Genomic DNA, 96,896 nt, shown 5'->3' with positions numbered 1-96,896 from the left:
TAGACCCTTCCTCTCAGGAGTTAGGGCCTCCGACAATCCCGGGGCGGTTCAAAGGCCTACCTGACCCGGATCGTTACGCGCCTCTGCCTTGACCAGTTGAAGTCGGCCCGGGCGCGACGCGAGGAGTATGTCGGGGCGTGGCTGCCGGAGCCACTGGTGCAGCAGTCTGATGAAGAGACCATCGCCGACGACGTAACTCTGACGCTGATGATGGCGATGGAGCGGCTGTCACCGCTGGAGCGGGCTGCCTTCCTGCTCCATGACATTTTCGACACGCCGCTGATCGAGGTGGCATCTGTATTGCAACGAGAGCCTGCCGCGGTTCGTCAGCTCGCATCCCGCGCCCGTCGCCACGTCAGGGATGCGCGCCCGCGTTTTGAAATATCGCCGGAAAGCGCCGCCGATCTCGTGCGAGCTTTCCATGATGCCAGCACCAAAGGCGACATCCAGGCATTGAGCGGAATCCTTGCCGACGAAGTCGCGGTCTACTCAGACGGTGGCGGTAAAGTCCTCGCCTTCCGCAATATCGTGCGCGGTGTCGACCGGGTCCTGCGCCTGTTTCGCGGGCTGGCGCGCAAGGCCGCATACCGGCCCCGATTGCTTCACGTCGTGACGATCGACGGACTTCCCGGGTTCATCAGCATCGACCGGGGGGCTGCTTTGCAGACCACGGCGCTTGAGGTTCGCGACGGAAAGATCACTGCCCTCTACATCGTGCGCAACCCAGATAAGCTGCGGCATATCAAGGTGATGCTATCCGAGGGCTCGGTCTGACTAATCGAAAGTCAACTCAGGGCGGAGGGTCCGCTTTAGACAACTCCGAATGCAAAGCCGACCTTCAGCTTCGGCCCAATGTGAGCCGTTTGCTGTAACTGGCCGCGCCCCCGTCGGGCGCGGCCGCAATTTTTCGGCTTTCACCCAAGTAGTAAAGAGAGCCGGGGCCGCTCACGCGGCCCCGGCTTCATGCCGCTATTCAGCGGCGACGGCGTAGAAGCCTTCTCCGTCCTCGGCTTGCGCTTCGGGAGCCTCGGCCTCTGATGGCTGCTCCGCTTCCGTATCCGGCGTCCGCAGGATCACCGGCAACCATCCGGTCCCAGCCAGAAGCTTCTCGGCGGACTGCGCCATGTCGGCTTTCTTCATGTCCACGATCCGGCGCGCGGCATCCTCCGACACGCCTTCGGTCACGGCTTCGAGGATATGCGCCTTGGTGACACGGCCAAGATAGCTGTCCACGGTAGGTGTCCAGTCCTTTGCCATGTCGAGCGACACGGCGCTTGCCAGCCTGTCGGCGGTTTGCAGCGACCGTGGCTTGCGATCCCATGGCAGACGCAGCGCATTGACGGTGCAGGATACGCAATGCGCCAGCAGCGCCATCCGATCCTCATCGTCCAGAGCGACAATGAACGCCCACAGGTCCGCCACATCACGCGGCATCCGTTCGGCCCATGCCTCATGCGCCGCGTTTGCCTTGGCGGCCAGCGGCGTATCCTCGATCCCGTCCGCATGACTGCCCAGCGGGGTCACGGTCGGCCGAACCTCAAGACAACCGGCCTCGGCATAGTTGTAGAACAGTTGGGAGGTCAGCGTGTGGGTGAGCGCAATCGAAGCCATGTCGGGCCGCTCGCCAAGCGCCACGCGAAGGGCAAGCGTCCGGTGCGCAGACAGGTCGCGGGTCAGGGCTTCGGAAATCTGCTTGCCGACTTCCTCGTCCTCATCCTCGATGTCCTGCACGTCCTCATCACCTTCCTCGGCTAGCTCAGCCTCGACCGCCTCCGAGTCAGTGGCTTCACTTTCGGGCTGCGGATCGGCCAGCGTCTCATCCTCTCCCCGAACGAAACCGCGCTCGATCCTGACCGTACCGTCATGATTGAGAACGACGAACACACCGCAATGCGCGATCAGGTTGGCATTATAGGCTTGGCGCTTGTCGGAAAGTGCGTCGATCTCGGCTTCCAGCGCCTCGACCTTCGCAGCCACGTCCTCCGGCATTTCGTCATAGTTATCGTAGCCCTCAACAATCTGGTCATACTCGACTGACGCTGCCTCCAACCGCGCCTCGTCCTCATCGGACAGGGCAACGGGTTCGGGATAGAAGCGCCGCATGCCGTGGGCATGGGGATAGTCGATATGCGCCTCGGCCCATTTCCAGCCTTCGGCCTGCACTTCGTCGGCAATTTCGCGCAGCTTCTCTATGGCAAGCATGTCGAGCAAACCCGCATCCTCGAAATAGCCGCCACCTTCATCGGCAAACAGGTCGCGGATGATCGCGCCGCCCGCTTCTTCATAAGCGGCCTCGCCCACGAGGATCGCGCGGCGATCATGACCGGGAACATTGGCGGCGGTGAGGTCGCGCCGGATAATCCACGGTTCGCGGTTGTGGTGCAGACTCTCGAATACCTGCTCCTGCCGGTCGTGGTCCTCGGTAATGGCAAAGGCCATCAATTGGTCCAGCGTCAGCCCGTCCTCACGGTACATCTGCAACAGCTTCGGAGACACGGCGCCAAGGCGAAGCCGCTGCTTCACGACATGGGCGGACACGCCGAACCGCGCACCGATTTCCTGCGCCCCCCAGCCTCTGGTTTCGGAAAGCTCGCGGAACCGCTCGAACTGGTCGGCGGGATGCATGGGAGTGCGGGTGACGTTCTCGTCCAGACTGATCTCGGATGGATCGTTCTCGGTATCGAGCCAGCAGCGCACCGGATCGGACTTCTTCATCTTCCTGCGCTTGGCGCACAGCAGCATCGCCTGCCTGCGGCCTTCGCCAGCGGTGACGAAATAGAAGCCGGTCGGCGTTCCGTCCTCCTTCACTTCGGGTTCAACGACAAGGTTCTGGATCAGCCCTTTGTGCGCGATGGATGCGGCCAGCGCCTCGATGGCATTTCCCCCATGCGGCACCTTGCGCGCATTGCGCGGGGACTTCTTGAGCTTATTCAATGGCACGAAAATCTCGACGCCCGACACAGGCTCTGCAGCGGTGGTTTCGGTAACAGCGTTCATCACACTTCTCCTTCAACACACACTCACCCCGGAATGGGGTGGGCGGTGAAAGAGCGAACCGAAGGCCCGCCGGCAGAGCCGGAGCGCACCCGCAGGGCCGGAACGATAGAGGAGGTAAGCGCGCAAGCGCGTTGCGCCCCGGCGCGGCGGGCCTAGAGGGAAGCGTCGCCCACCCCACCGACGGGGAGAGCCGCAAACACGCGCGATCGGGACGGCGAATGCCCTGGCCCGATCTCCGCACTTACGGAAAGACACAAATCTGCGAATGCGGATTTACCCATCGGCGCGGAGGGCCGAGCGGGGCGTTGCGGGGTGTCCCCGCAGAAGGGGTAGCGGGAGACCTATGGGCTCCCGGTCAGGGGAAGGCTTTCCCCTCACACTCATTTCGTGTGGTGAGAAACGAACGGATCGTTTCTGGCGGAAATCGAAGGGCTTATGGAGGTGGAAACACCAAAGCTTGTGAGTTTTGGCGACGACCAAAGTGCAAAACGGGAGATTGCAAGGCCCATATGGTACTGAGTTTATTGGAGATTTTGGCGCACCCAAGAGGATTCGAACCTCTGGCCTCTGCCTTCGGAGGTCTGAGCTACCCAGTCTAGCCGGGTTTCTCGAAGTCTAGCCCCGATAGGAAAAGCTCGACTTTCTTAGGATTTACACTAGGAACTCGTCTATCCGGGTATAGGCGGGTTTCACCCCAGCGCCTGTTTTAGGGTTCCCCATCGTTTCCCCGGAATGGATAGGAGATGACGAATGGCGACGCAACCCGAGGCCGTTGAACATGAATCAAAGCGTGACACGATCACCGACAAGGCCATCGCTAAGCTGAGGGCCGAGCCGGGGAAGCGGCTCGAGTGGGCCGATACAGTTGTTCCGCAACTCCGGCTCCGGGTCAGCCAGAAGGGCGCGAAACATTGGTCAGTGGTTTATCGCGTCTCAGGCGCGGGAGACGGCGGCAAGAAGGGTAAGATGAGGCGGATGTCGCTGGGCGACTACCCGCGCGTCACCATCGCAAAGGCCCGAGATGCAGCGCGTGATGCCCTCGATCTCGCAGAGAAGGGAGTGAACCCGGCCCAGCAGCGTAAGACCGAGGCGATTGAGCGAAATGCTCGCACCTTAGAGGCCATCGTCGAGCGGTTCATCGAAGAATACGCCAAGCTCGAGCAGAAGGAGTGGAAGTCCACCAAGGCGTACTTCGACAACTACGTGCTGCCTCGCTGGACAGGGAGGGTCATAGACGAAATCGGCCGCGCTGACGTTTCTGCCCTCCTGTCGAAGGTTCGCGAACAGGGCATCGAACGCGCACGGGAACGCGCCGAGAAAGCAAAGAAGCCAAGGACCGAAGATAGGTATGAACTAAGTGGCCTTTCGGCTGCGCGGGAGGTCCGCAAGCGCCTCCGCACTCTCTTCTTTTGGGCCATCGAAGAGGAGATGATCGCGGTCAATCCGGTTGTCAGCATCAAGACCAAGAAGGCGCAGAAGGCATTCGCCTACAAGGCCCGCACCCGGTCGCTATCGGTTGATGAACTCCGGCGCGTTTGGGATGCAGCCGAGGAACTCGGCTATCGGTACGGTCGCGTGATTCAGCTACTGATCCTAACCGGGCAGCGCCGTTCCGAGGTCGCCAATCTCAACACCGACTGGCTCGATATGGATAAGCGATGCGTGACGGTCCCCGCATGGCACTACAAGACTGATAAGACGCACACTTACCCTCTATCGGACCCGGCGGTAGAGATCATCAAAGATTTGCCCAGCTACAAGGCCTTGCCGGAGAAGATCGAAAAGACCCACCATCTGTTTCCCACCGACAAAGGGGACAGGCCGATAAGCGGCTTTTCGAAGGCGAAATTGCAACTTGATGCCAAGATCGCTGAGCTAGGCGAGAAGGACGGTTTGCCACCGCTTGAGCCTTGGACAGTTCACGACATTCGCCGCTCGGTGAAATCTGGAATGTCCGAGCTGGGCATTCCCCACCTCCATTCGGAGCAACTGCTCGGTCACCTCATCCCCGGCGTGGGCGGCATCTACGACACGCACGATTATATGAAAGAGAAGCGCGAGGCTGTCGATTTATGGGCTAAGAAACTGCTGAACAAACAGAGCCCTAGAGAGAAAAAGCACCAAAAAGCACGCGCTGACCGGGGATAGCGCAATACAATTTTCCCTATCCCCGGTCGAAACTCCTTAGGCCCTCCTCAGACGCGAATATCCGGCTTTAGAGGAGGGCATTGTGGCCCAGCGACAAATACTGCTCACGATCTCCGAGGTCTCCGAACTGACCCGGCTGAGTAGGCCCACGATCTACAATTACATCCGAGACGAAACGCACGACTTCCCGAAGCAGGTACGCCTCGGGCCGAACCGGGTTGTCTGGGTGAAGAGTGAGATCGACCGATGGCTGAAGAGCCGCCGTGATGCCCGCCGCGAAGAGCCGCAAGCCGCCTGAAAAATAGGCCGCCGCTCTGACCAAGAGCGGCGGCCCGATTCACAGGGTGGAAAGGGAGACTTTCCGTGAGTGACTATAGTGTCTCCGGCTCCGAGGACGAAGGCTCGACCGTTGAGCCGGACCTGCCTGAGGCCAAGCTGGAAGAGGCCCTTGCACATGTAAAATGGTTCAGGCCGGAAGGCCCGTGGACCATCACGGCTATCTTCCCGGATGGAGGACCTACTAAGACAGAGACCTTCGGACCTGAGAACGAAGAGGGCTTCCTGCGCTGGCTGGAAGAGCGAACGACCGAGGGCATGAACCTGTATTTCATGGTCAACCCGGCGCGAACCTTGCTGCGCTCGAAAGCGAAGAAGGAGGACGTGGAGGACCTCGCTTGGTTACACGTTGATGTGGACCCGAGGAAAAAGCCTGAAAGCGACAACACCGCGCCCGAACAATGGTTCAGTCAAGAGCGGAAGCGGATTGTACAGGACCTAGAACGCTTCAATCCAGCCCCCACGCTCATCATCGACAGCGGGGGCGGCCTTCAGGGCTTCTGGCGGCTCGATGACCCGCTGTACATCGGCGGCAACATTCCGGCGGCTGAGGAGGCGGAAGCCTACAACCAGCAGCTTGAAATCATGCTCGGTGGCGATGCCTGCCACAATTGCGACCGCATCATGCGGCTTCCCGGGACGATCAACCGGCCCAACAAGAAGAAGAGAGCTGCTGGCCGCGTCCCCCGGCTGGCAGCGGTTCTCGAGCGCCATGATGATGCAGAGCATATATATGGCTTGGGCGAGTTCACCCCGGCACCCCGGGTCCAGAGTGACGATGGCGGCCTTGTAGCGCCCGCCGTAAAGATCAGTGGGAACCTCCCCCGTCTGAAGGACCTCGATGAGCTCCCGGAGAGCGTGACCCCCCGAACCCGCATGCTCATCGTTCAAGGTGATGATCCAGAGGATCAGTTGCGTTATGATTCACGCTCTGAAGTCACCTTCGCAGTCTGCTGCGAGCTCGTCCGGGCCGGGTGCGATGACGATACGATAGCCGCTGTTATCACTGATCCAGACTTTGGAATTGCGGCTCATACTCTCGACCAAAAAAGGCCTATGGCATACGCTGCCCGACAGATTCAGCGCGCCCGGGAAGAGGTCGAGGAGCCGATGCTGCGTAAGCTGAACGAGCGCCACGCTGTGATCAGCGACATAGGCGGCAAGTGCCGCGTGGTTGGCGAAGTATTGGATCGCAATCTTGCCCAACCGCGTACACGCATCTCGAAGCAGAGCTTCGAGGACTTCCGCAACCGTTACATGAACATCAAGGTCCAGACCGGGGTCAACAAGGACAACAGCCCGAGTTACACACCGGCCGGGAAGTGGTGGCTCGAGCATCCCATGCGTCGCCAATATGAGACCATTGTCTTCGCTCCCGGCAGAGAAGTCCCTGAGGCATATAATCTGTGGCAGGGCTTCGCGTGTGAGGCCTTGCCAGGTGATGCACACCAGCCCTTTCTCGAGCACCTGAGAGATAACGTCTGTCAGGGTGACGACGACCATTTCCAGTACCTCATCAGCTGGATGGCTCGAGCGGTCCAGAACCCGGGCGAGCAGGGCCATGTCGCTGTTGTGCTTCGCGGCGGGCGCGGGACGGGCAAGGGCTCGGTGGCGCAGATATTCGGTTCGCTGTGGGGTCGGCATTTTCTGCATATCAGCAGCGCGAAGCATCTGGTGGGCCAATTCAATGCACACCTGCGCGATTGTGTTGCCCTATTCGCTGACGAGGCTTTCTATGCGGGTGACAAACAGCACGAAAGCACGCTCAAGACCCTCGTGACCGAGGATACACTCATCGTCGAGGGGAAGGGCATAGATGCTGAGGTTGCGCCGAATTACGTCCACCTGATTATGGCATCGAACGATGACTGGGTGGTGCCTGCCGGGGCAGACGAACGGCGTTACTTCATTCTCGATGTTGGCGACGGGAAGAAGCAGGACAAGGCCTACTTCCGAGCGCTGCATCAAGCGATGAATCAGGGTGGCCGGGAAGCGCTGCTACATTATCTGATGACGATGGACCTGTCCGACTATGAGGTCCGGGAGATACCGCAGACAGACGCCCTGCGTGACCAGAAAGAACAAAGTTTGAAGCCACAGGAAGAATGGTGGCTCGATGTTCTGAGAAGCGGGGTCATACCGGGAACGGTCGAGCCGTGGCCCGTGAAGATTGACGGCAGTGATGACGAGCCGGAGGAGCAGGATAAGTTTCGACGTTCCAACGGCACTTTCGAACGGCCCGGCCTGTTCGATCTGATGCGACAGGCAGCACCCGCTTTGAGAGTGTCTGATCCATCGCTAGGTCGCTTCTTGCGAAAGCAGGGCTTTGGATCGGGACTGATCCAACCGGGTGCCACTACCGCCCGGGGGTGGATATTTCCGACTGACTTGGCGGATGCGCGGGCAGCGTGGATCCAGCGATACGGGGGCGGTGACTGGGGTTTCGATGACCGCTTGGAATGGATCAAACCGGACGAATAGTCGCTTCGGAGCGGACAGTCGGATTTCAGATTGCATCCGACTGTGAGGAAAGCCACTCGATTCATGGCCTTAGGCCCATCGCAGTCGGATAGTCGCGATAGTCGGACACTTCTGCTTCGGAGATGCGCGAAGCCCAAAAGGGACCTCTAACCACTAAGCGGGACTTGTTCGAGAATATCCGACTAATCCGATTATCCGACTGGATCGAAGAAAAGAACAATAGAGAGAGGGGGTTAGCGCAGTCGGATTTCCAGTCGGATAGTCGCTTACCGAGGTTGTTGTGTGGCTTCCACCTGTTTGGGCTTCCCGCCGCCTGCCGTTGCCGCCGTTCGGCCTACGCGCGCGCGGGCGCGAGATCGCTGGACTGGCTGTCGGAGCTCTTCCTCTCCGAGGCCCAGCCCCCTCCGCCGAAACTATCGCATTTCGTGGGCTTCCACGCGATGCCAGTTAATTCAAGGAAGCCGAGGGGAAACGCGACACCATTACGGCCGGAGGGAATTGAGGACCTTCCAGCTAGTATCGCTGGGCCGCTTCACCTTCCAGAACCGCCAGCCGTTGACGTTCGTGTCAGTGATAGCGCAGGCGGCCTCGGAAGGGGTCTTCCGCTGTTTCCCGTCGCTGCCGATCCAAGCGCCATCCTTGATCTCTGCTGAGTACGTCCGGCCCTTGTAGGTGACGCGAAGCTGCGTCCCGTTGGGCAGGAACACGCCCTTCATTTCGAGACCGCCAGAGGAAGCTTGGTCTGCATCCGCCGGTTCCGGCTCCGCATCCATGCCGAGGAGCTCTCGAATCACATCATTGTAGGTTGTTGTCTCGCTCGCCCGCCGGGCGGTGAGCTCCTTGTAAACATCGAAGTCGATTTCCACTGTTGCCATTGCGGCCTCCTATCGTCTGTCGAATCACCTAATAGCATAAATAGTAGGAATAGCAACTATGGGGCTATTCATAGCTATCAACGCTTCGCCGTTCGTTCCGTTGGCCGCGCCAGCTATCGTTCCGCAATGAAGCTGACCGACCGCCGCAAGAAGGCCTTCCTGAGCGAGCTCAAGCTCCATGGCATCCTCGTCCGTGCCGCTCGGGCCGCCAGTCCGCGCGCATCGGCCCGGTACGGCGCGGTCCAGACGTTCAAGGACGAGCGCGAGCGTGATCCCGATTTTGCCGCGCAGTGGGACGAGGCGATGGACGCTGCCGAGGCTGCAATCGAGGCCGAGATATACCGGCGCGCGCAGGAGGGATGGGACGAGCCGATATTCGGGGGCCGCCATCGTGAAAAGATCGTCGGCACGGTCCGCAAGTATTCGGACCGCCTGCTCGAGCTTCGAGCCCGGGCGATGCTGCCCGCCTATCGGGAGACGCACGGCATAGCGGTGAACAAGCAGGTGACGCACACGGTCGATGCCGGGGTGTTGGGCGATGCTGTCGCGAAGGTCGCCCTTCAGATGGCCGAGAACCTCCGCCCGGCGCTCCCGGCTCCGGCACGGGTGATCGACCATGAATAGGGACAGCGCTCTCGACCTCCTCGCCTTCGCCGTGGGCTATCGCTTGATGACCCCGGCCGAGCGCCGCGCCCTGCGCATCTCGGTCCTGTACGAGATGGGCGAGGCTGCGCCTGCGACCCCCGAATTGGCCGTCCTGTGGCATGAGGACCGGCTGATTCGGGGCGAGCGGGAGCCCACCAGCACCTATGACCGCTGGGTCTTGATGAAGGCCCGGGACGAGGCCGAACGGCCCGCATTCGATGAACATTTCTGGCGCGCCCGAAGGTCTGACCTCGAGGGCGCAGGCTTCGAGCCGAAGGAGGCGCGCGACGTGATCGCATCGGTGCGCGCGTCCTTGGGCAACCCCACAGGAAAGGAAGGAGACGACAATGGGAATTTGGAACAGCAAGCGGCCTGACGGCCCAGAGCCGGATGGCGGACACACCGACCGCCTGCGCGAGATCGCTGCGGAGAAGGTCGAGGCGGCCGAGCGCTTTTCGAAGGGCATCGCGGCCGCCGGGGAGGCGATGACAGCCCTTTTCGATAGCGAGCGGGCATTCCTCGCTGAGTATCGCCAGCGCTACGGCTCCGAGGCGCACTCTGGTTCCCGTCTGATGCACCAGTTCCGGGGCTCTCTGTTGGGCGAGCTCGAGCTGAACGCGCCGGACCTTCTCCGCTACCTGAACCAGCCCCGCCAGTCCCGGGCGAAGGCCCAGACGGTCGCATCCCTGATAGCCCGGCAGGTCGATAATGACCTGTCCTCCCTGCCTACCGAAAAGGAACCCGCACAATGACCCTGCCCAAGAAGATGATCGTCCGCGATATGACGGTGAACGAGATTTCGACTGTGGACGTGCCCGCCGTGAAGGGCGCGACCGCCGTGATCCTGAAGAGCTCCACTGCCACGTTGCGCAAGAACGCAGCCGAGGTCGCCGCTGGCGAAGCCGCGCCGCTGTATAAGGCGGCTGAGTACGCGGATGCGATGATGGTGCGCGCCGGGGAGATCGCCCTCGAGAAGGGATGCACCCCCGGCAAGGCCCTCCTCGACCACTCCGGCACCGACCTGGTGCTGATCGAGCTCGCCTGTGCCGAGCGCTCGGCTGAGGTCGCCTTCCGCAAGGCCCGCACCGATGCGGTCTATGAGGCAAGCGACCAATGGACCTGACCGAGGAGGCGGTCCTCGACCACTATATGACCCGCTTCGACGAGCGGACCCGGAGGGCGCACACCGTTGCGCTCTCCGCAGCCATCGCCACTGTAAAGGACCGCTGGCCCACCCTCGAGCTCGTCCGGCGCGTCTCGAACATCTACGGCGTGGCAGTCGAGGAGCTCGCTGCGTTCTTTGGGCTTATCCGACAGCCCGGGGAGCGGGAGGTCTGGGTGGACGTGTTCCGCTCGCCCGACAACCAGCATCTCGTCCGCAACACGATGAACGCGGGCCAGCGCCGGGCCTACGGGACGATGCTGGCGATGCTCGAGGTCGCGTGAGCAACGCGGGCCTGACCCATATGGGGCGCAAGCGCCGGGATGTGCATGGCGAGCCCATGCCGACCGAGACCCGACCCTGCCTCCGATGTCGCAAGCCCTTCGAGAGCGAGGGGCCGCACCATAGGCTGTGTGGGCCTTGCGCCAATCGGGTCAGCGAAACGAGCCCCTACGCTGTATAGCCTAAGGGGCTGGCAAATAGTTGACTTCGAGGTTAGCCATACCACTCGCAACAGAGTGGAATTCATGGCGCAAGTTCGACCGATCTTTCAGCCCATTGTGGCAGGGCATAAACACGCAGACCAACTAATTTCGCTCGCTGGCGAGCCTTGGATGACAGACCTGCTGATCTCTTCGGCGTTCGCCAATTCGGCTGGGGTTAGCGCCGTATCGGCGGCTATTGCTCCCGTAGCGGGCAATACTCGTGCCTTCATCGGTGTCCGTAACGGCTCGACAACCGCTCAAGCGGCGGCGGCCCTGCTTAAACTCGGCATTCAACTATACGGGGTGGACACAGCGTCCCGCAGCCGCATTTTCCATCCGAAGGTGTATCTCGCCTCTAGCGCCAATCGGTCACGAGCAATTATCGGCAGCGCGAACCTGACACATCCGGGATTGTACAATAACATTGAAGCAGGAGCCGATCTCGAGCTCGACCACGCTGATGCTTCCGACAAGGCATTCGTGGACGGTTTTCTCGACGGCTTCGCGGACCTTGTAGCCAATCATCCGCTGCACTGTTTTCCGATTACATCCGGCCGCCAGATTGTCGATCTGCTTAAGCAGGGCTTGCTCGAGGATGAGCGAAACCCCAAAACTCAGACTGCCTACGGCGCTGGGAAACAGGGAGCACAAACAAGCAAGGCGCCCATCGCGCTCCCGCTAACTGCACCGCCAAAGAAGAAGGCTCGGAAGCCGAAGCCACCTGCGCAGGGCGGCGGTCAAAATACTGTCACCGCCCCGCCAACTTTCGGTCAGCTTGTTTGGGTCAAACCGAACCTACCCTCTTCGGACCTGCAACTCAATCAAGCCAGCGCAGTCCCGGGCGTACTGAGATTGACCCAAGCGAAGTACCAAGTGAACGGGCAGACCATCGACCAGACCACATACTTTCGTAATCAGGTCTTTTCGCAACTGAACTGGACGCACAACGCAACCAAGCAAAAGGATGAAGCGGACATTCCGGTCTCGCTCATTATTGCGGGTGTGTATGTGGGCGACTTCGACCTGTCGCTGAGCCACAAGGCAGCGTGGGCAGCGGGTCAGGGGAACTACACCACCGGCTTACATTGGGGCGATGCCACGCCGCATATCAAGCAGCCCGGTTTGCTCGGAAGGTCCCTGTATCTTTACGAGCCAGCGAACGGGCAATCGCGCTTCGTCATCGAGATCAACTAGGCGGGAACCGCTTCCGTCGAAGTCCTGTGCCGCCGATTGCGAAGCTTTCGCCAACCCTCGAGTGCGCTGGCTTGCTTCGCCTTCGAGATGCCGAGTGCCCCGAGGACTACCTTGCCTTGTCGCTCGAGCGTCTCGTGCGTGGGCCGGTTCCGTATGGAGTTATCGAGCTCGGCTAAGTCTAGCTCGGCCTTAGCGGGCATCGGAATCACCAGCCGCTCGATCTCGGATGGAATGAGTTCGAGGACGCCACCGCCATAGTGCCTTCCCTCGAGTTCGGCACTGAGCGCCGTGAGCGGATTGATGAAGCAGCCGACCAGCCGCTCCCCGTCCGCCTCCTTGGTGCGAATGCGGTACGCCGTGTCGGTCGTGTACGCGCCGATCTTGTTGAGGATTAGGCGTGGTGTGTCGTGGCAACGCTTGAGCATTCCCACTTCGGTCGAATAGACCGAAGGGACCTTGTACCAAGGGGCGCGAATGCGGCACTTGTAGCGGGTGTGCAGCTTCTCGGCTTCGCCGCGCTCGATGTACTGCCGCGCTTTCTTAGCCATCTTGTTGGGCGCGTCATCGAACCAGAGGAAATTGGTTGGGCTTCCCTTCTCGGCATTCGCTGCGTGCTGTTGTTCGTCATAAATCACGCCCGGGCAGTGTTCGCTGCGCCCGAACATCGGGTGCGCGTACTTGCTCAAGCCGTAGGCCTCGACGGTCGCGTCAGGGACGAGGAAGAACTTGTTCGCGCCAGTGACGATGCCCACGTCCACGCGCGCGATGTCATCAAAGCGATGTACGTCGGCATGAGCCTCGAGCTCGTCGAAGAGGTCACGGGTCTCGAGGTCGAGCAGCGCCCGGGTCCATTTGCCAGCGACCGTCTTGCCGTTGATCGACTGCGGCTCTGCGAAGACTTCGGATGGTGAGCGCCGGAGGAACTCTCGCCCACGGACGGGCACCATGCCGAGCCCTTCGGCCTTCTGCCTCGGGCTGCTGCGCTTCTCTGCCATGAGGATGACAGCGCCTTGCAGCGTTCCGTCGAACCAGAGCTCTTCCGGGTCGATGATGACAAGCCGCCGGCACTCCTTGCCGAGATAGCTGCGGAGCGATTGGGCGTGAGTGACGTGAATGATCTCGGCCGGGACCACCATCGCCAAACGCCCCCCGGGGCGCAGCAGCGACATTGAGGCGAGTATAAACGGCACCCAGGCATTGGTGTGCTTCGTGAACTTGAGCCCGAGCTCGTCAAAGATCGTGGCGGCCCGGACCTGAAATTGCGGAGGCAGGAACTGGTATCGAACGAATGGGGGATTGCCCACCGCGGCGTCGAATCGCTCACCGCCCTTCGTCATGTTCTCGATCGCCCAGCCGAGGAAGTCCTCGGAGCGGACGGCGGCCTTCGAAAGGTTGAGCTGCTTCGCTCGACGGGTGGCCTTGCCCGCCTCGTCGCTGTCAAGCTCGAAGCCAGTCAGGGCCGACTTCTCGAAGCCGCCAACATCGGACATAGCCTGAAAGAATGCACCATCACCGCAACTCGGCTCGAGGACCTTGTCGGGATTGATCTCTCCGACCCAGCGCGCGATGAACGAGGCGAGATCCAGAGGCGTGTAGTACCCGCCGCGCAGCTTTTGGGCCGTCTGGTCCTCGATGAATTTCACAGCCGCTCCCTTCGCATTGCCGTTTTGTTCTATCGGCTCAAGGTGCGTAGAGCAACTGGATAGCGACTCTGAGTCCCCATAGGAATCACTTCAGCCTAGAAATATTTTCCCTAGCCGTTTCCCCGGCTAAGACTGCCCCAGCTCCGAGGGTCCGAAAATCCCAGAAAAGCTGGTGCACCCGACAGGATTCGAACCTGTGGCCTCTGCCTTCGGAGGGCAGCGCTCTATCCAGCTGAGCTACGGGTGCAATGCCAAGAGGCGGGCGCTTAGCATTGCGATTTGTTGTGCACCAGCCCCTATCGTACCGCCCGCATGGCGATATTAGGAATTTGGCAAGTCGTCGACAGTATCCGCAAGGGGATGAATGCAATGACCGACCTCCCATCCAAGCGGCGATTCGCTGCCGCGGACTTGCGTGATGCGAGTGCAATGGACGTTCAGTGGGCCGCTCTGCAAGAAGCCGGATCGGCGGTTGCAACACTTGCTGGGCTAGCGTTCGAGAAGCAGGATGCGCGGGTGCAGAGGTTTCCCATAATGATCCGTGACGCAGCTGGATGGCGGCTTGATCTGGCGATGCAGGGCGTTTCCGACATGATCGCAATGATGGAGCCTGGCGTAAAAGCTTTGCTGGCTGTCGCAGATCGCGGTCAGGATCCTACTGCTGCGGCTTTTTCACTTTGGTGCGAATTTCGCGAAGCGCGAAGCGCGCTGATGTCGCTAGTCCCCGACAGTGATTGTCCTTAGCTTTTGCAGAGGGCCTGATTGCAAGACGCGGGACGCATTCACAGCACTTGACTAAGTTCGCGTTATGTTCCAGTGCCGCAGGAATGGTTTCGCCTGATTATCCAGCCGTTCCGTTATCGCCGCGGGCTAATGTGGTTCGGTCCGATGCCGCGACCGTTGCGCGCGGCATCTGTCGGCTGCTAGCCCGTAACGATATTTGGTGTATGGCCGAAATGCCTCTCCGCAATGGGCGGCGAGCGGACCTGATGGGGATCGATCCTAAGGGGCAAATCATCATTGTGGAAATCAAAGTCAGCCAGACTGATCTTTTGGGTGATAGCAAATGGCGGGACTATCTGGATTTTTGTGATCGCTTCTATTGGGGTTTGCCTCCGGCGCTCGACCGGGCAGTGCTCGACGGCGGCGATTTCAGGCCAGATCGGTGCGGTGTAATCGTGGCAGACGGCTATGACGCAGAAATTATTCGTCCCGCCACTACACATGCACTGGCCGCTGCCCGACGAAGAGTCGAAGTGGAGCGGCTCGCCCGCGCAGCCCTGAGGCGGCAATTAGTTGCCGCCGACCCATCTTGCGCTACCTGGGGACACCCCGATAGCGGGGGGCTTTAGTAGCCGGTTAAGGCAAGGCATAAGCAGATGATGGTGTGGTCTGCTATTTTCCTGTCCGCTCTGGCGATGACTGTAATAATTGCTTTGCGCTATATCGTCTCCAGCGGACTGTTCGCATGGATCAGTGTGCGGATGAGGCCGGGCATATACGATGGCCAGAATCGCCAGATTCAACGGGAAATCGGCTGGTCCCTGTTATCCGCGGCGATTTACGGCATTCCGGCCGGCATCGTAGCATGGGGATGGCAGGCGCACGGATGGACCCTGGTTTATACTCGCTGGGATGCTTATCCCCTGTGGTACCTGCCGGTTGCGCCACTGGTTTATCTTTTTCTCCACGATACCTGGTTTTACTGGACGCACCGGCTGATGCACCGGCCGACTTTGTTTCGGGCCATGCATGCAGTCCACCATGCAAGTCGGCCGCCGACCGCTTGGGCGGCGATGAGTTTTCATCCTTACGAAGCAATTACCGGCGCAGTTGTGATACCTGTTTTGGTGTTCTTAGTGCCAATTCATGTTGCCATGTTGGGCATCGTACTGTTGATCATGACGGTGATGGGGATCATCAATCATATCGGTTGGGAAATCGTCCCCCGCAGTATCATTCATTCCCGGTTGGGGGCATGGCTGATAACCGCCAGCCATCACCATCGCCATCACGAGCAGTATCGATGCAATTTCGGGCTTTATTTCCGCGTGTGGGACCGCCTCTGCCGTACCGACGGTGGGCTATCGGAGCCATAACGTTTTCAGGCGCGGCGCTGATTCCGATCAGCCCGCAGGCCGCGCCGGTTACTGTCGGCCCGTTCAGCAATGTCCATGTGGAGATCACTGGTCTGCGTTCGGCCAAAGGGCTGGTCCGGGTTTGCATGACACGCATTCCCAGATCATTTCCCGACTGCAAGGACGATCCTGCCTCCCGGCAAATGTCCGTCACTGCTGATAAAGCGCTCAAGCTGACGTTTACCGACGTTCCGGTCGGATCATGGGCAATTGCCGTACTCCACGATGAGAACAGCAACGGCAAAGCAGATAAGGCCCTGATGATCCCGCGGGAAGGGTTTGGCTTTTCGCGCGATGCGCCGGTACGTTTTGGGCCACCCCGATTCAAAGACGCTGTTTTTGCGGTGCCGCAGGATGATGTCTCCATATCGATCCGCATGCGCTACATGCTATAAGTCACCCTCGCCGTAGCCTTCCAATCAGGCCAGATCGCGAATACAACGCCTTCACTTAACGCCTTTTTTACCACAGACGGGCAAAGTACTCCCAATCAGTTTTTTGGGGGCAGTGCCGCAGACATGGATACGCTTAGCGGACAATTCGGAAGTTTCGGGCTCGGCGACGAGGTGGAAGACTATCCGATCGACAGCGACGACACTGGACGTGAGCTGCCGCCGAGCCCAATCGGGCAAGACGAACGGCGCATGCAAGTGCGAGCCTACAACCACTGGGCCAGCCAACTGGCGGAGCGCAATTTCCCTGATATCGAGGATCTATCTCCGGGCGATCTGCCTGACTTCGGCCCTTATTCAGTGCTTCTCGATTTCACCAACGGCATCGAAGACCCTTCTATACGCTTCCTTGGCGACATGCTCGCGCAGGAATGCGGAGCGGAGAATGGCTATGGCAAATTGTCGGATGTCCCCAGCCGATCATTGTTGAGCCGGATTACCGATCATTACATGCAGATTCTGGCGAATCAGGCGCCGATCGGCTTCGAGGCCGAGTTCGTCAATCAACGCGGAGCCACGATTCTTTATCGCGGCATTCTTCTGCCTTATTCCAGCGACGACGACACGATTGATTTCATATATGGCGTAATCAACTGGAAAGAACTGGCCGACCAGCTAACCTCTGACGAACTGCTGCTGGAAATTGATCAGGCCATTGCAGTGGACGGTGACGATTTAGCGCATGAAATTGCGGCAAACAGCGCCCTGCCAACACCGCATGCGCCCGTGCATGGCTGGGCCGATGGCCCTGCTGATGCCGATACTGATAGCGGCGCTGCCGCAAGCACGCATTCGCTGCCTATGCCTTCATTCGGTATCGAACCCGCCGAATATGCCGATAACGACGACGGTCCCATCCCCAACTATGAACACAAGGGGGGCAACCTCTATGATGCGATCGAAGCGTCCGATGACGATGGGCCCGACGACAACCGCTTCGCTTCGCTATTGTCGCTAGGTGGCATTGCTGCAGAAGACGAGGAACCGCTCGACGAAGATACGTTCGATATACAGGACACAAGCGACAGTGCAGATAGCTGGTCCGAAAGTGAGAATGCCACTGATCCGCTTTCCTCACTGCGCCCCAGGCCGCTGACAAAAACCCCGCTCGATCTGTCAGTGATGACGAATGTCGCCCCAGACGGACGATCTGGCATGGAAACTGACTACACCTCGATCAAATCAGAATCGGGATTTGCGGGCAGTGATGACGCCTCCCTCTTCGATTGTCTCGCTGAAGCACGCGAGCTCGCCCAGACGGCCCGCAATAGCGAGGACCGTAGCCGAGGCGCACTCTATGCCGCTGTCGGGCGGGCATATGACGTCAGTCTGGCTGCGGCGGAGGCACCGGACGATTTCGCTGATATTCTGGCGGACAGCGGCCTGACCATGCAGGATCGCTCACCGATGACTCCAGTGGTGAAGCTGGTCTTCGGCGCCGATTACGACAAGACACGCATCACCGAATATGCTGCGGTCCTCAGCCATGCACAACGACTGGGCGTGGCACGGGGCGCACTTGCGCGCTTCCTGAGTGATGCGGAAGGCGGGCTGAAGGGTGTGGTTCAGGCCGAACGGGCGCTAAGGCGGTCCGAACAGGGTGAGCCAGAAAAACGTGAAACCCCGCGAGAAGCATTGGCGCGCAAACTGCGGGCAATTGCCCCCCTCGGTTTTGAAGATATCGTTGAAGACGGCCCTGAATTTTCACTGGTCATGATCCGTCGCGATGGTGATGGCAATATCGTCGTCCTCGGCGAAATTGCCGATGATATTGGCATGATCGAAAAAGCGGGTCGCAAGCTCGTCGCCTGAATGGCGAGATCGCATCCGGGTGCAACGCAGGCTTCAGTTCCGGTTCAGGGCAAAACCCGCTAGACACCGGGCCAATGCGCCCCTTCTCTTCTTCGCTAACTCGCCTCACCGCCACGGCACTGGCCTTGATGGCTGCGTTCGCGCTGGCGATAGAACCGGTCGCCGCGCAATCGATCCTGCGTGACAGTGAAACCGAAGCTTTACTGCATGACATGGCCCTGCCGCTGATAAAGGCGGCAGGGCTCGATCCCAGGAATGTCGATGTCGTGCTGGTCGGCGACCCGTCGATCAACGCGTTCGTTGCGGGCGGGCAGGCCGTCTATATCAACTCCGGCCTGATTGCCGCCGCCGACAATGCCAATGAAGTGCAGGGCGTGATCGCGCACGAATTGGGCCATATCACGGGCGGCCATGTGATTTCCGGCGCCGGGTCGAAAGAGGCGACAGGCATCTCGATCCTTTCGTTGCTGCTGGCAGGCATGGCTGCCGCTGCCGGCGCGGGCGATGCGGCGATGGGCGTCGCGATGGCAGGGCAGCGGGCCGCAATGGGTAAATACCTCGCTTTCAACCGCGGTCAGGAAAGTGCCGCGGATGCGGCGGGCGCTCAATATCTTTCCAAGGCGGGCATTTCCGGGCGCGGATCGATAGAATTCTTCAAGAAACTGCAGAATCAGGCATTCCGTTATGGTTACTCCCCCCGGCCTGACGACGAATATGTCTCCACTCACCCGATGACGAGCGATCGTATCGCGACACTGACGGAAACCTATCGGCGCGATCCGGCATGGACCAAACCCGATGATCCACAACTCGATACCCGATTTGCCCGCGTGAAGGCCAAGCTCGAAGGTTATATCGAAGATCCGCAAGCGACACTGCGCGATTATCCGCCCAGCGATCTGTCGGTTCCTGCCCGCTATGCCCGGGCATATGCCTATCACAAGGAAGCGTTGATGGATAAAGCGCTGGCAGAAACGGATGCACTGATCAAATCCGCGCCAGACGATCCTTATTTCCTCGAATTGGAGGGGCAGGTTCTTCTCGAATCCGGGCGCCCCGCCGATGCAATCGCACCTTTACGCAAAGCGACCGATCTTTCCGGCAATGCCCCGTTGATCGCATCGCTGTTTGGCCATGCTCTGATCGCAACCGAAGATCCCGCTCATTACGACGAAGCTGAGCAGGTGCTTCGCAATGCCGTCGCTCGCGACAGATACAATCCTTTCGCCTGGTATCAGCTTGGCACGATATACGCTTCTAAAGGCGATATGCCGCGCGCCCGTCTGGCCAGTGCGGAGCAGCAGGTGATGAGCCGCCAGTACATGGAGGCCATGCGTAGCGCCAAAGCAGCACAGGCCGGATTGCCGGAGAATTCCGCGGACTGGCTGCGCGCACAGGATATCGAATTCGAAGCGCGGCAGGCGCTTGAACGAATGCAAAGGCGCAACTAGCGGACATCCATGAACAGGCTACTATCCTTCGTTCCCATCGCGCTGGTGGCGCTGATCTTCGGATTTCTCGGAGCTTGGGCTTTCACGCTTACGCCGCTGCATGGTTCAGCCACGCGAACATGGCTGGTGGAAAACCCCGACATCCTGCCGGAAATGGCGCAGGCCCTGCAAGAGCGTGACAGCGCGCGCCAACTGGCGGGCATTCGCGGCGAAGTGGAAAACCCGTTTCCCGGTGCGGTGTTGGGCAACCCCAATGGCACTGTCACACTGGTCGAATTCAGCGACTATGGCTGCACGTTCTGCCGTCACTCGGTCGGAGATGTGAAGAAACTCATCGCCGCCAATCCCGATTTGCGGGTTGTTGTCCGCGAATGGCCAATCTTTAACGGGAGCGAAGCTGCCGCGCGCATGGCGCTGGTGGCCGCAAAGCAGGGCAAGTTCGCGGCATTCCACGATGCGATGTTCGCAAGCGGCCCGCCGAGCGCAGCGACGATTGCCGCTGCTGCGGAAAAGGCCGGAATCGATATGAGAGCCGCCAGGGAACAGGGTGTGGCGCAGGACGTGACATACGAACTGCAGAAAAATCATCAGTTGGCTCAACAGCTTCGTTTCGAAGGCACGCCCGCATGGGTGATCGGCAATCAGGTCATCGGTGGTGCGGTCGGCGAAGCGAATCTGGCGAAGGCGATTGAGGCTGCACGCAAATCGCCAGCCAAGTGATGCCCCTCCTCCGAAACGCCCTTCGAACGCTTACTTGCCTTCTTGCAATTGCTGCTCTTCCGATAGGAGTAGGACCCGCCCGCGCCGGGATTGAGGAAGATCGGCGGGCGCTGGCCGAATTGCAAACAGGCGACCTGCGCTTGCAGGCGGTTGGCTGGCGACTGGCGCAAGCCAATGCACCTTTCTGTGCCGACGCGCACCCCGCCATCGGGCTGTTGTTGCAGGATATGGCCAATTATGGCGATCCCGATGCCATGCGCGCCGCCGCTGGAATTGCCGGAGACGTGGCAGTCGAAGCCGTGGTCCCCGGATCGCCCGCCGATGCCGCAGGTCTGGCCACGAACGATGAAATTCTCTCCATCGGAACGCGGCGCATGGCCGATTTGCCAGCAGCACCGCCGGGAGACTGGCAGCGATTGACCGGTCTGCACGATCTGATGGATCAGGTGCTGGCACAAGATGGCTCCGTCCACATCGAATGGCGCCGTGCCAGCGATGGCACAGTTCATTCCGCTCTCATCGCCGGTATCCCGGTTTGCCCAAGCCGTTTCGAACTGCTCGCCAAAGGGGGTACTGCAGAAGCCGATGGCAGGCGTGTGCTGATCGGGCGGAAGTTCTCCGGTGTTGGCTATAGCGAACCTCTGTTTGCCGCTGCCGTAGCGCACGAACTGGCGCATAATCTGTTCGCTCACCGTGCATGGCTGGGGCACGTGGGCCGCAAGCAGAAGAATATCCGGCTGACCGAGCGCGAGGCCGACCGGCTCATGCCCTGGCTGCTGGCCAATGCGGGTTACGACCCGCAATCCGCTGTCGATTTCTTCAAAAAATGGGGTCCGCGCAACGACGGATGGATATTCCGCGCCCGGACACACGATGGCTGGGACGAGCGCGCCGAATTCGTTGCCGCAGAGCTGCCGAAAATCGAGCAGCTAATGGCGAGCGAAGGAAAGGCCGACTGGCCGACACATTTCAAGCGTACCGTGCCGGTGGGCAATCGGTAACCGGCCGAACCTGGCTGTTGGCCCAGCGGGATTCGTATCAGACCGCCTCCGCCGCTTTTGCGTAAAGCGAATTGAGGGGGCGCGTCATTATGCGACGCACCATTGGTTCGAAAAACTCCAGTGGCTCGCTCTGATAATCGGGATCGAACGCAGCCTGATCGTATTTCTCGCAAAATTCGGCGCAGGCACCGAAATACGGATGATCGCGAAACTGGTCGCGGGCATTCTGATCCATGCCCAGGAAGTGAAAATAATAATATCCCTGAAAATGCCCGTGGTTCTGGCAGATCCAGTGCACTTCCTCGCTGACAAACGGCTTGATAATCGACGCTGCGACTTCGGGGTGGTTGTAGCTGCCCAACGTATCGCCGATATCGTGCAGCAGAGCCATCACGACATATTGTTCGTCCCGCCCGTCGCGATGAGCACGTGTCGCCGTCTGCAACGAATGTTCGAGGCGATCGACCGGAAATCCGCCGAAATCGCCATCGAGCAATCGCAGGTGGTCAAGCACACGATCGGGCAGCCCTTTGGCAAATGCCATATACTCGCCGCCGATAATCGCCCAGTCCTGCGCAGTGCCTTCCTTCATTTCCCGGAACTTTGCTCTATCTGCCGCACCGTGCGGGGCGTCTTTGGCTACATCCATGACATCTCTCCTCTTTGTGTACTCTGTATCGGAATTTGCATTGCACGACAAAACTTGTCTCCTGATGCGGTGCGATTAGTTTAGAGGCATATTATGGCTATGCTGCCCATCAGTCCCGCCCCGTTCTTTGCAAACAAGAATCGTGCATTCTGGCACCTGCAGCTCGCGGGTTGGGGCGGCGTGCTGGTCCTGCGCGCGATGTCGGTGCTGGCCAACGATCAACCGGTCGAGCTGTTGCTGCTGGTGATCGTGGAGATCGTAACCGGCTTTGCCATCAGCCTCATCCTTTCGGTGATATATCGCCAGTTAATCCGGCGTTCGGCACTGGTGACATGGGGCGTGACAGCGCTGGTGCTCATGGGATCGGTCGCGGCATATGCGGCCATCGATTCATGGTTCCAGGGCATTTATTACTCCGGCATTCGCGAAACGTCGTTCGTGCAGCGTATGGTTGCGCTGGCATATCTCGATGGCACTTTGCTGGGTGCATGGTCTGCGCTGTATTATGCGATCAACTTCTTCCTCACGGTGGAGGAACAGGCCGACCGGCTGGAACGACTGGAAGCACAGGCGACCAGCGCGCAGCTGGCGATGCTGCGTTATCAGCTGAATCCGCACTTCCTGTTCAATACGCTCAATTCGATCTCAACGCTCGTGCTGTTGAAACAGACCGAACCCGCCAATGCGATGCTGACCCGGCTTTCGGCGTTCCTCCGCCATACGCTGGTCAGCCAGCCCGGCACCAAAGTGACAGTGGCACAGGAAGTGGAAACGCTGAAACTCTATCTCGACATCGAGCGGATGCGTTTCGAGGAACGTTTACGCACCGAATTCAACGTCGAACCGGAAGCGGCAAAGGCCTGTTTGCCGTCCATGTTACTGCAACCATTGGTCGAAAATGCGATCAAATATGCCGTCAGCCCACAGGAAGAAGGCGCTCAGATCAGCCTGACCGCGCAACTCGTCGGACAACGGCTGCGCGTTGCCGTGTCCGACACCGGCCCCGGCTTGCGCGACCGGAAAGAGCGGGCCAATTTGCCGCTCGTCCTTGCGGGTGCAGGCAGGACCGTGTCGACCGGCGTGGGCCTTGCCAATATCCGTGATCGTCTCGCTCAAGCATATGGTGATGACCACCGTTTCGAAATCCGCAACCCACCTGACGGAGGCTTCACGGTGATTATCGAAATCCCCTACGAATCCGCCGATGATTCAGCGCAGATTGGCGCGCCAGTGAAACCAGCTGCGCCGCCATCCGTTAGCGCTGCACCTATCCCTCTTACGCGCGAACCATCGCGCTCGATTGGAACGACATCCGCATGACCATCCGTACTCTTATCGTTGACGATGAAAAACTCGCGATTCAGGGACTGCAGCTGCGACTCGAAAAATTTGAAGACGTGGAGGTAATCGGAACTTGCGCCAATGGGCGCGAAGCAATCCGCTCGATCAAAACCGAAAAGCCCGACCTTGTTTTTCTCGACATCCAGATGCCCGGTTTCGATGGGTTTTCGGTGGTCAAAGGGGTGATGGAGATTGAACCCCCGCTGTTCGTATTCGTCACTGCGTTCGAAGAACACGCGATCCGTGCGTTCGAAGCGAATGCCGTCAATTATCTGATGAAACCGGTCGACGAAGACAAGCTGGCCGATACAATCGAGCGGGTTCGCGTCCGCATGGCTGAAAAGCGCAGCGCGGAAGAGGCGGAAAAGCTTAAGAACGTGCTCAACGAAGTCGCCCCCGATGCTGCCGAAGAATTCGCAGAGGGCGACGGCGAAAGTGCCGATCGCTATGAAAAGCTCATCAACATCAAGGATCGTGGACAGATTTTCCGGGTGGAGATCGAAACCATCGAGCATATCGAAGCAGCCGGCGATTACATGTGCATCTACACCGGCGATAACTCGCTGATCCTGCGCGAAACAATGAAGGACCTCGAACGGCGTCTGGACCCGCGCAAGTTCCAGCGCGTGCACCGTTCGACCATCGTCAACCTCGACCAGGTGCGTCAGGTCAAACCGCATACCAACGGCGAGTGCTTCCTAGTGCTGGAAAGCGGTGCCGAAGTGAAAGTATCGCGCAGTTATCGCGACGTAGTGGCCCGCTTCGTTCACTGACCTTTGCCCAAACGACTATCGCCCCACTCGATATGATCATGCACGCGGCTTGAGGCGGAAGAAATATTGCGCCACACCGCGCGCATGACCGATTTCTCTCTCCCCGGTTTCGACCTGTCCCGCTTCATTTCGGAAACGCTGGCCGAAGATCTCGGCATCGGATTGCCGAATGGCGGGCGCGACGTGACCAGCGAGAGCGTGATCCCTGCCGAAGCGCAATTTTCCGGTGTCATGGACAGCCGCGATGCCATTGTGGTGGCGGGGCTGCCGGTGGCGGTGGCGTTTTTCCGCGCGCTCGATCCCGATATGGAAATCGAATTGCTGGTGTCCGATGGCGATCCGGTCACCCCTGGCACCGATCTGATGCGATTGAAGGGCAACGCCCGCGCGATGCTCACTGCCGAACGCAGTGCACTGAATATAGTGCAGCATCTGTCCGGGGTCGCCACGCTGGTGCGCGAATATGTGCAGGCGATGGACAATCCCGATTGTACATTGCTCGATACCCGCAAGACGATCCCCGGCCTGCGCCATCTGGAAAAGTATGCTGTTCGCATGGGTGGGGGCAGCAATCACCGCATGGGATTGTGGGATGCCGCGATGATCAAGGATAACCACGTCCTTGTCGCTGGTTCAGTGCGCGAAGCAGTACAGCGGGCAGTCAGTGCCGGAGTGAAAGAAATCATCTGCGAAGTCGACCGGATCGATCAGGTCGAACCCGCGCTCGCCGCCGGGGCAACCCGCCTGCTGCTCGATAATATGGAACCGCCGACTCTGCGCGAAGCGGTCGCACTGGTGTCCGGTCGCGTCCCGACAGAGGCAAGCGGCGGAATCAATCTCGATACGATCAAAGCGAAGGCTGCGACAGGCGTGAACTACGTATCAGTCGGACGCCTCACGCAAAGCGCGCCTGCCGCCGATATCGGGCTGGACTTCACCGCATTGTGATCGCGCCTATGCTCTGTCGGGCATTCCGACCCACCCCGATTCTGGCGATTCTGGCGCTGCCTTCGCTCGCTCATGCCCAGGCCTATCAGTGCCGGGTGCCCAGCACAGTGACTGTACCTCACGTGCGGCCCGATGGGCCGCAACGCAAAATGCCAGTCACCGGCTACACTCTGGCGCTGAGCTGGAGCCCGGAATTTTGCAAACCCCGCAAATCCAGCCCTGCACACTCAACCCAATGTTCTGGCCGCAATGGTGATTTCGGATTGATCGTCCATGGCTTATGGCCCGATGGCCGCACTAGCTGGCCTCAATGGTGCGCGAACCCGCGACGTGTGCCTCCGGCAGAGGTACGCCGTAACCTGTGCATGATGCCATCCGCTCGCATTCAGGCGACCGAATGGGCCAAACACGGCGCTTGCATGGTGCGTACACCCGCAGCCTATTTCAAAGTCACCCGCATCTTGTGGGAGGGGTTGCGCAAACCCGATCTCGACCGCCTGTCACACGACCGCGCGCTCACAGCAGGCAAGATTCGCGATGCGTTTGTCCTCGCGAACCCGGACTGGCCACGCAGCGCAGTAGGCCTGTCCATCAATCAGCGCGGATGGCTGGAAGAACTGCGGCTGTGCTATGCTAAAAACTTCATGCCGACCGCATGTGATCGGCAGCGTTTCGGGCCGAAAGACGGGACACACGTGAAAATCTGGCGTGGTCTTTGAGTTCACCCAGGCTTAGGACCGATTACCGCCGATCTTGAAAGAACCCTCGTAACAGCTCCGCTGCCTCGCGCTCGCCCAATCCTGCGATCACTTCGGGCCGGTGCAAACAACCGGGCTGATCGAACACTCGCGCCCCATGCGCCACCGCGCCCCCCTTGGGATCGGGCGCACCATACGTCACACGCGCGATTCGGGCATGAACGATAGCGCCCGCGCACATCGCGCACGGCTCCAGCGTCACGAACAATTCGCACCCTGTCAGTCGCTCGCTCCCCAGCACACCCGCGGCAGCGCGAATCGCAGCGATTTCAGCATGGGCAGTGGGATCGTGCGATTCGCGTGGCGCATTACGCCCTTCACCCACGATTCGGCCCTTCATGACGATTACCGCCCCCACAGGCACCTCCCCCGCCGCCGCCGCGTCGGCAGCGAGCGCCAGAGCGCGTTGCATATAGGGGGGCAAAGGCCAGCGGGTCATCATGCGATGCGGTAGCGCGAAGCTTGACGATTCGCGAGCCTCTCGCTATGCGCGCGCCTTTCCCGGAACACCGGCAACCTTTTACGAACGAGATTTATCATGTCGCGCATTTGCGAACTGACTGGCAAGGGCCGCCAGGTTGGCCACAACGTAAGCCACGCGAATAACAAGACCAAAAAGGTCTTCCTGCCCAACCTGCAGAACGTCACGCTGCTGAGCGAAAAGCTCGATCGCGCTTTCAAGTTCCGCGTTTCGACGCAGGGTCTGCGTTCTGTCGAACACAACGGCGGCCTGGATAACTGGCTGCTGAAGACCAACGACAGCAAGCTCAGCAATCGTGCTCTCAAGGTGAAGCGCGAACTGAAGAAGGCTGCGAAGGCCGCCTGATTGCCGCCTCCCCAAAATGGGGTGTGCGATTCGAAAAGGCGCGCGAAGGGTCGGCTCCTCGCGCGCCTTTCGCACGTCCGGGGCAGGGGTGTCGGCGGCTTTCCTTCAGCGGCACACCTCATTGCACCGACGGCGACCATCGCAGTTTGAGCAGGACGGTACGCTGGAACGTCCGCATCCGATTATCGTCCGACACGATCCACACAGCGGCGCCTGCACCAGACTTGTCGGGAGCAACGGCAATCCCTTCATAATTATCCGTTGGTAACGGCGGTTCGAGCTTTGCCACTACTTGCCCCCGCCAAGGCATGTCTGCCGAGAGCGTTCGTGGGTCGTAAACCGCAATACGCCCGGTGAAACGCGGCGGCAGATAATTTACCTTCCGCATCAGGACCAGTACGCGGCCATCGGGCAGTTGTGCCATATCCACCAGCGCATAATCAGGCGGGGTTGCGATACGCGCCTTCCATGATCTGGCACCACCTACCGGATCGCCAGAAAACACCAACAGAGTGTGCAGATCGAGTTTCGCACCCGATCGCCAGACTGCTTCGGCAGAAACCAGAAAGCGCCCATCTGCAAGCCGCACCATGGCTTCTGGCCCGGCATTTGATGGCCAGTCCCGCATCGCTGGCGGGAAAGCCACCTGCTGCATACGACCATCACGGGAAAAGTGCGCTATGGCATTGCGATATTCGAACGCCCCCCAAATTCCGCCATTGGCAGGATCATGGGCAAGCGCCTCCAGATCGGACAAGTGTTTGTTCGCGTATTTCGTTCCAACCGGGGAGAACCGCGCATATTGCTGCGACATGCGATTTGCGGGCGGGACCCTGAAACGTAGCGTCCATCCGCGATCCGCCCCGGCCAGCAAAGTCCCGCTATCGAGCGCAACCAGCGCCGAGTACCCCCCGAACCAGAAATTGCTGCTATCAAGGTGCCATGCACCTTCAATTGTAAACGGTCCCAGCGTGCGTTTATTGAGGGCAATGGGTCTGAATACGACGACAGGCGAATCCACACCTTGTGGCGGCGCATCCCGCAGCCACGTCCCCGGCGAAAGGCCCAGCGCGACGCTGACAATCGCAGCGAACCGCATCGCACGAAAACGCAACCTGATCGGCATTCCAGCTACATCGGCGGGAGGAATAACAGGGGATCGAGCCGCGCATCGTGCCACTTGATCGACCAGTGCAAATGCGGACCGGTCGCCCGGCCCGAACTGCCGATATTGCCGATATATTGGCCACGTTTCACGACATCGCCGTCTTTCACCGCCAAGCGGGAGGCATGGAGAAAAGCGCTGTTCAGCCCATTGCCGTGATCGATAATCAGGAGCTGCCCTTCCAGACTGAAAGGTTTGTCACCAGCCGCCAATACCACGACACCGTCTGCCGGAGCGACGAACGGAGTACCACTCTCGCCAGTCGCGATATCGAGCCCGGAATGATAGGCGCCCGGTTCTCCGCGATAGACCCTTTGTGACCCGAACCGGCCGGAGATGCGCCCTTTCACCGGCCATATGAAATTCTGCGCCCAGCCATCGGTATCGTGCCGTTCGGCCCGTGCCGCGGCGATTCGCGCCAATTCAGGGCGTCGGATGGCCATGAACGCTTCGCTCGGCCCGCTTTTGCGGCGCGCGACGTTGACCCGTTCGATCCGCCAGTCGCGCGGTTTGACGGCAATGGGACTGGTGACGATCCGCCCATCGGCCAGCGTCGCGCTGAGCGTTGCAATCGGTCCGGCATCACGATCGAATCCGGCGAAAAACTCTCCTTTGTCATCAAACGACAGCTTCTCACCGTCGAACGTCGCGGCAACCGTGCCGCCAGGCACTTGTCCGCGAATCCAGCCACCCTGTTCCGGTTCGCCCTGATAAGTGAACGTAGTCAGCCCGCGCACCCTCGCGTGTGTGCCGGGCTTCGCAGCAGGCGTGGGCACAGCAGCGGTAGCCGGTATAGCGACAGGCTGTACAACCGCCGTACTGTCCGGTTGGCCAGCATCGCTGCCAGCGGTACAGCCAGAGAGTGCCAGCAGTGCGCCCCCGGCAAGGGTCGCACTGCGCCTCACCGGGCGGTCAGCCGGCGACTTGCAATATCGGCAGAGGCATAAGCTTCCTGATGCGACACACTCCAGTAACGCAGTTCTTCCAGCGGAATTGGCACACCGCTGACCGCGCACAAGACATGATTGCCCGGACGCATTACGCGAAAATCATTGGGGCCATAGATAAGCTGCGCGGTGGGGTCGCCGGATTTCATCAACATGCGACGTGCCTTAGCAAGTCATGCGCCGCCAAACAAATCATCCTGTACGGGCGGTTGCTCAGGGGCGACGGACCGTGTCGCTCGTCGTCTGGGCTTCGCGGGAGACGAGGCGGGCGGAGCAGGCGGCACAGTGCCATCAACTGGCGCGACATCCAGTGTTCCATCGGCAAATTCAATAGATAGGCGCGTCTCCCCGCTCGCCTCTGTGCGTGTGCGCATCAACTGGCCCGATTCTCCACGTATGAGGACAAAGCCCCGTGCCAGCGGTGCGCGTGGGTTAAGCGAGATATGCAGTCGCTCCAACGCCGAAAGACGTTCGCGTTCGCGTTGCAGACGATTCTCCACCAATTGAGGCGATAGTCGAGTCTGCGCCAATCGTTGGCAGGCATCGCGCAGCGACCGGGTCAGTACTGCGTCTGACAAACGCAAACGCCCCAATGCCTCTCGCCCATTCGCCGCGCGATCAGCCAGCCCGCGCCGCAGGCGTTCGGTCAATTCATCCAGCTTTTGCGCCTGCGGTTGAAGCAACGCCTCTATCCGCGGCAAGCGATCTGCCCGCGCCGCCAGCCGTTCGCGACCAAGCGCGACTGGCCGGGCAATCGCGCGCCGCTGCCTGCCTGTGAAATCATGCAGGGTCGCGGCAAGGTCGGCGCGCACGGGCACGGCAATTTCCGCCGCTGCCGTAGGTGTCGGGGCGCGTCGATCGGCGGCGTAATCGGCAAGTGTGGTATCGGTTTCATGCCCCACCGCCGAAATAACCGGAATGGTACATTCTGCAATTGCACGAACCACAATTTCTTCGTTGAAGCTCCACAGATCTTCAATCGAACCGCCACCACGCGCGACGATCACGATATCGGGGCGCGGCACCGGCCCGCCCGGAGGCAGGTCGGAAAATCCGCGCACTGCGGCGGCAACCTGCTCGGCAGCGCCCTGTCCCTGGACCAGAACGGGCCACACGATGACATGGCTGGGGAAACGATCCGCCAGCCGGTGGAGGATATCGCGAATCACCGCCCCCGTCGGGCTGGTGACCACCCCGATTGTCCGCGGCAGGAACGGCAGCGCGCGTTTGCGTGCCGGATCGAACAATCCTTCCGCGCCCAGCCGCAGCCGGAGCTTCTCCAGCAGAGCGAGCAAAGCCCCCTCCCCCGCCAGTTCGAGCGATTCGATCACGATCTGGTATTTCGAACGCCCCGGATATGTCGTCAGCTTGCCGGTGGCGATCACTTCCAGCCCGTCTTCGGGGGCAAAGGCCAGCCGTTGGGTATTGCCACGCCACATGACCCCGTCGATCACTGCCTTCTCGTCCTTCAACGAGCAATAAAGGTGCCCGCTGGCAGCGCGCTTCACACCCGACAGTTCACCGCGCAAGCGGACAAATCCAAAACGATCTTCGACTGTTCGTTTCAGGATGGAGGATAGTTGGCTGACCGATAGCGGCTCGGCGTTGTCCCCGGCGCGCCCCTTCGCTACCAGCCCGGCAGCATCATTATCGTAGTTATCAGGAGCGGCCATGAATATCCTTTTGCTCGGCGGTGGCGGACGCGAACACGCGCTGGCGTGGAAGCTGGCGCAATCGCGGCTGCTCGCGGACGATAACGATACCCTCTATGCCGCGCCGGGCAACCCGGGGATTGCCGAACACGCACAATTGGTCGATCTTGATGCGGCCGATCACGGTGCAGTGATCGCCTTCTGCGAAGGGCAAAGCATCGGCTTGGTCGTGATCGGGCCGGAGGCTCCGCTGGTCGATGGGCTGGCCGATACTCTGCGCGAAGCGGGAATCGCAGTATTCGGGCCGAGCAAAGCAGCGGCGCAACTGGAAGGCAGCAAAGCCTTCACCAAGGGACTATGCGACCGCGCGGGCATCCCGACGGCCGGATATGCTCGTGCACGTTCTTTATCTGAAGCAGTTGCTGCGCTGGATGGATTTTCCGCGCCATATGTCCTCAAGGCCGATGGGCTGGCTGCCGGCAAAGGCGTGATCATCGCACAGACCCGCGCCGAAGCAGAAGAAGCGCTGGCCGATATGTTCGGCGGGCAATTCGGCGATGCCGGGGCCGAAGTCGTCATCGAAGAATTCATGGAAGGGGAAGAAGTCAGCTTCTTCGCCCTGACAGATGGGGCCATCGTGCTGACATTCGGTTCCGCGCAGGATCACAAGCGAGTGGGCGAAGGCGATACCGGGCCCAATACCGGCGGGATGGGCGCGTATAGTCCGGCCCGCGTGCTCGATCCGATTACCCGTGGGCAGGTTCTTGAACGGATCATCGCCCCGACAGTGCGGGCCATGGCGGAAGAAGGAATGCCTTATTCGGGCGTGCTCTATGCCGGACTGATGCTGACTGAGGATGGGCCGAAGCTGATCGAATACAATTGTCGTTTCGGTGATCCCGAATGCCAGGTGCTGATGATGCGCCTGCAAGACGATCTGGGCGAACTGCTGCTCGCGTGCGCGCAGAACCGGCTCGCGACGATTCCCCGGGTTCATATGGCCAAGCGTTTCGCGCTGACAGTCGTGATGGCAGCCGATGGCTACCCCGGCGCGCCGGAAAAAGGCGGAGCGATCGCGCTCAACGATGCCGAAGGCGATGGCGCGAAGGTATTTCATGCGGGCACGGCACTGGCCGATGGAAAACTGGTGGCCAACCGCGGACGGGTATTGAACGTGACGGCGCTCGGCAGCAGCGTTCAGGAAGCGCAGGAAGCCGTCTATCGTGCAGTCGATGCGATCGATTTTCCGACCGGATTCTGCCGCCGCGATATCGGCTGGCGGGAAATCGCACGGGAGAGCTGAGGGGGCACAGTTTGCTCGCTTGACCGGCCCGAACATCGGTCCCAAGGCAGATCAAATGCCACCCAACCCCGATTCATCCCACGCGCACAAAGGGTTGCTTGCTTCTGGCAAGACACTGGCTCCATTTGGTTATCCGGCATTTCGAGCAATCTGGATCGCCAATCTGGTATCCAACCTCGGATCGATGATTCAATCGGTCGCCGCTGCGTGGCTGATGACCGATCTGACCAATTCGCATGTATTGATCGCACTGGTTCAAGCATCAACGACTCTGCCGATCATGGCCTTCGGAGTATTTGCGGGCGCGATTGCCGACAATTTCGACCGCCGCCGCGTGATGCTGGCCGCGCAAAGCGGAATGCTGCTGATATCCACTGCGCTTGCACTGGTTAGCTGGGCAGGAATGATCGGGCCGTGGAGTCTGCTGCTGTTCACTCTGTTGGTCGGGATCGGCACCGCGCTCAATTCCCCTGCGTGGCAGGCATCCGTGCGCGCACAAGTCGGCAAGCGCGATCTGCCACAGGCTATCAGTCTCAATTCGGTTGCATTCAACCTTGCACGCAGCGTCGGGCCTGCGCTGGGCGGCGTGTTGATTTCACTATGGAGTACGTCGCTCGCATTCGCACTCAATGCGCTCAGCTATACGCTGCTGATCGTCGTGCTGCTACGGTGGAGGCCCCAGATCAGCCCGCCACGCCGTATTCCGATGATGGCTTCCATCGCAATCGGCCTGCGTTTCTGTGCGGGGTCGGGGTCGGTACGCCGCATATTGATCCGTGGATTCTGTCTGGGCGTGGGTTTTGCGGGCTATGCCGCATTGTTGCCGGTGATCGTCCGTAACCGTCTGCATGGAAGCGAGATCGACTATGGGCTGATGCTGGGCGGTTTCGGCATCGCGTCGATTCTGGCTGCGCTTTTCGTTTCTAACCTGCGGCGGCGGATCGGCAGCGAAGCTGTAGTCGGCATCGGCACGATTGCGTTCATTATCGGCTATCTGATTCTGATGCAGGCTGGCAATATGCCCGCCGCGATACCCGCGGCCTTCGCCGCCGGGTCGGGATGGGTGCTTGCGCTGACGACTATCAACGTGGCGATGCAGGTCCGGGCGCCTGAAGAGATCCTTGGTCGCTGCATGTCGATCTATCAGGCGACGACATTCGGCGGGATGGCACTGGGCGCATGGGGGTGGGGGACACTGTCCGATTACACCACGATACCCCTTACACTGGCGGCAGCCGGTGCATGGCTAACTCTGTCGCTGGTACTGCTACGCCTGCTGGCGCCGATGCCGATGAAGGGCGAAGGAATAGCGGAGGATTAACGCCCAACCAGATCGCGCAATGCCCAGACCGGCAAATAGGGTCGGCGGAGCGCCTGTTCGATGGCATAGGGCCACCATCCGGGGCCAAAGGCAGTGTACCGCCGCACAGGTATATCCATTTCGCACGCAACGCGCATCGTGCGGCGCGCAGGCAGACCGCGCAGCTGTTCCAGTTCCACCGGCGTGCCCGCCGCGCGCAAAATGCCCAGCGCTGCGCGAGCGAGCACCGGATCGTGTGTCGCCACACCGACCACAGCCTTGCGCCCTGCCAGCACCCGAACAAGCGAGAGGTAAGCAGCGCCGATATCCTCTGCATCGTGCACCGGGTCGGCCCATTCCCCTTTCACCAGCCGGATACGGCACGGCAAATCGCGCAAACCCTGCACATCGCGCGTACTCCGCTGCCAGCGCGCAGGAATGGCAATCCCTGCCCCGCTCTCAACCGCCAATGCGTGAATACGCTCGGCCTGATCCAGACGCAACGCATCGAGCACGACCGGCATTCCGCGATCAGCGATCTGCCCCACTAATGTGGCATCGAATGCGAGTTGCGGAGACTTGAGGGCGATCACCGCATCGCAACCTGTCGCTCTCAGCTTGTCAGCCAGTTCGATCAATTCCGCAGCTATGTCACCAGGAGACGCATCGTCGTTGGCAAACAACCCCACGCTGCTTGACATCCTGCGGCGGCCGACCTCGGCGCATGTCCTCACGACATTATCGATTGTCGCCACTGGCATGAGCTGCCCGATACTGTCGGGCAAAGCATAGCGGATACCACGCAAGCGAGCGTAAGCAGCCGAGGTCACGCCGCCACGGTCCGGCGACGTGCAAGGCCGAGCAATCGGTTCGGCACTTTCTTCTGCACCCGGTTGTGGACCCATTGACCACCATCTTCGGCCAATGCCGCGAGACCCTGAGCGGAATAAGGGTACGTCCGTAGCCGGACACGCGGATGTTCCTCGCTTGTCCAGAGGTCGGAAATCCAGCTCTCGCTTTCACCCATCATCTCGTAGCCGCAAAGGCCCGCTCGCGCCGCTTCACCAATCGTATGCAGCATAAGCTGGTTACCCGGCGAACAACGGGCATAAGCTTCGTCGAAACCAATCTTGTAGAGCCAGTATCGCCCGTCCCACACCACCGCGAGGTGCATGGCCACTGCTTCGCCACCGATGTGCATGAACGAAATGCGACATTGCTCCTTGGCACTTGCTGCGGTGAGATAGCGGCGAAAAAATGCCCGCTTAGCCCGATCTGCCGCCAATGCGCTGCCAGCCGCCAGCTTCCAGCTACGCGCTTCAACGGCGACGGCCTGATCGTACAGCGCATCGAATTCGCCGGGGGTTGGCTGGTGGGTCACAAATTCGACCGCCCCGGCCTCTTCCGCCCGCTTCCGAGCGCGACGGAAATCGGATCGGCGGCGGGATGAAAGGCGAAGCAAAGGATCGTACCATCCTTCATCGAGAGCGATGTAAGGGCTGGCCTTCGCAGGGCCGACATGCATCAACCCTCGCCCACGCATCGCCGCACGCAAAGCTGGAATGAGCGGAGAGTTATCCGGCAGACGGGCGAATTCGATCGGTCTGAACTCTGCTGCCAGCCGTTCCGCCAAAGCCTGTGCCGCTGCGGCATCACGGACCAGCGCATCGAATGGTTCGAACAGCTCCTCATCGCCCAGCATATGCCACCGCCCCAACGGACCCGGCTTCCGACACATGGCCACACATGCGAGAGTGCCTTGATCTGCGGTGATTTCGAACAGTTCCATCTTGCCATTGCCGAGCATCGTCTGCTCCAGCGCAGAAATGAACTCCTCGCTCTGCGTCGGCAACGTGGCGCAGTTTGCCAGTTGCCACCAACCGACTGTTCGCAGGCGATCGGGCACCGCAAGCCAGGCGTTTTCAAGACTGAGAGGCGTGACTGAGTGATACAACGGTGCGCTTCCTTCCCCTAATGGAAGGAATAGCGCACAAATCTAAAGAAATAGTCGAAGCCTGCCGCGCGGGGCGGATGCCCGCACGTTGCCGTTTCACGCATCGCCGTCGCCCTAAACGGCAAACGGCAAATTATTGGCCGAGCTTTTCTGCCATCAGTCGCGCCAGATCGGTTTCCGCGCGGGCGCCATAATGGCTGATGATCTCCGCCGCCGCGATTGCTCCGCGCCGCAGGCAGGTTTCCAGCGGTTCGCCGTTAACGTGGCCATAAAGGAACCCGGCGGCAAACAGATCGCCAGCCCCGGTGGTATCGACGACGGCATCGATCGGTTCGGCAGCCACTTCGGCGCGCACCCCATCGGAAATCGCCACTGCTCCATCGGCGCTGCGGGTCACGACCAGCGTAGGCACTTTGCCATCGAGCGCCGCGATCCCTGCTTCGAAATCATCCGTACCGGTCAGTGCTTCCAGTTCGTGATGATTGGCAAACAGGATATCGATCATCCCGTCTTCGATCAGCGCGCGAAAATCGTCGCCATGCCGTTCGATCACGAACACTTCGCTCAGAGTAAAGGCAACCTTGCGCCCGGCGGCACGTGCCGCCTCTATCGCCCGACGCATTGCAGCGCGGGGTTCTTCGGGATCCCACAAGTACCCTTCGAGATAGAGCACACTGGCAGCAGCCACCGCTTCATCATCGAGCGATTCGGGCGGCAGAAACTGGCTGGCACCCAGAAACGTGTTCATCGTCCGCTGTGCATCGGGGGTCACGAAAATCAGGCACCGCGCCGTGGAAGGCTCCCCCGTGCGTGCCGGTGTGTCAAAATCGATCCCGACCGCGCGGATATCGTGCGCGAACACCGCACCAAGCTGATCGTCAGCCACTTGCCCGATAAACGCGCACTGAGCCCCCAGCGCGGACAGACCTGCCAGCGTGTTCGCCGCCGAACCACCCGATATCTCACGCGCAGGGCCCATCGCCTGATACAACCGCTCCGCCCCTTCGGCATCGACCAGCGTCATCCCACCTTTGTTGAGATTGAGTTCTTCGATCAGGTCTTCGGAACAAGGGGCCATCACATCGACGATGGCATTGCCGATCGCAATCACGTCATAGCGCGGCTCGGTCGTGGGCTGGGTCATGAAAATCCTGAAACTGGATGGAAGATCTGCGTGCGGTGCGCCTAGCGGCTGGTGAACGCCACGCCAAGTGCGGTTTGTGGAAGATTGACTTGGATCACCCACTCATCGACATGATGGAGCAATGAACCGCATCCCCCACGCCTTTGCCCTTGCTTTCGGCCAGTTAGGGGATCGAGCCATTCTTGTTGTATTGGCCCGATCGATAGCGATCACGCTGGCGGTATTCGCCATGCTGGGCGTGGCGGTATGGTATGGCCTGGCTGCACTGCTGGCGCACTACGGTGTGGCGGCCGACGGATCGCTCAGTGCGTTGGGTGCGATAGTGATAACGATCATTGGCGGCTGGTTGCTGTTCCGGCTGGTCGCGCTGGCCGTGGTGCAGTTCTTTGCCGATGAAGTAGTGGAAGCGGTAGAGGCGCGGCATTATCCCTCCGCACTTGCCACGCGGCGCAATTTGCCATTCGCGCAAGATCTCAAGGCATCGCTGCGTGGACTTATGCGCGCGGTAATCGCAAACATCGTCGCTCTTCCATTCGCGGCGATACTCTTGGTGACCGGGGCTGGCACGGCTATTCTGTTCTGGGCAGTCAACGCATGGCTGCTGGGACGCGAGCTGACCGAAATGATCTGGTTGCGCCACCGGACGCCGGAAGAGAGCGCCCTGCCGCTGTCTGGCTTGACCCGATTTGCACTGGGCGGGATCGTGGCCGCCATGTTGCTGGTACCATTCGCCAATCTTCTGGCCCCCGTGATCGGCGCCGCTGCAACGGCACACCTGATCCATTCACGCAAACCGATTACAACCAGGGCTCGTCCATGATCCGCACGATTCTGCCGCTTTCCATTGCCATTCTGCTGGCCGGGTGCGCCTCTGCAGTTCCGCAAGGGCGGGTCGGCACCAATCCGCCGCCTCGCGCCCCCGCAACCACTTCGCAAGCAGTACGCGTACCTGCCACGCGCCCGCCGCCACCGGCTGCGGAAGGTTTCCGTGTGCCTAAGGTGATGAACAGCGCAGGGCTGGAAGCGGTCATCGGGCAGAACAAGGCAGCACTGGAACGCAGCTTCGGCACGCCCCGGCTAGACGTGTGGGAAGGCGACGCGCGCAAGTTACAATTCAGCGGCGAGGCCTGCGTGCTCGACATCTACCTCTACCCGCTGCGTCCCGGCGCGGAACCGACCGCGACATATGTCGATGCACGGCGAGCAAGCGACGGGCTGGATGTCGATAAGGCTGCCTGCGCCAAAGCGCTACATCGCTAAACGCTGATACTGATAAGGCTGGCTTCAGGCCGAACTACGGCCAAAGCGAATGCTCCGCATGCAATGCGAAGCGCCGTCAGACCATAAAGCTTTCGCCGCAGCCGCACGCGCCCTTGGCATTAGGATTTTCGAACACGAAACCGGCGGTGAAATCGTCCTCCACCCAATCCATCGTGCTACCGATCAGATAGAGCACACTGGCCCCGTCGATATAAAAGGTGCCTCCGGGCGTTTCGATCTTTTCATCGAACGCAGTCTCTTCGATCACATAATCGACGGAATAGGCCAGCCCGGAGCAACCCCGCCGGGGTGTCGACAGCTTCACGCCAATGGCATCGGTCGGCGCCTTGGCCATCAGATCCGCCACCCGCGCTTCCGCAGCAGGGGTGAGCGTAACGGCAGCGGGGCGCTGGCGAAGGGTTGTAACGGTGTCGGTCATGGTAGTTTCCTCTCCCAGAACTGGGCAGTGCCCATTGCCGGGTCAAGTCCATACTGCACAAATCCGGCCTGCCGGTATGCTGCGATGGCAGGTTCGTTACCCGACAGCACCTCCAGCGTGATCTTGCACGCACCACGCGCCTGAGCCTCCTGCGCGACAGCGTTAAGGAGCGCACGGCCCACGCCTTTGCCACGATATTGCGGCAGAACCGTAATATCGTGAATATTGACCAGCGGACGCGCAGCGAAAGTCGAAAAGCCGGTGAAACAATTGGCCAGCCCGACAGGCTCGCCCGCTACCCGCGCGATCAGTGTGAATGCGCCGGGTTGATCAACCAGCGCAGGAACCAGCCGGTCACGGACATCGTCGGACAGCGGCGTGCCACCGCCCATCGGATCGCGGGCATAGGTATCGAGCAGCGCAACAATAGCTGCCGCATCCGCCGAATCGCGATAGTTGGCGATAGCAATTGCCAGTTCGGGAATGACGGAGGCGGTCACAACATGCCCAGTTCGAGCCGGGCCTCGTCAGTCATTTTATCCGGCCCCCACGGCGGATCCCACACCAGCGCCACTTCGGCATCGCGTACTCCGGGTACGGTGGCGACACGCAACTCCACTTCACCAGGCATCGATTCGGCTACCGGGCAATGCGGAGTCGTCAGCGTCATAGTGACTTTGGCATCGCCATCGTCGGTCACTTCAACCGCGTAAATCAGACCGAGATCGTAGATATTGACCGGGATTTCCGGGTCATAAATCTCTTTCAGCGCATCGATGATCGATTCATACACTGCACCGCCCGGCTCCCCCGCATGGGTCGGCTGCGGCTTCTGCGCGAGGAATCCTTCTAGATAATCGCGCTTGCGCTCCAGCTTCTCCGCCGCGGTTTCCTGCTGTGCGTCGTCCACACTGGCACGGCGCGGTTTATCGACAGCGTCGACTTCTTCGACCGAGATATTGCGTTCTTCGTTCATCCGAAAATCCTCCGCGTGCGCTCGACCCCTTTCACGAGCGCATCGATATCGCTTTCATCGCTGTAGAGTCCGAAACTGGCGCGCGCAGTTGCCGGCACACCCAGATGCGCCATCAGAGGTTGCGCGCAATGGTGCCCGGCACGGATCGCCACGCCCTCTTCATCGAGAATGGTGCCCAGATCGTGTGGATGGACGCCTTGCATCGCGAAACTGACGATTCCGGCGCTGTCTTCCGGGCCGAATACCGTCACGTCATTCATCGGTTGCAGTGCATCGCGCAAACGGGCGACCAGTGCCGCTTCGTGCGCGTGGATCGCGTCCAGTCCGATATCCGCGACATAATCGCAGGCTGCCGCCAGACCGAGCGCCTCGACAATGGCAGGGGTGCCAGCTTCGAACCGCTGCGGGGGTGGGGCATATGTCGTTCGTTCGAACGTAACCTGATCGATCATCGATCCGCCGCCCTGCCACGGGGGCATGGCATCGAGCAGTTCCGCGCGCCCCCAAAGCGCACCGATACCGGTCGGCCCGTAAAGCTTGTGACCGGAGAAGGCGTAGAAATCACAATCGATCTGCGCGACATCGACCGGCAGGCGCGGCACTGCCTGACACCCGTCGAGCAACAGCTTCGCCCCCACCGAATGCGCCAGCCGGGCCGCCCGCGCGGCATCGAGGGTAGAGCCGAGCACGTTCGACACATGCGCGAATGCCACCATCGTGTGATCCGGGGTCAGCATCGCCTCCGCTGCATCCAGATCGATCCGTCCATCTTCGGTCAACGGGCAGACATCGACTTGCCACCCGGCCAGTTGCCAGGGCACGATATTGGAATGGTGTTCCAGCTGGCTGAGCAGAACGCGCCCTTTGTTCGGATAGGAATATGCCACCAGATTGATCGCTTCGGTCGCACCGCGGGTGAAAACGATTTCCGCCTCCACCGCGCCGATAAAGGCCGCCACCCGCCGCCGCGCTGCTTCATAGGCCAGCGTCATATCCGCGCTGCGCGAATAGACCCCGCGATGCACAGTGGCATAATCCGCGCCCATCGCGCGGCTGCAGGCATCGATCACTGTCCGCGGTTTCTGCGCTGTCGCGGCCGTATCGAGATAGTGCCACACCTTCCCGGTATCGCTCAGCAAGCCGGGAAATTCAGCTTTGCGCGAAAGCGTTGCTGTGTCGGTCATAACGCGCTCTCGTCCAGATGCGCCAGCGCATCTTCCAGCATGGTTTCGCGCTGTGTTTCATCGTCGATGGCGGCGAAGGCATCAGCGATGAACGCCCGTACCAGCAAGGCCCGCGCCTTTTCCGGCGGCAAGCCGCGTGCGGCCATGTAGAATGCAGCCGTCTGATCGAGCGCACCGATCGCTGCACCGTGCGCGCATTTCACATCGTCAGCGAAGATTTCGAGTTCCGGCTTGGTGTTGGCGCTCGCCCCCTTTTCCAGCAGGATCGCGCGGAAGTTCTGCGCCGCATCAGTCTTCTGCGCGTCGCGCACGACTTCGATACGGCCAAGGAAATTGCCGGTCGACTGGCCCCACTGCACCGCGCGCACCACCTGATTGCTGGTCGCACCGGGTTGAGCGTGAATCACGCGGGTCACGAATTCCTGCACATTGCTTTCGCCGCCCAGCGTTACTCCGCCGAATTCGAAATGCGCGCCTTCGTCCAGCGTCACCTCCAGCTCGATCCGGCGATAGGGGCCGCTGACGATAGTGGCGAAATGCTCGTATCGCCCGCCGGCGCCGACATGCACGCGGCACCGCGTCACGGCCGATGGCGCGGCATCGCCGGCCTGCACGGTTTCGCGCAGCACAGCGCCCGGTTTGACCGTGACGGAGCGCCAGTCGTCAAAGGTTTCGATAGGTGCGGTCGAAAGGAATGCGGCATCGGAATACCGCCAGTCCTCTTCACGATTGGTCGGACGTGCAATCAAGGTCACTTCCCTGTCCCCCGCGCCACAGCCAGCGCCGCGATGCCATTGCCGCGATGTTCGTGCAGGCATGGGTCGAGCGTCTTGAGTTTGCCCGAGATACGGCGTTTCTTGTCGGCTTCGCTCGCTTTGCTGTCGGCGATTGTCTTGAGCTGTTTGTAATGCGGCTTGATACAGGCGACGAGCGCAGCGCAGCCGATCATGTCGATGTCTTTATCGCCGGTCGATTTCACCGTCTTGCAGGCCAGCTTGCCATCGACAGCGCCCCACACCCCACGCCAGTTACGCAGCTTGCCCGCAATGATCGGCACCTGCTTGGCCACGGCAGGCGGCACTTCGCGTTGCTGCGGGGCCGCCTGAGTGGGTGTAGTGCTCGCTGCAATCAGAGCGGTGAAGGACAGAAGTGTTGTGAGGCGCATCATGCCATTACCTCGTCATACCCCTCACGCTCCAGTTCCAGCGCCAGTTCAGGACCGCCGCTTTTGACGATGCGCCCTTTGGCGAGGATGTGGACTTGATCGGGTTTCACGTAGTCGAGCAGGCGCTGGTAATGGGTGATCAGCACCACGGCCTTGTCCGGTGCGCGCATGATCGCATTGATCCCTTCGCCTACTACCCGCAATGCATCGATATCGAGCCCGGAGTCTGTTTCATCAAGGATCGCCAGCGACGGGTTGAGAATGCCCATCTGAACCATTTCCGCCCGCTTCTTCTCCCCGCCGGAGAAGCCCACGTTCACTTGCCGCTTGAGCATCTCCATATCCATCCGCAGCAGAGCGGCTTTCTCTTTCGCCAGTTTAAGGAATTCGCCGCCGGTCAGCGGTTCTTCCCCTCGCTGAATGCGCTGGGCATTGAGCGCTTCGCGCAGGAACTGGACGTTGGAAACACCCGGAATCTCCACCGGATACTGGAAGCCGAGAAACAGGCCGACCGCGGCGCGCTCGTGCGGCTCCATCGCGAGCAGATCCTGCCCGGCAAATGTGACCGATCCCCCGGTCACTTCATACCCCGGACGGCCACCGAGCACATAGGCCAGCGTGGATTTGCCAGCGCCATTCGGCCCCATGATCGCATGGACTTCGCCTGCGTTCACAGTCAACGAAAGGCCGTTGAGGATTTTCTTGCCGTCGATTTCGGCGTGAAGACTATCGATTATCAGCATATTATCTGGTCGATCCGGGTCAGTTCGGGAGGAGTTGGGTGTAACGCGAAACCGCCACGGCGATTTCGCGGTCGAGCAATTTCCGGGCCGCATCGCGACGTTCTGTCCGATCAGCCTGCTGGCTTTGCGTCAATTTCGCGCCCGGAAGACCGTAAGCGGCGTCGATTTCGGCATAGCGATGATCCAGCACGCGATCGATTTGGGAGCGGCATAGAGTGCGCAATGCGATCACCGCCGCCTGAAGGCTGCTGCGCGGCGCGGCGGGCGCTCCGCTCGTCAGACATGCGTCGAGCCGCTTGATCGCCTGCGCCGTGGTCAGTTGCTCAGGCGCGGCTCGGGCAGGGGCAACCGGCGCCAGCATCGCCATCGCGGCAATCGCTGCGATTGCAAAAACATGCGCGGTGGAAGTTGTCATGCGTCGTCCCGCCGTGGCCGCCGAGGGGCGGAATTGACGCGATGGGCGCGGCGCGCGTCCTGTTTGTCGGCAATACGCATTCGCATTCCGGCAGTGATGCGCGCCAGCACATCGTCGATATTATCGATAATGTCGCGCGCCTTGATCCGCATCACCCGGATGCCGACCGCTTCCAGACTCTTGTCGCGGCGCTTCGCCAGCGCTTCGTCTGCGCCGTCTTCGTCAATGGCGATCGCCATGCCAAGGAGGTGGCAGTTGAAATCGACGATCGCGCTGCCGACGACCGCATGGCGGGTGAACTTGTATCGGCCCAGATCGGCCTTGGCGAAGCGCTCTGCCAGCACCTTGTGCGCCTCTGTTGAATGACGGCGCATATCGCGCGCGCGTTCGTGCAGAGCGTCGAGCCGCTTTTCGGAAATTTCCCAGCCGCGCCCCTTTTTCTTGAGCGCGGGGGTGTCCGCCGTTTCGGACGGAGTGCGAAGCTGGAGAGTTTTACGGTCGGTCATAAGATTGGTTCACACGAGGGCCACGAAGCCGCCAGGGGCATTATGGGCAAGATGAAAGGGGGATTGGATCGTCATCCGACGCTTCCTTCGAGCGAGATTGCCAGTAGTTTCTGCGCCTCTACCGCGAATTCCATCGGCAGTTCTTTGAGCACTTCCTTGGCAAAGCCGTTGACGATCAGTGCCACCGCCTCCTCCGCACCCAGCCCGCGCTGCATGGCGTAGAACAGCTGATCGTCGCTGATCTTGCTGGTTGTCGCCTCGTGCTCGATCTGGGCCGAGGGGTTTTTCACTTCGATATACGGAACAGTGTGCGCGCCGCAGGTGTCGCCCAGCAACAGGCTGTCGCATTGCGTGAAATTGCGAACCCCGTCGGCATTGGTCGCCACGCGCACTAGTCCGCGATAGGTGTTGTTGGACTTGCCCGCGCTGATCCCCTTGGAAATGATCGTGCTGCGGCTGCCCTTGCCGTTATGAACCATTTTAGTTCCCGTGTCGGCCTGCTGGTGGTTATTTGTGACCGCTACCGAGTAGAACTCACCAACTGAGTTTTCACCGTTGAGCACGCAAGAGGGGTATTTCCACGTCACCGCGCTGCCGGTTTCGACCTGGGTCCAGCTCACTTTGCTGCGCGCGCCCTGACACAGCGCCCGCTTGGTCACGAAATTGTAGATCCCGCCTTTGCCGTCGGCGTCACCGGGATACCAGTTCTGCACGGTGGAATATTTGATCTCGGCATCTTCCAGCGCGACCAGTTCGACGACGGCCGCGTGAAGCTGGTTTTCATCGCGCATCGGCGCGGTGCAGCCTTCCAGATAGCTGACATAGCTACCCTTTTCCGCCACGATCAGCGTGCGTTCGAACTGCCCGGTATTTTCCGCGTTGATACGGAAATACGTGCTCAGTTCCATCGGGCAGCGCACCCCTTCGGGGATGTACACGAATGTTCCGTCGGAAAAGACCGCACAATTCAAAGTGGCGAAGTAGTTATCGTGTTGCGGCACGACTTTGCCGAGCCACTTTTTCACCAGGTCGGGATATTCGCGGATCGCCTCGCTGATCGAGCGGAAGATGACGCCCGCGCTCTCCAGTTCCTTGCGGAAAGTGGTCGCCACCGAAACGCTGTCGAACACAGCATCCACAGCGACCTTGCGTGCGCCCTTCACCCCGGCAAGCACTTCCTGCTCCGCCAATGGAATGCCCAGCTTATCGTAGGTCGCCTTGATATCGGGATCGAGTTCGTCGAGCGATTCCAGCTCCGCCTTCTTCTTCGGCGCGGCGTAGTAATAAGCGTCCTGATAATCGATCGGCGGATAGCCGAGCTTGGCCCAATCGGGCTCTTCCATCGTTTGCCACAACCGGAATGCCTTGAGCCGCCATTCGAGCATCCATTCCGGCTCGCCCTTCTTGGCGGAAATGAAGCGAACGGTGTCTTCGTTCAATCCCTTGGGCGCAAATTCGGTGTCGATCTCGCTCGACCAGCCGAATTCGTACTCTGCCGCTTTCGCAGCGGCATCGCGGGCAGCGCGATCGGTCACTTGTATGTCTTCGGTCATGCTATTTCTCGTGTCGATACTAACTGCGTCAAAGTGATCCCCGCCAATGCCCCTCGCACCGCTTCGTTGACCACGGGCCAGTGCGCGCGAACGGTGCAATCGTGATCCAGCGCACAGCTATCGCCTTCGACGCAGGCAGTCAGTGCAATCGGACCTTCCACTGCCTCTACAATATCGGCAATCGTGATTGCTGCGGCCGGCCGCGCCAGTTGCAACCCGCCGTGCGCCCCTCGCATCGAACGCAATAGGCCCGCGGCCGTCAGCTTGCTGACCAGTTTCGCGACTGTCGGCGCGGGCAGTCCGGTTTCCGCCGCCAGCTCCCCGGCAGACACACGCCCGCCACCGCAACGACGCGCGGCAGCGGTCATCGCGACCACGGCATAATCAGCAAGATTGGACAGACGCATTTTTATTCGGACCGATTCATTCCGAATTGCACCTAGGAGGGGTTTGCGATCTTTTCAAGCACGCTGAGCGGCCAAACCCGGTCTGTGAGGCTGATCAAGGTGCCCATCTGGCAAATCGCGGCAGTTACAAGGTGAAAATACGCGAAGGCCGGATGGCGGTAAAAAATAGGCGGCCCCGGATCATCCGAGACCGCCTGTTAAGTAGAGGTACTCGTTGCAAAAAGCTTCGAGCCCTTCGGGTCGCCCGTGCTTCATACACGATGAATCGATTCGCCAATTGTAGGAAATCGACGCACCGCGACAGTTCAGTCGGATTTGCGGTAGTCTGACGCAGCTTCAGGCAATTTTTCGTGCTTTTTGAGCGCCTTTCATGCCTTGCTTGCCAAGGTGGGACAGTCTCGACAGCAATCCTTTACCGCGCCATAGGGCACCCACGATGCTTTACCGCCTGCTCTCCCCCGCTCTGTTCGCCATCGATCCGGAAATCGCACACGGGCTTGCACTCAAGGCCCTGAAAGTGCGTCTTGTCGGCAGGCCTGCAAATGTCGGGCCGCTGACATCGACCGTTGCGGGCATTTCGTTCCCCAACCCACTCGGAATGGCGGCAGGGTTCGATAAAGATGGGGAAGTTCCCGATGCTTTACTGCGCCTTGGCTTCGGTTTTGCCGAAGTGGGATCGATCACACCCTTGCCACAAGCGGGCAATCCCAAGCCCCGGCTTTTCCGATTGAAAGAAGATCGCGCGGTTATCAATCGCATGGGCTTCAACAATGCCGGACTGGAAGCCGCGCATCGCCGGTTATCCCAGCGTACGAGCAGGCCCGGCGTAGTTGGCATAAATATCGGCGCAAACAAGGATTCCGCTGATCGCATCGCAGATTATGCAACGATGGCCCGCGCGATGGCCCCGCTAGCCAGCTATCTCGCAGTGAATATCTCCAGCCCGAACACCCCGGGCCTGCGCGCCTTGCAGGACGAAGGCGCTTTGGTTGCGCTGCTCGACGCGGTGATTGCCGCGCGCGACGAAAGCGAAGCCATCACTCAGCCGCCGATTTTCCTAAAAGTCGCACCCGATCTCGAACCCACGGATATCGATGCGATTTCCCGTATCGCTATCGACAAGAAGCTCGGCGCACTAATCGTGTCGAACACAACGATTTTACGCCCGCCCCTTGTCGCATGGGATGCCGGGGAGAGCGGTGGGTTATCCGGACGGCCGCTCAAAAATCTCGCGCTTCAGCGTCTCAAAGACTTCCGCTCCGCCACTGGCGGCACATTGCCTCTCGTCGGTGTCGGCGGAATTGCCAACGCGGACGACGCGTGGGAGCGAATCAAAGCCGGGGCAAGTTTAGTCCAGCTTTACAGTGCGATGGTATATGAAGGACCGGGTGTTGCCCGGCGCATTGTCCGCGGACTGGAGCAACGAATGCGCGCCGAAGGGTTTTCAACGATTGCCGAGGCGGTCGGGAGCGGTTAGCTGATAGCACCATGCTTAAGCGCTTTTCCGTATCGCTCGCCCTTCCACTGGCTCTCCCCCTCCTACTGGGAGCCTGCTCCACAATCCCAACCGAAACGGTCGCCACCGCATCGCCACCGGTGGCGCAAACCCGCTACGAACACGGAATTGTCAGCGCTGCCGATCCACGCGCCGCGCAAGCGGGCATCGAAATGCTGCGCAAGGGTGGCAGCGCGACCGATGCTGCCATCGCAGTGATGCTGGCCCTTACCGTTGTCGAGCCGCAAAGTTCGGGTATCGGCGGCGGCGGTTTCTATCTCCATACCGACCCCAATGGGACTATCGACACAGTCGACGGTCGGGAAAAGGCGCCGATGGCCGCCACCCCAACCCGTTTCATCGGGCCGGCCGGCAAGCCGATGGATTTCCGCACCGCTGTCGAAAGCGGATTGAGCATCGGTGTACCGGGCAGCCTGCGCCTGGCCGAAGACGCGATGAAGCGCGACGGGAAGCTGGCCTGGGCCGATGTTTTCCAGCCTGCGATCCGCCTTGCCCGCGATGGGTTCGAGATTACGCCCCGCCTGTATAACGCGTTGAAAAACGCCAAGAGCACTGGGGCGCGCAGTAAAACAGGGTTGGCATTGTTTTACGATGCGGCAGGCAATCCCAAGCCCCTCGGCACAGTGGTTAAAAACCCGGAACTGGCGCACACTCTGGAACAAATCGCCGCGCATGGGGCAAACTGGCTCTACACCGGGCAAACCGCTGCAACGCTGGCCAAAACCATCGCTGATGACACGCCTAGCGATGGCAAAATGACAGTTGCCGATATCGAAAGCTATCGCGCAACTGATCGCGCGCCGGTCTGCGGTGCATATCGCACCTACAAGATTTGCGGGATGGGCCCGCCATCATCGGGCGCGACAACCGTTATTGCGATGCTCAATCAGCTCGAACGGTTCGATCTGTCGGCACTCGGCCCCAATTCGCCCACTTTCTGGCATCTGTTCGCCGAATCGCAGCGCCTCGCATATGCTGACCGCGAACGGTTCCTTGCCGACCCTGATTTCTTTTCAGTCCCGGTCAAAGCGCTGACCGATCCCGCATATCTGGCGAAGCGCGGTACGCTGATCAGCCCGACATCGACGATGGCCAAGGTCGAGCCGGGTCTGCCGCTTCCCCCGCCCGACGGGCAGGAGCCGGAAGAACATGGCACCTCCCATTTCGTTGCCGTCGACAAATGGGGCAATGCCGTATCCTACACATCGACAATCGAAAGTGTGTTCGGTTCGGGCAGCATGTTCGGCGGGTTCTATCTCAATAACGAACTGACCGATTTCAGCATGACTCCGCAGGAAAACTGCGATGATCGCGCGACCGGCTCCTCCAAAGCGCGGATGGACGACATCGCGGATGGAAAGCTGGAAATGGCAGTTGGCACGGATTGTCATCCGGTCGCCAATCGCGTGCAGGGCGGCAAGCGACCGCGCAGTTCGATGGCACCGACACTGGTATTTTCGCCCGACGGCAAATTGCTGATGGCGGTCGGTGCCGCCGGCGGAGCAACGATCCCAGTGCAAACGACGCGCGCGATTATCGGAGTTATCGATTTCCATCTGCCGGTCGACAAGGCTCTGGCATTGCCGGTTCTGTTTTCGCCCGGCGATATTGTCGCGATCGAACCCGATACCTCGTTGGTTGCCATGATCCCGGAATTGCAACGGCTCGGGCACAAGCAGGTTACCGTGCGTGCCCTTCCTTTGAAAGCCAATGCAGCGCTGCTCACTGCCAGTGGCTGGACCGGTGCGGGTGATCCGCGCAGCGAAGGGGTGGCCATCGTCGAATAAGACCGCTTGCCGCTACGGCAGGCCCGCCCTAAACTATAGATAACCATAAAAGTTATGAGAAGTCTTGGGATCAGGAACAGGTGCAGCCTTGCAGCTAAGCGACATTGATACGGTCGATAACCTCGTCGCATTGTTTCTCCGGCGTGCGGATGAGCGGGGCGATGCACCGTTCCTCGGCGCCAAACGCGACGGGCAATGGATAACGCAAAGCTGGCGCGAAGTGGCCGATCAGGTTTGCCTGCTGGCAGAAAACCTTCGCAAGCTGGGGCTGGAGCCCGGCGACCGGGTCACGCTGGTATCGGAAAACCGCCCCGAATGGTGTATTGCCGATCTGGCGATCATGGCCGCAGGATGCATCACAGTCCCGGCTTACACCACGAATACCGAGCGCGATCATGTCCATATCCTCGACAATTCGGGGGCTCGGGCCGTTATCGTTTCGAACGATAAACTGTCTATCCCGCTAATCCCGGCCATCCTTCATACAGGGCTGGCGGAACACCTGATCGCAATCGATAGCGTGCGCCCGCATCAAAGCGGTAACCACACGATCCATAACTGGGCATCGATGCTGGAAGGCGATGCAGCCGAAGCGCGCAAAGCTGTCGAACGTCGTATTGCAGAGATCGGACGGGGCGATACCGCCTGCATCATCTACACCAGCGGCACCGGCGGTGCCCCGCGCGGAGTGTTGCAACATCACGGCGCAATCCTGTGCAACTCGGCCGGTGCAGCGGAAATCCTCAGCAACGATTTAGGGGTGGATGAAGACGAACGCTTCCTGTCATTCCTGCCTCTGTCCCACGCTTACGAGCATACCGGCGGACAATTTCTGCCGATCAGCGTCGGCGCGCAGATATTCTATTCCGAAGGGCTCGAAAAACTCGCCAGCAATATCGAAGAGGTGCGCCCCACGATCATGGTCGTGGTTCCCCGGCTGTTCGAAGTACTTCGCGCACGAATCATGAAGCAGGTGGCCAAGCAGGGTGGTTTGGCTCAGAAACTGATGGACCGCGCACTCGCGCTGGGCGCCCGGAAGGCTGAAGGGCGTTATCGCATTGGCGACAAGACGCTCGACTTCATGCTCGAACGGCTGTTGCGCCCGAAGATCCGAGCTAAATTCGGCGGCCGAATAAAGGCAATGGTTTCAGGCGGTGCACCGCTGAATCCGGAAGTCGGTATATTCTTTCAGGCGATGGGCCTGACTATGCTGCAGGGTTACGGACAGACCGAAGCCGGCCCAGTCATCAGCTGCAACCGGCCCCGCGCAGGCATCGCGATGCATACCGTCGGGCCGCCGATGAGAGGCGTCGAAATTCAGATTGCAGAGGACGGCGAGATTCTGTGTCGCGGCGAACTGGTGATGCACGGTTACTGGCATAACCCGGCCGAGACGGCACGCGCTCTGCAGGATGGCTGGTTGCACACAGGCGATATCGGCCACATCGACGAGCGCGGACGCATCGTCATAACCGATCGCAAGAAAGACATGATCGTCAATGACAAGGGCGACAATGTGGCCCCGCAGAAGGTCGAAGGAATGCTGACATTGCAGCCCGAAATCGGGCAAGCAATGGTGAGCGGTGACAAACGCCCGTATCTCGTCGGCCTGATCGTGCCTGATGCGGAATGGGCCGCTGAATGGGCCAAGGCGCATGGTGAGAAATACGATCTGACCGCGCTGATGGAACTACCACCATTCCGCAGCGCCGTGCGCGACGCAATCGACCGCACCAATCAGGAACTTTCAGTAGTCGAGAAGGTGCGCGGCTTTACGTTCGCAGACGAACCATTCACGATCGAAAACGAAGAGATGACGCCGAGCATGAAGATACGGCGGCACAAAATCCGCGAACGCTATGGAGATCGACTCGCCGCGTTATATCGCACTTAACAGTGTACGGCTCTTAGGCTGCGTTTACATTCAGGATTCCCATTTTTGTGGGAGTCTGATTCAAGCTGCTGGCTGGATGGATCGACAGGAACTGAGTGACGCGGGTTGGGAGCGGATTGAGCCGCATCTTCTGGGCAAGGCGAGCGATCCTGGGCGGACAGGGCGAGATAATCGCTTGTTTGTCGAGGCGGTCTTGTGGCTGGCGCGTTCAGGGGCACACTGGCGTGTCCTGCCCAAGGAGTTCGGGCGCTGGCACACCGTTTACCAACGCTTCAACCGGTGGTGCCGGAGCGGTCCTTAGCGAGCCTTTGATGCCACCACCCCGTTCTCCTCTCTCTCATAAGTCACATTGTCCATTTGCCATCGATCATCCTGATCGTGTTATTCGGCCCTTCTCCGATCAAGTGTTCGGGCAGCAGTTCGGCGGGGAAATCCTGATAGCACACTGGCCGCAGGAAGCGTTCGATGGCAAGCGTACCGACCGAAGTCGATTTCGGATCCGACGTTGCCGGATACGGCCCGCCATGGACCATCGCGTGTGACACTTCGACCCCGGTCGGCCACCCGTTGGCGATGATGCGACCCGCCTTGCGTTCGAGCACGGGCAAAATCTTGCCCGCCAGGACAAAGTCATCTTCCGTCATATGCAGTGTCGCGGTCAGCTGGCCTTCGATTTCTGCAAGCAGGCCATGCAACTGATCGATATCGTCGCACTCGACGATCACGGAAGAGGCACCGAAGTTTTCCTCTCCCAGCAGGGGATTCTGGACAAATTCGGCGGCGCTGGTGCGGTATATGGCAGCGCTGGCCAGACAGCCATTGGTGGCGGGCGCACCTTCCCCGATCAACGCAACGCTGTCGCTGCCGATCAGGTTGGCCTTGCCCCTGTCGAATTGTTCGCGAATGCCTTGCGTAAGCATGACTTGCGGTGAGGCCTGTCCAATCGCTGCGGCGACCCCGGCGACAAAATTGTCGAGCGCTTCACCGCGTATTGCGAGGATCAGACCGGGATTGGTGCAGAATTGCCCCGCGCCCATCGTGACGCTTCCGACATAATCTTGTGCCAGCTTTTCACCACGCGATGCGAGGGCGGCGGGCAGCAGGATCACGGGATTGATCGCTGACATCTCGGCATAAACCGGGATCGGCTGTTTGCGGGAAGCGGCCACTTTCATCAACGCCTCGCCACCCATGCGCGATCCCGTAAAACCGACTGCTTGAATTCGATGATCGCTGACCAGCGCCGTTCCCAGTTCGTGGGAGGTTCCGTTCAGAAGGCTGAACACACCTTGCGGCAAGCCAGTCTGTTCCACCGCGCGCATGATCGCGCTGGCGACGAGTTCGGATGTGCCGGGGTGGGCAGGGTGCCCCTTCGCCACAACGGGGCATCCTGCGGCCAATGCCGAAGCGGTGTCGCCACCTGCAATCGAGAAAGCGAGCGGAAAGTTGGAAGCGCCAAACACCGCGACCGGTCCCAACGGTATTTTGTGCAGGCGAAGATCGGGCTTTGGCGGTGTGCGCACAGGATCGGCGCTATCGATGCGGATACCCTGCCATGCGCCATCGCGCACTATCTGTGCGAACAGGCGCAGCTGCCCCACGGTTCGGCCGCGCTCTCCGTTGAGGCGTGCTTCCGGCAAGCCGGTTTCGCAATGGGCCCGCTTCGTTAGCGCTTCGCCCAGCGCGTCGATTTCATCGGCGGCCGCTTCCAGAAACTGCGCTCGTGTTTCGAGAGGGAGGCTGGAATAGACAGCGAATGCAGCTTCGGCTGCCGCGCATGCGTCATCGATATCGCGCGGCCCAGCGATGGCAAAGGCGGGTTCGGGGATGGCCTCGTCTGTCGAAGGATCGAAGGCATGGAACCGGTTTTCGGAATCGCGCCGTTCCCCGGCGATGAAGAGTTTTCCGGTGAGTGTCATGATGATCTGTCCGTTCGAATGGATGTTGGTCAGGCGGTGGCGACTGCGTGCCGCTGGCGGATTGACCGGTAAAATTCGCGAATGCCGAATTCCCATGCGGGCGCATCGCACGAATGGACGACATCGTTGGTTAGTGTGCCTAGCCTCGCGCTATGGATATGCACTGTGTCTCCGACATTGTGGGTGAAGCCCCGGCCCGGTTCGTTGCGATCCTGAACCGGCGCGAACAGCGTACCCAGCATCAGAACGAAGCCGTCGGGGTAATGGTGTTCGGACAAGGTCTGGCGAACCAGTTCCAGCGGGTCGCGGCTGATTTCCTTCATCGAGCTGCGGCCTTCGAGCCGATAACCGTCCAGCCCTTCGACCTGCAGGTCGAGTTCCGCCGAACGAACGTCGTCCATGCCGAAATCACCGCCGAACAACCGGATGAAGGGGCCAAGGGCACAGGCGGCATTGTTGTCTTTCGCCTTGCCCAGCAACAGAGCGCTGCGTCCTTCGAAATCGCGCAGGTTTACGTCATTGCCCAGCATCGCGCCCACAGGTTTGCCTGACGCATTCACAGCCAGCACCACTTCCGGTTCGGGATTGTTCCAGCTGGAATCGGAACGGATCCCCACTGCCGCCCCCCATCCGACGGTGGATAGGACTGGCGCCTTAGTGAATACCTCTGCATCGGGGCCAATTGCGACTTCAAGATATTGGGACCACATGTCGGCATCGATCAACGCAGCCTTCAGTTCAGCCGCGCTGTCGGTGCCCGGTGTGACGTTGCGGATCCCGCTGCCGACTCTGTCCTCCAGATTGGCGCGAATGTCTGCGGCGTGCTCCGCGTTGCCGCGAGCACGTTCTTCGATTACCCGCTCGATAGCGGACACCGCGAACGTCACGCCGCACGCTTTCACGCATTGCAGGTCGATTGGCGAGAGCAGTGCATAGTCGCCCCCTCCGACGGTCAATTCGCTTACTCCGCAGATATCGCGACCGGAGGCATCGGCCGGATCGCCCAGGTCCAGCAGGTCGGAGATCGTGTCCACTTGTGTGGAAACGTCGAACACCCGGCCAGCGCGAACGATAACCGGACGCGGATCGCCCTTTATCGAGACACGACCCGCCAGAACGGCACTTTCGTGGTCGACAGGCAGAGCCGATACGTCGAAACGCTTTACCATTGCATTCTCTTCCTTTGGTCGGCGCGCGCGGCGCATCATGCGGTGAGACGCTCGTCATCGAGCTGTTCGAGCGACTTGCCTTCGTTTCGCGGTGCCCAGACGAACCCGATCACACCGCTGATCGTCAGAAAACCGACGAGTATCCATGCCAGCGTGGTGAACCCGGTCGCTGTCAGAAACGGTACGAAGAAAGTGAAGACGCCCAGCACAATCCGAACCACAGCGAACATCACGCCCTGAGCGGTGCTCCGCAGCAAAGTGGGAAACATCTCCGAGCTCCAGAGCTGGAAGAAACATTGCGCTCCGAAACCCTGGCCGAATGCCATCAGGAACACATGCGCCAGCGCGACGGGCAACGTCAGCGGGAAGATCGCAAGCAGCGACATCCCGACCACCTGTATCACAGCGGAAAGGCCGAAAAGCATTCGCTGATTCAGCTTGTCCGCGTATTTCATGAACACGAAATAGATTGACGCCATCCCGATCAGGAAGCTGAGCGCCTGAATTGCGACCGACATCGCCTGCGACTGGTTGCCGACTGTACGCAGGATGTAGGGGAAGAAGAAACCATTTGTCCCCGCCCACAGATTCCAGAACAGGTACATACCGGCCAGAAACGCCATCGAGCGGATATGGCGGCAGGTGAACAGATCGCGCCAGCGCCCCCGTTCGAACGGAGCGCCATCGTCCGGTTTTGTCGATTGAGCATCAAGCCAGCGCTGCGATTCCTTCATGCGTGATCGCAGAAAGGTCAGAGCGACAGCCAATATCGCAAGGTGGGCGAAAACCAGTCGGGCCGCCATCAGGCCAAGCGGCTCGAGCACCAGAAACATCAGCAGGACGACGACCGGACCCAGATACCATAGCACCTGCGCGACTCCGCTGTGTTTTCCGCGCTTTTTATCAGGGGCCATTTCCGCGATCAGCGACCACGATGCGGGGATATCCGCTCCAACCGCCAGACCGACCAGGAAAAATCCAAGTACGATCATCCACGCATTCATCGCGAAGACCAGCCACATCATGCCGAAGGCGTAGAAGAGCATATCGTATTGGTAGATCTTCTTGCGACCCAGCTTGTCGCACAGCCGCCCGCCGATGAGCGCGCCGATTCCGGCGGCGATGGCGTTGGGGCCGAATGCCCCGATCAAACCGACAAGGTCAGTGGACAGGCCATACGCCTCCACCCACAGCGCCAGCGCTGCCGATCCGGCGACGATCGATCCTGCGTCGATATAGTTGGCCAGTCCGGCGAGGATGGTGTTCTTCCAGTCCTCCTTGCCGGAAGGATCGGGTTGTTGGCCCTGAGCCAATTTGCCTTCGGCTGTCATTGTTTGTTTCCAATCCCTTGCGGCGTGCCGGATATTTTCTGTTCGGCGTTCACTTCTTCGGTGGTGTTCATGCGGCGACCGATGCCGGAGCAGCATTCGGAGATGCGGCTGCGGTTACCTGTGCGATCGCGCGTTTCCATTGTTGGCGCGCGTTCGTGCGGTCGCCTTCGCTGATTTGCGGCATGAATTGCTGTGCGGGCGCTCGGTCGGCGGATCCCGCGATACCGATTGCGGCAGCTGCCATCAGGGCCGCGCCGACTGCGCTGCTTTCCTCTTGCGGCGCCTGCACGATTTCCTTGCCGCTCAAGTCTGCGAGTATTTGTGCGAGAAGCGAATTCCTGCCCGCACCACCGTCAATTGTCACGGAGGGGAAGGGGTGGTGCAGATCGCCTTCCATCGCTTCGATCACGTCGCAGATCTGATGCGCGATCGCTTCCAGCGTCGCGCGCGCCAAATGGGCGGGGCGCGTTGCCAAACTCATGCCCATGATCGTGCCACGGGCATCGGTCTGCCAGTGCGGTGCACCCAGCCCGGCCAGAGCTGGCACGAAGACGACGCCATTGCTGTTCGCAACCTGCCCGGCGACGGCGCTGAGCGCGTGCGCATCGGGTAATCCCATCAATTCGGCGGCAAAGGCTGCGGCATGTCCTGACACGCTGATATTGCCTTCGAGCGCGTACTGCACACCGCTATCTTCGCGGCTCCACGCGATAGTGGCGGACAGGGCGTGGCGCGATTCCGCGCGCTCTGGCACCGAAACCATGAGCGAGCTGCCCGTGCCAATGGTCACTTTGACGATGCCGCTTGCCATTGGATCGTGAGCAAACAAAGCGGCGTGGCTATCACCGAGAACGGCGCGGACAGGTGTACCTTGCGGCAGGGCGCCAAAGCCTTCGCAGATCACGCCGAAGGTGGCGTCCGATGGCCGGACTTCGGGCAGAATGGCAAGCGGGACATCGAACACAGCAGCGAGTTCCTCGTCCCATCGAGCGGTATCGATGTTGAGGAGCTGTGTGCGCGATGCATTGCTGTGGTCGGTCGCGTGAACCGCCCCGCCTGTGAGGTTCCAGACCAGCCAGCTATCGACCGTGCCGCACAGGATGTCGCCCGCTTCGGCCCGCGTGCGAATATCGGGCGTGTCATCCAGCATTCCGGCGATCTTGGCGGCTGGGAACAACGGATCGATGCCAAGCCCGCTCCGTTGCGCGATCAGAGGTGCCTTTCCTGCCTTGCGGAGCTGTTCACAGCGTTCAGCCGATCGGGTGCACTGCCATGTCACGGCAGGTGCGATCGGTGCTCCGGTGTGGCGGTCCCACAGGATCACGGTTTCGCGCTGATTCGATATAGCGACCGCCGCGACGGCCGCATTTGGCACTGCGGTCAGAACTTCGGCAATCAGATCCCTGACAGTCCGCCAGATATCTTCTGCGGATTGTTCGACCCAGCCGGGACGCGGATAGGACAGCGGAACGCTGCGCGAACGGCTCAGGCATATCTCCCCGTGACCATTGACCAGCAGGACTTTTGTGTTGGTAGTCCCCTGGTCGATGGCCAGTATAACCGGCGCGGAGTTGGCCGACGGAGAGTGGACAGGCACCGACATTCAGGCCCTTTTGTCCAGCACTTCGCGCGCCGCAGAGGCGATGCCCGCTGCGGTCAGGCCGAATTCGTCCAGCAACCATGATGCAGAGCCGGTAGGAAGAAACCCGGGAAAGCCGAGAATACGCATCGGTACTGGTGCGGATTCGGCGCAGAATTCGGCCACTGCACCGCCCAGTCCGCCTTGTTTCAGGCCTTCTTCCACTGTCACGATGGCGCCTGTCGCGGCGGCATCTGCCAGCAGGTCTTTGTCGATCGGCGATACCGTGGCCATGTTGATCACGCGTGCACCAATGCCTTCGCTCTTAAGCGCCGCAGCTGCTTCGAGTGCCCGATTGACCATGGTGCCATTGGCGATGATCGCGACATCGCGGCCTTCGTGAAGCACCTCGCCCTTGCCGATTTCGAACCGGGGACTGGTCCGTTCCAGTGCAGGAACCGGCATCCGGCTCAGCCGGATATATACCGGCCCGTCATGGCTGGCCGCGGCGCGGATGGCTTGTTCGGTTTCCCATGGATCGGACGGCACGATCACTGTCATGCCGTCGATCGCGCGCAGCCATGCGATATCTTCGATGCTGTGATGGGTCGCGCCCAGTTCGCCATAGGCAACGCCGGAGGAGATGCCGCAGAGCTTCACATTCGCGTTGCTATAGGCACAATCAGCCTTGAGTTGCTCCATAGCGCGGGCGGTAAGGAAGCAGGATGCGCCGCTGACGAAAGGAATCTTGCCGCCATTAGCAAGTCCCGCGCCGACACCAACCATGTTCTGTTCGGCAATGCCTACGTTAATCAGGCGGTTGGGGAAGCGTTCGCGGAACTTGCCTAGTTTTGAAGAGCCGACCGAGTCGTTGACGACCGCGACGATCCGATTGTCTGTCACGGCCAGTTCTTCGACCGTACGAACATAGGCATCGCGGCAATCGAACAATGCCGTGTCTGATTTGGTGCCGGCTCCCATCACGCCATCTCCGCTTCGAGTTCAGCCAGCGCCTGAGCGTATTGTTCGGGGTTGGGGACGCCGTGATGCCAGCCAGCCTGATTTTCCATGAAGCTGACCCCCTTGCCTTTGCATGTGTCAGCGATAATCACCCGCGGCTTGTTGCGCGGTTCTGCTGCAGCGTCGAACGCGCGGAGCAGTTCGGCATGATCATGCCCGTTCACGCCCACGACTTCCCAGCCGAACGCGCGCCATTTATCGCTGAGCGGTTCGAGGCCGTTGGTGTCCTCGGTTTTGGCGCCTTGCTGCAATCTGTTGCGATCGACGATCACTGTCAGTTTGCCCAGTCCGCGATGCCCTGCAAACATCGCGGCTTCCCACATGCTGCCTTCTTGCAATTCGCCATCGCCGGTCAGCACGAAGGTGCGGAAGTCGGCGTCGTCGATCTGACCGGATACCGCGATGCCCACGCCGACGGGAAAGCCATGGCCGAGAGGGCCGGTGTTTGTTTCAACCCCAGGCAGGTAAGTGCGGTTGGGGTGGCCGTTAAGCCGCGATCTCGGCTTAAGATAGCTTGCCAGCTCCTCTTCCGGGAATAAGCCTCGTCCTGCCATGGCGGTATAGAGCGCGCCGGTACAGTGCCCCTTGGACATGACAAATCTGTCGCGCTCCGGGGCAAGCGGATTGGTGGGATCGAGGCGCAGCACATCGAAATAGAGCGTTGCGAGGATATCGGTGGCCGAAAGATCGCCGCCCGGATGCCCCTGACCTGCATCGACAATCATCTTGAGCAGTCGTCGGCGCATCCAGTTTGCACGCTCGCGCACATGTTTTGCGCGCTCTTCGATTGTGCCGGTTGACGTGCCGTTCGAGTCAGGCATAATACATATCATGAATCGCTCTCCTTACCGCTGGATAGCGGGATAGGAAAGCAGTCGCAAGACATTTACTTTCGAAAATTTTCGTTAATTTCAGAAAGCGTAAAAAATTGACATTAAAAGCCAGTCATCATACGAATTTTACGAGCCTCGCCCGTTCCGGGTGGGTGGCTTCGTTTTTCGTTGATGAAGGCAGTGCCAAAAATGAGTTTTCACCCGCTTGCTCAGCCCATTTCGAGCGCGGTCGCGCGATGAGCGGAATGGGCTCTCGTTCGAAAATGCTGGGGGAGGCGCGTCGTGCGCGAATGCTCGCCTGGCTGCAGGAAGAAGGCAGCGCGCGGGTCCGTAAGTTGGCTGACGTATTCGAAGTGTCCGAAGTGACTATCCGGCAGGATCTGGAGACTCTGGAGGCGCAAGGCCATATTGTGCGGGAGCATGGCGGCGCCTTTCTCAAGTCCGTGCCGCAACAGGTCCGCTCGATGGCGTTGCAGAATACCGGGCAAATGGAGGCCAAGCGTCAGATCGGCGTCGCAGCGGCGGCGCTGGTCACCGATGGCTCTTCGATCATTCTCGATGCCGGTTCCACTACGACCGAAGTGGCCGCCAGTCTGGCTGGTCGTCGTGACATCACGCTTATCACCAACGCTTTGAATATCGCGCTTATGCTTGGTGGCGAGCCGGGTTTCGATGTTCATATGACCGGTGGCCATTTCAAAGCGCCGACCCTCTCGCTGTCTGGCGAGCGCTCGGCGGAATATCTGCAAGGGCTGTATGTCGATCGTCTGTTTCTGGCCGCTGCTGCAATCGATGTCGCGGCGGGGCTGACGTATCCGGCACTGTCCGACCTGCCAGTGAAGCGGGCCATGATTGAAGCTGCAAGCGAAGTCGTCCTCGTAGCCGATTCGAGCAAGATCGGCGCGCGATCCTTTACTGCGCTGGGCGGGCTCGACCTGATCGATGTGCTGGTGACGGACAAGGGCATTTCCGATGCGGATCGGACAGCGATCGAAGCTGTCGGTGTGAAGACCATCGTGGCCTGACTGGGGCGGCTTCGCGCAAAACTGGGGTCATTTGGTCGACCACAATAATTTGGGACGAGGACTGAAGCGTGGGAAATCAGAAATTCGGTGCAGGCATCTGGCACTTCGCCACTTATGTGGATCGCTATGCGACCGACGGATATGGTCCGCCGCGCACTCTAATCGAAATGATCGATCTGGCGGGGCAGGTCGATGACCTTTCGGTTGTCGACATCAATTTCCCATTTGCCGATCCTGCGCTGTCTCTGGATGCGATCGATAAGGCGCTCGACCGCAATGGCCTGTCGGTAATCGGCATCACGCCGGAAATTTACACCCGCCGCTTCGCAAAAGGTGCCTTCACTAACCCCGATGCGGGAATTCGGCGCCTTGCGAACGAGATGTGTAACGAAGCGGCCGATGTCGTTCGTCACTTCGGTGCCAAATATGTGAAACTGTGGCCGGGGCAGGACGGGTGGGATTATCCGTTTCAGGTCGATCACGGTTCGTTGTGGAAAGCGAGCATGGATGGGGTCGGTGAGCTTGCCGAACAAAACCCCGACCTGCAGTTCGTGATCGAATACAAGCCGCGCGAACCGCGTGTGCACATGAGCTTCGACAGTGTATCCCGCACATTACTGGGGATCGAGAAGATCGGCCTGCCCAATGTCGGCATATTGCTCGACTTCGGGCACTCGCTTTACGGCGGAGAAAGCCCGGCTGACGCGGCGCAGCTCGCAATCGATCATGGCCGCTTGTTCGGCATGGACGTAAACGACAATTTCCGTAGCTGGGACGATGATCTGATCGCCGGTTCGGTCCATCCGATCGAACTGTTTGAATTCTTCTATACCCTGCGAAAAAACAACTGGGAGGGCGTCTGGCAGCTCGATCAGTTCCCTTTCCGCGAAGACAGCGTAGCGGCGGCCAATGCCGCCATCGATTTCCTGAAGGGTGTCGAACGCGCCCTCGACAAGCTGGACTTCGAAGCGATGCGAGAGGCGCAGTTGCGCCATGATGCGGTGACGGCGCTGGGTCTGGCCCGGCAGGCCTTGTTCTCAAGCTTCTGAGGGTGGGCGCAGCGTGATTGTGTCGTCTGCCAATGATTTCCGCGAGGCCGCGCGCAGGCGGGTGCCGCGGTTCCTGTTCGATTATGCAGACGGCGGCGCGTATGCAGAGCACACGCTCCATCGCAATGTCGCCGATCTTGCCGATATCGCTCTGCGCCAGCGGGTACTGAAAGATGTCGCCAGCGTCGATTTGAAGACGACGCTATTCGGGCGACAGATCGATCTGCCGGTGGCGCTAGGGCCGGTCGGTATTGCAGGCATGTTCGCGCGTCGCGGCGAATTGCAGGCTGCGCGTGCAGCGAAGGCTGGCGGTGTCCCCATGTGCCTGTCGACCGTTTCGATTTGTTCGATCGAGGACGTATCGCAACGCGCGGATCCCTTCTGGTTCCAGCTTTACGTGATCCGGGATCGCGATTTCATGAAAGACCTGATCGCCCGCGCAAAGGCTGCCGGTGCAGAGGCGTTGATCTTCACTGTCGACATGCCGGTGCCCGGCGCGCGCTATCGCGATGCCCACTCGGGCATGTCGGGCCCGAATGCGCCGCTGCGTCGCGTTTTGCAGGCCATAGGTAAGCCGAGCTGGGCATGGGATGTCGGGCTGTGGGGGCGCCCGCACACATTGGGCAATCTGGCGCCGGTGCTGGGCAAAGATAGCGGCCTGAACGATTACATGGGGTGGCTGGGCCGCAACTTCGACCCATCGATCCAATGGAAGGATCTCGACTGGATCCGGCAGGAATGGGACGGTCCACTGATCATCAAAGGCATTCTCGACCCCGACGACGCGCGCGAGGCGGCGGCTATCGGGGCGGATGGAATTGTCGTGTCTAATCATGGCGGTCGCCAGTTGGACGGCGTGTGGTCGAGCGCGCGGGCGTTGCCCGAAATTGCCGACGCGGTGGCGGGAAAGCTGACTGTGCTGGCCGATGGCGGCGTGCGAAACGGGCTCGACATTGTGCGGATGCTGGCGTTGGGCGCCAATGGCGTGTTGCTGGGGCGTGCATGGTTGTGGGCTCTCGCCGCTCAGGGAGAGGCGGGTGTTGCTAAGCTGTTGCAGTTGATCGCCGCTGAAATGCATGTCGCCATGACGCTGACCGGAGTGAACCGGATCGACGCAATCGACCGGTCGATACTTGCGGAGAACAATCGATGAAATTGCTGGAAGGCAAGACCGTGCTGGTCACCGGCGGATCGACCGGGATCGGTAGAGCAGCAGCTATCGGCGCGGCGCGCCATGGTGCAGATGTCGCGATCAATTACGCGTCAAGCGACAACAAGGCGCGCAGCTGCGTGGCTGAGATTGAGGCGTTGGGGCAGCGGGCCATTGCGGTGAAAGGCGATGTCGCCGATCCCGCGACATCCGGCGAATTCATCGCCCGTGGGGTGGAGGCATTCGGCCGGGTGGACGTGCTGGTTTCGAATGCTGGAATCTGTCCGTTTCATGCGTTTCTCGATATGCCGGTGGAGACTGTCGATCGCACTTTCCGGGTTAATCTGCATGGCGCCTATTACATGGTGCAGGCGGCGGCTCGCCAGATGGTCGAGCAGGGTGAAGGCGGAGTGATCGTTGCCGTTTCTTCGATCTCGGCGCTGGTGGGGGGCGAGTTTCAGACTCACTACACGCCAACGAAGGCGGGTGTGCACTCGCTGATGCAATCGGCTGCGATCGCGCTCGGCAAACATGGCATTCGCTGCAATTCGGTGCTGCCGGGCACTATCCTTACCGAAATCAACAAGGATGACCTCGCTGACGACGCTAAGCGCGCCTATATGGAAAGTCGCACACCGCTTGGTCGGTTGGGGCAGCCCGAGGATCTTGTCGGCCCCATCGTTTTCCTTGCTTCGGATATGGCTGAATACGTTACCGGGGCGGCTTTGCTGGTCGATGGCGGCATGTTCGTGAACCTGCAATGATGCGGCGCGGCTCCATCATCTCTGCGCTGCTGACGGGATTGCTTTATGCTTCGGCGGCAACGGCGAACGAGCCTGTCGCTCAGCTCAGCATATCGGACAGCCAGCGCTTTCTGGAAGCGGGTGGAAACCCTTCTTCTGGATGGGGGACACTGCATGGCTTTTGCTTAGCCGCCTTAACCGGGAGGAAACCGAACAATACCTCGCCACACGGCAGGCACAGGGTTTCAATGTAGTGCAGGTGATGATCCTGCACACGGCGCAAATGGAAAGCCGCAACGGTTCTCCGGCATTGGTCGAAGGCGATCCGGGTCGGCCTTACACTACACCGGGCGCGGACCCTGCCAAACCGGATGAGTACGATTACTGGGACCATCTTGACTGGGTGGTGGATCGTGCTGCAGCGCATGGAATCTATCTCGCCATGGTGCCTGCGTGGGGCGATATCGCCGACCAGCGTGCGCTGAATTTCGAGAATGCTTCTGTTTACGGCCGCTTCCTCGCTCAACGGTATGGCGACAAGCCCAACGTTATCTGGCTCAACGGGGGCGACACGCGGGCGGAGAACCGTACGAAGGTGTGGGAAGAACTGGGTACTACGATCAAGCGCATCGCGCCCGATCAGCTGATGACCTTCCACCCGATCGGTCGCACCGCTTCATCATGGCAGTATCACGCGGCTCCCTGGCTGGATTTCAACATGTTCCAGTCGGGTCATCGGTCCTACGCACAGGAAGGCCCACATGCGCGCGCCGAAGATAACTGGCGTTATGTGGCTGAGGACTGGGCCCGTACGCCTGTAAAGCCGACGATCGACGGGGAGCCGTCGTACGAGAATATCCCACACGGATTGCACGAAGAAAACCAGCCCCGCTGGCAGGCCGAAGATGCGCGCCGCTACGCCTGGTGGGCCGTCATGGCGGGCGCGTTCGGTCATACCTATGGCGAGAACAACGTCATGCAAATGTATGTGGCTGGCGCGCCAACGGCCAATTTCGAAGCGGATACGCGCTGGGACAAGGCGCTGCTGGCCCCCGGTGCGCTGCAAATGCATCATTTGCGCGCGCTGATCGAAGCTTACCCGATGCTGGAACGCGTGCCCGATCAGTCGCTGATCGTGGACAATGGTACACGTTATGATCGTGTTCTGGCCAGCCGGGGCGAACGCTACGTATTTGCGTACAGCTACGTTGGCGCGCCGTTCACTGTGGCGTTGAGCAGGATCTCCGGGGATATGCTTCGTGCCCGCTGGTACTCGCCGCGCGACGGTGGCTGGCGGGACATCGGAACTATCGACAACAGTGGCACACATCGTTTCGACCCGCCGGGTGCGACCGCGCCGGGTAACGATTGGGTGCTTGTGCTCGATAACACAGAGGATCCGTCATGACTGTGGCTGCCACCAAAGGATTGCCCAAAATCAAGCACGTACGTGCCTTCACAGTGCGCGGGGGAGGGGCCGATTATCACGATCAGGGCGAAGGGCACTGGATCGACGACCATATCGCGACGCCGATGTCGCGTTATCCTGAATACCGCCAGTCGCGGCAGAGCTTCGGGATCAATGTGCTTGGCACTCTGGTGGTCGAACTGGAAGCCGAAGATGGCACCATCGGATTCGCGGTGACCACTGGCGGTGAGCCTGCTTGCTATATCGTGGAGAAGCACCTCTCCCGCTTCCTGATTGGCCGCAGTCCCGCCGAATATGAGAAGATCTGGGACCAGATGTACTTCTCCAGTCAGTATTACGGGCGCAAGGGGCTGGTGGTGAACGCCATTTCGGGCGTCGATCTGGCGATATGGGATTTGCTGGGTAAGTTGCGCGGAGAACCCGTGTATCACATGCTGGGCGGCGCGGTACGCGACGAGCTGCAATTTTATGCCACTGGCGCGCGACCCGATCTGGCCAAAGAGATGGGCTTTATCGGGGGCAAGCTGCCACTGCACCACGGGCCTGCCGAAGGGCTGGAAGGGATGGAAAAGAACCTCTCTCTGCTGGCTGACATGCGGTCGAAGTGCGGCGACGATTTCTGGCTGATGTACGATTGCTGGATGTCGTTAGACCTCGATTACGCGACGCGATTGGCGCATCGGGCATGGGACGAATGCGGCCTCAAGTGGATCGAGGAGGCGCTATCTCCCGACGATTACTGGGGATACGCGGCGCTGAAGAAGAACGCGCCCAGGGGGCTGCTGGTCACAACCGGCGAGCATGAGGCGACCCGCTGGGGTTTCCGTATGCTGATGGATATGGAATGCTGCGACATTATCCAGCCCGATGTTGGCTGGTGCGGTGGCGTTACCGAACTCATCAAGATTGCCAGTTATGCGGACAGCCGTGGAGTGATGATGATCCCTCACGGATCGTCGGTTTATAGCTATCACTTCGTCATCACGCGCCACAATTCACCATTTGCCGAATTCCTGATGATGCATCCGGGGCCGACCGAAGTCGTTCCCATGTTCGCACCCCAGCTTCTGGGCGAGCCGGTGCCTGTCAACGGTCGCATCCGCGCCAGCGCGCTCGATCAACCTGGCTTTGGCGTTTCTCTAAATCCTGAGATCGCGCTCCACCGCCCGTATTCCAATTCCTGAATTCGAACGAGGACTTACAATGAAACTTTGCAGATTTGGTGCGCCCGGTGCCGAAAAGCCCGGTCTGGTCGATGCCGATGGAAAAATCCGCGACCTTTCCGCCCACGTTGCCGATATCGGCCCGGATGTGCTGGGCCCGGAAAGCCTTGCAAAGCTGGCGGCAATCGATCCCGGTTCGCTTCCGGTAGTGGAGGGCAATCCACGCTATGGCTCGTGTGTGACCGGCACGCGCCAGTTTGTTGCCATCGGCCTCAACTATGCCGATCACGCGGCGGAATCCAACCTGCCAATCCCGGAAGAGCCCGTGGTGTTCCAGAAATGGGTCAGCTGCATTCAGGGGCCGAACGATCCGGTCACGATCCCGAAGGATTCGAAAAAGACCGATTGGGAAGTGGAACTGGGCATCGTGATCGGCTCGCGCGCATCATATGTGAGCGAAAGCAGTGCGCTCGATTACGTTGCGGGCTATTGCGTTATAAACGACGTGTCCGAACGCCACTGGCAGACCGAGCGCGGCGCGACATGGGATAAAGGCAAGGGTTTCCCCACCTTTGGTCCCATTGGCCCCTGGATGGTTACCGCCGACGAGGTGGGCGATCCGCAGCAGCTTTCCATGTGGCTCGACGTCAATGGCAAGCGAGTGCAGGACGGTTCGACCTCCACCATGATTTTCGGTGTTGCCGAGATCGTTTCCTATCTCTCGCAGTTCATGACGCTGGAACCCGGCGATATCATCACCACCGGGACACCTCCGGGTGTCGGCTTGGGGCAGAAGCCTGAGCCCTGGTATCTGAAAGCTGGCGACGTTGTCGAACTCGGCATCGAAAAGCTTGGGCGGCAGCGGCAGGATTTTGTGGCGTGGCAACCGGCATGAGCGTTTTCGAAGGACGTTTCGCCGGACGCTGCGCCATCGTGACCGGTGGCGCCTCTGGCCTCGGTAAAGCGGTTGCGGCCCGTATGGTTGCCGAAGGCGCGCGTGTGTCGCTGTGGGACCTCAACAGTGATTTGCTGGCTGAGGCACAACGAGAAACCGGTGCTTGCGACATCAGAGCTCTCGACGTGTCGGATGTTCAACAAGTCTCCGCCGCCGCTGCTGAGAGTGCAGAAGCGCTTGGGAAGGTCGACGTGCTCGTGTGCTCTGCCGGCATAACCGGTGCTACCGCGCCGGTTCATGAATTCCCTGTCGATAGCTGGCAGCGCGTGTTTGAAATCAATGTTCACGGCCTTTTCTACTGCAATCGTGCGATCGTGCCATTCATGCTGGATGGCGGCTATGGCCGCATTATCAATGTGGCGTCGGTCGCTGGCAAGGAAGGCAACCCGAACGCCAGCGCCTATTCCGCGTCGAAAGCCGCAGTCATCGGCTTTACCAAGTCGCTCGGCAAAGAATTGGCAGGAAAAGGCGTCATTGCCAATGCGCTGACGCCAGCGACGTTCGAAAGCCCGATCCTGGCGCAGCTTCCGCAAAGCCAGGTGGATTACATGCGATCGAAGATACCGATGGGGCGCCTGGGCGAAGTGGAGGAAAGTGCCGCCATGATCTGTTTCATGGCCAGCGAGGAATGTAGCTTCACCACTGCTTCCACCTTCGACACTTCCGGCGGCCGGACGACATTCTAGCCAACCGGAAAGCACTGGGGAGAGTCATGGCAAAACGTCCACCGCTGGTCGATCCACACGTCCATTTGTGGGATCTGTCGCACATCCGTTATCCGTGGCTTTCGCCGCCATTCGATGCCGATAATCCGAATGGCAGTGTGCAGGCGATTGCAGTCGATTATTCGCTCGATTCCTATCTTGAAGATGCGTCCGCATGGGATGTGTGCGGCATCGTTCATATCGATGCCGGCGCTCATCCCGGCGACGCCATAAAGGAGACGCGATGGCTTCAGCGAATGGCTGACCGCTGCGGAAAGCCCAATGCCATCGTCGCCTTCGCGATGCTGGAAGACAAGGGCGTCGAAGCGGTGCTGGAAGCGCAGTCGAGCTATGCCAATGTGCGGGGAATCCGACAGATCGTAAGCTGGCATCCCGATCCGGCGCGAAGCTACGGCCCGGAAGATATCACTCTTTGCGAAGAGTGGGAGCGCGGGTTCGGCCTGCTCAATAAATATGGGCTCAGTTTCGATCTGCAGGCCTATCCGGGGCAGATGGACCATCTTGCCGGGCTGATCGGCAGGCATCCCGATACGCAGGTGATCCTGAACCACACGGGCATGGCCATTCCCGGAGACGAGGACGGCTGGAACGTTTGGCGCAGCGGAATGCGCGCATTGGCCGCGCTTCCCAATGTGGCGGTCAAGATTTCCGGCATGGGTTTCACCTGGAACCCGTGGAGCGAGGAGCAGGCACGGCCTTACGTCCTCGAAACAATTGAGATATTCGGGATCCACAGGACCATGTTTGCCAGCAACTTTCCGACTGACAAGCTGTTCGCTTGTTTCGATAAATATTTCAACGCGTACGATTCCATCACATCCGCTTTCAGCGATGATGAACGGGCGGCGCTGTTTGGCGGTAACGCCAATCGTATCTACCGGATGGGGCTGAAGCTGTAGGGATGAGGCCTGTCGATCTTCGTGCCGAACATACTGTCGATCTGCTGGGGACACAGTCGGCTCATCCACGTCTGTCCTGGCGGATGGAGGCAGATCGTGCCGGGGCGTTTCAGGCAAGCTACCGAATTCAGTCGGCCGATTGCAGGGAAGCACTGAAGTCCGGCCCATTGCTGTGGGATAGTGGTCACGTAGGGTCGGGCAATAGTCTGGATATTCCGTATGGCGGCGCGCCGCTTACCACTGGCCAGCAGGTCTGGTGGCAGGTGGAGATTTGCGACGATCGGGGGCAAAGTGCCACATCGGATCCGGCGTGGTTCGAAGCTGGCCTGATGAATCCGTCGGACTGGGAGGCCGACTGGATTGTAGCGGAAGACGATAAAGCAGCTGCCGATCGGGCCGTTGGCATTCCATGGCTGTGGAGCGAAGTCGCACTGGACCCGAGGCCGCATGGCTTTCGTCTGGAATTCGATGCACCCGCCGATCTGGTGGACTGCGACGTGCTGGTGTCGGGCAAGGATCACCTGCGCGGCGTCTGGATCAATGGCAGCGCCTGCAAACCGAACTGGCCGTTCGGGTGGGACAGCGATTTGCCATTCTGGGGCGTGCTTGGTGAATATCATGGCGAAATTCGTCCGGGCCGGAACGTTATATGTGCTTTGGTCGAAGCCGACACCGAGGGGTTCTTCCCGGTCGATGGTGGTGCTTTCGCGGCGTTGATCCGTGTACATCGCGCCGATGGATCCACCGATCGGATTGCAGACACTGCGTGGCGTGTGATGCCCGATCCACCGCCGGGCTGGTGCCAACCGGATTTCGGTAGTGGCGAGTGGCAAGTTCCGCAGCCCAGCGGATCGTGGGTCCAGGGCTATCCACGCCCAAGCGAACCAGCCATACTGCTGCGGCACGAATTCAATCTCGATGCGCCGGTCGTGTCTGCTCGACTGTACGCAACAGCTCTTGGGGCGTACAAAGTTTCTATCAATGGTCGTGCAACCGAAGAAGCGATCCTTGCACCGGAAATGACGGTGGCATCCGATCACCTGTTATATCAATGCTATGACGTGACCGAGTTGGTGCGCCAGGGTACGAATGCCATTGGTGCGATGATCGGCGATGGCTGGTATGCGTCGCCCTTCGGCTGGCGGATCGAACGGTATGGGTTTGGCCCACCTCCGCGTCGTTTCTCAGCGATACTGTATGTCGAATTCTCCGATGGCCGCAGGCAGAAAATAGCGACAGGGCCGGGGTGGAGGTCTGCGGTGGCGCCGGTCCTGGTATCGGAAATCTATGACGGAGAGACGCGCGACGCGCGGCTCGAACAGCCGGGGTGGGACAGGCCGGAGTTCGACGATGCGAGTTGGGTCGAAGCGCTGGTCGGTGAAGCGCCAGAGGCGCGGCTGGAGGCGCAGACCGCGCCAGTGCTAAGACGCATGGACAATCTTCGCCCGATTGCGATAAGCCAGCCTGTCGCCGGGCGCTATGTCCTCGACTTCGGGCAGAATTTCTCCGGCTGGGTGCGCCTGTCGGCGGTTGGGCCAGCAGGAACGCAGATCACCATGCGCTTCGCCGAACTGCTCAATGCCGATGGTACGGTGGATCAGTCCAACCTGCGACTGGCACGCGCGACTGATCGCTTCATTCTGGCGGGCGACGGGCAGGAGACATTCGAACCGAGCTTCTCCTACCATGGCTTTCGATATGTTGAGATTGAAGGATATCCCGGCGATTTAACGGCCGAAGATGCCGAAGGCGTAGTGGTTTACAGCGCCTGCCGAGAAACTGGTACGATGACATTCCACGATGCCCCGTTGCTGCAGCAAATCTGGAATAACGCACTCTGGAGCCAGCGGAGCAATTTCTTCTCGGTGCCCACCGATTGTCCGCAGCGGGATGAACGCATGGGATGGATGGGGGACATTCAGGTGTTCCTCGATGCCGCGGCGTTCAACATGGAAGTCGATCCGTTTATCCGGCGCTTTCTGATGGAAGCGCGTGCGGCGCAGCGGGAAGACGGTGCCTATCCGATTGTCGTCCCGCAACCACAATCGTTCCCCGATGTTGCCACTGCAGGCTGGAGCGAGGCGGGCATTATTCTCCCGTGGCAGCTTTGGCAGCGATATGGCGACACGGCGGTCATCGAAGAGAACTGGGACGCGATGCTGCGCTGGATGGACCATCTGGAGCAGCACAATCCCGATCTGGTCTGGCGCCACGAACGCGGGCTGGACTTGGGCGATTGGCTGTCGGTCGACGCAATCAAGCCTGATGATGAAACGACACCCCGTGCCTTGTGTGCAACGGCGTATTGGGCCTGGTCTGCCGAACTTATAGCGCAGATGGCGAGGGTCTCTGGCCGCGAACATGCTGCGGGGCGTTTTTCATCTTTGCGGGAAGGGATTGGCGCAGCCTACGTTCGTGAGTTTGTGGCTGCCGACGGAACCTGCGGGAATGGCAGCCAGACCAGTCAGGTGCTCTCGCTTGCCTTCGGGCTGGTTCCCGTTGGCCTTCGGCAGCAGGCGGCCAAAATCCTCTCTGACGATATTCACCGTCGCGGTATGAAGTTGTCCACCGGGTTTCTGGGCACACCGTACCTGCTCGATGTTCTGGCCGATGCGGGGCATATGGAGGACGTTTCCGGCCTGTTGTTGCAGACCGGGTATCCCAGTTGGGGCTATATGCCCACGCAGGGTGCCACCACGGTGTGGGAGCGATGGAACGGCGATACCGGCGACCTGTCGATGAACAGCTACAACCATTATGCTTTCGGTGCGGTAGTCGGGTTCTTCTATCGACGGCTGGCTGGGATCGCACCGGCCGTGCCCGGATTCCGGCGAATAGCGGTGAGGCCGCTCTGGTTGCCCGATGTGGGGCGCGTTTCAGCTCGATACGATTCCGTTATGGGTGTGATCGAAACCACGACCAACGGCGATGCATCTGGCCTCACGGCGTTGTCGTTGACGGTGCCTGCCAATACTGTCGCCGAGGTTGAGTTGCCCGCAGGCGGCTGGCTGATCGATGGCCAGTGTATCGAGGATGATCCGCGCGTATTGGCTCTTGCGACTGCAAACGAATGCACTTCGTTCGAGATTGTAGGCGGCCGCTTCCAATTCACTCGCTGACTGGAGCCCGCAGGCGAGGGAATTACACCGCCTGCGGCACCGCTGCGTCTGCTTGCTGCCCGCTACGCCAAGCCCTCACATAAAGAATGCCCCGGCTTGCGATGGCAAGCCGGGGCGCAGTTTTTCGTCCTGGAGGGGACTGATGATTAAAAGCGTACGCGTACACCTGCGGAAACACGGCGGCCGGTCTGGCGATATTCTTTCGTCCGGTCAGGCGACACCGAGTAGAGGAACTCTTTTGCGTTGTTCAGGTTGATGACGTCGGCATACACAGTGAAGTTGTCGGTCAGGTCGTACGAGACACTGGCATCCAACTGGCCATAGGCATCGAAATATTCCGGTTCGCCATTGCGACCCGATGCAACCTGCAGGAAGTTGTCGCGATATGTATAGGCGAGGCGTGCCTGCAGACCGTTCTTTTCGTAATAACCAACCAGACTGTACGAGTATTCCGAAAGCCCTTCGAGGCCGAAGTCCACGTTCGCCACCGCGTTCGTGTATTGAGCATCGGAGTCCGTATAGTTGAAGCTGGTCTGGACACCGAACCCGTCGAAGGGTGCAGGCAGCCAGTTGGCGAACGACTGGCGGTAGCCGATCTCGAATCCCTTGACCGTCGCGCCTTCGCCATTGTCTGGCACGGTGACCTGGAAGGTGACCTGGTCAACCACTTGTGGCGTGGTGACGAGTGTGACGAAGGAATCGATTTTCTTGTAGAATACGGCCCCTGACAGCAGCGAGTTGTTTGCGAAATACCATTCCGCTCCCAGTTCAACCTGCTTGGCCCGGAAAGGCTGCAGATCGGGGTTGCCGCGACGGATCGTTTCGTTGCCCGGATTGGTCTGAATCGACTGGCGGGGTGACAGGTCCGACAAAGTCGGGCGTGTCATGACTTTCGATGCAGCCAGACGCACGATGAAGTCGGGCGTTACGCCAAGCTTGACGTTGAGCGACGGCAGCCAGTCTTCATACTCGCCACGAAAGCTCACCGGTATGACGTCGGACACGACAATGATGTTCTGGCCCTGACCGTTCGGCATGGCGCTCAACACAGTGCGCGATGCGCCGGACGAGGTGTACTTGGTGTTTTCGTAACGCAGGCCCGCATTGACGGTCAGATCCATGCCGCCAAGCTGGGTTCCCCAGTCGGCCATCAGGTAGCCGCCCCATACATCTTCGTCGACTTCGGAAGAGGCAGAAGGGGAGAATACGGCTGGATCGAACGTGCGGCCATCTTCCTGAGCATACTGGTTGATCAGCAGGATCAGAGCACGCGGATCGTAATAGACCCAGTCCCGAAGAATATCACCGTCATAGCCCGAGAAGAAGTCTCGGTCAGTGGGCGAGAAGAGCGATTCGGGGAGGGTCCTGTCCGATCCGCAATAGGCGCACTGCTGGCCGAAGGGCATTTCAGCTCCAGTGATGGTCTTGGTGCGGTTGTTCTTGAACATGCCGCCAGAGAAGGTCAGCGGGCCTTTCCCCGGATTCCATTCGGCGTCGACCCTGTATTCCAGAATCTCGTCGTCGATGTCCGCGCCGCCGCCCCAGATGTAATAGTGAGCGGTGATGCCCTGCGGATTGGTGGCTGCATTCCCGTAATTGGGGCTTGAGAAGCCATAGTCATATATCGGGCTGCCTGACCGACGATCGAAATAAAGATCGACGTTTTTGCGGCGGATCGTGGTGAAGTCGTTGCTTTCTTTACCGCGACGCTCGGCCTTGGAATATGATCCGTCGAACCGCATCTGGAAGGTGTCGGTCGGTTTCCAGTCGACGTTCACACCAAACTGATCGGTGGTTACACTGCGATCGTCGTGCTGGATGATCTGATCGACGAAGCCGCCTTCATACCGTTGATAGACCGCCTCGCCATTTTCGACCACTTGATCGACAAGCGTTCCACCGGAAAAATCGTAGGCAAGGCCGATCTGCTCTTCGATGAACTTCGCGTCGGCGTGCAGCGCATCGATGGTAACGGTCATCGTCTCGCTCGGCCGCATTTGTGCTGAAGCGTTTACTGCCCAGCGCTCCAGATCGCGTTCGAAGAAGAAAGGCGACAAGTTGGAGGGCATAGACACATTGCTGAACGGCTCAACATCAGGGCCAATTCGACCGCCGGAGACGTCGCCCGCGTTGTAATAGCTATCTGTGCTGGACCGGTGGACGTGGCCCGCCCCGATGGTGAATTCATCGTTGCGGTTTTTCTGCTTCGAATAGACCCCGGAAAGCGCCAGGCCAAATGTGCCGGGTTCGTTCTGCCAACTGGCAACGCCCGAAAACTCGGGGTTGATGGAATCCCGCATTTCCGACCACATCGCGTTCGCGCTAGCCGCTAACGTAAAATCTTCCTTCTGATCCAGCGGATGAAGGGTCTTCACGTCCACCGTTGCGCCAATGGACGAGCCGTTAAGATTGGCCTGCGGCGACTTGTAGACGTCCGCACCCGAGATGATTTCGGAAGGCAGCACGTCGAACGAAAATTCGCGGCCATTGTTGTCGGTCGCCAGTGTGCGGCCATTGACCGTGACGGCGTTGAACTTGGGGCCAAATCCACGAACGGTGACGAAACGTCCCTCGCCGCGGTTCCGCTCGATGGTGACGCCGGGGATACGCTGAAGCGATTCGGCGACGTTCTGGTCGGGCAACTTGCCCAGATCTTCAGCAACGATCGAATCGACAACAGCAACCGAGTTACGCTTGATGTCGATGGAGGCTTGCTGTGAAGCCCGGATGCCGGTCACGATGATTGCGTTGTCCGACGCGGCATCATTCTGATCTTGTGACAGCTGGCTTTCTGCTGTCGCGTCCTGCGCTGCGGCAGGGCTTGCCACGAGCATTGCTGCCGTGCTTGCGGCGCTCAACAAGGTCGAGCGATAGATAATGGTCTTGAACGCCATGAAACTCCCTCTCCGAAAAATTGTTTTGGTTTCGATCCTACTGCGTTGAAATGACACAGGTGTCAAATGACATCATACATATGATGAATGATTTTTCAACGGACTGATCGGATCGGCATTACGCAAAACGCCGATGCGAACACGAAAATCACCGCTGCCCAGAAAATCGTACTGTAATCATTCGCAAATAAATTCAGCAAGATAGCGGCCATGATGGGGCTAAGAATTTGCGGAATATTCACAGCGGTGGTCAGGATTCCCAGATCTTTGCCTTCGTCGCCCAAGGCGCTTTCGGGCAGAACCTGAGTCATTAACGCCATGTCTATGGACATGAACATTCCGTAGCCCACGCCGATGACCGCAGCATATGTCCACATGCCGCCCATATCGGGGGAGATGAGAGGTGCGATCATCGCGCACCCCATGATCAGGCTGCCGAGAATGACGAATGGCTTGCGACGCTGGAACTTGTCCGACAGCCAGCCAGAGATAAGCGACGAAGTGACGAGACAGACAAGCGTAACCATGGCGAGATTCGCGATGGCGATATTCGATGCCTCATCCGCAAGGCCGATGTAATCGCGAAGGATGTACAGGAGATAGGCGGCCACGGCCTGATATCCCATGTAAATCAGGAAGCGGCTTGCAAAGGCCCACGCAAAATCGGGATGCTTCTTGGGGGAAATCCAGAAGCCCCTGAAGAATTCTCCCCACACAATGGGGCGGCGGGGCATGGCGTCACTGGCTGGCTCGCGATTGATGGCCACAAACGCAAGGCACGACACCAGAACTGCGCCTGCGAACAGCCCATAGGCCAGCACGCGTTCACCGGCGAGATAACCGGCAACAACTGTGCCTGCTGTCAATCCGCCAGTCATGCCCGCCCCGACCAGACCGGAAACCGAACCACGGGATTCGGGTGCAAAGCGGTCCGCTATCAGTGTCGTCATTGCCGGTTGCATTGAGTTGTAAGCGATGGCCGCCATCACCCAGAGCACCATCAGCGACCAGAAACTGGTCATCCATGATACGCCGAAAAGCGCGAGAGATCCGAACAACGAACCGATGGCAATCCACGGCGAACGTTTGCCCCACCGGCTGCGCGTGCGATCTGACAGTGCGCCGGCAATCGGGGTGGCAAGTGTCGAGAAGATCGATGTCACTGCAAACAGTAACGCCAGATTATTGGCCTTGGACCCTTCATCCAGTTCCGCGATCTGATTGGGCAACAGCACGCCAAGGACACCGCTGTAGAGCGCCATCAGCAGGAAGAAGTTCACCATCAAAGAAAGCTGCAGCCTCATGCGCTGCGGGCCCAGCAGGTAGTTATCAGCCGGGGCCTTTGCGGTTCCCATTTGTCTCTCCCGTTTTATTTTATTTTGCGTGCAGCTTACTTCTGAATATGGCCTGTGGGTGCCAGTTGGAGCCCTGCCTGTGGCGGCCTGCAGTGAGGCCCCTCGGTCGCCGCCCATCCGTCGCCCGCCTTAGGCTCCAACTCGGCCTCGTTCACTTCGATACCAAGACCCGGACGATCACCGAGTCTGATTCCGCCGCTCTCGACAGACTGATCGACGGACAGGCCGGCGGGCCACTTCCAGTCCTGCACTTCGATGCCGATCAGGTTGGGAACCGCCGCCGCTGCATGGGCCACGGGATTGGCATCGTAGCCCACAGGAGAAATGGGCAGATTGCGCGAATGAGCAGCAAGGGCCACGCGCAGAAAGTGAGTGATGCCCCAGACACTGCCTGTCTGAACTACATCGAGCGCGCCTGCTTCGAACAGAGGGGCATACTGGTCGAGCCCCGTAAGATTTTCGCCTGAGGCTACTGCTGCGCGGCAGGCCTTGGAAACATTGGCAAGCCCGGCGGCGTCCCAGCGCCGCACCGGTTCTTCGATCCACGTGAGATCAAGCTGCATCTCGATTTCATGGAGATGGCGGATCGCCTGCTTGGCATTCCAGGCTTCGTTTACATCCAGCATAAGGCCCGGACGTGCGCTGTTTTTCGACATAATGTCCCGAACGGTTTTAAGGCGCTCGATATCGCGCGTCAGATTTGCGCCGCCCTTGACCTTAGCCGATGAGAATCCGCGATCGCCCCAGCTTTGATAGTGGGCGGCGAACTCATCATCGGAAAGGCCGTGGCACAAACCAGATGCATAACCGGTGATAAATCGGTCTAACGCCCCCAGAGTTCGCCAGAGAGGTTCGTCCGCCATCTTGGCCTTGAGATCCCATAGAGCCATGTCGACTGCGGCAATGGCACCGAACGTTGCGCCAGCGTGACCGCTCTTGAAGACCTGCGACAGCATCGCATCATAGATCGCAGTTACTGCCCGTGGATCTTTGCCCTCCACTGCGCGGAAAACGCGTGCGACATCGGCATGCTGGCCAAGGCCAACGCCTGTCAGTCCGCCGTCCGTTTCGAGCAGCAGAACGGGAACTTCCGTAATCCCGTCCTGAATGATTCCGTTTACATCGCCAACCGGACGCCCCCAATCGTGAGTGGTGACCAGTGAACGATAGCCGGTAACTTTCATGCCTTTCGCACCCCGTAACAGGCCTGACAGCCCCTTTGTTTGAAAACATAGTATGTATTATCTTTTGCAACAAGCAAGCCCTTGACGTGATTTTGGTTGAAGGACAAGCGGAAAGGAATCGATTCACTTCCCATCGGGGCAAGAATATGACCAAGGAAACTGTCGGAACTCCTCCGCGAGCAAGGCGTCGGCCACGGCTATCCACCGCGGTGGTGGAGGATCTGGTGAACCTGATCGTCGCCGGAACCTATCCGGTCGGCACAGCCTTGCCGCCAGAGAATATGCTTTGCGAGATGTACGAGGTAAGCCGGACGGTTGTGCGCGAAGCGACAACCGCCCTGATAGAGAAAGGCTTAGTCGTGACGCAGCAAGGGCGCGGCACGATCGTTCGTGAAAATCAGGCCTGGAACATGCTCGATCCGGTTATTCTGTCCGCTCTGTTCAAGGGTGAGGATGGCTTGCGTTATCTGGATAATCTCTCCCAGGTGCGCGTCCTGCTTGAATCGGAAATGGCCGCCAATGCGGCGCGTGAAGGGACCAATGAACAGCGTGAGGAACTCGCAGTCCAGATCGAAAAATTGGAGGAGCTCGTCACTATTCCCTCCGCCTATGTTCACGAAGACCTGCGTTTTCACGACATCATTATGTGTATGTCGGGTGACCGGTTGAGCAAGGCCATCATCGATGGAATCCAGTCCGAAGCACTCCGCACTCATGCCTATTCAGGCAAGCTCAGTGTCGAACATGTCAAACTGACACAAGCGGCCCATCGCAAAGTGTTCGACGCTATCATGGCGCGTGATCCCGATGCTGCTGGGGCAGCTATGCGGGAGCACATCTCTGGCTCGTGGACAAAGCGGCGGACCGATTCGGTTCGCAAAGCTCAGGGCTGATCGCGCAGGTCATAAATATGCTCCATCTCCACCCAGGTCTGATCGGGAAAAGATGATAGCGGCTTTTGAAATGCGGCCATCATCCGGTCCCACTCTGCGACTTCGGGATTTGCAGCGTCGCGTTGTTTTTTTATTTCGGGATCGGGTGCGCGTTCGCTATCCTGCTCCATAATCATAAACATACGGTCGGCAATCTGCCATATCTGTAGCGAGATGACCCCGTCGGCGCGGATCGCTTTGGTCACCGCTGCGGGCGGGCCGCCGGGTTCGTGCCAGCGACGATAGGCCGCAATCATTTCGGCATCGTTGTGAAGATCGACTGCGAAGCAACGTCGTTCGATGGCCATTCCACTCTCCCGTTTCTCTCATCTCTGATTGCGCCAATCGAATTCGTTTGACGAGAGCGATTGACGGACATGAGAAACCTGCCCTAAACATAATACATCTTATGTATGAAGGGCGGGAGAGGATTGTGCCACAGCTTTTCGGCAAGACCATCAGTCGACGCGAATTAGCCAGTCGGTCTGGTTCGCTTTCGCAGTTCGCGGGAGTACGCCTTTCGACATTGGGCGACGGGGTCGAGCGGGGAAATCGCCAGCTCGAATTTCGTACCGGCAGTGGCCTTCGGTTTACGGTGCTGGTCGACCGGGCGATGGATATCGCCGAGTGCGAGCATAATGGCCGCGCGGTCGGTTGGCATTCACCATCGGGTTTTCGCAATCCCGCGCTTCATGAGTACGAAGGTGAAGGCGGTCTTGGTTGGTTCCGGTCGATGTCGGGGTTGCTGATCACGTGCGGGCTCGACCACGTGTTGTTTATGCATGAGGACGCCGCCGACCATTATCATTATGGCCCACGAGAGAAGGTTTCATCCTCTCTCCATGGCCGGGTCGGGACGATACCCGCGCGACTGACTGGATATGGCGAGGAATGGCAGGGCGACGAATGCGTCCTTTGGGCCGAAGGTGTGGTGCAGCAGTCCACCGTTTTCGGAGAGGATCTTCACTTGATCCGCCGGATCGAGGCCGATGTCGGTGGCAATGAGATCAGGCTGCACGACCGCGTGATCAACCACGGCTTTTACCGCACGCCGCACATGTATTGCTATCACATCAATGTCAGCCATCCGGTCGTGGCAGAAGGCTCGCGCTATATCGCGCCGGTGCGCGATGTTATCTGGGCCGCGCATGAAGCCGATTACCAGCGTCAGAATACCGGCTACCGCCACATACCGGCGCCGATCCCCAATTTCCACGAACAGGTCTGGCAGCACGATATGGCACCTGACACTGGCGGGCGGGTCAACGTGGCCATTGTGAACGAGGCGATGGGGTTCGGCTTTGAAGTGGAAACCCTGAAAAGCCAGTTCCCTTCGATGTACGAATGGCAAAACCTTCATGCGGGCCATTATGCGATGGGGATAGAGCCTGCAACCAACCACGTGCTGGGGAAGGACTTCGCGCGGGAGCGTGGCGAGCTGATCTGGCTCGAGCATGGCGAGGAGCGCCGTTACGACAGCGTGTTCCGCATTTTGCCCGATGATAGCGCCGTTCACGATGCGGTGCGCCGGATCGAAGCAGTGTGTCGCCAACCGAACGAAGACTATCCCAAGCCGTCGGGTCACTATCCGCCCATCTCCATTGAAGCGGAGGCCGGGGCATGAAAGGTCGGACTGTTCTCTATACCGGCGCGGCAGGTGGGCTGGGCTTCGAAACTACTCTGCTGATGATCGAATGTGGGGCGACTGTCGTCGCCGTTGATCGCAATCGCGCCAAGCTGGCGGTGCTGAAGCAGGCGGCGCGAAATCGCGGGCCGGGGCGGCTGCTGACATCCGATGCCGATATGGGCGATCTCGTCGCATATCGCACCGTGCTGGAGGGGCTTCTTGCAGAGGTCGGCGGGTTCGATATCGTGATCAACAACGCCGGGATATATCCTGCCAAGCGGTTCGAGGAATTCACGCTGGAGGAGTATCAGGCTGTCCAGCGTGTCAATGTCGATGCTGGCGTACTGGCTGTGCAGGTGTGCCTTCCGGGCATGAAAGAGCGCGGTTTTGGCAGGATTATCAATATCTCCAGCATCACGGTGTCGGGCGGTTGGGAGAACCTGTCGCCTTATGTGGCGTCCAAGATGGCGCTGATCGGGCTGACGCGTGCATGGGCGCGCGAGTTCGGGCCTGCGGGCGTGACGGTCAATGCCATCGCACCGGGCGCCTTTCCCACCGATGCCGAGAAAATTCATCCCGATCCAGAAGGTTATGAACGCATGGTACTCGATGCCCAGGCGATCAAGCGCCGTGGGCACGCGGGCGACATTGCCAATGCCATCGCATTCTTCACCAGCGACGAGTCCGGCTTCATCACCGGTCAGACGCTGCACGTGAATGGCGGATGGATCATGAATTGATAGTTTGGAAAGCAAACAGATGAAAATCCTCGAAGGAATACGCGTTCTCGATTGCTCCATCGCAATGGCGGGCCCGTTCGCGGCGCAACGCATGGGTGACATGGGGGCGGATGTTATCAAGGTGGAGCCGACCAGCGGCGAATGGCAGCGCCACGCATCGGCAGGCGGGGCCACGGGCAACAAAATCAATGTCTCGTTCCTGTCGCTGAACCGGAACAAGCGTTCGCTGGCGGTCGATCTGAAGGCCCCCGAAGGCAAGGCAATTCTGATCGACATGGTCCGCGAGGCCGACGTATTTCTGCAGAACTACCGCCCCGGTGTGGCGGAGCGGTTGGGAGTGGATTACGAGACGCTTTCCGCGATCAATCCGCGACTGATCTATATTTCGATGTCGGGTTATGGTGAAGACGGACCATACAAAGATCTGCCCGGGCAGGATCTGTTGCTGCAGGGCATGTCGGGCGCAATGATGTCGACCGGATCGGCGGGAGCGCCTCCCTCTGCGGCAGGGCAATATCTGGTCGACGCAATTGCCGCCTATTCTGCATTTGAGGGCGCGCTGGCCGCTCTGTTCCACCGTGAAAGGACGGGGGAAGGACAATTGGTGCAGGTCAACATGCTCGATGCGATTGCGACGATCCAGATGCAGGAACTGTCGGTGTTCTCTGTGGGCGGCAAACCGCAGGCGCGATCGGCTGAGCCGCATGCCCATTCGTATATCCGTGCACCATATGGCGTTTTCGCGACGTCTGACGGTTATATCACTGTGGCAATGGCATCGCTGGCCAAGCTGGAACAGTTGTTTGAAGACGAATTCTTTGCCGGGCTGAGCGACGAAACCGATGGCTGGATCAGGCGCGACGAGATTTTCGCAAGGGTGAAAGGGCATCTGCTGAAAAAAAGCAGCGCGGAATGGCTGGCCGAGATGCGCGCGCGCGATATCTGGGCGGGGCCTGTCTATGGCTACGAGGATCTGATCAACGACCCCCAGATCAAGCACAACGGAACCTTCATCGAATACGACCACCCGACAGAGGGGCATCTGAAAGTGCCTGGCTTCCCGATCCGGTTCTCGCGCACACCGTGTGCAGTGGAACGTGGCGCGCCGCTGGTTGGTGAACACAGCCGGGAAGTGATGAAGGAAGCGGGCATGAGCGACGACGCGATCGATGCGCTGATCGAATCCGGTGTGGTGCGGCAGCACGCATGACATCCACTACCGATGCGCTCGCGCCTGCTTATCGCGGGCTGACCTGGGACCATCCGCGTGGCTACAATGCTCTGGCGCGGGCAGCGCACGACGCTGAGGGTTTATCGCTGCAATGGGACCGTCACCCATTGGAGGGGTTCGAATCCCATCCGATTGTCGAATTGTGCGAGAGATACGATCTTGTCGTGCTCGACCATCCGCATGTGGGCGAGGCGGTCGCATCCGATTGCCTTGTTCCGGTTGATACACTCTTCGACGAAAGCGAGCTTGCTGCGTGGCGGCACGCGATCGCAGGGCCTTCACTAGCCAGCTATCGCTATGCGGGGAAGTATTGGGCCTTGCCGCTGGATGCCGCGACGCAAGTCATGGCCTGGCGCAACGGAAGCGTCGACGATGTTCCTACGACCTGGGCGCAGCTGGTTTCCCTGGCTGAAACGCGCAAGGTTGCGCTGTCGCTGGCGGGGCCGCATGCCTTGCTGAGCTTTCAGTCGATCTGCGCGGCATTCGGGTTCGACGCGCCTGCCCCGCGCGACAACTTTGTCGATCGCGCTATCGGCAGGGAGGCGTTCGCTGTCATGGCGGCACTGACTGGCAATCCCACGCGCGTCGCGGCGGGAATGAACCCGATCACTATGTTGGAAGCGATGTCGGCGGGCGATGGGCCGGACTTGTGCCCGCTCATTTATGGTTACGTGAATTATGCCACGCGTGGGGTGACATTCGGCAATGCACCTTGCGGTCCGAGCGGGCGTATCGGATCGATTCTGGGTGGAACCGGGATTGGAATATCGCGCCGTTGCCATGTGACTCCCGCGTTGCTGAATCATATTCGCTGGCTGATGTCCGACAGTGGGCAACGCGGGTTTCTGCCGGCCCATGACGGTCAGCCCGCTTTCCGTTCGGCATGGCGCGATCCGGGCGTGAATGCAGCGAACGGCAACTTCTTCGCTGCAACTTTGCCGACACTGGAACAGGCATCTCTGCGCCCACGCCACAATGGCGCGATCGCATTTCAGACCGCTGCGTCCCGCGTTTTGCGAGAGGCATTGCTGGCGGGTGACGATGCCGAACCGACGCTGGACGCGATCGAGCAGTTGTATCAACAGAACCATCCGGCGGGAGCCGAAACATGACCGATACCCTGATTTTCGACGTGCGCGACCATGTGGCCACGATCACTTTCAACCGGCCTGAAAAACTGAATGCCCTGACGCCGGAGATGGCGGCGGCGCTGATCGATGCTGTGTCGGAATGCAATGACAGTGACGCTGTTCGCTGTGTCGTCGTTACTGGCGCTGGCGAAAAGGCATTTTCTGTTGGCTCGGATATTTCCACGCTCGATAGCTATGCGACGCCGTGGGATTTCCGCAATCGTGACGATTACTGCGATGCGCTGCGCGCCTGTCGCAAGCCGGTGGTCGCTGCGATCAATGGCTACGCTCTGGGTGGGGGGCTGGAATCGGCCATGGCTGCCGATATCCGCATCGCATCCGACAATGCCCGCTTTGCCGCGCCGGAAATCAAGCTTGGCTGGATCGGCGGCGGCGGCATGGCGGCCGGGCTGTCCTATTGCGCGGGATCGTCCAATGCGGCGATGATGGTTCTGACCGGCGATATGATCGATGCGGAGCTTGCCAGAAACTGGGGTATCGTAAGCGAGGTGCACACGCCATCGGCGCTGATGCCGCGCGCGATGGAAGTGGCCGCTACCATTGCAAGCCGCGCGCCGATTGCAGCTGAAACGGCCAAGCTGAACTTGCGGGCCGCGCATACTATGCCATGGGACAAGGCAATTGAGTACGAGCGCGATCTGCAGGCGATCTGCTTCGCCACTCAGGATGCGGCGGAAGGTCGCGCGGCCTTTGCCGAACGGCGTGACGCGCGGTTTCGGCGGCGATAGGAGGATTCATGAACAAGCCCCGGATCCTGTTGTCCCGACGCTGGCCCGAATCGGTCGAACAGCGGTTGGCGCAAAGCTATGACGTGACATTGAACGAAAATGACGTGCCGCTCGGGCCGGATGCACTGGCCGCGGCCATGCGGGAATACGATGCCGTGTGCCCGACAGTGACCGATCGACTGGGGGCCTCCGCAATCGAAGGCGCCGGTGTGCGTGCCCGGATTATCGGCAACTTCGGTGCCGGTATCGAACATGTCGATCTGGATGCGGCGCGGCGCGCTGGCATTATAGTCACCAACACGCCCGACGTGCTGACCGATGCCACCGCCGATATCGCGATGACTCTGCTGCTCATGGCGACACGTCGTGCGGGCGAAGGGGAGCGTGAATTGCGGGCCGGGGAGTGGACCGGCTGGCGGCCCACGCATCTGTTGGGCTCTTCGCTGTCGGGCAAAGTTCTGGGGCTGGTCGGGTTCGGCCGGATCGCACGGGCAGTGGCCGACCGCGCGAAGGCATTCGGCATGACCATCGCCTATTATAGTCGCACTCCGAAGCCGGACATGCCCGAAGGCAGCTATCACGCGTCGCTGGCCGACCTTCTGGCCATTTCGGATGTTGTGTCCCTGCATGCGCCGGGCGGTGCGGAAACCCTCCACATGATCGATGCGGCAATGCTGAAATGCATGAAGCCGAACGCGGTTCTGCTGAATACCGGCAGAGGCACTTTGGTTGACGAAGCGGCGTTGGCCGATGCGTTGCGCGACGGCACGATTGCGGCGGCAGGCCTCGACGTTTTCGAAAGCGAGCCCAAAGTGCATCCGGGTCTGGTGAATTTGCCCAATGTGGTGCTGCTGCCCCATCTGGGTTCGGCCACACTGGAAACACGCGAGGCGATGGGCATGAAGGTTACCGACAATCTCGACCGCTTTTTTGCCGGGCAGGAACCGCTTGACCGCGTTGCCTGATATCGTCGCTCCGGCGATAGAGGGTTGGCTGTCGGACGGTGATCGGCCAATCGTCGTGGGCATCTGCGGCGCTCAGGGCAGCGGAAAGTCGACTCTCGCAGGCCAATTGGCGGAACGCCTTGCGCGCGATGGACTGAAGGTCGCCACGCTTTCGCTAGACGATCTCTATCTTGGCACGGAGGCGCGGCGGGAGCTGGCGCGCAATATCCACCCGCTTTTCGTCACTCGCGGTGTTCCAGGAACCCATGATGTGGCGCTTGGCATGGCGGTGATCGATGCCATCCGGGCCGGCGAAACGGTTGCCTTGCCGCGGTTCGACAAGGCTAGCGACGAACCGGTTCCCCGTCACCTGTGGCCGGTTGTCGATGGCCGGGTTGACGTGCTGTTGTTCGAAGGGTGGTGCGTTGGCGCGACAGAAGTCGCGCGAGACGACTTGGCTACCCCTGTGAATGCACTGGAAGCGGATGAAGATCCTGCAGGTCACTGGCGAACGGCAGTGAACGATTTCCTCGCAGGGCAATATCAGGCTTTGTTCCGTCGTATCGACCGCCTGATCCTTCTGGCAGCGCCGGGCTTTGAAGTTGTGCATCAGTGGCGGGTCGAGCAGGAACGCACGCTGGCCCGGCGCATGGTGGAAGAAGGGCGCGATTCGGCGCTGATTATGAGCGATGCGGAAATCGCCCGCTTCATCAGTCATTACGAGCGGATTACCCGTTCGATCCTTAAAACCATGCCATCGCACGCCGATCTTGTCGTCTATCTGGACAAGGGGCGCTGTATCATCGGCTGATCCGAAAGCGGGCTTGTTTTCCAGCCAAACATAATACATCATACGATGAAAATGGACTGGGAGAATATCTGTTGCCTGAAGGATTTGCCGAATTCAGCCGTCGTACCGCGCTTTATGGGCTGGGGGCCGCATTTGCTGCGAGCTCGGTCCCGATCCGGGCGGCTGGCAGCCTGTCCGGCTTTCACGATATCCGGGACTATGGCGCGGTTGGCGATGGGAAAGCGATCGATTCCAACGCTATCAATCGCGCGATAGAAGCGGCCAGCGCCAAGGGTGGCGGTACTATCGTCGTGCCGCCGGGCGAGTATCTGTGCTTTTCCATCCGTTTGAAGAGCCACATCACGCTGGTGCTTATGCCGGGATCGGTGATCGTTGCCGCCGATCCCGACAAACACGCAGGGCAATACGATCTGCCCGAAGGCGTGTTCGAGGAACAACTGGTCGATTACGGCCTTGCTCACTTTCACAACAGCCTGATCTACGGCGACGGAGTGACCGATATCGCTATCGTCGGGTACGGCATGATCTTTGGTCGCGGGCTGGATCGCGAAGGACCACCGCCGCGCTGGCATGGGATCAAGGGCTGGAAGTCTCCGTCAGAGCTGGGAATGACAGCCGACGAAGCGCGCCGCGCTATCCCGCTGGAAATGAAGTACGAAGGGCGTGGTAACAAGGCTATCGGGCTGACGCGGTGCCGCAATGTCGTGCTCGAAGATTTCAGCATCCTGCAGGGTGGGCATTTTGCCTGTTACGTGCTTGGCTGCACCAATGTGCGGATCGAGGGGCTGACTGTCGATACCGATCGCGACGGCATCGATCTCGATTGCTGTCGCGATGCAAAAGTGGTGAATTGCACCGTCAACGCCCCGAAAGACGACGCTATCGTGCTGAAAAGCAGTTATGCGCTGCAAGAGGCGCGGTTCTGCGAAGATATTCAGATCATCGGCTGCAAAACCAGCGGCTATCTGCTCGGCACCGTGCTCGATGGCACCTATCAGAAATCGCCTTACATGGCGCCGGACAATGTCGGTGTGCTGGGGCGCATCAAGCTGGGTACGGATTCGGTTGCCGGTTTCCGCAACATTCTGATTGCCGACTGCATGTGCGAGAATTCGCGCGGTATCCAAATGGGCGCGATCGATGGCGGTGTGCTGGAAGACGTGACTGTGCGCGATGTCAGCTTGCGAAATCCTGTGAACCATCCGCTGTTCCTGCGGCTCTCGGCGCGCAATCGCGCACCACGTGGCGCAGGCGTCGCGCGGGTCAGGCGGGTGCGCTTTTCCGATATTCAGGTGTCGGGCGCGCGAATGGAATATCCCTGCGGCGTGGTCGGGATCGAGGATGGCATCATCGAAGATGTGAGCCTGAGCGGGGTGCATATTACAGCTGCCGGTGGCGGCAGTGCGGCCGATGCGGCGCGCGCGGTGCCTGAGCGCCGCACTTCGAGTCTGGAGCCCAGCTTTATGGGTATTTTGCCAGCTCACGGCCTTTATGCGCGACACGTGCGTAATCTGGGTGTCACCGATATGCGGGTTGAAGTGGAGAGCGCGGATGCGCGTCCGACAATTGCGTTCGAGAACGTGCAGGGCGCTGTGATCGACGATCTTGTTTCGACCAAAGACGCAAAGCGTGCTGTCCGTATTGCCAAGGATTGCCGGAATGTGGCCGTCCGTGACGTATCCGTTCTGGAGAGTGCGACATGACGCACCTGATTACCAATCTCGTTGGCAGGATTGCTCTGGCCATTCTCGCAACCATCGCGCTTGCTCAGCCAGTGAGTGCCGCGGAAGGAGTGCCCCTTCACGACGGGTGGCAATTCATCAAAGGCGACCCTGCGGGCGCATCTGCCCAGACTTATGATGACGACGGCTGGGCCAGCGTTACTGTCCCGCATACCTACAATGCCGTGGATTCCGGGATTGGCGGGGCAAAGGCACGTGGGGAGCCCGAAGGAAAATACTATCGCGGGCCTGCGTGGTATCGCCTGATGTTCGATCATGCATCCACAGTTGGCAAACGCCAGATCCTCCATTTTGGAGGGGCGACGTTAAAGGCCGATGTCTGGCTGAACGGGCGCAAGGTCGGGATGCACCGCGGAGGATATGCTGCATTCCGCTTTGACGTCACGGAATACCTGAAGGCAGGGCGGAACATTCTTGCCGTGCGTGTCGATAATTCCAAAAATCCTGAGATTTCCCCTCTCAACGGTGACTTCAATGTGTTCGGAGGTCTCTATCGCGAGGTTCGGCTGATTGAAGTGCCCGACCTGCATTTCGACCGGATGAACCATGCCGGCCCGGCGATCCGCGGGTGGACCGAGTCGATCGGTAAAGGCTCCGCAAGAATCGGCACGACCGTGGAACTGGTGAATTCGCGTTCCCAGCCGACCCGGTTCGAGCTTGAAACGCAGATCGTCGATGCCGCTGGCGTGGCGGTGGCCACTCAGCGTGATGGTGTGCAGCTTGCCGCGGGTGAGAAGCGCGCGATGCCCGCTTCCTTTACCGTAGCGAATCCGAAGCTATGGCGGGGCCGGGCAGACCCTTATCTCTACCGGATACGCAGCCGGATCATCGAAGGGGATGCGGCTATCGACAGCCAGTCTGTGCCGCTTGGCATCAGGACGGTTGCTGTCAAAACGGATGGCACCTTTCTGCTCAACGGCGAGCGCTATCCTCTTTATGGCGTGAATATGCAGATGCCGACGCGTTTCGGCCGGGGGCCTATCGTGACCGATGGCGAGATCGACGAGGATATGCGCCTGATCGATGAAATGGGCGCAACCGGTATCCGTCTGGCGCATATGCAGCATCCCCCACGCGTGTATGATCGGGCGGACGAACTGGGCATGCTGATTCTGACCGAAGTGCCACTGATCGACGATCACGACCAGTCTGATGCCTTTCGTGAAAACCTCGTCCAGCAAATGAAAGAACTGATCGCGCAGCACACCAACAATCCGTCTGTGGCGCTGTGGGGTATCGGGAACGAAATCCGCGTGTCGGATGCCGCGTCGAACCGTCTTCTGGCCGATCTGAACAAGACTGCGCATACGCTGGACCCATATCGCCCTACTACATATGCCCATTGCTGTCTGGACGATGACGATCCCATCGCGCAGCACAGCGATACGGTGTCTTACAACCGGTATTTCGGCTGGTACTGGACCAAGTCGGAAGACATTGGCCCCTGGGCGGACGAACTCCATACCAAGATGCCAAACCGGCCGATCGGTGTGAGCGAGTACGGTGCGGGCGGCTCGATCCGCCATCAGGAAGATCCGGTTGTGAAGCGCCCGGAATCGAATGGTTACTGGCATCCCGAACAATACCAGACCGATTTCCACATCAAGCACTGGCTGGAGATGAAGAAGCGGCCGTTCTTATGGTCCACCTTCGTCTGGGTCGCGATCGATTTTCCATCGTTCAAGCGGAACGAAGGGGATCGGCCTGCCATCAACGACAAGGGTCTGATTACAGAGGATCGCACGCCCAAAGATGCCTATTACTGGTATCAGGCCAACTGGGCCGAAAAACCGATGCTGCACATCGCCAGCAGTCGTGACACGCAGAAGCGTACCCGGCAGGTTAAAGCGATGGCTTTTTCCAACCTGCCAGCGATCGAAGTGCGCCTGAACGGTGGCGAATGGACTTCCGTGAATGTGGAAGATCGCATGGCCAAATGGACCGTCGAACTGGCAGATGGCGCCAATCTGGTGGAGGCACGCGCGCGCACCCCGGATGGCAGGCTGCTGACCGACAAGGTTGGTTGGCGGTACGATCTGCGACCCTGAGCCGCCTTCCATACGAACGGCTATCAATAAAAAGGGGCGCGCCCGATAAGGACGCGCCCCTTTTTGTATGTGCAGGCCGGTCAGTTTCGAGGGCCGGCTTCCTCAATCACCTTCAAGGCTTCAGCGGGCCAGTCCGAGTCCGGCACCAGATGGTTGCCCCGCGCATCATTGCCGACGTCTGGCAGCCAGCGCCCGCCGGTTTTCAGCGAATTGCGCCAGTTGCCCAGCGCACGATTGTCGGTGGAGATGCCCTGATCGTACATCTTCCCGGCGGTATTGATGTTCAGCCACACGCCGTCGGTGTCGACCACATTCTCCGTGACCGTGAAGTGCTTGCTGCCTTCATCCAGGTAGATCGCGATCTTGCCGTTGATGTCGAAAATGTGATTGCGGCGGATAATCGCGTTCGGATTGGCCGACAGATTGTAGATCGCACCGCCATCCATATACCATTGTTTCACGCCATGGATGCGATTGCCTTCGACCACGGTGTTACGCAGTGTGGTGGATGTTTGAAAGCGCGGGTTATGGACATAGCCCTTCTGGTTCTTATCGTAATTGGGGTTGCCGCCTGCATCGTTATAACCCCAGCCCCAGCCGGTAGCGATCGCGTCATAAGGCGCTCCGCTGATGTCGTTGTGCGCGATTGTCGCCCCGTCGAAATAGGTGGAGAGAATCGCGGCATTGTCTTTGTAATCCTGGCTGACCAGATGGATCACATTGTCTTCGATCCGCAGGTCGCGATTGATCAGCGCAGGGTCAGACGGGTGGTGGGCATCGGTTCGCACCCCTCCGGCCATAATCGCGCCGCCTGCCAGCACGGCAAAGCGATTGCGCGCAACGCGAATATTCGATGTTGCAAGCCCGACCCCGGTTTCGTGGGCCAGCGGCTCATTGCCGATGCCCAGCGCCACTTGTCCAAGCTGGCTGAAAGTGTTGCCTTCGAACGTGATGTCGCGTGCAGCCGACACCTGAACCGCACCCGGAATTTGGTGCCATTTCAGGCGCATCGATTCGAATTCGACACAGCCCCAGCCGCAGTTCTTCCAGGCATCGTCGGGATGAAGCGGCGAGATATCGCTCAGGTAGGCACCGCTTTGCTGGTTGGCGTATCCGGTGTCGCGCGACGGGCCGAGCCACGACGTGTGCGAGAACCGCAGCCCGCGGAAGGACAGCTTCTCAATCGGAGCATCGGGGGTGCCGCTGATCGATACAAGCACTTCCAGCGTGGGGACGACGACATCGAGATCGGAGATGTTTTCGTCCTGGCCGGTACGTAAATACAGCTTGCCTTCGTCGGGATGGATTACCCACTGGTGCCAGCGCGAGTGCCATTGGCCCACTTTGCCGATGAATTCCAACGCCCCGCGAAGGAAGAACCGCGACTCTTCGGGAAACAGGGGCTGGCTGGCCGTGTCATAGCCCCATGTGTTGTTGTCCCACGCCGGCTGCGACATAGTGAAGCGCGTGCCATCGATCGATTCCACCGGGGAGTACCGGTCGGTAAAGATGCCGGTCGCCTCCGCCTCTACCCGGTCGGGGTGGGCGATGTCGGCAAGCCAGGAATATTCCGGATTGGTTACTTCGAAACCGGTCGCGCTGAATTTCAGGTCTTCCAGCGGGATCTCGACAAACGGGCTTTCGCCGCGTGTGCCGTTGATCCAGATTTGCCGCGTATCCAGCCCCTTGGGTGTATCCGCGACATAAATGTGGCGTTCCTTGTCATATGGGCGAAATCCGGTGACGGTTATGCCGGACGTGATCGTCGGATGCGCGCCATCTGCCGCGCGCCACTCGACGGAGTAACCTTTCTGTCCGCCATCCGCCTGGCGGAAGATCAGCGGCTTCGTCAGCCGGTAAGTGCCATCCGCTAGGATCACAGTCACATCGTTGGAAGCATTTTTGGCACGAACCAGTTCCTGCGCCTTCTCAAGCGACTTTACAGGCTTCGCTTCCGTTCCGGGATTGCTGTCATTACCTTTGGGCGAAAGGTGGATCGTCACTTGTGCCATTGCAGAGGTGGCACACAACAGCCCCGCCGCGAATGGGATGGTTCGAACGGCCTTGCCGATCATGGGGTTCTCTCCTTGTTATTATATTGCGGCGCAGGTCAGTTGACCCAGCCGCCGTCGATGACATTCACCGTGCCGGTGGTAAATGCGCTTTCATCCGACGCGAGATAGACCGCCAGTGCAGCCAGTTCCCCGACCCGGCCAAAGCGGCCCATCGCCTGTCGGGCAGTGAATTCGGCATAGGCCTTCTCAAAATCGCCGGTGTCGTGAAGGCGCTGGATCAGCGACGGTGTTTCGACCGTTCCGGGGCAGATCGCATTGCAGCGAATGCCTTTGGTCACATAATCGATCGCGACCGACTTGGTCAGCCCGATCACCGCCGCTTTCGTGGCCCCATAGGCAAAGCGATTGTTCACCGCCTTGATGCTGGAGCAGACGGACGACATGTTGATGATCGACCCGCCGCCAAGCGCGAGCATGTTAGGCAGAACCGCGCGGATCATGCGGTATTGGGCGGTGACATTGAGGTTGTATGAGAAGTCCCACGCGTCTTCCTCGCAGTCGAGGATCGTGCCGGCGTGGACGTAGCCGGCGCAATTGTAGAGCACGTTGATGTCGGGGAGGTCGGCTGCGATTGCCTTCACGGCGTCCGGGTTGGTGACGTCGAGCTGGCGGCATTCGGCCCCTTCCAGTCCGTCGAGCGCGTCGGCGCGGACATCGGTTGCGATGACGCGCGCGCCCTCGCGCACGAAAGCTTCGGCGGTGGCGCGGCCGATGCCCTGTCCGGCAGCTGTGATCAGGGCAACCTTGCCTTCAAGACGCGACATGCAGTTCTCTCCCAAGTGGTGTGGTACGGTATCTTCGCTAAACTTCAGCATAGACATGCCAGATGCGAATTCATATGATGTCTTATGTTTAAAGAAGGCGCAAGCGCAGACTTATCGCTCGATAGACGATCTGCAATCGGCCTGATGGCGGCTCTCGCGGCCTGCCCCGCGGCAACGGCCCGGGCGATGGCCACCGGCGTGGTAGAGGATATTCGCAATCACGGCGCGCGTGGTAATGGCTATGTTATCGACAGCGGCGCGATCAATGCCGCCATCGCGGCGGCGGCGAAGAGGGGCGGCGGCGTAGTCAGCGTTCCGCCGGGGCGATATCTCAGTTTCTCGATCCGCTTGCTCGACAATGTCACGCTCGCGCTGTCCGAAGGGGCAGTGATTGAGGCGGCGGACCCCAGCGCATATGGCCAGAACTACGACCCGCCGGAAAACTATCTGGAGCAGCAGTTTCAGGATTTCGGCATCACCCATGTGCACAACAGCCTGATCTATGCCGATGGCGCGACCAATATCGCCATCGTCGGGCGCGGTCTGATCTATGGCGCGGGGCTGGACCGTGCCGGCCCCGGCGACCACTGGTGGAAACGCGATAGCTGGCAATCGGCAAAGGCGCTGGGCATCAGCCCCAGGGAACTGATGCTGCGTAACAAGCATGAGGCGGATCAGGTCGGGCGGGCCAACAAGACTATCGGCCTGATGAACTGCACCGGGGTGCAATTGCAGGATTTCACGATCCTGCAGGGCGGCCATTTCGGGATCATCGCCCACGGTTGCACGAATATGGCGATCGACGGCGTCGTGGTGGATACCGACCGCGACGGGATCGATATCGACTGCTGCCGCGATGTGCGCGTCACCAATTGCACGGTCAACGCCCCGAAAGACGACGCCATCGTGCTGAAAAGCAGCTATGCACTGGGTCGCGCCGTTATCTGCGAGGATATCCAGATTCGCGGCTGCAAGACCAGCGGATATCAGATGGGATCGCTGCTCGACGGGACGTATCGCAAATCCGGCTATGGCTCGCCCGACGGGATAGGCGTTCTCGGGCGGATCAAGCTCGGCACGGAAACGACCGGCGGCTTCCGCAATATACAGATCAGCGATTGCATCTGTACCAATTCGCGGGGAATTCTGGTGGGGATCGTCGATGGCGGCATCATGGAAGATGTGACTGTGTCCGGTGTCACGATCCGCGATCCTGTCAATCACCCGCTTTTCGTGCATCACGGCGCGCGTATGCGTGCGCCCAAAGGTTCCCCGATACAGGGCATCCGTCGGGTCCGGTTCGAAGATTGCCAGATATCGGGCGCGGATGCGCGCTATCCGTGCGGAGTCGAAGGCATCGCGGATTCGCCGGTCGAAGACGTGACTTTCGCCGGGATCACGATGAGCGCGCGAGGGGGAGGCACACCCGAAGATGCCGCGCGGGAACCCGAATACCGGCGCGAGACGAGCCTTGAGGTCAGCTACCTCAAGACATTGCCCGCGCAAGGTGTCTGGGCGCGCCATGCGCGGCGACTGATCGTGCAGGACTGTCGCTTTACGACCGAAAGCAACGATGCGCGCCCGGCGGTTGCCTTGCGCCATGTCGAAGGCGCGATCATCAGGAATGTTCTTTCGTCCGCCGCAGGGAAAGAGGCGGTGTCGCGTAAGGACAGCCGCAACATTACCGTCGAACATATGGAAAGGCTGGCGTGATGGGCCCGCAGGATCTGGGATTTGGCGCCGCATCGATCGGCAACCTTTTCCGGCCGATGACGGATGAGGATGCGCGCGCGGTGGTTCACCGCGCATGGCAGGCGGGTATTCGCTATTACGATACCGCGCCGCATTATGGGTTCGGGCTGAGTGAAAAGCGGCTGGGCGCTGCGCTGGCGGAACTGGATCCTGAAGGAACCGCTATTCTGTCCACGAAGGTTGGGCGGCGGCTCGATCCACGGCCCGATGCCGATCTGTCTTCCTTGCGACAGGCGTTCGTGTCGCCGGAGCCGTTCGAAAGCGTTTTCGACTATAGCTACGACGCGGTTATGCGATCGTATGAGGAAAGCCTGACGCGGCTGAAGCGCGCGCGGATCGATATCCTCTATGCTCATGATATCGGGGCGTTTGCCCACGGGGCCGATCACCCGCGCCTGTTCGCTGAATTCATGGAAGGCGGTTATCGGGCGATGCGCGAATTGCGCGACGCCGGGGATGTTTCGCAGATCGGCATCGGTGTGAACGAAATCGCCGTCTGCGAAGAGATGATCCACGCGGGCGAGATCGATATTATCATGCTGGCCGGGCGTTACACCTTGCTGGAACAGGAGGCGTCAGACAGCCTGCTGCCGCTATGCGCCCGAAAAGGGGTGAAGCTGGTCGTGGCCGGGCCGTATAACTCGGGCATTCTGGCCAAGGGGGTTCGCGGCGGGGGAACGCCGCCCAATTTCAACTATGAACCGGCACCCCCGGCGATTGTGGAACGGGTGGGCCGGATAGAGGATATCTGCGAAGCGCACGGTGTCCCGCTGATCGCGGCGGCGGTGCAATTTCCGCTGGTGCATCCGCAGGTGTCAACCGTGGTGCCGGGCATGGCGTCGGTCAGGCAGGTCGATGCGGCGATCGATCTGATGGCCATCACGATCCCCGACGCGCTGTGGGAAGACCTCGCGAATCAGGGCTTGCTGCAAGGGGGACTTCAGCGGTCGGGCTGAACCCCATGCATCGCGGAAGAGGAGAGGCATTATCGTGAACATCAGTCGCAGAGCGGTTTTCACCAATGCCGTGGCGCTGGGGGCGGTGGGCTTTGTCCAGCCTGCGCTTGCGAAAGTGCGCGGGCAGGGCGAAATCGAACAGTGGGGCTTTTACGAAGTTGCCCTGAACGGTCCGGCGGGGGGCAATCCCTTCCGCGATACGCAGCTGTCGATTGTTTTCGAAGGCGCCGGCCGGACAATCGAAGTGCCGGGCTTCTATGATGGGGACGGCGTGTATCGCGTGCGTTTCAGCCCGCCTGAAACGGGCGTGTGGCGATGGAACAGCCGCAGCAACGCACCGTCTCTGTCCGGGCTGACTGGCGAGTGCATCGCCACTGCGCCGCAGTCGGGCAATCACGGCCCGGTGGTGGTCAGCGACGACGGGTTTCACTTCGTCCATGCCGATGGCACCCCTTTCCGCCAGATCGGCACGACCAGCTATTCATGGGCGCTGCAATCGGCCGAAAAATGTCGGCAAACGCTGGCCACGCTGGCCGGGGCGCCGTTCAACAAGATGCGGATGCTGGTTTTCCCCAATGTCGCATCGGTGGCCACCGATCCGTTCGTGCGGACGGGGGCAGGGCCAAAAGACTGGGATGCGACCCGTTTCGATCCGGCCTATTTCCGGCGGTTCGAAGACAAGATCCGGCGGCTGGGCGATCTGGGCATTCAGGCCGATGTCATTCTTTACCAGCCTTACGATCCCGTGCGCGGATATTCCGACATGTCGCGCAGCGATGACGAAGCCTATGTCCGCTATGTCGCCGCGCGTTTCGGGGCATTTCGCAATGTCTGGTGGTCGATGGCGAACGAGTTCGATCTGATCGAATCGAAATCGGAAGAGGATTGGGACCATCTGTTCCGCACACTTGTCGATGCCGATCCGCACGACCGTTTGCGATCGATCCACAATATCCGCCGGTATTACGACCATCGCAAGCCGTGGATCACTCATGCCAGCATCCAGAATGGCGCGGCAGTGGACGATAGCATCCGCGCCGAACTCCACCGTGCGTTCGCGCTGAAACCGGTGATCTTCGACGAAGTGGTTTACGAAGGCGATATCGACAAGCGGTGGGGCAATCTGTCGGCTGAAAAAATGGTCGAACGGTTCTGGCACGGCCTGATCGGCGGCACGTATGTCGGCCACAGCGAAACATACGCCGCCAGTGGCAACCCCGATCATTCGTGGCTGGGGCAAGGCGGCACCCTGCAAGGGGAGAGCGCGCCGCGCCTCGCGTTTCTGAAACGCATCATGGAAGAAGGGCCTGCCCCCGGTATCGATCCGATCCAGCCGTGGTGGAATTATCATGTCGCCGGCAAGGAAGGCGAATATTACCTTGTCTATTTCGGTGACACGCGCCCGGCGGAATGGACCGTCGCCCTGCCCGCGCGCGAAGACAGCGCCGCCGGTTCATACAAGGCGGATATTCTCGACACCTGGAACATGACCGTCACCGAAGTCGACGGCGTTATCGAACTGTCGCGCGGGAATGAGTACGAACTTCACGCGCCATCGACCGGCGCGATCGCCTTGCCGCAGCGACCCTATCAGGCGATCAGGCTGCGCCGGATTGGCGGCAACGGTTAGGCTCAGGATCCATTAGCGTGAAGTAATGGCCGTGGATGTGGGGCCGATGTTCTGAGTGGGCAGATGCGTTACCGGGCATTATTCCCGGCCAGAGCACCTTGCCCACTCGCCACATTTTTACTCGGTTACAGTGAAAGTGACCGGTGTGCTCGCCTTTGCGCCGGAGGAAGGGGCGATCCAGAGCTGGAATTCGCCCGGTTCCCACCCATGCGACATATCGGCGCGGGTGAATGCCAGATCGGCGGGGCGGAGGGTGAAGCTGACGTTGCGGCTTTCGCCCGGCTTGAGCATGATTTTCTCGAAGCCCTTCAATTCCTGCACCGGACGGGTGACCGAACCGACGAGGTCGCGAACATAGAGCTGCACAACTTCCTCGCCCGCGCGCTTGCCGGTGTTAGTGATTGTTGCGCTGGCCGTGATGGCGCCGTTGGCAGCCATCGACGGGGCCGACAGAGTTACCGGTGAATAGGAGAAGCTGGTGTAGCTCAACCCGTAACCGAAACGATACAGCGGCGTGTTGGGCGTGTTCAGATAACGGGACACATATTTTGCCCCCGGCTCACCCAGTTCGATCGGGCGACCGGTGTTCTTCTGATCGTAGTAGAGCGGAACCTGCCCGACCGTGCGCGGGAAAGTCATCGGCAGTTTGCCCGAGGGGTTGTAATCGCCGAACAGAACATCCGCGACTGCCTTGCCCGCCATTGTGCCGGGATACCACGCCTCAAGAATGGCGGCGACGTGCTGATCCGCCCAGCCGACCGTATTGGGGCGGCCGCTCATCAGCAGCAGGATCACCGGTTTCCCGGTGGCCACAAGCTGTTCGAGCAGGGCCTGTTGATTGCCCGGCAGATCGAGCGAGGTGCGACTGGCCGCTTCCCCGGTCATATCCCATTTCTCGCCCATTGCGGCGATAATCACGTCCGACTTGCTGGCCAGTGCCAGTGCTTCGGCAAAGCCATCGGTCTTGCCTGCGTCCGCGAACTCGTAGCTGGCACCTTTGGCATATGCCACTGTGGTTCCTTTGGGTGCGCGTTCCTTAAGGCCCTGAAGCACTGTAATCGGCCGGGTCTGGCGGTCACCCGCGGCGGACCAGCTGCCGATCATATCGGTCTTGCTGTCGCCCAGGGGGCCGATCAGCGCGATCGATTTGGCGGACGCCGTCAGCGGCAGCGCGTTGTTTTCATTCTTCAGCAGAACCATCGACTTGCGCGCCACATCGCGCGCAGCCTCCAGAAATTCCGGCTTATAGAGCGTCGCCTTCTCGCGCGCTTCGTTGGAATAGCGATAGGGATCGTCGAACAGGCCGAGGCGGTATTTCATTTCCAGCACCCGGCGCACAGCGCGGTCGACGGTTGCCTGGCTGACGCGGCCTTCTTTCACCGATTTCTCAAGATTTTCCATGAACACGGCACCTTGCATGTCCATATCGACCCCGGCGTTGATCGCTTGTTCGCCAGCTTGTGCGAGATCCTTGGAATAACCGTGCGGAACCATCTCGTTGATCGAGGTGTAGTCGGTCACCACGAACCCGTCGAAGCCCCATTGGTCGCGCAGAACATCGGTCAGCAGATATTTGCTGCCGCTGGCCGGGATGCCATCGTATTCGTTGAACGATGTCATGATCGTCGCGACACCGGCATCCACCGTTGCCTTGAACGGTGGGAGGTAGACATCGCGCAGCGTGCGCTCTGAAATGTCGACGGTGTTGTAATCACGCCCCGCCTGCGCCGCGCCATAGGCGGCGTAATGCTTGGTCGTGGCCAGCACTGTATCGGTCGCGGCAAGATCGGTGCCCTGATAACCGTGCACACGCGCCACGGCGACTTTGCTGCCGAGATAGACGTCTTCGCCCGCCCCTTCCGAAATGCGGCCCCAGCGCGGATCGCGCGAGACATCGACCATTGGCGAGAAGGTCCAGTGAATGCCCTCTGCCGAAGCTTCCTCGGCGGACACGCGCGCCGATTTTTCCACTGCCGCCATATCCCAGCTGGCCGCTTCGCCCAGCGAGATCGGGAAAATGGTGCGGTGCCCGTGGATCACGTCATACCCGAACAGCAGAGGGATTTTCAGACGGGTCCC

90 protein-coding genes and 1 tRNA gene (1 of these 91 cut by a window edge) are annotated in these 96,896 nt (G+C 60.0%); 54 read left to right on the top strand and 37 right to left on the bottom strand.

Annotated elements, in window-relative coordinates; translation table 11 throughout:
* Positions 1-60: 60 nt before the first annotated feature.
* Positions 61-774, top strand: coding sequence for an RNA polymerase sigma factor SigJ (gene sigJ, locus D6858_RS05390; RefSeq protein WP_276308684.1), 714 nt, complete (start codon positions 61-63; stop codon positions 772-774).
* A gap of 195 nt (positions 775-969) precedes the next feature.
* Here sigJ and D6858_RS05385 read toward each other — a convergent pair whose 3' ends face one another.
* Positions 970-2,997 (bottom strand): ParB/RepB/Spo0J family partition protein, encoded by a 2,028-nt coding sequence (locus D6858_RS05385; RefSeq protein WP_120107877.1) that lies wholly within the window; start codon positions 2,995-2,997, stop codon positions 970-972.
* Between the two features lie 750 nt (positions 2,998-3,747).
* Between D6858_RS05385 and D6858_RS05380 the strand changes: the two genes are divergently transcribed.
* The 3 genes from D6858_RS05380 to D6858_RS05370 all read left to right on the top strand — a co-directional run bounded on the left by D6858_RS05380 (position 3,748) and on the right by D6858_RS05370 (position 7,962).
* A complete protein-coding gene (locus tag D6858_RS05380; RefSeq protein WP_120107875.1) occupies positions 3,748-5,145 on the top strand; it encodes a tyrosine-type recombinase/integrase in 1,398 nt (465 codons plus the stop codon).
* An 82-nt stretch (positions 5,146-5,227) separates the two neighbouring features.
* Positions 5,228-5,443, top strand: coding sequence for a helix-turn-helix transcriptional regulator (locus D6858_RS05375; RefSeq protein ID WP_205664882.1), 216 nt, complete (start codon positions 5,228-5,230; stop codon positions 5,441-5,443).
* 65 nt (positions 5,444-5,508) lie between these two features.
* Positions 5,509-7,962 (top strand): DUF5906 domain-containing protein, encoded by a 2,454-nt coding sequence (locus D6858_RS05370; RefSeq protein WP_120107873.1) that lies wholly within the window; start codon positions 5,509-5,511, stop codon positions 7,960-7,962.
* A gap of 482 nt (positions 7,963-8,444) precedes the next feature.
* On the opposite strand, the gene D6858_RS05365 is transcribed toward D6858_RS05370, so the two are convergent.
* Complete coding sequence (locus tag D6858_RS05365) at positions 8,445-8,837, bottom strand: DUF2924 domain-containing protein (protein WP_120107871.1); 393 nt, start codon at positions 8,835-8,837, stop codon at positions 8,445-8,447.
* Between the two features lie 126 nt (positions 8,838-8,963).
* Here D6858_RS05365 and D6858_RS05360 point away from each other — a divergent pair, with 126 nt between their 5' ends.
* The 6 genes from D6858_RS05360 (at position 8,964) to D6858_RS15955 (ending at position 12,323) form a co-directional block, all read left to right on the top strand.
* Positions 8,964-9,461, top strand: a complete 498-nt coding sequence (locus D6858_RS05360) for a hypothetical protein (RefSeq protein WP_120107869.1) — start codon at positions 8,964-8,966, stop codon at positions 9,459-9,461.
* A complete protein-coding gene (locus D6858_RS05355; protein ID WP_120107866.1) occupies positions 9,454-9,858 on the top strand; it encodes a hypothetical protein in 405 nt (134 codons plus the stop codon). The genes D6858_RS05360 and D6858_RS05355 overlap by 8 nt, the downstream gene beginning before the upstream one ends.
* Positions 9,830-10,234, top strand: a complete 405-nt coding sequence (locus D6858_RS05350; protein WP_120107863.1) for a hypothetical protein — start codon at positions 9,830-9,832, stop codon at positions 10,232-10,234. Before D6858_RS05355 ends, D6858_RS05350 begins: the two co-directional genes overlap by 29 nt.
* Positions 10,231-10,605 (top strand): hypothetical protein, encoded by a 375-nt coding sequence (locus D6858_RS05345; RefSeq protein WP_120107861.1) that lies wholly within the window; start codon positions 10,231-10,233, stop codon positions 10,603-10,605. The genes D6858_RS05350 and D6858_RS05345 overlap by 4 nt, the downstream gene beginning before the upstream one ends.
* Positions 10,596-10,928 carry a hypothetical protein gene (locus tag D6858_RS05340; protein WP_120107859.1) on the top strand — a complete coding sequence of 111 codons (333 nt, stop codon included), beginning with the start codon at positions 10,596-10,598 and terminating at the stop codon, positions 10,926-10,928. Before D6858_RS05345 ends, D6858_RS05340 begins: the two co-directional genes overlap by 10 nt.
* 234 nt (positions 10,929-11,162) lie before the next feature.
* Complete coding sequence (locus D6858_RS15955) at positions 11,163-12,323, top strand: phospholipase D family protein (protein WP_205664881.1); 1,161 nt, start codon at positions 11,163-11,165, stop codon at positions 12,321-12,323.
* On the opposite strand, the gene D6858_RS05330 is transcribed toward D6858_RS15955, so the two are convergent.
* Both D6858_RS05330 and D6858_RS05325 read right to left on the bottom strand, forming a co-directional pair.
* Positions 12,320-13,966 (bottom strand): N-6 DNA methylase, encoded by a 1,647-nt coding sequence (locus D6858_RS05330; protein ID WP_120107856.1) that lies wholly within the window; start codon positions 13,964-13,966, stop codon positions 12,320-12,322. The genes D6858_RS15955 and D6858_RS05330 overlap by 4 nt on opposite strands.
* Before the next feature lie 170 nt (positions 13,967-14,136).
* Positions 14,137-14,213 (bottom strand) — tRNA-Arg (locus D6858_RS05325).
* Between the two features lie 122 nt (positions 14,214-14,335).
* Here D6858_RS05325 and D6858_RS05320 point away from each other — a divergent pair.
* The 8 genes from D6858_RS05320 (at position 14,336) to D6858_RS05285 (ending at position 21,540) form a co-directional block, all read left to right on the top strand.
* Positions 14,336-14,710: a hypothetical protein gene (locus D6858_RS05320; protein ID WP_240623700.1), complete on the top strand. Its 375-nt coding sequence runs from the start codon at positions 14,336-14,338 to the stop codon at positions 14,708-14,710.
* Between the two features lie 83 nt (positions 14,711-14,793).
* Positions 14,794-15,318, top strand: coding sequence for an MmcB family DNA repair protein (locus tag D6858_RS05315; protein WP_120107854.1), 525 nt, complete (start codon positions 14,794-14,796; stop codon positions 15,316-15,318).
* A 27-nt stretch (positions 15,319-15,345) separates the two neighbouring features.
* Positions 15,346-16,065 (top strand): sterol desaturase family protein, encoded by a 720-nt coding sequence (locus tag D6858_RS05310; RefSeq protein WP_120107851.1) that lies wholly within the window; start codon positions 15,346-15,348, stop codon positions 16,063-16,065.
* Positions 16,066-16,142: 77 nt separating this feature from the next.
* Complete coding sequence (locus tag D6858_RS16075; RefSeq protein WP_225082416.1) at positions 16,143-16,499, top strand: DUF2141 domain-containing protein; 357 nt, start codon at positions 16,143-16,145, stop codon at positions 16,497-16,499.
* A gap of 123 nt (positions 16,500-16,622) precedes the next feature.
* Positions 16,623-18,368, top strand: a complete 1,746-nt coding sequence (locus tag D6858_RS05300) for a PAS domain-containing protein (RefSeq protein WP_120107846.1) — start codon at positions 16,623-16,625, stop codon at positions 18,366-18,368.
* A gap of 128 nt (positions 18,369-18,496) precedes the next feature.
* Positions 18,497-19,819, top strand: coding sequence for a M48 family metalloprotease (locus tag D6858_RS05295; protein WP_240623698.1), 1,323 nt, complete (start codon positions 18,497-18,499; stop codon positions 19,817-19,819).
* Positions 19,820-19,828: 9 nt separating this feature from the next.
* Positions 19,829-20,539, top strand: a complete 711-nt coding sequence (locus tag D6858_RS05290; RefSeq protein WP_120107842.1) for a DsbA family protein — start codon at positions 19,829-19,831, stop codon at positions 20,537-20,539.
* Between the two features lie 119 nt (positions 20,540-20,658).
* On the top strand, positions 20,659-21,540 hold the full coding sequence (locus tag D6858_RS05285) for a M48 family metallopeptidase (RefSeq protein WP_120107840.1): 882 nt from the start codon (positions 20,659-20,661) through the stop codon (positions 21,538-21,540).
* 37 nt (positions 21,541-21,577) lie between these two features.
* Here D6858_RS05285 and D6858_RS05280 read toward each other — a convergent pair whose 3' ends face one another.
* Entirely contained in the window at positions 21,578-22,189 is a 612-nt protein-coding gene (locus D6858_RS05280) for an HD domain-containing protein (protein ID WP_120107837.1), read from the bottom strand.
* Between the two features lie 93 nt (positions 22,190-22,282).
* On the opposite strand from D6858_RS05280, the gene D6858_RS05275 reads away from it, so the two are divergent.
* From D6858_RS05275 to D6858_RS05260, 4 genes are all read left to right on the top strand, one after another.
* The gene (locus D6858_RS05275; protein WP_120107835.1) at positions 22,283-23,509 is read left to right on the top strand and encodes a sensor histidine kinase; all 1,227 of its coding nucleotides are present in this window, start codon (positions 22,283-22,285) and stop codon (positions 23,507-23,509) included.
* Positions 23,506-24,303, top strand: a complete 798-nt coding sequence (locus D6858_RS05270) for a LytR/AlgR family response regulator transcription factor (protein WP_120107833.1) — start codon at positions 23,506-23,508, stop codon at positions 24,301-24,303. Before D6858_RS05275 ends, D6858_RS05270 begins: the two co-directional genes overlap by 4 nt.
* Before the next feature lie 84 nt (positions 24,304-24,387).
* The gene (nadC, locus tag D6858_RS05265) at positions 24,388-25,251 is read left to right on the top strand and encodes a carboxylating nicotinate-nucleotide diphosphorylase (RefSeq protein WP_120107831.1); all 864 of its coding nucleotides are present in this window, start codon (positions 24,388-24,390) and stop codon (positions 25,249-25,251) included.
* A gap of 8 nt (positions 25,252-25,259) precedes the next feature.
* Entirely contained in the window at positions 25,260-25,970 is a 711-nt protein-coding gene (locus tag D6858_RS05260) for a ribonuclease T2 family protein (RefSeq protein WP_120107829.1), read from the top strand.
* A gap of 22 nt (positions 25,971-25,992) precedes the next feature.
* Here D6858_RS05260 and tadA read toward each other — a convergent pair whose 3' ends face one another.
* Positions 25,993-26,448 (bottom strand): tRNA adenosine(34) deaminase TadA, encoded by a 456-nt coding sequence (gene tadA / locus D6858_RS05255; RefSeq protein WP_120108009.1) that lies wholly within the window; start codon positions 26,446-26,448, stop codon positions 25,993-25,995.
* A gap of 99 nt (positions 26,449-26,547) precedes the next feature.
* Here tadA and rpmB point away from each other — a divergent pair, with 99 nt between their 5' ends.
* Positions 26,548-26,835 (top strand): 50S ribosomal protein L28, encoded by a 288-nt coding sequence (gene rpmB / locus D6858_RS05250; protein WP_102154807.1) that lies wholly within the window; start codon positions 26,548-26,550, stop codon positions 26,833-26,835.
* A 118-nt stretch (positions 26,836-26,953) separates the two neighbouring features.
* Here the strand turns inward: rpmB and D6858_RS05245 are convergent, their stop codons facing one another.
* From D6858_RS05245 to xseA, 4 genes are read right to left on the bottom strand one after another with little or no spacing between them, the layout of a single operon-like run.
* Positions 26,954-27,934, bottom strand: a complete 981-nt coding sequence (locus tag D6858_RS05245) for an esterase-like activity of phytase family protein (RefSeq protein WP_165859639.1) — start codon at positions 27,932-27,934, stop codon at positions 26,954-26,956.
* 32 nt (positions 27,935-27,966) lie between these two features.
* Positions 27,967-28,905 (bottom strand): M23 family metallopeptidase, encoded by a 939-nt coding sequence (locus D6858_RS05240; RefSeq protein ID WP_240623697.1) that lies wholly within the window; start codon positions 28,903-28,905, stop codon positions 27,967-27,969.
* The gene (locus D6858_RS05235; protein ID WP_120107825.1) at positions 28,902-29,102 is read right to left on the bottom strand and encodes a DUF2093 domain-containing protein; all 201 of its coding nucleotides are present in this window, start codon (positions 29,100-29,102) and stop codon (positions 28,902-28,904) included. Before D6858_RS05235 ends, D6858_RS05240 begins: the two co-directional genes overlap by 4 nt.
* 18 nt (positions 29,103-29,120) lie before the next feature.
* On the bottom strand, positions 29,121-30,620 hold the full coding sequence (xseA, locus tag D6858_RS05230) for an exodeoxyribonuclease VII large subunit (protein ID WP_120107822.1): 1,500 nt from the start codon (positions 30,618-30,620) through the stop codon (positions 29,121-29,123).
* Between xseA and purD the strand changes: the two genes are divergently transcribed.
* Entirely contained in the window at positions 30,619-31,902 is a 1,284-nt protein-coding gene (purD, locus tag D6858_RS05225) for a phosphoribosylamine--glycine ligase (RefSeq protein ID WP_120107819.1), read from the top strand. The two genes, xseA and purD, sit on opposite strands and share 2 nt — an antisense overlap.
* A 55-nt stretch (positions 31,903-31,957) precedes the next feature.
* Complete coding sequence (locus tag D6858_RS05220; protein ID WP_120108005.1) at positions 31,958-33,223, top strand: MFS transporter; 1,266 nt, start codon at positions 31,958-31,960, stop codon at positions 33,221-33,223.
* Here the strand turns inward: D6858_RS05220 and D6858_RS05215 are convergent.
* The 3 genes from D6858_RS05215 to D6858_RS05205 all read right to left on the bottom strand — a co-directional run bounded on the left by D6858_RS05215 (position 33,220) and on the right by D6858_RS05205 (position 36,300).
* Entirely contained in the window at positions 33,220-34,032 is an 813-nt protein-coding gene (locus D6858_RS05215; protein ID WP_120107816.1) for a proline dehydrogenase, read from the bottom strand. The genes D6858_RS05220 and D6858_RS05215 overlap by 4 nt on opposite strands.
* Positions 34,029-35,156 (bottom strand): GNAT family N-acetyltransferase, encoded by a 1,128-nt coding sequence (locus D6858_RS05210; protein ID WP_120107814.1) that lies wholly within the window; start codon positions 35,154-35,156, stop codon positions 34,029-34,031. The genes D6858_RS05215 and D6858_RS05210 overlap by 4 nt, the downstream gene beginning before the upstream one ends.
* 133 nt (positions 35,157-35,289) lie before the next feature.
* Positions 35,290-36,300 carry an adenosine kinase gene (locus tag D6858_RS05205; RefSeq protein ID WP_120107811.1) on the bottom strand — a complete coding sequence of 337 codons (1,011 nt, stop codon included), beginning with the start codon at positions 36,298-36,300 and terminating at the stop codon, positions 35,290-35,292.
* A gap of 121 nt (positions 36,301-36,421) precedes the next feature.
* Here D6858_RS05205 and D6858_RS05200 point away from each other — a divergent pair, with 121 nt between their 5' ends.
* Together D6858_RS05200 and D6858_RS05195 are read left to right on the top strand one after the other, a co-directional pair.
* Positions 36,422-37,120, top strand: a complete 699-nt coding sequence (locus D6858_RS05200; RefSeq protein ID WP_120107808.1) for an EI24 domain-containing protein — start codon at positions 36,422-36,424, stop codon at positions 37,118-37,120.
* Positions 37,117-37,560: a hypothetical protein gene (locus D6858_RS05195; RefSeq protein WP_205664880.1), complete on the top strand. Its 444-nt coding sequence runs from the start codon at positions 37,117-37,119 to the stop codon at positions 37,558-37,560. Before D6858_RS05200 ends, D6858_RS05195 begins: the two co-directional genes overlap by 4 nt.
* Positions 37,561-37,636: 76 nt before the next feature.
* Here D6858_RS05195 and D6858_RS05190 read toward each other — a convergent pair whose 3' ends face one another.
* The 11 genes from D6858_RS05190 to D6858_RS05140 form a co-directional block, all read right to left on the bottom strand.
* Positions 37,637-37,999, bottom strand: coding sequence for a HesB/IscA family protein (locus D6858_RS05190; RefSeq protein ID WP_120107805.1), 363 nt, complete (start codon positions 37,997-37,999; stop codon positions 37,637-37,639).
* Positions 37,996-38,499, bottom strand: a complete 504-nt coding sequence (locus D6858_RS05185; protein WP_205664879.1) for a GNAT family N-acetyltransferase — start codon at positions 38,497-38,499, stop codon at positions 37,996-37,998. The genes D6858_RS05190 and D6858_RS05185 overlap by 4 nt, the downstream gene beginning before the upstream one ends.
* Complete coding sequence (locus D6858_RS05180) at positions 38,496-38,975, bottom strand: SUF system Fe-S cluster assembly protein (RefSeq protein ID WP_120107802.1); 480 nt, start codon at positions 38,973-38,975, stop codon at positions 38,496-38,498. The genes D6858_RS05185 and D6858_RS05180 overlap by 4 nt, the downstream gene beginning before the upstream one ends.
* Positions 38,972-40,159, bottom strand: coding sequence for an aminotransferase class V-fold PLP-dependent enzyme (locus tag D6858_RS05175; RefSeq protein ID WP_120107800.1), 1,188 nt, complete (start codon positions 40,157-40,159; stop codon positions 38,972-38,974). The genes D6858_RS05180 and D6858_RS05175 overlap by 4 nt, the downstream gene beginning before the upstream one ends.
* Entirely contained in the window at positions 40,156-40,914 is a 759-nt protein-coding gene (locus D6858_RS05170) for a SufB/SufD family protein (RefSeq protein ID WP_225082429.1), read from the bottom strand. Before D6858_RS05170 ends, D6858_RS05175 begins: the two co-directional genes overlap by 4 nt.
* Positions 40,911-41,327 carry a hypothetical protein gene (locus D6858_RS05165; RefSeq protein WP_120107794.1) on the bottom strand — a complete coding sequence of 139 codons (417 nt, stop codon included), beginning with the start codon at positions 41,325-41,327 and terminating at the stop codon, positions 40,911-40,913. Before D6858_RS05165 ends, D6858_RS05170 begins: the two co-directional genes overlap by 4 nt.
* Complete coding sequence (sufC, locus tag D6858_RS05160) at positions 41,324-42,160, bottom strand: Fe-S cluster assembly ATPase SufC (RefSeq protein ID WP_414719712.1); 837 nt, start codon at positions 42,158-42,160, stop codon at positions 41,324-41,326. The genes D6858_RS05165 and sufC overlap by 4 nt, the downstream gene beginning before the upstream one ends.
* Positions 42,087-42,482: a hypothetical protein gene (locus tag D6858_RS05155; RefSeq protein ID WP_225082430.1), complete on the bottom strand. Its 396-nt coding sequence runs from the start codon at positions 42,480-42,482 to the stop codon at positions 42,087-42,089. Before D6858_RS05155 ends, sufC begins: the two co-directional genes overlap by 74 nt.
* The gene (locus tag D6858_RS05150) at positions 42,479-42,988 is read right to left on the bottom strand and encodes an endonuclease domain-containing protein (protein WP_120107788.1); all 510 of its coding nucleotides are present in this window, start codon (positions 42,986-42,988) and stop codon (positions 42,479-42,481) included. The genes D6858_RS05155 and D6858_RS05150 overlap by 4 nt, the downstream gene beginning before the upstream one ends.
* Positions 42,989-43,059: 71 nt before the next feature.
* Positions 43,060-44,541 carry a Fe-S cluster assembly protein SufB gene (sufB, locus tag D6858_RS05145; protein WP_120107786.1) on the bottom strand — a complete coding sequence of 494 codons (1,482 nt, stop codon included), beginning with the start codon at positions 44,539-44,541 and terminating at the stop codon, positions 43,060-43,062.
* Positions 44,538-44,948, bottom strand: coding sequence for an SUF system Fe-S cluster assembly regulator (locus D6858_RS05140; RefSeq protein ID WP_120107783.1), 411 nt, complete (start codon positions 44,946-44,948; stop codon positions 44,538-44,540). The genes sufB and D6858_RS05140 overlap by 4 nt, the downstream gene beginning before the upstream one ends.
* A gap of 436 nt (positions 44,949-45,384) precedes the next feature.
* Here D6858_RS05140 and D6858_RS05135 point away from each other — a divergent pair, with 436 nt between their 5' ends.
* From D6858_RS05135 to D6858_RS16315, 4 genes are all read left to right on the top strand, one after another.
* On the top strand, positions 45,385-46,425 hold the full coding sequence (locus tag D6858_RS05135; RefSeq protein ID WP_120107780.1) for a quinone-dependent dihydroorotate dehydrogenase: 1,041 nt from the start codon (positions 45,385-45,387) through the stop codon (positions 46,423-46,425).
* 11 nt (positions 46,426-46,436) lie between these two features.
* Positions 46,437-48,251, top strand: coding sequence for a gamma-glutamyltransferase (ggt, locus tag D6858_RS05130; protein ID WP_120107777.1), 1,815 nt, complete (start codon positions 46,437-46,439; stop codon positions 48,249-48,251).
* Between the two features lie 88 nt (positions 48,252-48,339).
* Positions 48,340-50,145 (top strand): AMP-dependent synthetase/ligase, encoded by a 1,806-nt coding sequence (locus tag D6858_RS05125; RefSeq protein WP_120107774.1) that lies wholly within the window; start codon positions 48,340-48,342, stop codon positions 50,143-50,145.
* The gene (locus tag D6858_RS16315; RefSeq protein WP_120107772.1) at positions 50,111-50,446 is read left to right on the top strand and encodes a transposase; all 336 of its coding nucleotides are present in this window, start codon (positions 50,111-50,113) and stop codon (positions 50,444-50,446) included. The genes D6858_RS05125 and D6858_RS16315 overlap by 35 nt, the downstream gene beginning before the upstream one ends.
* 43 nt (positions 50,447-50,489) lie before the next feature.
* Here the strand turns inward: D6858_RS16315 and D6858_RS05115 are convergent, their stop codons facing one another.
* The 6 genes from D6858_RS05115 to D6858_RS05090 form a co-directional block, all read right to left on the bottom strand.
* Complete coding sequence (locus D6858_RS05115; RefSeq protein WP_120107769.1) at positions 50,490-52,064, bottom strand: aldehyde dehydrogenase (NADP(+)); 1,575 nt, start codon at positions 52,062-52,064, stop codon at positions 50,490-50,492.
* Positions 52,065-52,093: 29 nt separating this feature from the next.
* On the bottom strand, positions 52,094-53,233 hold the full coding sequence (locus D6858_RS05110) for a fumarylacetoacetate hydrolase family protein (RefSeq protein ID WP_120107995.1): 1,140 nt from the start codon (positions 53,231-53,233) through the stop codon (positions 52,094-52,096).
* 35 nt (positions 53,234-53,268) lie between these two features.
* Positions 53,269-54,564, bottom strand: coding sequence for an MFS transporter (locus D6858_RS05105; RefSeq protein WP_120107767.1), 1,296 nt, complete (start codon positions 54,562-54,564; stop codon positions 53,269-53,271).
* Between the two features lie 67 nt (positions 54,565-54,631).
* A complete protein-coding gene (locus D6858_RS05100) occupies positions 54,632-56,167 on the bottom strand; it encodes an FGGY family carbohydrate kinase (protein WP_120107764.1) in 1,536 nt (511 codons plus the stop codon).
* Positions 56,168-57,124, bottom strand: a complete 957-nt coding sequence (locus D6858_RS05095; protein WP_120107761.1) for a transketolase family protein — start codon at positions 57,122-57,124, stop codon at positions 56,168-56,170.
* Positions 57,124-57,996 carry a transketolase gene (locus D6858_RS05090; RefSeq protein WP_240623696.1) on the bottom strand — a complete coding sequence of 291 codons (873 nt, stop codon included), beginning with the start codon at positions 57,994-57,996 and terminating at the stop codon, positions 57,124-57,126. The genes D6858_RS05095 and D6858_RS05090 overlap by 1 nt, the downstream gene beginning before the upstream one ends.
* Before the next feature lie 236 nt (positions 57,997-58,232).
* Here D6858_RS05090 and D6858_RS05085 point away from each other — a divergent pair, with 236 nt between their 5' ends.
* The 10 genes from D6858_RS05085 (at position 58,233) to D6858_RS05040 (ending at position 70,253) form a co-directional block, all read left to right on the top strand.
* Positions 58,233-59,021, top strand: a complete 789-nt coding sequence (locus D6858_RS05085; RefSeq protein WP_225082439.1) for a DeoR/GlpR family DNA-binding transcription regulator — start codon at positions 58,233-58,235, stop codon at positions 59,019-59,021.
* A gap of 68 nt (positions 59,022-59,089) precedes the next feature.
* Positions 59,090-60,070 carry a sugar phosphate isomerase/epimerase family protein gene (locus tag D6858_RS05080; protein WP_120107756.1) on the top strand — a complete coding sequence of 327 codons (981 nt, stop codon included), beginning with the start codon at positions 59,090-59,092 and terminating at the stop codon, positions 60,068-60,070.
* A 13-nt stretch (positions 60,071-60,083) separates the two neighbouring features.
* Positions 60,084-61,223, top strand: coding sequence for an FMN-dependent L-lactate dehydrogenase LldD (lldD, locus tag D6858_RS05075; RefSeq protein ID WP_120107753.1), 1,140 nt, complete (start codon positions 60,084-60,086; stop codon positions 61,221-61,223).
* On the top strand, positions 61,220-61,984 hold the full coding sequence (locus D6858_RS05070; protein WP_120107751.1) for an L-rhamnose 1-dehydrogenase Lra1: 765 nt from the start codon (positions 61,220-61,222) through the stop codon (positions 61,982-61,984). The genes lldD and D6858_RS05070 overlap by 4 nt, the downstream gene beginning before the upstream one ends.
* A gap of 160 nt (positions 61,985-62,144) precedes the next feature.
* Complete coding sequence (locus D6858_RS05065; protein WP_205664878.1) at positions 62,145-63,371, top strand: glycoside hydrolase family 140 protein; 1,227 nt, start codon at positions 62,145-62,147, stop codon at positions 63,369-63,371.
* Positions 63,368-64,576 carry an L-rhamnonate dehydratase gene (rhmD, locus tag D6858_RS05060; RefSeq protein WP_120107748.1) on the top strand — a complete coding sequence of 403 codons (1,209 nt, stop codon included), beginning with the start codon at positions 63,368-63,370 and terminating at the stop codon, positions 64,574-64,576. The genes D6858_RS05065 and rhmD overlap by 4 nt, the downstream gene beginning before the upstream one ends.
* Before the next feature lie 19 nt (positions 64,577-64,595).
* Positions 64,596-65,450, top strand: coding sequence for a fumarylacetoacetate hydrolase family protein (locus tag D6858_RS05055; protein WP_120107745.1), 855 nt, complete (start codon positions 64,596-64,598; stop codon positions 65,448-65,450).
* Positions 65,447-66,196 (top strand): SDR family NAD(P)-dependent oxidoreductase, encoded by a 750-nt coding sequence (locus D6858_RS05050; protein ID WP_120107742.1) that lies wholly within the window; start codon positions 65,447-65,449, stop codon positions 66,194-66,196. The genes D6858_RS05055 and D6858_RS05050 overlap by 4 nt, the downstream gene beginning before the upstream one ends.
* 26 nt (positions 66,197-66,222) lie before the next feature.
* Complete coding sequence (locus D6858_RS05045) at positions 66,223-67,134, top strand: amidohydrolase family protein (RefSeq protein ID WP_120107739.1); 912 nt, start codon at positions 66,223-66,225, stop codon at positions 67,132-67,134.
* A gap of 2 nt (positions 67,135-67,136) precedes the next feature.
* Positions 67,137-70,253, top strand: coding sequence for an alpha-L-rhamnosidase (locus D6858_RS05040; RefSeq protein WP_120107736.1), 3,117 nt, complete (start codon positions 67,137-67,139; stop codon positions 70,251-70,253).
* A 146-nt stretch (positions 70,254-70,399) separates the two neighbouring features.
* Here the strand turns inward: D6858_RS05040 and D6858_RS05035 are convergent, their stop codons facing one another.
* The 3 genes from D6858_RS05035 to D6858_RS05025 form a co-directional block, all read right to left on the bottom strand.
* Complete coding sequence (locus D6858_RS05035; RefSeq protein ID WP_165859637.1) at positions 70,400-73,147, bottom strand: TonB-dependent receptor; 2,748 nt, start codon at positions 73,145-73,147, stop codon at positions 70,400-70,402.
* Positions 73,148-73,242: 95 nt separating this feature from the next.
* Entirely contained in the window at positions 73,243-74,502 is a 1,260-nt protein-coding gene (locus D6858_RS05030) for an MFS transporter (RefSeq protein WP_120107733.1), read from the bottom strand.
* A 35-nt stretch (positions 74,503-74,537) separates the two neighbouring features.
* On the bottom strand, positions 74,538-75,686 hold the full coding sequence (locus D6858_RS05025) for a mandelate racemase/muconate lactonizing enzyme family protein (RefSeq protein ID WP_120107730.1): 1,149 nt from the start codon (positions 75,684-75,686) through the stop codon (positions 74,538-74,540).
* A gap of 146 nt (positions 75,687-75,832) precedes the next feature.
* Between D6858_RS05025 and D6858_RS05020 the strand changes: the two genes are divergently transcribed.
* Positions 75,833-76,579 (top strand): FadR/GntR family transcriptional regulator, encoded by a 747-nt coding sequence (locus D6858_RS05020; RefSeq protein ID WP_120107728.1) that lies wholly within the window; start codon positions 75,833-75,835, stop codon positions 76,577-76,579.
* Here D6858_RS05020 and D6858_RS05015 read toward each other — a convergent pair.
* On the bottom strand, positions 76,570-76,926 hold the full coding sequence (locus D6858_RS05015) for an L-rhamnose mutarotase (protein WP_120107726.1): 357 nt from the start codon (positions 76,924-76,926) through the stop codon (positions 76,570-76,572). The two genes, D6858_RS05020 and D6858_RS05015, sit on opposite strands and share 10 nt — an antisense overlap.
* Positions 76,927-77,051: 125 nt before the next feature.
* Here D6858_RS05015 and D6858_RS05010 point away from each other — a divergent pair, with 125 nt between their 5' ends.
* From D6858_RS05010 to D6858_RS04970, 9 genes are all read left to right on the top strand, one after another.
* Complete coding sequence (locus D6858_RS05010; RefSeq protein WP_120107986.1) at positions 77,052-78,242, top strand: aldose 1-epimerase family protein; 1,191 nt, start codon at positions 77,052-77,054, stop codon at positions 78,240-78,242.
* A complete protein-coding gene (locus D6858_RS05005; protein ID WP_120107724.1) occupies positions 78,239-78,985 on the top strand; it encodes an SDR family NAD(P)-dependent oxidoreductase in 747 nt (248 codons plus the stop codon). Before D6858_RS05010 ends, D6858_RS05005 begins: the two co-directional genes overlap by 4 nt.
* Positions 78,986-79,004: 19 nt before the next feature.
* Positions 79,005-80,195 carry a CaiB/BaiF CoA transferase family protein gene (locus D6858_RS05000; RefSeq protein ID WP_120107983.1) on the top strand — a complete coding sequence of 397 codons (1,191 nt, stop codon included), beginning with the start codon at positions 79,005-79,007 and terminating at the stop codon, positions 80,193-80,195.
* Positions 80,192-81,328, top strand: a complete 1,137-nt coding sequence (locus D6858_RS04995; RefSeq protein ID WP_120107722.1) for an extracellular solute-binding protein — start codon at positions 80,192-80,194, stop codon at positions 81,326-81,328. Before D6858_RS05000 ends, D6858_RS04995 begins: the two co-directional genes overlap by 4 nt.
* Complete coding sequence (locus tag D6858_RS04990) at positions 81,325-82,095, top strand: enoyl-CoA hydratase/isomerase family protein (protein ID WP_120107720.1); 771 nt, start codon at positions 81,325-81,327, stop codon at positions 82,093-82,095. The genes D6858_RS04995 and D6858_RS04990 overlap by 4 nt, the downstream gene beginning before the upstream one ends.
* An 8-nt stretch (positions 82,096-82,103) precedes the next feature.
* Positions 82,104-83,060, top strand: a complete 957-nt coding sequence (locus D6858_RS04985; RefSeq protein ID WP_120107718.1) for a 2-hydroxyacid dehydrogenase — start codon at positions 82,104-82,106, stop codon at positions 83,058-83,060.
* The gene (locus D6858_RS04980; RefSeq protein WP_120107716.1) at positions 83,044-83,850 is read left to right on the top strand and encodes a kinase; all 807 of its coding nucleotides are present in this window, start codon (positions 83,044-83,046) and stop codon (positions 83,848-83,850) included. The genes D6858_RS04985 and D6858_RS04980 overlap by 17 nt, the downstream gene beginning before the upstream one ends.
* Positions 83,851-83,921: 71 nt before the next feature.
* Complete coding sequence (locus tag D6858_RS04975) at positions 83,922-85,553, top strand: rhamnogalacturonidase (RefSeq protein WP_120107713.1); 1,632 nt, start codon at positions 83,922-83,924, stop codon at positions 85,551-85,553.
* Positions 85,550-87,640: a glycoside hydrolase family 2 protein gene (locus D6858_RS04970; RefSeq protein ID WP_120107710.1), complete on the top strand. Its 2,091-nt coding sequence runs from the start codon at positions 85,550-85,552 to the stop codon at positions 87,638-87,640. The genes D6858_RS04975 and D6858_RS04970 overlap by 4 nt, the downstream gene beginning before the upstream one ends.
* A gap of 80 nt (positions 87,641-87,720) precedes the next feature.
* Here the strand turns inward: D6858_RS04970 and D6858_RS04965 are convergent, their stop codons facing one another.
* Positions 87,721-89,715 carry a right-handed parallel beta-helix repeat-containing protein gene (locus D6858_RS04965; protein WP_120107708.1) on the bottom strand — a complete coding sequence of 665 codons (1,995 nt, stop codon included), beginning with the start codon at positions 89,713-89,715 and terminating at the stop codon, positions 87,721-87,723.
* 35 nt (positions 89,716-89,750) lie between these two features.
* Entirely contained in the window at positions 89,751-90,479 is a 729-nt protein-coding gene (locus D6858_RS04960) for an SDR family oxidoreductase (RefSeq protein WP_120107706.1), read from the bottom strand.
* A 144-nt stretch (positions 90,480-90,623) separates the two neighbouring features.
* Between D6858_RS04960 and D6858_RS04955 the strand changes: the two genes are divergently transcribed.
* From D6858_RS04955 to D6858_RS04945, 3 genes are read left to right on the top strand one after another with little or no spacing between them, the layout of a single operon-like run.
* Positions 90,624-92,192: a rhamnogalacturonidase gene (locus tag D6858_RS04955; protein ID WP_165859636.1), complete on the top strand. Its 1,569-nt coding sequence runs from the start codon at positions 90,624-90,626 to the stop codon at positions 92,190-92,192.
* Positions 92,192-93,187 (top strand): aldo/keto reductase, encoded by a 996-nt coding sequence (locus tag D6858_RS04950; protein ID WP_120107702.1) that lies wholly within the window; start codon positions 92,192-92,194, stop codon positions 93,185-93,187. The genes D6858_RS04955 and D6858_RS04950 overlap by 1 nt, the downstream gene beginning before the upstream one ends.
* Positions 93,188-93,221: 34 nt before the next feature.
* Complete coding sequence (locus D6858_RS04945; protein WP_205664877.1) at positions 93,222-94,817, top strand: DUF5060 domain-containing protein; 1,596 nt, start codon at positions 93,222-93,224, stop codon at positions 94,815-94,817.
* 117 nt (positions 94,818-94,934) lie between these two features.
* On the opposite strand, the gene bglX is transcribed toward D6858_RS04945, so the two are convergent.
* Positions 94,935-96,896: the 3' portion of a beta-glucosidase BglX gene (bglX, locus tag D6858_RS04940; protein ID WP_120107699.1), read on the bottom strand. Its footprint extends 390 nt past the window's final position; 1,962 of the gene's 2,352 nt are visible here — the last part of the coding sequence; its start codon lies off the right edge, out of view — the gene reads right to left on this strand; it ends in the stop codon at positions 94,935-94,937.

The sequence above is a fragment of the Tsuneonella suprasediminis genome, assembly GCF_003605755.1.
GTDB classification, from domain to species: domain Bacteria; phylum Pseudomonadota; class Alphaproteobacteria; order Sphingomonadales; family Sphingomonadaceae; genus Tsuneonella; species Tsuneonella suprasediminis.
Note: the sequence above shows the minus strand (reverse complement) of the source record. Positions and strands in the feature narration are given on the sequence as shown.

Excerpts from the sequence above, each read along its gene's own strand:
- D6858_RS05280 (WP_120107837.1), bottom strand. The coding sequence starts at position 22,189 with ATGGATGTAGCCAAAGACGCCCCGCACGGTGCGGCAGATAGAGCAAAG.
- D6858_RS05055 (WP_120107745.1), top strand. The coding sequence starts at position 64,596 with ATGAAACTTTGCAGATTTGGTGCGCCCGGTGCCGAAAAGCCCGGTCTG.
- D6858_RS05290 (WP_120107842.1), top strand. The coding sequence starts at position 19,829 with ATGAACAGGCTACTATCCTTCGTTCCCATCGCGCTGGTGGCGCTGATC.
- D6858_RS05245 (WP_165859639.1), bottom strand. The coding sequence starts at position 27,934 with ATGCGGTTCGCTGCGATTGTCAGCGTCGCGCTGGGCCTTTCGCCGGGG.
- D6858_RS05355 (WP_120107866.1), top strand. The coding sequence starts at position 9,454 with ATGAATAGGGACAGCGCTCTCGACCTCCTCGCCTTCGCCGTGGGCTAT.
- purD (WP_120107819.1), top strand. The coding sequence starts at position 30,619 with ATGAATATCCTTTTGCTCGGCGGTGGCGGACGCGAACACGCGCTGGCG.
- tadA (WP_120108009.1), bottom strand. The coding sequence starts at position 26,448 with ATGACCCGCTGGCCTTTGCCCCCCTATATGCAACGCGCTCTGGCGCTC.
- D6858_RS04960 (WP_120107706.1), bottom strand. The coding sequence starts at position 90,479 with ATGTCGCGTCTTGAAGGCAAGGTTGCCCTGATCACAGCTGCCGGACAG.
- D6858_RS05200 (WP_120107808.1), top strand. The coding sequence starts at position 36,422 with ATGAACCGCATCCCCCACGCCTTTGCCCTTGCTTTCGGCCAGTTAGGG.
- D6858_RS04995 (WP_120107722.1), top strand. The coding sequence starts at position 80,192 with ATGACATCCACTACCGATGCGCTCGCGCCTGCTTATCGCGGGCTGACC.
- D6858_RS05085 (WP_225082439.1), top strand. The coding sequence starts at position 58,233 with ATGAGCGGAATGGGCTCTCGTTCGAAAATGCTGGGGGAGGCGCGTCGT.
- D6858_RS05300 (WP_120107846.1), top strand. The coding sequence starts at position 16,623 with ATGGATACGCTTAGCGGACAATTCGGAAGTTTCGGGCTCGGCGACGAG.
- D6858_RS05135 (WP_120107780.1), top strand. The coding sequence starts at position 45,385 with ATGCTTTACCGCCTGCTCTCCCCCGCTCTGTTCGCCATCGATCCGGAA.
- sufB (WP_120107786.1), bottom strand. The coding sequence starts at position 44,541 with ATGACCGAAGACATACAAGTGACCGATCGCGCTGCCCGCGATGCCGCT.
- D6858_RS04955 (WP_165859636.1), top strand. The coding sequence starts at position 90,624 with ATGGCGGCTCTCGCGGCCTGCCCCGCGGCAACGGCCCGGGCGATGGCC.
- D6858_RS05260 (WP_120107829.1), top strand. The coding sequence starts at position 25,260 with ATGCTCTGTCGGGCATTCCGACCCACCCCGATTCTGGCGATTCTGGCG.
- D6858_RS05050 (WP_120107742.1), top strand. The coding sequence starts at position 65,447 with ATGAGCGTTTTCGAAGGACGTTTCGCCGGACGCTGCGCCATCGTGACC.
- D6858_RS05190 (WP_120107805.1), bottom strand. The coding sequence starts at position 37,999 with ATGACCGACACCGTTACAACCCTTCGCCAGCGCCCCGCTGCCGTTACG.
- rhmD (WP_120107748.1), top strand. The coding sequence starts at position 63,368 with ATGACTGTGGCTGCCACCAAAGGATTGCCCAAAATCAAGCACGTACGT.
- D6858_RS05195 (WP_205664880.1), top strand. The coding sequence starts at position 37,117 with ATGATCCGCACGATTCTGCCGCTTTCCATTGCCATTCTGCTGGCCGGG.
- D6858_RS05320 (WP_240623700.1), top strand. The coding sequence starts at position 14,336 with ATGACCGACCTCCCATCCAAGCGGCGATTCGCTGCCGCGGACTTGCGT.
- D6858_RS05025 (WP_120107730.1), bottom strand. The coding sequence starts at position 75,686 with ATGAAAGTTACCGGCTATCGTTCACTGGTCACCACTCACGATTGGGGG.
- D6858_RS05275 (WP_120107835.1), top strand. The coding sequence starts at position 22,283 with ATGGCTATGCTGCCCATCAGTCCCGCCCCGTTCTTTGCAAACAAGAAT.
- D6858_RS05310 (WP_120107851.1), top strand. The coding sequence starts at position 15,346 with ATGATGGTGTGGTCTGCTATTTTCCTGTCCGCTCTGGCGATGACTGTA.
- D6858_RS05380 (WP_120107875.1), top strand. The coding sequence starts at position 3,748 with ATGGCGACGCAACCCGAGGCCGTTGAACATGAATCAAAGCGTGACACG.
- D6858_RS05365 (WP_120107871.1), bottom strand. The coding sequence starts at position 8,837 with ATGGCAACAGTGGAAATCGACTTCGATGTTTACAAGGAGCTCACCGCC.
- D6858_RS05070 (WP_120107751.1), top strand. The coding sequence starts at position 61,220 with ATGAAATTGCTGGAAGGCAAGACCGTGCTGGTCACCGGCGGATCGACC.
- D6858_RS05095 (WP_120107761.1), bottom strand. The coding sequence starts at position 57,124 with ATGGGAGCCGGCACCAAATCAGACACGGCATTGTTCGATTGCCGCGAT.
- D6858_RS05030 (WP_120107733.1), bottom strand. The coding sequence starts at position 74,502 with ATGGGAACCGCAAAGGCCCCGGCTGATAACTACCTGCTGGGCCCGCAG.
- D6858_RS05220 (WP_120108005.1), top strand. The coding sequence starts at position 31,958 with ATGCCACCCAACCCCGATTCATCCCACGCGCACAAAGGGTTGCTTGCT.
- D6858_RS05345 (WP_120107861.1), top strand. The coding sequence starts at position 10,231 with ATGACCCTGCCCAAGAAGATGATCGTCCGCGATATGACGGTGAACGAG.
- D6858_RS05350 (WP_120107863.1), top strand. The coding sequence starts at position 9,830 with ATGGGAATTTGGAACAGCAAGCGGCCTGACGGCCCAGAGCCGGATGGC.
- D6858_RS05150 (WP_120107788.1), bottom strand. The coding sequence starts at position 42,988 with ATGACCGACCGTAAAACTCTCCAGCTTCGCACTCCGTCCGAAACGGCG.
- D6858_RS05340 (WP_120107859.1), top strand. The coding sequence starts at position 10,596 with ATGGACCTGACCGAGGAGGCGGTCCTCGACCACTATATGACCCGCTTC.
- D6858_RS05235 (WP_120107825.1), bottom strand. The coding sequence starts at position 29,102 with ATGTTGATGAAATCCGGCGACCCCACCGCGCAGCTTATCTATGGCCCC.
- D6858_RS05000 (WP_120107983.1), top strand. The coding sequence starts at position 79,005 with ATGAAAATCCTCGAAGGAATACGCGTTCTCGATTGCTCCATCGCAATG.
- D6858_RS05090 (WP_240623696.1), bottom strand. The coding sequence starts at position 57,996 with ATGATATGTATTATGCCTGACTCGAACGGCACGTCAACCGGCACAATC.
- xseA (WP_120107822.1), bottom strand. The coding sequence starts at position 30,620 with ATGGCCGCTCCTGATAACTACGATAATGATGCTGCCGGGCTGGTAGCG.
- D6858_RS04990 (WP_120107720.1), top strand. The coding sequence starts at position 81,325 with ATGACCGATACCCTGATTTTCGACGTGCGCGACCATGTGGCCACGATC.
- D6858_RS05175 (WP_120107800.1), bottom strand. The coding sequence starts at position 40,159 with ATGACCGACACAGCAACGCTTTCGCGCAAAGCTGAATTTCCCGGCTTG.
- D6858_RS05035 (WP_165859637.1), bottom strand. The coding sequence starts at position 73,147 with ATGGCGTTCAAGACCATTATCTATCGCTCGACCTTGTTGAGCGCCGCA.
- D6858_RS05295 (WP_240623698.1), top strand. The coding sequence starts at position 18,497 with ATGGCTGCGTTCGCGCTGGCGATAGAACCGGTCGCCGCGCAATCGATC.
- D6858_RS05020 (WP_120107728.1), top strand. The coding sequence starts at position 75,833 with ATGACCAAGGAAACTGTCGGAACTCCTCCGCGAGCAAGGCGTCGGCCA.
- D6858_RS05165 (WP_120107794.1), bottom strand. The coding sequence starts at position 41,327 with ATGATGCGCCTCACAACACTTCTGTCCTTCACCGCTCTGATTGCAGCG.
- D6858_RS16315 (WP_120107772.1), top strand. The coding sequence starts at position 50,111 with ATGGAGATCGACTCGCCGCGTTATATCGCACTTAACAGTGTACGGCTC.
- ggt (WP_120107777.1), top strand. The coding sequence starts at position 46,437 with ATGCTTAAGCGCTTTTCCGTATCGCTCGCCCTTCCACTGGCTCTCCCC.
- D6858_RS05040 (WP_120107736.1), top strand. The coding sequence starts at position 67,137 with ATGAGGCCTGTCGATCTTCGTGCCGAACATACTGTCGATCTGCTGGGG.
- D6858_RS05115 (WP_120107769.1), bottom strand. The coding sequence starts at position 52,064 with ATGACACTCACCGGAAAACTCTTCATCGCCGGGGAACGGCGCGATTCC.
- D6858_RS05385 (WP_120107877.1), bottom strand. The coding sequence starts at position 2,997 with ATGAACGCTGTTACCGAAACCACCGCTGCAGAGCCTGTGTCGGGCGTC.
- D6858_RS05270 (WP_120107833.1), top strand. The coding sequence starts at position 23,506 with ATGACCATCCGTACTCTTATCGTTGACGATGAAAAACTCGCGATTCAG.
- D6858_RS04985 (WP_120107718.1), top strand. The coding sequence starts at position 82,104 with ATGAACAAGCCCCGGATCCTGTTGTCCCGACGCTGGCCCGAATCGGTC.
- D6858_RS05105 (WP_120107767.1), bottom strand. The coding sequence starts at position 54,564 with ATGACAGCCGAAGGCAAATTGGCTCAGGGCCAACAACCCGATCCTTCC.
- D6858_RS04965 (WP_120107708.1), bottom strand. The coding sequence starts at position 89,715 with ATGATCGGCAAGGCCGTTCGAACCATCCCATTCGCGGCGGGGCTGTTG.
- D6858_RS05360 (WP_120107869.1), top strand. The coding sequence starts at position 8,964 with ATGAAGCTGACCGACCGCCGCAAGAAGGCCTTCCTGAGCGAGCTCAAG.
- sufC (WP_414719712.1), bottom strand. The coding sequence starts at position 42,160 with ATGCGGCCCGGAAATTGCTCGACCGCGAAATCGCCGTGGCGGTTTCGC.
- nadC (WP_120107831.1), top strand. The coding sequence starts at position 24,388 with ATGACCGATTTCTCTCTCCCCGGTTTCGACCTGTCCCGCTTCATTTCG.
- D6858_RS05110 (WP_120107995.1), bottom strand. The coding sequence starts at position 53,233 with ATGGTAAAGCGTTTCGACGTATCGGCTCTGCCTGTCGACCACGAAAGT.
- D6858_RS05045 (WP_120107739.1), top strand. The coding sequence starts at position 66,223 with ATGGCAAAACGTCCACCGCTGGTCGATCCACACGTCCATTTGTGGGAT.
- D6858_RS05015 (WP_120107726.1), bottom strand. The coding sequence starts at position 76,926 with ATGGCCATCGAACGACGTTGCTTCGCAGTCGATCTTCACAACGATGCC.
- D6858_RS05140 (WP_120107783.1), bottom strand. The coding sequence starts at position 44,948 with ATGCGTCTGTCCAATCTTGCTGATTATGCCGTGGTCGCGATGACCGCT.
- D6858_RS05155 (WP_225082430.1), bottom strand. The coding sequence starts at position 42,482 with ATGACAACTTCCACCGCGCATGTTTTTGCAATCGCAGCGATTGCCGCG.
- D6858_RS05180 (WP_120107802.1), bottom strand. The coding sequence starts at position 38,975 with ATGAACGAAGAACGCAATATCTCGGTCGAAGAAGTCGACGCTGTCGAT.
- D6858_RS05005 (WP_120107724.1), top strand. The coding sequence starts at position 78,239 with ATGAAAGGTCGGACTGTTCTCTATACCGGCGCGGCAGGTGGGCTGGGC.
- D6858_RS04950 (WP_120107702.1), top strand. The coding sequence starts at position 92,192 with ATGGGCCCGCAGGATCTGGGATTTGGCGCCGCATCGATCGGCAACCTT.
- D6858_RS05100 (WP_120107764.1), bottom strand. The coding sequence starts at position 56,167 with ATGTCGGTGCCTGTCCACTCTCCGTCGGCCAACTCCGCGCCGGTTATA.
- D6858_RS04970 (WP_120107710.1), top strand. The coding sequence starts at position 85,550 with ATGACGCACCTGATTACCAATCTCGTTGGCAGGATTGCTCTGGCCATT.
- rpmB (WP_102154807.1), top strand. The coding sequence starts at position 26,548 with ATGTCGCGCATTTGCGAACTGACTGGCAAGGGCCGCCAGGTTGGCCAC.
- D6858_RS05315 (WP_120107854.1), top strand. The coding sequence starts at position 14,794 with ATGGTTTCGCCTGATTATCCAGCCGTTCCGTTATCGCCGCGGGCTAAT.
- D6858_RS05205 (WP_120107811.1), bottom strand. The coding sequence starts at position 36,300 with ATGACCCAGCCCACGACCGAGCCGCGCTATGACGTGATTGCGATCGGC.